This is a genomic window from Alteromonas sp. RW2A1 (assembly GCF_001886475.1).
Taxonomy (GTDB): Bacteria; Pseudomonadota; Gammaproteobacteria; order Enterobacterales; family Alteromonadaceae; genus Alteromonas; species Alteromonas hispanica.
Genome location: NZ_CP018031.1, coordinates 210,515 through 325,857, shown reverse-complemented (window position 1 = coordinate 325,857; position 115,343 = coordinate 210,515). Strand labels below are relative to the sequence as shown.

Below are 115,343 nucleotides of genomic sequence, written 5' to 3'. Positions count from 1 at the left end.
CGTGTGACTGATAGTCCGGATGCACCGCAATGAACGACAGCAGATGATACTTTTCAGCTGGCATGGCAGAACGAATTTTTTCCTCTTTCTCGAGCATTTGCCGGGTGCCGTAATACCCGGTGGTCAGCAGCATTTTTAACCGCCAGTGCCAATAACGCCCAGCCCCTGCAGCATTGTCTGGCCCCGTGAGGCAGGCAACAGACAATAATCGCCCCTCATCAAACAGGCCAATAATGGGTTGCTCGGCTTCCCAGAATGCGGTGAGTTCTTCGCGAATAGCCGACCGTAACCGCGATTCGTAGCCTTCTTTTTCACTCTGGAATATTTGTAAAAAAATTGGATCGTCGTGGTAGGCGTTGTAAATGATGGATGCAGCCACTTTCAGATCTTCCGCTGATAAGTATGCTGCTCTGATTTTATCCAGGTTTTGTTGGATTTCCGCTTGTACCATAGCCTGTCTCCCGTGTTGTGGTGATGCGTAAACGCCTGTTTTGCGACCCGGGCCGCCCTCTCACTCAACCGCTCAGCGCTGCCGCTGAACAACAGCAAACTGAAAACAACAAGATTGGTCTTAAGAGATACGTAATAGACGCACAAAAAGTGCATCAGTTCCCCACTCTAGCCGAAAAAATAACACCATGTAAATATACCGTTAACAATATTTATACATTTGAATAAGTTTAGCGATGATAATTGAGTACAGTGATCGGGCAGGTAGTGCAACGAGCCATCATTAATGATGGCCGGCCAGACAGCAACAAGCCCGATAAACGGGATGTTTATCGGGCTTGTCAGTAAGTGTAAACGGTGGGCGGATTAGATTTTACGGACCGCTTCTTCACCCCAACCAATTAAGCGATTATCTTTGAAGACCAGGGGAGTACACTCGTCCTTGGTGGTGATACCGTCGTCCTCGGTACGCTGCGTGCGATAGTAAAGAATCCGGTAAACGTGATCGCCCTCGCCTACCATTTCGTTGAAGTCGGCTACACCCATCTTACGGGTAACGTCTTCAAAGTGCGCATTCACTTCCAGATTGCTGATATGTTTACGATTATTATACTCACGCTGCTCCCAGCTGGCCTGGTAATGTTCTTTGTCATCACCTCCTACGGAAATGACACAACCAGACAGTAACATGGGTGCTACCAGAGCAGTACAAAGCATTAATTTTTTCATAGTGGTTCCCTGTTGAAAAATAATAAGTCACTAATGAACTTCAGGTAATCAAGAATGAGGCCAACTATAACTTATTGAATTTTAAAGAAATTAAAAAATAACCACTTGGCGGCGGTGCTAACTATCGGTATGATTAGCGAAATTTTCGTTGTTTTGACTAACTGACTAAAGGCCAAGCCCGCCTGGTGTGTTGGTCACCAGTAAAGAGTAAATGCATGTCCTCTAAAGAAAACCATAAAACCCTGGTCGAAATCTGCCATTTATTGGCGGCCGAGGGCTTAACGCCGGGTGTAGGCTTATTGCGTGGTAAAGCGCCTTTCAAGGTAAGCGTGCTGGACGCCATTGAGGCGATAAAGGTCTTTAATCAGCAGAATGTGCAGGTCAAAGCCCAACCCAAAACACCGGGCGACAAAGAGCGCATCGCTGAGCTGGAAAAACGGGTGGAACAGTTAGAGCAGGCCCTCGCGGTGATGGAGAGCCGGCTGGCAAAGCTCAGTTAAACGGCTGGCGTCAGGCCATCAATAAAGGTCGCCAGATCAGGTGCCAGACAACGAGTGGGCAATTTCCCCACCTGTTCCAGTACTACCTCACCTGAGGCATTATCTACAGACAAAATAAAGTCGTCTTCATCGGTTAAGCCAAAAAATAACGTGGGCGGCTGTTTTAGTCGCTGCTTCATTAACAAATGGCCAATCAGGTTTTGTTGTAGTCGCTCGAAGTCCTCTTCACTGCAAACCTGCAATAATTCACAGTTGCCTTGTTCAGCCTTAACCGGCAGATTAAAACTCCAGTAAGTGGTAAAGAATTTGCAAAATTGCTCGTTCAGCGTGATGTGCAAGGCGTTTTCGATATTGGCAAAGGTATATTCACCTTCCATCGGCACGGGCTGCCAGGTGCAGGGCTCTCCCTGGCTGGCGTTCCCCACATAACAGGGGGATGCTAATTCCGCTTCAAACTCAGTGGTCATCAGCGCGGGATGAGACGCTGCCGCTTGTTGTAAATCGCGCATTAACTTATGCAATGATTGTTGAACTATATTCTCCATTGCGATTCCATATCAGGTATACTAAACCTCTATAGTAAAGAATTTATGGCACTTTAAACACCAGCTTGGCATATTGAATGCGCGTGCCATGATTAATCAGTGGTAAAAAGTTACAGGACAGCATGACAGTAAAGCACTCTTCGTCACCGTCTCTTCCCGCCAACCTGACACTGGGTCAAAAGGTTGACTACATTGAACAGTACACGCCTGAGCTGTTGCAAGGTGTGCCGCGCTCGCTAAGCCGTGAACAAATTGGCGTTTCACAGCCCCTGCCTTTTGGCGGTGTGGATATCTGGAACGGTTATGAGCTTTCGTGGCTTAATCCGAAAGGCAAACCGCAGGTCGCCATTTTGCAATGCCAGGTGCCAATTGATTCGCAAAACCTTATCGAGTCTAAGTCTTTCAAGCTTTATCTGAACAGCTTCAATCAGTCGGTATTTGGCAGTGCAGATGAAGTGGCCCGACACTTAAGCAAGGATTTATCGGCCTGTGCCCAGGCACCGGTTAAGGTGCAATTATTCAGCGCCGGTCAGTTTGGCGCCCTTCACCTTGGTGAACTCGACGGCACCGTGATTGACGATCTGGACATTGAAATCAATGCCTATGAGCCGAGCCCGGAGCTGCTCACAACCGGCGACCAGCAGGTTTCTGAAACCCTGGTGAGTCATTTATTAAAGTCTAATTGCCTGATCACCAGTCAGCCTGACTGGGCCAGTGTGCAAATTCATTACGAAGGCGCGGCTATAGACCACGCCGGACTGCTGGCTTATCTCATCTCGTTTCGCCGGCATAATGAATTTCACGAGCAGTGTATCGAGCGAATTTTTTGTGATTTAATGAATCGATGCAAGCCGCACAAGCTAGCAGTCTATGCGCGCTACACCCGCAGAGGCGGATTGGATATCAACCCGCTACGGGCGAATTTTGATTTCAATGTATCGAACAATCGGTTAGCCCGGCAGTAGCATGCCGGCGGTTATTTTTGGCTAATAAGGAGCTTGCATAACACATGGAAGCGAAACAACTCCAATCGCTGCGCGCTCACAGTGAGCAACTGGCAGGATTTATAGTCCGGCTCACCAGTTATTATGAGGGATTATCGGCAGAGATTGATAAAGAGTTACAGTCTCTGCGCGGTCATTTAAGTGGCAAGATTGATTTCACTCTGGCCACCCTATCCATGAATAAAGTCAACCAGCTCATTATGCTGGAACCCTACTCAGTAAAAACCCTGACTCAGGCCTGGCTTCGCCAACTGGAAGAAGACATCCAGGCATTTCAGCGTCTGGTGACTGAGCCGGCGGCCCGCAGCCAGGCAGCCAAAGCCAGTAGCGCCCTGAAAAAGCCCATCAATGGCATCAGTGCCGTGCTGCCGCTCTATCAACAGGTATTAAAGTGCTATCAATCCGGCATGGGCAATGCTGAAGAGTCAACGACTGACAACCAACCCAATAACCGAACGGTACAGCTTAAACAAAACCTCATCGATGAGCTCGGTCAGTTGGTACAAACCTATATCCGGGTCAACCCGGAGGATGACTACATCGCCTCCCTGCAGGAGAGGCTTGGCCAGGGGCTTACCGAAGAAGAGTTACTGAATAGCTGCCTGATCCTGATCCGGGTAATGGTTCAGGAAACCCTCACCGAGGCCAATACGGCCGGTAAAATTATTCAGCGGCTGAATAATGCCCTGGGTAATATTAACGGTGACGTGCAATCCAGTATCTCAAAAAGTGCCGAGAGTTTTGAGGCGCGCCAGTCTCGCAACCAGGAATTGCGAAACGTGCTGGAAGACATGGAAGACGCCCTGGAAGGCGAAAGCAATATCGACGACTTAAAGCAGCAGGCGCAGCACTACTTGGGCCAGATGGCTAACTCACTCAGTGCCGGTGAAGAAGCCGAGCGTCAGGAACAGGAAGGCCTGATGTCACTGCTGGTCTCCATGCAGCAACAGCTCTCATCGCTGCAGAAACAAACCGACTCATACCGTAAAAAGCTGGTTGAACAGCGCATAAACATGTACACCGATCCGCTCACCCGGGTGCCCAATCGCATGGCATATAATGAAAGGGCTTCAAAAGAATGGGATCGCTGCCAGGCCCAGAACAAGCCACTGAGTATCGCGGTAGTCGACGTGGATCACTTCAAACGGATCAATGATAAATACGGCCACGCCGCCGGTGATAAAACACTCCAGGCCATAGCACGCCACCTGAAAACTAACCTGACCAGCAGCGAGTTTATGGCACGCTGGGGCGGTGAAGAATTTATTATACTGTTGCCCGATCATGCCAGCGATAAACTGTTAAATCGCCTGAATGAGTTGCGCGAGGGGCTGGCTAAGCTACCCTTTAAATTTAAACAAGAGCGCCTGACAGTCACAGCCTCCATCGGCGGTACTCAGTGCCGTACCGGGGAGAAGCTCGACGCCGCCTTTGAGCGGGCCGATAAAGGGCTATATAAAGCAAAATCCGGTGGTCGGAATCAGGTGGTCATTCAGGATAACGAATGAAAAAAATTCAGCTAAACCCTGTAGGTTGGATGAGCCAACTCTCCCAACTTGAAGTCAGCAAGCTTGAAGACACCACAAACAGTAACCTGTATCAGCTCTTCCGTAACTGCTGCCTGGCAGTGCTTAATAGCGGAGTGGATGAAGACAACTACGAAATGTTGTTTGCCCCCTACGAATCCTTCGACATTCGGCTGATTAAACGGGAACGGGGCTAACCGGCTCCAGTCCGCCACTTTCATCGAGCAGGTGAATTTGTGGATGCTGTTCTTCTATTGCCTGAGCAAGGCTGGCCGGCAGCCCGCCCTCTGATAACAATGCCTGCATAGTTTTTGCCAGATCGTTGCTGGCAGTATCGGAACCACGCACCCGAAAACGCGATGTGTTTTCCAGGTAAATTTCGAAACTGCAGTGGGCATGGCATAATCTCGCCAGCGCATTTGAGAAGGTTGAAAGCAGCGCCGTGAGCTTTTCGTCGCCTCGTGAAAAGCGTGTGATACACACCAGCAATTCTGTTTCTGCATCGTGCTGACGGTAGGTGTTTTCAATATACTCAAAAGTGGCCAGCTCCCGTTTGAGCACACTGGCATTAAACTTGGCTTTCGCTTCAGACGCCGTTAAACAGGCATTGATTTGGTACTCTTCCAGCCAGACTACTTCGTCCAGTTGCTGAGTGGGGTTATGCATAAGAATGATACGGGTATCCTGGTTAACCAGCCCCTGACGAATATACTGGGCTACCGACTGACAGAGGGAAATATCATCATCGGAGCCTACACAGAGTATAACCAGTGAGGGCTTACAACTGCGCAGTGTCTTTTTAGCGTTTCTCAGGCTGGTTAATTTTTCGCAGTGCATTGTGTTATCCGGCAAAAATGCCGCTAAGTCTGGACTCTGACCAACCAAAAACACTGGATTTTCCATACATTTACCCAACACTACCGTTTCTGAAAACTCTGCTATATTTGAAAGATAGTCGTTGCCTGCAGTTACGCAAACAATTACGCAGTTTAGAAAAAAGGAAAGTAAAAATGAAGTTAGTGAGATTGGTGTACTACAGCCATGCCTCGCGGGAAATGTCACTTAGCGATCTGAAATCCATTCTCGACACCGCCCGCCGTAACAATCAGGCCGAGGGCATTTGCGGTATGCTTTCTTACGAACAACAATATTTTTTGCAGGCGCTGGAAGGCGAACGCAGCGCCGTTAACGAGCTTTACCTGGATATTGCTGATGACCCCCGCCATGACGAAATCACTATTATCAGCTATGAGGAAATCACCGCCCCTATTTTCAAACAGTGGAAAATGGGCTACGCCGGCGGCAGTGCCGAGTTTACTAAATTGCTCAAAGAGATGGGCCAGACTGAGTTCCTGCCGGAAACCATGAGCCCTCGACAGGCATTCCAATTCCTGCAACACCTTGCTGGTAATCAGGACAACCTTTAAGGCATAGTGGTTAAGCAATCTAACCTAAGTTAGCCAGGAGCGACTATGTCCGACGCACAGAGTTACACATCGGTAGACCAGTACATTACCGCCCTACCCGTGGAAAAGCAGCGGGTAATATCACAGTTACGCCAGACAATACTGGATAACCTGCCAGCCAGATTTAGCGAATGCATCAACTAAAACATGATTGGCTATGTGGTGCCCCATCAACTGTTCCCTGCCGGTTATCATTGCAACCCAGAATTGCCATTACCCTTTATGAACCTGGCGGCACAGAAAAGCCATTATGGCTTTTATCATATGGGCATTTATGCAATGCCTGAGCTCGAAAGCTGGTTTCGGGTCCGTTACGCCGAAGCGGTACCTACTAAGCTGGATATGGGTAAAAGTTGTATCCGTTTTAAAAACCCCAAACACATTCCCTACAACTTAATTGGCGAGTTGGTCAGCAAAGTGAGCGTTGATGATTGGATATCGGTTTATCAAAGCCTCAAAAAATAGAACTTGTTCCACTTTTACTGTTCTACTCTATTAACGACTTAAATTGCGCTTCTGATAACACTTCTTCTTCCAGTAAAGCTTGTGCAACCTTGCTTATTTGCTCCCAGTATTGGTCAACTAATTGATCAGTTTTCAGGGTTGCTTCATCCAGCCACTCTTTGATTAATTTTTCAGTCTGAGATTGAAAGTAAACGTCTCCGCTCCATTCATGTAACACTGTGGTGTCTAAGTTGTAACTATCGGGATGCATTCCGTATTTGGCAACAGGATTCCAGGCAGACCACATGGCCTGCCTCAAATCACTGCTGGCACCGGTATCTAATCCTTCATCTCCGAACTGTTTTACCTGGGCCGCTCGACCAGCTAACGCTACACATGTCTGCGAGAACCAAAAAGCTTTCGTGTAATCAATTTCTTGTTCCCTGTTGTAGGCCACCATTCCTAAAGCTTGTTCTCTGGGCACAATACTTATTTGTTCAATTATTCTCTCTGGCATCAGAACTTTTGAGATAACCGCATGACCAGCCTCATGAAAGGCGGTTTCTGCCAGCATTTTTGCGCACTTATCAAGTGTCCGTTTAGCGCCATATTTAAGAATATTAATTTCTTCCAGTAACGTACTTTGACCAATTTTGCCAGTATTCTTACTTAGAGCCTGAAGCACTGTCTCCCGATGAACCTTCTCTAAATCTGCACCGCTCATACCAGCCGTTAGTGATACGATTAAATCAACATCTATAGCCTCTTCGTAAACGTCGTACTGCAAGAACTTTTCGATAAACCAGCGCCGGGCATTTTTATCCAGGAAAGGAACATGGACATGAAGATCAAGCCTTCCTGAACGTAATAATGCTTCATCAAGTTTATCCAGCCGATTGGTAGCCGCGACAATAAAAACCGCGCCTTTATTTGGCTATTTGCATTCTAAGGTTGGAAATCAGCTTTTCTGCCAAGGCAATGAAAAGGCTCAGTTGGTTGGAAGCTAAAGTATGAGGGGCTGCATTGTACGTTTTTCGGACCTTGAGACTATAAATTTCCCACCCTATTGATCAGTAGATTTACATTAAAATCATATACACACTGTGATGCCAATTCAAGATAAAGGCGCCATTGCTAGTAACTCACTCTCATACCTATAAACGACATCGTCCAGAGCAGACGTTACTGTATCAATTGGTCGAACGCCACTACCCAGAATTTCAGAAGCAGCTTTCACAAAAAGGGAAGTCGTTACCACTTCATGTGGTAAAAGAGTTTGAAGAGTTTCTTAGGTGTGGTCGGCTTGAGCATGGTTTTTTGCGTGTAGTTTGTGACGACTGCAAGCATGAGAAACTGCTGGCGTTCAGCTGCAAACGCAGGGGATTTTGCCCAAGTTGCGGTGCAAGAAGGATGGCAGAAAGTGCCAAGTTGTTAGTTGAAGATGTTCTTCACGGTTACCCTGTACGCCAATGGGTATTGAGTTTACCCATCCCGCTTCGTCTACTTCTAGCTAGGTATCCCAAACACTTAAGTAAAATCATGCAAATCATTCATCGTGCTATTTCTTGCGATATTGTGCATCGGGCTGGGTATCTTAAGAAGCAAGCAAACACAGGAGCGGTGACTTACATTCAGCGATTTGGTAGTGCACTGAATCTCAATATTCACTTTCACATGCTCTTTTTGGAAGGCGTTATCACTCAGGAGTGTGGACAGTCCAAATTCAAGTGCGTTAAAGCACCAAACCACAATGATATGGAAACCCTCGTGAATGTCATTAGCCATCGCATCGCGACCTACTTGGAGAAGGCCGGGCTCGTTCAACGGGATATGGACAACACATTTCTCGATTTACCCATGGATGACGAAGATAGTTTACTGCCCTTGCAAGCAGCCTCTGTCAATTACCGCATTGCTGTAGGACCAGATACAGGCAAAAAAGTCTTTGCCTTGCAAACCTTACCTGCCAAAGACGAACAACATTACGGTCAATTAGCTCAAATAAACGGTTTTAGCTTACACGCTGGGGTGTTTGCAGACAGCCATCAAACTGACAAACTGGAAAGGCTATGCAGATATATCTCAAGGCCAGCGTTAAGCGAGCAACGATTGAGTCTAACCGATTCAGGAAAAGTAAGATATCAACTGAAAACTCCCTATCAAGACGGTACCACACATGTCTTTTTTACTCCCTTGGATTTCATAGGCAAGCTCGCGGCACTGGTGCCAGTGCCGAGGCTAAACCTTACGAGGTTTTATGGCGTGTTTGCTCCCAATGCTAAGGTGCGTGCCGAGGTAACGGCTTCACAACGCGGTAAGAATAGCCCTCGCTTAGCAGAGCATCTGAAAGATTCAGATAAACCATACCATGCGCGAAGCATGTCGTGGGCACAAAGGTTAAAAAGAGTATTCAATATTGACATCACAGTCTGTGAGGCTTGTGAAAAAACCAACGTCAAAATTATTACTTGTATTACGGATCCGGCTGTTATCCATAAGATTTTGGCGCACCTTGACAAGCAGACTCTTCTTGAAGCAAAAAACGATTCTCTAATGCCGCCACTTCGAGCTCCACCAGCCACAGCCTCATTCAGTGACTACATCATTCAACGCGACTTCGATTTTGGCGCATGAAGCACAAAAAACAGACCATCACTTGAACATGCAACATGTTGAGGTAAGGGCTTTCACATATCTCATTGCGGATTTCAGTACCAAAGACCAGTTATATTGCGTCTATCTTGATGACAACTACTTCACTGATTCCTGAAAAGTACCCATTTGACACACGTGCAACTGGCCTTAAATACAGCTGACACAGTGGGTAGTACATAGCGTTAATATTTCTTATACTCTCAAAATGATAGCTAGTACCTTGCAGCCAGTCTTGCCTGGTCTTTTCACTCATTAAAATTGGCGTTACACCTTGAATATTTTCAAAGTCACCAGTTCGTTCTACCAGGACTAAAATGGGAATTTCTGGCGTTGATAAGCGCAAAGTTAAAATGCTGTAAGCCGCCTCCTTATAATATATGTCGTCCCCATAAACGACATATACGAAAGCTCGCTCTACCTTTGAAGCTTTGTCTAAATTTTCTATTTGACTCATTTGTTTTACCTGCTTTGTAGTGTGCTGCCAAATAATTGGCTTGTTGTACTAAGAGCCTGCTGAGTAAACTTTGCTGGCATTAACCGAAGCTGTTTTCTTGAACACTGATCGCTCAAGCTCTGACAAATTGAAATGTATTTAGTTTAATTTCTTGGGAAAATTGTTAATTGGAAGGAGCGCCCTGAAATATTTATTAGCACCTGGCAGCCAAAGAAAACATCTGTCAGTGCCCAGATCACTTTTAACAACGTCTATTCATGTATTCCTGGACGATCAAAAATTACTTACCGAGTGCCTTAGCCGCTATATTGACTTTTATGGCATACGTTGATCTCAAGCTCATTCGCGCCAGGCTTACCTCTAGACTGGAAGACAGCGAACTTATTGCATATAACTTGTCATTTGATGTACATGAGATGCCTTTACCTTTCGGTTTCATGTCATCAACGAAAGTGACCATGTGGCAATCAGATGCACCTAAGAAACGCAGCTTCGTCACCAATAGTCCGCTTATCATTCATCCCTACACAGTTGCCCTGGTGATTGTAGAGTAATGAGGCCAATCGTACGGTTATGCCATTACATTAAGTTAAGATATACTCTTACCTCTCTATTAATAAAAGGTAATTTATGATCCCCTGTAGCGTGTTTATTGTTGCGCAAGATGAAGCCAACAACATTGAGCGAGTGTTACGCTCCGTGAGTGATTTTGCACAAGTATTAGTTGTGGACTCCGGTAGCACCGACAACACCGTTGCATTGGCTGAAGCAATGGGCGCAGAGGTTATCCATCAAGATTGGCTGGGTTATGCAGGGCAAAAGCAGTTTGCTTTAAGCTTATGTCAACAAGATTGGGTATTAAACCTTGATGCTGATGAAGCGCTTACCCCTGAGTGTATAGCCGTGATCAAACAAACCATAATCCGCAATGATATCGCCGCATTGCGTTTTGCCCGTAATGATATATTTATGAACCAATTGCCAAACAAATGGATGAAAAAACCCAATAATCTGCGTTTATATCGTCGACAATTAGCCCATTTTGATACAAGCGAACAAGTCCATGAAAGTGCCATTGTAGAGGGAAAAGAAATTCGAACACAGGTGGCTTTTACCCACTTTGGATATAATCGTATTGATGCCTTGGTTGCCAAGAATAATTTGTATTCTTCATTTAGAGCAGAAGATAAATTTGCTCGCAATAAGCGCCCTAGCCTAATTAAACTGGCCCTTGTTTTACCCTTCACATTCTTGCAGAAATATTTTTTACAAGGGCGTATAACCAATGGTAAACGAGGCTTAATATTAGCCACCATTGATGCGTTCTATGCTTTTTTGAAAGAAGCTAAGCTATGGGAAAAGTATCTTGTAGACAGTGATCCAAACAAAAAATCAAAATAAAAAACCCTTTTTAAAACGTCACTCGTTAGTTGTTAGTAAGACTTCTATTTTGTTATGAAACAAGGAAAAAACATGCTTACATCTACGCTATTACACAAATATAAACTGACATTAGTAGCAGCATCAGTGACCTTTTTATTTGCCTGTGCTGGGCCTGATAATCAAACCGAAAACAAACAAGCAGAAACACCTGAACAAGCCACTGAGCGTGAGGTGGTGAAGAGTGACTCAGTGACTCAAACGAAAACGACTGTAAGCAGAATACACATAGCCGAACAGCACGCCATTGGCAAAGCCAACAAGAACCCCAATTTGAAGGTTCCTGATTATTACATTAGGTTGCATAACGAAAATTATGATTCCAAAGATAAAAAACTTTTATTCAACAAGGTTGAGTTAATTGTTAACTGTGAATAACTATTTGCATTTCGGGGGGGGGGAAAATCTGTTTTCGACCCTTCTGTACAAAAACGTCAGTGGGTTGGAAATTGATTTCTCGGGTGCGCTAAGCACAATAAAGCGACGTTGACAAGGTCGCTCTTGACTGGCAGTTGCCATTCTAAGGTTGGAAATATCAACTGAGAAGTGAGTGAAAATTCGACATTTAATGAGTTGTTTGCGGTTTTAGTTGACTGACAAAAAACATCCAAACCGGACATTCAACCAGTCGTAAGTTAGGTCTTTTTTTGCCACACTCGTCGGTACATAATTCAGTGATGAACGAATGTGCTGGCAAAGCAACAAAGTGAAACATACAAGCGCCATCGACCAGAAACAACGCTACTCTATCAATTGGTTGAACGTTACTACCCAGACTTTACCGCAAACCTAGCCGACCAAGGCAAGTATTTACCCAATTATGTTGAGCGTGAGTTTGATGATTTCTTGCGTTGTGGACGACTAGAGCACGGCTTTTTACGCGTGGTGTGTAATGACTGCAAGCATGAAAAGTTAGTCGCTTTTAGCTGTAAACGCAGAGGTTTCTGTCCTAGCTGCGGAGCCAGAAGAATGGCAGAAAGTGCAGCGCTACTTGTAGATGACGTATTACTTGGTTATCCAATTCGTCAGTGGGTCTTAAGCTTACCTATTCCACTTCGATTACTGCTAGCAAGAAACCCAAGTGAATTGAGCAAAGTGATGCAAATCATTCACCGCGCCATTTCCACGCACATTGTGAACAAGGCCGGCTTTACCAACAAACAATCGAAAACTGGGGCTGTTACCCTTATTCAGCGATTTGGTAGCGCCCTCAATCTAAACATCCATTTCCATATGCTGTTTTTAGAAGGAGTAATCAGTGAAAATCCATGGGGTGGTACGACTTTTACCCGCATCAAAGCGCCGTCCCATAGCGACATGGTGGAGCTAGTTCACACCATTAGCTATCGAATTGCCAACTATTTGGAGAAAGTGGGGTTAGTGGAGCGCGACATAGAAAACAGTTTTCTTAACTTACCTATTGATGATGAAGATAGTCTATTGCAGTTGCAAGGGGCCTCCGTCAGCTATCGGATTGCCATGGGACCACAACAAGGTCAAAAGGTGTTTACACTACAGACACTCCCTGCCAGCAATGAAGGCGAATATGGTCAGTTAGCCAATACCTCAGGTTTTTCCTTACACGCAGGGGTCTTCGCTAATGCCGATGAGCCAGAGAAGTTAGAAAGACTATGTCGCTACATCAGCCGCCCAGCGATTAGTGAACAGCGTTTAAGTATGACTGACCATGGAAAAGTGCGCTATGAATTAAAAACACCCTATCGAGACGGCACAACACATGTATTCTTTGAACCGCTCGACTTTATTGGCAAACTAGTGGCCCTCATTCCACCGCCAAGACTAAATCTCACCCGATTTTATGGGGTATTTGCTCCCAACAGCAATCTAAGAGCACAAATTACTGCGTCACAGAGAGGCAAAAACAGCCCGAAAATTGTCAATCAAAAAGATGGGCAATCAGATAAACCTTACCATGCAAGGGCTATGTCATGGGCACAGCAGGGCGAGATCGCGAACATTATTTGATCAAATTTAACTGTTAGTTGACGACCTGGTCTGGCTATGATCATATGCTCTCTTTTTGGGAGCCCCACAATGTCACTTGCCGTTTTTGCCAGCCACTTTCATTCGATAGACGAGCCTCGCCAGGCCAGTAAAATCACCTATCCGCTATTTGACGTTTTATTTCTAACTGTTGCAGCTGTGATAGCGGGTGCTGAAGGATGGGAAGACATTGAAGATTTTGGTCGCTGTCACCTGGATTGGCTTAAGCAACATGGTGATTTTAGTCTGGGTATTCCCGTGCACGATACGATTGCCCGGCTTGTAAGTCGTGTTGACCCGGGCCAGTTTCAACAGGCATTCATTGCCTGGATGCAACAAACAGAAATACTGACACAAGGTCAGGTCATCGCGGTTGATGGAAAAACGCTAAAAAGCTCTTATGACCGAACGGACAGACGTACCGCCATTCATATGGTTAACGCCTATGCGACGGCCAATGGTGTGGTACTGGGACAGTATAAAACGGATGCAAAGTCCAACGAAATCACGGCTGTTCCCGCGCTGTTGCAACTGCTTGATATTAAAGGTTGCCTGGTCAGTCTGGATGCCATGGGATGTCAAACGAGTATTGCACAAACCATCATAGACAAAGAGGCAGACTACTTACTGACGGTGAAAGCGAATCAACGAGGCTTATACACCGGATTACAAGAGGCTTTTTCCCAAACAACAGCTGACAAGCTGACGCATGTCGAACAAGGTCATGGCCGTAGGGAATATCGAGAATATCAGGTATTGCCCGCATCTGGCTTTACAACAGAACATAGCAGTTGGCCCAAACTGACTACGCTGGGTATGGCAGTTCATTACAGAGTGGATAAGCAGGGTAAACAGAGTTTGGAGTCACGTTACTATATCTGTTCGAAAACACTCAGTGCAGAGCATTTTGCAAGTGCTGTTCGCAATCACTGGGGTATCGAAAACAAAGTCCACTGGCTTCTTGATGTGGCAATGCATGAGGATGCATGTCAAATACATCGCGGTGATGCCGCTCAAAATCTCGCCTGCATAAGGCAAGTGGCACTCAATCAGCTAAAACGGGAAAAAACGAAGAAGGCCAGCATCCGACGTAAACAGCGCATTGCGGCTATGGATACTGCGTATCTTGAAAAAGTGATAACTGCTTAAAAAATGATCACGCTCTTACCCTGATGGGCACAGCGGTTAAAGCGGGTATTCAATATAGACATTACCGAATGCGAAAAATGCGAGAACCACAATGTAAGCATCATCGCTTGTATTATAGATATACACGTTATTCAGAAAATACTGGCACATATAGATAAAAAGCACCCAACTTCTAAACAAACAAAGCTATTGCCACATTTGCGTGCACCACCTGATGAACAATACACAAACGATTTCACTATTCAACGTGACTTCAATTTTGGGGCGTAGGCTCCATTTACTGCTGCAAGAGTAAAGAAAAACGCTAGTAAATGGTGGGGCTATTCGACGCCTTAAAATACTCCCACAATTCGATAATTCAACAAACCAATCTAGTCAAAAAGACAACTGTCATAGGGGGTAGAAAATAGCTTTAATCCGTCTTATACTCCGTTTGATCTGTGAAAAAGAGTTAAACTTGGATCTTACCCAATTGATCGATGCTTCACTGAAGACTTTTGTTGATGTCTCTCTGGATCCGGAAACCCGCAACAAGCTGCAGCAATTTTTTAATGCTCGTCAGCTGGCGTTGTATCAGTCCAAAGGGTTACCAACTCAGGTGGTAGGGGCGGTACAGGCAGTCAATATCACCAACCCTTTAGATTTTGAAAAGCGCGTGTTTGCAGTCGAACGATTTAGCCAATCCGACGAAAGCGCTGCGCTGGCAGAAGCCAACAAACGGGTAGGGAACATTCTAGCCAAGTCTTCATTCGACGGTGACGAGATAACTATCGACGAATCTTTGTTCGAGGGCGAAGAAGCCGACCTTTATTCAACAATTAATCAGGTCTCCGGGCTTGTTCAAGACCTTGTTGCTCACCGTAATTATCAAAGTGCGCTAGACGAATTAGCCAGCCTGAAACCGTGGTGAATAATTTTTTCGATAAGGTCATGATCAACGCTGATGATCCCGCAATCCGCAATAACCGCCTGAAACTGATCAGCAAGCTCAGAGAGCTATTCTTGGGTATTGCTGATATATCTTTGCTGCAAAAATAGATGGCTGATTTTTCAGAGACTATTGGCGTGGATAGCCCGGCGACTAAGCTGGTGATACTGGATAGAGATGGTGTGATAAATCAGGATTCAGATCACTACATTAAATCACCGCAGGAGTGGATCCCGATTGAATCCAGCTTGCGCGCAATTGCCAAGCTCAACCGAGCGGGATATAAAGTCGCCGTAGCGACCAATCAGTCAGGGATCGCGCGCGGGTATTTTAGCGAAGTCACCCTGGCGCTGATCCACAAAAAAATGGAATTTTCTCTGGCGACCGTTGGCGCGCATATCGATGCCCTTGAGTATTGTCCTGACCATCCGGATAATGCAGGACCCAACCGTAAACCCAACCCCGGAATGCCGGTAAAGCTTTTGTCTCGCTTTAATGCTAAGAACAGCGAAACCTGGTTTGTCGGTGATTCGCTGAGCGACATTGAATGTGGTATGAATGCCGGTTGTAAACCGGCGTTAGTACTCACCGGCAAAGGGAAAGCAACGCTCACAAAGCAAGGTCTTCCTTTAGATTTGCCTGTTTATGCGAACCTGCAGGATTTTACCGACAAATTACTCAACCCTTAGCGCTCAAGCATAAACCTCAAACAAAAAGCCTAGGCAAAAAAATACCAGCCGATTGGCGGGTATCTGTGTTTCTATCGGCGGCGGTCTTGCCGGTAGGCTAAACCCCGCCCTTTGCTTGTTTTTTTACTTCTTGCCAAGACTTTCGTAGTAAGCTGCTATATTGGCGATGTCAGCATCGCTCAGAGCAGCAGCCTGGCCATTCATAATCGGATCTTTACGAACCTGAGATTTATAGTCATTCAGTTGCTTAACCAGATAAGCCGCTTTTTGGCCTTTCAGATTAGGGTAGTTTGGCACAAAACTGATACCGTCAGGGCCATGACACCCGGCACAAGCCGCCGCTCTGGTTTTTCCAGCGTTCACGTCTGCAGCGATAGCAGAGGTTGATAAAAAGGCAGCAGCCAGTAAAGTGATTGACAATAATTTCATGGTATTTCCTCTAAATGCGCCAAAAACGGCATTTTAATCGATTTCGGCCCAAAAAGTAATGATCTAGATTAATATTTGTGCTGGATTTAGTGCGAATGTATACGAACGATTTCACTATTCAACGTGACTTCAATTTTGGGGCGTAGGCTCCATTTACTGCTGCAAGAGTAAAGAAAAACGCTAGTAAATGGTGGGGCTATTCGACGCCTTAAAATACTCCCACAATTCGATAATTCAACAAACCAATCTAGTCAAAAAGACAACTGTCATAGGGGGTAGAAAATAGCTTTAATCCGTCTTATGCTCGTCATCAATTTGCTTGTTCAGCAGGAAAAACGGGTTTATTTGACTCAGCAACACCATGATTTTGTTGATGCCCTTGGCGGGCATGGATTTCTCAGAACGGTACTTTTTAATGACGGTGTCAGCATTGATTCTGACAACGTCGAAATCATCAGCAAAGAGCAGTTGCATGCTCTCGGTGAAAAGTTCAGAAGTGCACTTTAGAGGCGTAAAGCTGTCAACCACAAAAACAATTTGTTATCATGGAATAAAACGACTAGAAGAAGAAAAACATGCCAGCAGCTCCTTTTCCCATTTTGACTTCAGAGCGTCTTATCCTTAATGAGCTTAAGAAGACGGATCGCAAGCAAATCTTTGAGATTTTCTCCGATCCTGATGTTACGGCTCATTATGATGTTGAGCGCTTTAAAGAAATCAAGGAAGCTGTTCAATTGATCAAATATTTCTCCTCCAGGTTTGAAACCCGAACCGGTATTCGCTGGGCAATACGTAAAAAAGGCGAACCTAAATTGATTGGCAGTTGCGGATTTAATAGTTGGAACGAATTCGATGCCAGCGTGATCCTTGGATACGATTTAGCACCAAAGCATTGGGGAAAAGGCTTCGTCAGCGAAGCTGTAAAGTGCATTCTGGATTATGTCTTTAGTGCAAAATTTCCTATCAAAATCAACCGGGTAGAATCTTTGATATTACCCAGTAATTTACCTTCTATTTCAGTAACCCTAAGAGCGGGGTTTGAGTTTGAAGGGGTAATGCGAGAGAAGTGTTTCTGTAATGGTGCCTTCCACGATATGAATCTTTACAGCCTGATACGCAAAGATTATGAAGCGGCATAACAGCGATAAGAGTCACTGCTTAGTGCCATTCTGAATGTCCATCAATTCGCTGGTGAGTTCTTTAAGTTTTTTCTGTAAGTGTTTTTTGCCGTCCAGTTGATAACGAGAAACCAATATTGCTGATGGGGTTTTCTTTAACGCAAAATCAATAACCAGGTCAAATTTTCTTGAACGTAAGGCTGTTTTGTTTAGAGGATGCAAAAGCAGCGCTTTAAGCAAAGGCCCGGTTAACTCCAGGCTGCGGTTTCCCTTACTAAACAATGCCAGTTTTTGTAGATCTGGCCTGGAAAGGGAACCTTGTGAGTTCTCAGCATTATCCTCGATAACAGCTAATAACAGACTTAACAAACGATTGTCCAACTGCTGATAAATACCGTCTAAATGAAAAAACAGCAATTCCTTAAAATTCTGCGCTATCAATTCTAATGATCCACTCAATAGTCCATCCGCTTTTAGAGGGTTGAGCACAGTCATACTGAATTCATTGTGCCGAACAAAGCAAAGCCACCGAGTGTTTGCCATTGCAGGGCGTTAGTTTGTGTGGTCGCCCAAATACATAGTACTAGTGCAATCGGTCCAGCCACAATGATCGCAGCATTAACAGACGGTTTACCGGCTCGCTTGCGAAGTTTAGGCAACGCAACAATCGATTCAACATAAGCGAGTAAACGAGCAAGAGTGCTTACTGCCGCCAACGCTAAAAAGTCGTCTCACAACGCAAACATAATTGCCCCAACTCCGTAAAATATAATCGAATTTGCTGGAGTACCCCAGCGTGATACCTTACCAAACCAAGCGGGCAACAAACCATCGTCAGCAAGGGATGGCGGCATCCGACTTGCCGACGTATGCCCTGCTGTCAAGTTAGCAAGCACGCTGACCACAAAACCCGGATAGGCGCCAAAGGCGTCACCTACATATCGCTGTGGGCCACCGGAGCGATCCGTCAACATGGTGAGCTCTGCAAAACAAATGACGATGGCCATGACCAGAATACCGCCAATCAACAATAACCAAGGGGCGAATGTTCCCACCGCTGAATGGAGTGCTTCTGGCAAACCAAATATGCCGGCGCCTATCAGTCCGTTTACTACTGTCACTATACTCGCTCGCTTTGCCCCAATCGCCATTCTAGTCCCTAGTTCAAAACGACGCATTTGAGTACTGTAGCTCAAAATACCGTACAAACCTACACCGGCTAAAAACAAAGTGATAATGGCTAGTATCGCGGTAGTGATAGCGGTTGCATACTTACAAAAAAGACTCAACGCTAGCAAAGCATTCTACAATTATCTCATCACGGTGAAAAAATTAATCATGCAGAGAAGCCCAATTTGACGAAACAAAGAATAAGTATAATTTTCCAACCTTAGCACTTAAGGCTATTTGCATTCTGAGGTTGGAAGTAACGATTTAAATGGAAACGGACTAACATCCGTTTTGTGCAAAAGATGGTAGATTAAGCCAAGCTTTGTAGTTTTTTCTATTTAAATGACTGACAAAAAACATCCTAAACCGGTCATTCAGCCAGTCGTAAATTAGCCCTTTTTTTGCCACACTCGTCGGTACATAATTCAGTGATGAACGAATGTGCTGGCAAAGCAACAAAGTGAAACATACAAGCGCCATCGACCGGAAACAACGCTACTCTATCAATTGGTTGAACGTTACTACCCAGATTTTACAGCAAACTTAGCCGACCAAGGCAAGTATTTACCCAAGTATGTTGAGCGTGAGTTTGATGAGTTCTTGCGTTGTGGACGGCTAGAGCACGGCTTTTTACGCGTGGTGTGTAATGACTGCAAGCATGAAAAGTTAGTCGCGTTTAGCTGCAAACGCAGGGGGCTTCTGCCCTAGCTGTGGCGCCAGAAGAATGGCCGAAAGTGCAGCATTGCTAGTAGATGATGTGTTACAGGGTTATCCCGTTCGCCAGTGGGTATTGAGTTTACCCATTCCGCTTCGATTGCTTCTAGCAAGGTACCCAAGTGAACTGAGCAAGGTGATGCAAATCATTCACCTCGCCATTTCCACTCACATTGTGAACAAAGCAGGTCTTACCAACAAGCAGGCAAAAACCGGTGCCGTTACGCTCATTCAGCGATTCGGTAGCGCTCTTAATCTAAATATCCATTTCCACATGTTGTTCTTAGAAGGTGCAATAAGTGAAAATCCATTAAGTGGCACAACTTTTACCCGCATCAAAGCACCGTCCCATAACGACATGGTGGAGCTAGTCCATACCGTCAGCTATCGCATTGCCATGGGCCCTCAGCAAGGCCAGAAAGTATTTACACTACAAACCTTGCCTGCTAGCAATGAAGGCGAGTATGGTCAGGTAGCCAATAACTCAGGTTTTTCCTTACACGCAGGGGTTTTCGCTAATGCCGACGAACCAGCGAAATTAGAAAGACTATGTCGCTACATCAGCCGCCCTGCCATTAGCGAGCAACGTTTAAGTATGACTGACCATGAAAAAATCCGCTATGAATTGAAAACCCCCTATAGTGACGGAACAACCCATGTTTTCTTTGATCCTATAGATTTTATTGGCAAATTAGCGGCACTCATTCCGCCACCAAGACTCAATCTCACCCGTTTTTTTGGGGTTTTTGCGCCTAACAGCAATCTTCGTGCGCAAGTCACCGCTTCCCAGCGAGGTAAAAATAGTCCTAAACTTACGAATAAAGAAGATAGCCAAACTGCTAAGCCATACCATGCCAGAGGGATGATGTGGGCACAAAGGCTAAAACGTGTCTTCAACATAGATATTACTCAATGTGAGCAATGCCAAAGGCACAATGTGGCGATAATTGCCTGCATTATAGAGCCTGCCATCGTTCATAAAATACTGAAGCATTTAGATAAAAAGTACCTAGTGTCTGCGCAACCAACACAGTTGCCACCTTTGCGTGCACCACCTAAAGAACAATACGCAGACGATTTTACTATTCAACGTGACTTCAACTTTGGGGCATAGACGACCTCTACGGCAAGAGTGAATGAAACACAATATTACATGGTGGGGACATTAGCGCTCTAATTTCCCAATTCCTGTACCAATAGCCTATCCTCGCATGACATTGCAAACTAACACGGCATAAAAACTTACACAATTCAACATTTCAACAAACTGAGCTAGTCCAAAAGACAACTGTAACCAAGGGGTAGTAAATAGCGCTTATTCTTCTTATACTCTGTTGTCGGCGAGTTTGCGGACCTAGCAAATGCTGGTATATACCTAATAAGAGGAAAATATGGTGATGCCGCCATGTCAGCAGCAGCCATGATACCTGTTGCTGGTTGGGGTGCATTCGCAGCTAAGACTGGCAAAAAAGTAGTCCAATCAACCGGTCAGCCAGGAGCTCCAGACTTTACAGGGTCTGTGTTACCTGTTACAAAGTATGGACCCAATGACCCTCCTGTAAGAATCGATGGTGATTGGTCTGTCAACGATATGAAGGCTGCTTTGCTTGGTCATCCGCCTAAAGGTTTAGGTAAGCCAGACTTGCATCACGCAGATCAAATGCCGGGGTCGGCGATTCACGAGATACTCCCAGAATTACATCGTGGCAATAAGTCTCTACATCCCAATAAGTTCAACCAGGGAGTAACTCCTGAAATGAGGGACGCGGATAGAAAACTGCATTGATGGTATCGCGCTAGAGAGCAAGGGGCTGACGATGCGTTGCCAAACTGGATTTATGATTAAAGGGTTAAACAATGGATTTCGATGCTTTTAAAGAGTTGGTAGAGAAAACAAAAAATGACCACCCAGTTTGGTTTGGAATGGAGTCGGATGAAATTCCCGATGAAGCAGCTGTAACTGAAGCTGAAGGGAAGCTTGGTGCCGAGCTTCCTGCCGACTATATAAATTTTATCTTTGAGTACGGTGGAGGATACTTTTCATTTTCCAACGTGTTTTCTTTAGAAGAGAGAAGCGACTGGAATTTGGTTGATCTTAATTATAAGTATGATGCAATTCGTAATGGTTACGTGCTGATATCGGAAAACGGATCGGGCGATTTTTATGGGTTTAAGGTTGTTAATGGTGTTTGTGATTCAAAAATATACTTCTATGATCACGAGGTAGAAACATGGCAAGATTCAACACATAGCAACCTCTTTGACTATTTGGAGAAATTTGCGCTCTCTAACTAGTTTGTTGTTACAAAGGGGGTACGCCATGGTCCATTGAACCCTGGTCCTCTCGATGATGCTGTCGCTGCGACGTTCAGAGGCGGATCTTATACAGCTAATACTCTAAGTGAAGCGACGACGCTATACAGAGTATATGGTGGAAACGCTGGAAAGATTGGATCTTATTGGACTCGCACTAAACCAAGTGGACCTCTCCAATCTCAGCTCGATTCTGCACTTGCACCTCAATGGGGAAATTCCGCGAGTAAAGTTGTGAGCATGCGTGTTCCAACGGGGACCACCATCTATGAAGGCGCTGCTGCCTCACAATCCACGGGAGTAGGCCAGATATTAGGAGTATAAGGAAAATAAAAGCTATTTACTACCCTCAGTGGCAGCTGTCTTTGTGACTAGATTGGTTGATGAAAATGTCGGATTGTGTAAGTTTTTATGACGTGTTAGTTTGAAATGTCATATGAAGATAGGCTTTTGGTACAGGAATTGGGTGATCAGGACGCCATTGCTCTCACCATGTAATAGTGTGTTTCTTTGACGCTTGCAATAAAGGTAGTCTATGCCCCAAAGTTGAAGTCACGTTGAATAGTAAAATCGTTTGCGTATTGTTCTTTAGGTGGTGCACGCAAAGGTGGCAACTGTGTTGGTTGCGCAGACGTTGGGTACTTTTTATCTAAATGCTTCAGTATTTTGTGCCTTTGTGCCCACGTCATCCCTCTGGCATGGTATGGCCTATCAGTTTGGCTATCTTCTTGATTGTTTAGTTTAGGACTATTTTTCCCCCGTTGTGAAGCCGTCACTTGGGCGCGCGAAGGTTGCTGTTAGGGGCGAATACCCCGAAAAATCGGGTAAGGTTAAGCCTTGGTGGTGGGATGAGCACGGCTAGTTTGCCAATAAAATCAATTGGGTAAAAAAATACGTGTGTGGTGCCATCTCGATAGGGGGTCTTCAATTCATAACGCACTTTTCCCTGGTCGGTTATGCTTAAACGTTGCTCACTAATGGCTGGTCGGCTGATATAACGGCAAAGTCTTTCTAACTTCTCTGGCTCATCGGCATTGGCGAACACGCCAGCATGTAAGGAAAACCCACTTGTATTGGCTACCTGACCATACTCGCCGGCATTGCTAGCCGGTAATGTGCAGAGTGCCCGGCTGACACCGAGCACTCTGCCCACAGATAAAGCCCTATTTCTCGAAGGTGGTTCGCATATAACCAAGTACGGCTTTCAGGTCGGCGTCGGTCAGACTGACATTGCCGCCCCGCGGTGGCATGGCCATGGGCGAGCCTGGACTCTGAAATCCATTGATCATGTTGCTCAGTAACTCTGCATCATTTTTGCTCAATGGGCCTTTCGACTTGGTGAAGTCCGGAGTGCCAGGAAAGGCACCCTTGCCGTCGCCGCCATGGCATGCGATACAGGTGCTTTTGTAGACTGCCTCACCGGATAGACCGGAGTTGGCCAGATCTACCGATACAGACTTTACTGTTACCTTTTTGGCTGGTGTGTTTGATGCCTGCAGGAAAGCAAGAATATCTCGCGTATCCTGACCCCACAGACCGGCGCGGATACGCATGTGATTGACAGTGGTTTCCCAGTAATCATCTGACAACTCCTTCGGATCGCGCATGTTATGACAACGGGCGCAGTTATTCGCCCATTTCTGAGCACCCTTTGCTGCATCGCCTTTTGCTTCGGCCAGAGCCGGTGTGAGGAAGGTTGCAGACAGTAACAAAGCCGTAATACTTACACCGAAAAGTTTGCTAGTAATAAATTTGCTGATTTTCATGTCAATTCTCCCCTAAAAACCGTAAGCCAGTTGCACTCGCACAGTGTCTTCATCATCTGCGCCTGATGAGTCGTAGTCTTTCATCTCATAATTGAGTTTGGCGATAACATGGGGTGCAAAAAGGTAATTCAACCCCAGCGTGCGCTGAGAATAGTTTTCCCCAGAGTGAGGCGTCTGTAATTCACTGGTGCGAACGACGACTTCAAATGATGTCGAGGGGATTTTATAGGCTGCCTGCAGATACCAGGCTTTCCATTGACCTACCTCAACATCGTCAAACTCCGCGGGGCCTGCATAATCTGCTGGAAGATCATCGCTGTGAAATTCGACTCCGGAACTACCTTCGCCAATCTCGGTTTTGAGGTATTCCCCTCTGAGCTCCAGGTTGTTCCAGCCATAGCGAAAATCAGCACCGATGACGTCATAATCAAATTCGCCTGTGGATTCAATATCGAGCTCAGGCCCATCGTGTCCACCAGCAGAAGCCGCCGTTACGGTGGCTTTACTTTTGGCGGCGGAAATCCCTATTTCCAAACCGGGAAACGGCAGTAGCCCAAGGCGGCCACCAAATGACTTCTTCCCGTCAGGGTCACTGGTACGGGCTTCGGTCTCCACCTCCTCGATGGCCAATTCGTAATCCCCTCCTTGTCCCTCTACTGCGGCGGCCAGGGTGGGCCCGTTACCAACATAAACAGCATAATTGGCGCGCATCTCGCCGAGTGGAAACCCGCCGCGCAATTGCAAGCCGGTCTCAGTTAGGGGCGCAGCTCCGCCATGCCCGAAACCAGCGGGTGCCGAGACAGCCTTATTGATCCAGCTAGGGTGCAAATTCTGCCGGAATTGACCTATGGGACTTAAAAATTTTCCCGCACCAAGCGCTACATAGTCATTCAGGAACAGGTTGATAGAGGCATATTCCAACGCTAGCTCAGTGTCCCCATCAGCTGTGTTCGACAGCTCAAATTCTGTTTCGAACATTAGCCAGTCTTGGTAATTGTAGTGGATGATGGGGGCGACCAATACCTTGTTAAAAGCGGCGTTGCCTGAATCCGGGTCGGCGTACTCGACCGATCCATAACCTGCCATATGAAATGACGAATCTGTATTACGTTCCGCTGCCGTGTTTTCCAAGCGATCAACTTGATTTTGAAGATCGTCGACTTGCTGCCTGAGATTGTCGGTCTGATTGTCTGCGTAAACAGCGGCAGGAACTATTGCCGCTGTAACACTTAAAGCCAGAAGGCAGCATTTGAGTTTTGACTTCTTCATGTTCATGGTTTTCCCCTATCGTTGATTTGCCCAACTTCTACACCGGTAGCTGTCAAGCTAGTTGTCGCCTAAGGTGTGTTTTATTAAGCTTCTTTGATTATTATCATGGGGTGATGATTACGGATGGATGACACCAGCATGACAAGACTGTAATGTTGGGGAGTTTTGTTTGATTCAGATCAACCAAATAGCGTTAACCTATTTGTGCTTTTGGTGCTTTATTGGTTTATACCACAGAGCTCCGGCAGGGGCAGACAAGTCTGCCCCATTTAGTTTGGCAATATTATGCTTTCAGCGAACGGGTGCGCCATAGGTAATACACCGCTGGCACTACCAACAAAGTCAGGATCACCGCGCTCACCATACCACCGACCATCGGCGCGGCTATCCGGCTCATGACTTCGGAGCCGGTGCCGCTGCCGTACATGATCGGTAGCAGACCGGCGATAATCGCCGCTGCGGTCATGGCTTTTGGTCTGACTCTGAGGGCGCCGCCTTCGAGGATGGATTCAATAAGATCGCCCCTGGTGATGGCGCGGCCGGCCGCGGCCACTCGTTTTCGCATTTGCTGATAGGTTATTTCCAGAAAGACCAACATGATGACGCTGAGCTCGGTGGCAACACCCGCCAGGGCGATAAAGCCGACCCCGGCCGCTACCGAAAAGTTGAAGTCGAGCAGATACATCAGCCAGATCGCTCCCACCAGGGAGAATGGCAGGGTCCCCATGATAATGGCCACTTCGGCAAAACGGCGGAAATTCATGTAGAGCAGAATGAGGATGATTCCCAGAGTCAATGGCACCACATAACTCAGCTTGGCCTTGGCGCGCTCCATATACTCATATTGCCCGGCCCAACTGATGGAGTAACCCGCCGGCAACTGCAATTCGGCGGCCACGATTACTTTGGCCTTCTCGACGTAGGTGCCGACATCAACCCCTTCGATATCGATAAACGTCCAGCCGTTTAAGCGGGCATTTTCACTTTTGATCGCGGGAGGTCCGTCCTCAATAAAAACATTGGCCACGTCTGCCAGTGAGATCCTTTGTCCGTTAGGCGTGACTATGGGTAACAAAGCTAATTGCTCGGGTGAATTACGGTAAAATGGGCCGGGGGCGTCCTCTTCTGCGCCAGCTAAAAAGCCGACAGGCCGTAAGCGTGGTGCGCAATCCGGTCATAAAGGTAGCAAGCGGATGTTAGCCAACTTCGCGGTGTCTGCCGTTTGGCTTTTCCCCCGAAGCGGATGCGCATTTTAGGGATCTGAGCGCTCACGTCAACAAGTATTTTAAAAAAAGTGTCATTTATTGCTTTTTTGATTGCTGATTGAACGATCTGGCGTTTAAAAATACAAACACGCGTATGCAACGCATTCTATTTCCCTCTTTGCCGCAATACAGAAAGGTATTGTCCCGCATTTTGCAATTCATATAGGTTGTCGAAACCAATAAACGCAACTAATTTGTATATACGCCTATCTTCTATAAATTACATAGAAAACTATTTCTAAAGGGTGCACGACAAGCTATGAAGATTTCTGAATTCAAAACAGCCGGAAAGCTTATTACAGGCCCAGGCGCAATAAACGCTCTTGCCGACGAAGTGAATCGTCTTGAAATGACTTCCCTTGCGATAATTACAGATAAGGGTGTATCGCAGGCCGGCCTTTTTGAACAGCTGCTCACTAAGTTACCCATTGAACCTTCTATTGTAATTGACGATATCCCCCCTGAGCCTGAAGTAAATGTAATTGAAGAAAAAGTACGGCTACTTAAAAAATCAAAAGTTAATGGAGTTGTAGCATTAGGAGGTGGAAGTGCTATTGATGCAGCAAAAGTGCTTGCCGCTACTTATGACTATAGCGGGAGTATTCGTGACTTGTTTGGTGAGAACCTTATCAAAGAAAGAAATATTCCTCTTATTGTGCTTCCAACTACCGCAGGTACGGGGTCTGAAGTTACCAATATTGCCATTCTGTCTGACCCAATCGAACAGGTGAAAAAAGGCATAGTTAGCCATTGTTTGTTACCCGATGTTGCAATAGTTGCACCTGAAATGACACTTTCGTGTCCCAAAGCAATTACAGCCGCCAGCGGTGTAGATGCATTTGTTCATGCACTAGAAGCATTTATATCAGTTAACGCCAGCCCTATTACTGATGCATTAGCAGAAAAAGCGATGACCTTGATATTTAATGCATTGCCACACGCCTATAGAAATGGAGAAAACCTTGTCGCTAGAGAACAAATGGCAACTGGCAGTCTTATGGCTGGGCTCGCATTCGGCAATGCGGGGGTTGGCGCTGTGCACGCGTTGGCTTATCCCCTAGGAGGCCGCTTTCATTTGTCGCATGGTATGAGTAATGCTGTAATGCTGCCTCATGTACTACGAGCAAATGCGCCATTTTGTAGCGAGAAGCTTTTTTCGGTAGCCCTATTACTGAAAGTTTGTCCGCCTGATACTAGAAAGGAAAAGGCGATAGCTACGCTATTAGATGCCGTTGATAAATTATGTAGCGATGTAGGCATTCCCCGAACACTCAGAGAGTTCGATATTCCAGAGCAAGTTATTCCACAGTTAGCTGAGGATGCGAGTAAGGTTACTCGGCTTTTACGAAACAACCCTAAACAACTAACAGTAGAAGATATTGAGAACATTTATCGTAACGCATACTGACCACTCTTGTTAAAAGCGAACTAGCGCGATTGAAATTCGCGCCTACTTTTTTACTCATCGTTAAATTAGTATCATAGCGTTCTAGTTGTCAGCAGTAACAAAAAGCGCATAAGCTCTGCAGCGTTATTCTATCAATTGCCGCGGAGCGTCTAACCCCTTCCTTTACAGTAGTAGTTTTTATGAATGAATTATTAAATTCCCTATCTCGCGCATTAAGCCCTTACTACACGGAGATGAGCATTATGCTTATGGCGACAATATTAGTGGTTTACGGGGATATCATAAATGGCCATGTGAAACGACTTTTGGCGCCCTACCACTTTATTGTCCGTATCAGCCTATTTATTGTGCTATGTGCATTTGGTTACGGCGCGCTTACTTTATACGGCGCTCCTTTTTTAAAACACGTGCTCGCTTTTGTTCCTTGGCAGTATCGAGGTACTGCTTATATTGCATCTTTCATACTTATTGGTTTTCTAGCGGAAAGACGAAGGTATATTTAAGCTTTTTCTTGGGGCGTAATACTAGAGCTTTGCTCAACATACATTTTTGGGGGTACCCCCATTATTTTTTTAAATGTCGTGGAAAAATACGCTGATGTAGCGAAGCCAACGTCAAGACACGCATTTAGAATACTGCTACCACCTAAAAGAATAGGGATAGATTTTTCGATTCGGTAACGAGAAAGAAATTCACTGAAATTATAATCAAATAATTCAGCCATTCTGCGATTAAGACTTCTCGGGCTGATAAGAAGCGCCTGCGCTGCTTGGTCTCGATTAAACTCTTCGTCTTTGTAGTTATTTTCAAGCACAGCTATAAAAGAGAGGTAGAAGGCCATGTCTTTTTCTGTTTTAAATTCTGGAATATTTAAGCAGCCATATTTAAATATATTGGCTTCGCTTTGATCTTCTGTCTTTAAACGTGCGCCTCTTAACGAAAGAAGGTGCTCTACTCGTAATTCTATTTCTCTGTTTGAGCTTGGTTTCATTAAAAAGTAATCAACCTTCATTTCAAGAGCACGTTTTTCTACACTGGCATCAGAGCTTGCTGTTAGCATAAGTATTGGCGTGGTGCATAGAGACGCGTGCTCTCTTATCTTCTTAGTTAAAGACAGGCCGTCAGATTTACCCATCATCTGATCGCAAATTACCAAAGAAACAACGTGTGTTTTCATCACTTCGAATGCCTGCTTACCGTCTTTAGCCACTAAGCATCGGTATTTCGGTGATAGTAGATTAAACAAGTAAGTTCGAAACTCTCTGCTGTCATCTACAATTAGCAGCGTTTGCTTTGTTCCGCGCCATGCAGATGTATCTTGAAAACTTGATTGAGCGTTTATGTATTCGGTATCGTCAATGGGAAACTCCACGGAAACTTTAGTACCACCACCTTGTTTGCTATCTAAAAGAATTTCGCCTTGGTTTAGCTCTACTAAGTTTTTTACGATGGATAAACCTAATCCTTCTCCGCTTTCAGTGTTGTTAAATCGAACAAAGCGGTCGAAAATTGAAGCCTGCTGCTCTTTTGTAACTCCAACTCCGTTATCACTCACCGTTACCTTGAAGGATTTGTTCTCTATTAAAAACGTTACTTTTATTACACCGAGTTTGTCTGTGTACTTTATCGCATTTTCAACTAGGTTGATGATAATCTTCTCTAAGCTATCGGTCACGAGCGAGACCGAACCGTCCCCTCTGGATCGTATATCTAAACTCTGCCGTTTTGCTTTTGCTAAAGGCTCAAGTGACATAACAATGTGACGCATGTTTTCAATGTCATAAGACTGGTAATAGTTAGAAACCTTGGATAGTTGAGGACTATCACTTTGCATTTGCTCTATTAATTGCTCGACCCGCCGCATGTTAGACTGCACACTTTTCAGAACGCTGTCGCTCTCTTTTTCGCTATCACTCACGTTTTCTAGCGTACCCTGAATGATTTGAATAGGCGTTCGTAGTTCATGGGTTATCTCGCTAATATGCTCCTCTTTTGTTTTGAGCATTTTTTCAAATTTTGATTCGCCGTCTGTTATTTCGTAGCGAGTAAGTTGTTTATAGAGGGAGGTTTTTTTGAATGATATGAATAACTTTCCCAATATTCCTATTCGATACAACATGAGGATCAAAATTATTAAAATCGCGTAGAAAACGAAGGCGGGAAAAAGTAGGTATGTTGGCTGTTTAACTTCAAAGCTGATGCTATTTACGGGATTATTATCACCACTTACTTTTGCCTCGATAGCGTAATTGCCAGGATCGATATCAGATATTGATAAGAAAGCTTTTGATTCGGGATGTACTTTCCATTGTTCGCTGATCCCCATTATTCTGAATTCCAGCTTCTGTGTATGGTGCTCTACAAAATTGTTGGTGCTGAATTCAACTGTTAGTTCTTCGAAATCATTATCAAGCAATAAATTTTCGCTGTTTCCAAACTCATACTGACTATGCTCATTTGAGTCTGAAGACCTCCATATAGTCTTTGTAAAAATCACTTTGCTCTCTTTACTTCTTACCTCACTGAGTAACTTCAGCATTTTGTTTTCATCAATAAGGTATGAGTACTTGTCGCCTAAAACGACAATTTTCCCGCTCAGAACTATGATGCCCTGATATTCGAAGTCAGAATCATAAATTCCATCTGACGCGTTTAATAACCACTCGCTCCCGCTATTTGTGTGAACATATAGTCCCTTATTTGTAGCGATCCAAAGATTTCCTGCCTTAGTGAGGCCTGCACCTCTGACAAACTTAAGATTAAACCTCTTCAAAATATCAGAAGGCGAGAGCGCTCCTGTCTTTTTATTTACCTCTTGAATTCCTTGTCCCGCAGTACAGACGATAAAGCGATCCATATACTCAAGCAAACAGGTAACTCCATTCCACCCGCCATCATCAGGCGTTATTGATTTCCAATTGAACTTCGACAGTTGGATGTGAATAGTATTTTTTCTATCATAGCCAACAAGTTCTCCGGTGGAGGCTACGAAAGTTTCTTTCATATTATGAGGGGCAGGTATAGTGTCTATTACGTTACCGATTTCAGACTCGTCCATCAGCAAGTAAGATGAATTTTCACCATCGTCACGATAAATATAGAAAAGTCTTCTATCATCTGTGACTATATGTCCCATCAAGGACTCACAAAAACCTTTGGGGTTAGGCTGGCCTTCAGCGTAAGCTTTTACTCTGAAGTCAACACAATTATTCGTATTTGAAAAGCCCTTGTCTTGAAGAAGAAGTTTTCCAGTTTGAGTACTAAGCGTATATTCGTCATTTCCAATTAGCAGAATTACTCCACCACTTTTTGTGTAACCATTGCGCGTAACATTTCGTCTCAGTACAACATTTTCAGTATGGAGAAAATTTACCGCTTCTTGGCTCCGAGTAAGTGTGATAAGGCCTAACTGTGACGACGATAAAAGAACAGTGCCATTTGGTAATTCGTTAATTGCTACAACACTAAAAACGCCCTCTGATGTGAGTAGCGGTTCTAAAAAATCAGGAGTTTGAACAAACTTATTCTCAAGCGCGAACAGCCCACCTGCACCAACTAGAATCCTACCCGTTTTTGTCACAAAAATCGCAGACACTTTATCACGCAGTTTGATACTGGGATGGAATGGATAAAATGTTTTTATACCGCTTTTTTCATTCCATTCATATATCCCCTCATTTCCTCCAATGTAGACAATATCACCCTCCATAGTTACAGCATCGATAGATGAAAGAGAGCCAAACTCTGTAGATAATTCAAAACGAGAAACTACTTGAGCAACAGTGTCTACTTTTAAAAGAGCACTTTTTGATGCTAGATATACAACTCCGCTCTGAGCAGGTGAAATACTAAGTACGTCACTTACCTTTTCAACTCCGATTGAGTTTGCCCATGACTGAATCTCACTTGTCTGTTTATCAACAACGAGCACGCCTTGCATCAGCGTTACCACTAGAAATTTTCCAGCGTCTGATATCTTCCATGCGTATTTAGGCCAGCGAGCATTTGGGAACATTTCTATGGCTTTGTTTAACCGTAAATCTAAATAGAACACCCCCGCACCGTATTCTGCAATCCATATCCCGTTATCTCCATCAAATTCGACTTCGGATATTGTCCCAGATAGCGTATTATCGCTTTTATAGATTACTGTCTCGGCTGTCCCTCCTAGTAATCTAAACACCCCATTTTCAGCAGCAATGAATGCAGTGTCTCCTACAACTTCTATATCACGAATGATTCCCGTCGTAGTTCCCGCAAGTTTTGTTTGACCTTCTAACGTTTCACCGAAGGCTAAAACTTTTTTTGAGTAGGTTAGTAAAACAAATATGAAAATTGAGCCAATAAGACTCAATAAGTGAGAAGGGCAAGAGAGTGTCTTTTTTCGCATATCCATATGACCAATTGATTATTACCCTTTCTCTGCTTTACGAAAGCATCTAACTTATGAAAAAGGAAATAGTATGAATATCGAACAAAAAACCATCATGCAAGAGCTAACTGTTGAAGACTATACTAAAGTATATGGCGGTTATGATGCGAAACCGACTTTATGGAGACCTATACAGACTATTCTTCCAAAACACCCAACACCGCCAGACGGAAAATCAATCACTATCTAAACCAACAACCACTGCATTCCTGCATTCTCCGCAGCTTGCTGGTCATAAATAAAATCGCCAACGTAAAGGCAGTCCTCAGGTTGCAATTGCCATGTGCTTGCAACCATTAGTAACGCGGTGGGGTCTGGCTTTGCTGGCGCATCTTCTCTTGTTAATACGTAGTCGATGGGAATATCGTTATTGGCCAGTTTTATTGCAGTGGCTTCGCGACAGTTTCGAGTAACAATTGCCATTGGTAATTTGTGCTGTTGAGCTTTTTCAACCATTGCTCTGCCAACATTAAGCCACTTTGCATTTTGTGCATCTTCTATTTCATGTTGCAAAATAATATTGTGCGCGTCTGACTTTGCTTTTTCGCACTCAATGGCATCAACAAACATCAAAATGTCTTCATTTTGAGGACAGCCAATTGTTTCACGCATACTCGAAAAATCTAAGCTCGATTCCACCAATGTGCCGTCTAGGTCGAATATTACGCCCTTTATGCCTTCTAAATTCATACTATTTTTCTCTTTTTATAATTTTATACTGCGCCAAATAATGCCATTGATATACATACTCTTATAGTTACGTTTAGATTAAAAACAGACTTCTTATGTGTGAAATCGTACTTACGTAATGGCTTACTTTGAAGTAGCATTGCTGCTCTTTTTCGCGCAACAATATTTAACTAAAAGGAAAATAAATGGGAGTATTTGCCGCTTTAGGCACTGCGCTTTGCTGGGCTATAGCAGCTCGTTTGTTCAGTGGTACTGGCAATGCTTTTTCGCCACTTACCATGAATTTTTGGAAAGGCCTTATATCTATAGCGCTGCTCGCCATTGTTTTAGCTTTTGTACAGCCCTCATTATTTTCTACTTCCACCATTTTATGGCTTTTAGTAAGTGGCTTTATAGGTATAGGAATAGGCGATACCTGCTTTTTTAAAGCCCTGCAAAGTATTGGCGACAGCCAAGCGGTGCTTGTGGCTGAAACCCTTGCGCCGCTTTTTACAGCGCTTTTTGCCATGGCTTTTATTGGCGAGTGGATAACATGGCAACAATGGATAGGCGTTGCTGTTGTGCTGTTCTCTGTGGACATGGTGATTAAAGCACGTAAGCGCAATACTACGCATGTATTTGCCACCAGCGGATACCTCTTTGGCGTAGGTGCAGCTCTTTGTCAGGCTATTGGGGCTGTAGTTAGCAGAGATATCTTGGGGAGCGGTGATGTCGATGCGGCAAGTGCAGCATTTTTACGGCTTGTTGGCGGAATGGTGTTCGTAGTTCCTTTTATCGCTGTTACAAAAACAAAGTGGATGCCCGTTATCAATGAAGGCCAGCGAGTGTGGCCTGCCTTTGTATTAGCCACGCTATTGGGAACAACCGCAGCTATTTACCTACAAATGTTTGCTTTTGCCTATGCAAAGGCCGCTGTGGTGCAAACACTTATTGCCACCAGCGCACTAATGTCACTAGGCGTTGCATTCATACTGGGCGAAAAAGCGACGAGAGCAACCATTATATGGTCTGTATTTGCATTGTTAGGCGTCGGTATTTTAGTGAGCTTTGGCGAAGCCTCACTGCACTAACCAGTCTGTTTTTAGTTTGCATTTGCTTTACCCTGGGATAAAAACGACCTTATGCTGAACTGAGGTAGTAGTTCTCATCATTAATGGCTATGATAATTAAAAAATTAGAAAAGTATTAATATGCGTATGCGCGCGACATATTGTGTAACCTCATTCATTTTTATAGCGTTGCTTTTTAGCAGGTTTTCTTTTGCTAAAGATGGCGACGTGCGAGCAGTAATAGAAAAAGTAAGATCTGTTTCATACGACTGCCCAGACGCAAGCCTACTTCCAGAGCTAGACGCTACATTAGCTAAAGAAACGCTAACGGCTCAACAGCGCTTCGCCCTCTCCTCTGCAAGAACACAATTTCTTATTTGTGCAGGAAACTATGATGATGCTCAAAATACGCTGTTTGAAAGTATTGAACAGCCTAACATTAACAAAGAGTCTTACGCGTTTGCTTCAGCTATTTATCAAATAGGTTTCATTTATGACTCAAAAGAGCATCCTGCCCGCTGTCAGTTTTACGAACAAGCCAAGAGTTTATCCTCTCCTGTAAAGCACAGTGACATCTTCACCAGCGCCTCATTAGCCATTATCACGTATTGCTCAGATGAAGATTCTGTTTCAGAGCGTCTCGGTAAAATGTTCAACGTATTAGACCGCTATTCAGATAACGGAAGCCCCGGTGAACTTGCGCACATTCACAATAGTATCGGCCTTGTTTATGGCAGTTTAGGGCAACACGCACTGGCAGCTGAGCAGTATGTAAAGGCACATGAACTTGGCTTACAGGTGTATCAAGGCAGCAACAAAGTCTCTATTTTAATTAGTGCTATTGTATCTTTGGTCTCGAGCGGCCAAACAGAAGAAGCCTATCAACGTATACTTGAGCTAGGGCAGCTGAATCAAGAAATTGGAAACTCTTATACCAACTTTTTATATCAATACTCACTGCAAATTTACTACCGAAAGCAGCAAGACTATAACAAACTAGCGTATCATCTACCTGAGTTTAAAGAGGCTCTGTCTGCCGTTTCAAATTCTTTCTATCAATCGCTATATAACTGGCACTCTAGAGAAATATGTTTGTTTAAAAACGACCTTTCTTGTGTTGAAGAGTACCTAAGCAACATGAAAGCAAATGACTCTCTTATTCCTGAGAAATTTAGGATGAATTTGGATTATCTTAGTTTCAACTTATCAATGTTCATCGCACTAAACGACCTAGAGGGTGCAAAATCCGCACTTGAGGCTTACACGATAAGGGTTAATGAAAAGATTAAATCCAGCCAAAGCTCAGCAAAGATCCTTGGGGCAGCCAACCTTTACAATAAAATTTACGACCTCGAGTTTGAGATAGAGCGAGCTGAAAGACTGCGCCAAAATACACTGTTCATTGCTATTTTAGCATTTATCATATTTGTAGCTGGCCTCGCCATTTTCTTACGCAAAAAACATCTTGCCCGAAAAGCAATAGATCCAACAACCGAACTGTTGAATGCGCAAACTTCTATTAACCGCATTAATAAACTTGATGCTCCCGATAATGACCGAGCCATCGCTATCGCAGTTTTTGATTTAAGTAACTTCAGAGAATTAAATCGAAAGATTGGATCAACAAAAAGTGAATACGTGCTTCGAGAAATTGCAAAAACACTTCAGCACGTGGTGAGAGGCAGCGATATCCTTGGCCGGTTTGGCCCAGAACAGTTCATTTTGTGTCTGCATAATATTGAAGAGCGCAGTGCCCGAACATTTTTAGAAAGAGTGCAAACAGCCCTTGATAATACCTTTGAAAAAGATTTGTCTGTCGGTGATATCAAGGTTGAATCAAACATGAGCATTTTTATCACATCAGAAAAGCTCACCAACTTAAATGACATACTCGATGAAATGCTTATGTCTTTTAACATAAGCAAGGGATAGCCAGCGTACTGGAAAAGGCAAGTGTTTAGCTCTCTTATCAATGATATTAACGCCTGTAGCGATGGTATGAACATCTGCAGCGAGACAAAAGCCTGTCATAGCAGCACAAATGAAAGGTTACTACAATAATGATAAAAGCGTTGATATTTGATGTGAACGAAACTTTACTTGATATTGGAGCAATGAGGGCAGGACTCGCTTCTGTGTTAGACGGCAATGAAACGTTAGTTGATTTGTGGTTCGCAAATTTACTTCACCATAGTCTAGTAGATATCGCTTCGTCACAATTTCACGACTTTATCGATATTGGTGCTGCCGCTCTTGTTATGGTTGCGTACAGTAAGGGCATTAGCTTAACGCAAGACAAAGCAAAGGAGACAATAAAAAAACACATTACCTCTTTGCCTGCTCATGATGACGTTACGGATACTCTTAAAGCCCTCAAACATCAAAATATCACCCTGGTAGCACTTTCAAACTCTTCATCTAGTGGACTCGACGCCCAGCTTTCTTTCGCAGACATAAAAAAATATTTTGATTTAACGCTAAGCGTGGAGAATATTCGCACTTATAAACCCTTTCCAAGTGTTTATCACTGGGCGTGCCGACAAGCCAACGTTACACCAAGAGAAGCAATGATGGTTGCTGCTCACGGGTGGGATGTGAGCGGCGCAAAAGCCGCAGGCATGCAAACTATGTTTGTTGAAAGGCCGGGTAAAATGATGTATCCGCTAGGCTTGCCTGCAGATTACTCAGTTAAAGCTTTAGGCGATTTAATTGAAACTGTTTTTCCTCCGCTGTAAACAAAAAAACCTTGCCATAAGCAAGGTTTCTTTTATTCATTGTCTGAACAAAATTTTAAAGCTTTGCCAATTCTGGACGTTTCTCTTCAAACCCTTTTACGCTGCACGAAGAGCGCTTTGTATTTAAAGCGCTTAACTGGCGCTTAAGCCAAGATTTTTGGATACTCGACGTTGTGGTTTCCATCTCTCCGCTCACTCTAACTATTTCTTTGCCAACATTAACACATTCTTTTTTTGTTGGCTGAAAACCACCGTTGGCTAATGCTGAAGATGAAAAAACAATGGCTGAAAGTGCGATAAGTGTATGCTGCTTCATAAGAGTCCCCGATTGCTCGTATTTTTCTAGTATGTTTTCAAGCCTTTCTGGCCCGTGCTTTGCGCTAAATCTGGAAAAAACTATAGCAGGTCATTTATTATTTTTAGGTGTTGAAAATTATACGCAGTAATAAAACTGCTTATTTTTAACACGCCCTTATACTGACCCCATAGTATGGGTAAGACTAAACAACTCTTATCAACACGCCATACTTCTATCGTATAGATTTACGCTTTTTGCAAGTTTTGATAATTACCCCATCCCTAGAGGCAGCCACGAAACAGCAGTTTATGGCAACGTAATAAATTATCGCCGGTATTTAAACACCTAAAAAAGTAAGCCTCAACCTTTAACACCGAATTGGCTTTAACTTCACTTTTGCCTTGCTTAAACACGCTCTTAGGTATTTGCAGAAATGCTAGTCACTAAAGTCGGCTGCTTGCTGCCATTTTATCGACCGTTTCTAGTATTTCTTTGCCCATCTCAGACAAAGCAACAACTTTTTTTGTTGCGCCCTTTTCTATCGCTACTTTAGGCATACCAAACACAATGCAGCTTGCCTCATCCTGGCAGAACGTTTCACTACCTGCATTGCGCATTTCAAGGAGCCCAGCAGCTCCGTCACTTCCCATCCCAGTAAGCAAAACACCAATAGCGTTGCTTCCAGCGCTGCGTGCCTCGACCCGGGATCGCAACACGCGGTGCAACCGCAGGGATACGCCAGCGTGTGCCTGCGTTTTTACAACCACCAAGATCAAAAAAGCCCCTGCATTTCTGCAAGGGCCTTGATGATGGTGCCTCGACACGGGGTCGCAACGCGCGGAGCATCAGCAGGGATACGCCAGCGTGTGCCTGCGTTTTTACAACCACCAAGATCAAAAAAGCCCCTGCATTTCTGCAAGGGCTCTCTGAATAATGGTGCCTCGACCCGGGATTGCAATGCGCGGTGCAGCCGCAGTGGCACGTTAGCGTGTCCCGCCGCTTTCCATCAGCCCAGATCAAAAAAGCCCCTGCATTTCTGCAAGGGCTCTCTGAATACTGGTGCCTCGACCCGGGATCGAACCAGGGACACGCGGATTTTCAATCCGCTGCTCTACCAACTGAGCTATCGAGGCGAAACTCGTTTGCGTTACAGGCGTTTGCTGCCTGTGCTGCTATGGGTGCGTATTAAACGGATTTAGCGTTAACAAGTCAACCGTTTTACCTGCTTTTTTTTCACTTTTGTGACCGTTTGCGCATTGTTTACACAAAAACTCAGGTTTTGTTTACTTTTTAGGCGGCACATAACCTTCAATTGTTGGTTCTACACCATCAAACAAGTAAGCCGACATTCTTTCTTCTAAAAACGCCCTCGCCTCGGGCTCCATCATATTCAACTTATTTTCGTTAATTAGCATGGTCTGCTTTTTCTGCCAGTTGCCCCATGCCTCTATTGAAATGTTATCAAATATACGTTTACCTAATTCACCAGGATAAAGTTGAAAATCTAATCCATCAGCTTCTTTTTGCAAATTCTGACAAAATACTGTTCTACCCATCATGCACCTCTATTGTCTTATCTTACACAACACCTTACGTGAAAATGTACGCGGCTTACTTTGCCAGTGTTTTGATTATCTTTGTTGTTGGGGCTGCTAAACCAACCTCAATAGGCTCATCAATCAAAAACCATCTCGATTCATTTTCTGCTACCCGCTTTTGTGGTGTAGAGTTTACCACGGCGATGAGCGGGGTTATATCTAAATGAAAGTGACTAAACGTGTGCCTGAACTCTTGAAGCTGCTGTACTTCATCCACGTCAATTCCTCTATGAGCAAGTAACGATATTCCCTCCTCAACAGATTGCGCCTCTAAAAAACCATACAAACCGCCCCAGATTCCACTTTGTGGACGTTGTTCTAAAAACACTTGCTGCCCAAACATAGGAATGAGCATATAGGTTTGCCTTACTGGCGTTATTTTTTTAGGCTTTTTACTCGGGTAATCGGTTTGCTTTCCTTGAGCAAAAGCTACGCAATCTCGTTGCAATGGACACTCATCACACTTCGGCTTGCTGCGAGTGCATACCATTGCGCCCAAATCCATCATCACCTGTGTGTAGTTAGCGCAGCGGCTTTGTGGTGTATTTTTCTCGGCCACGTCCCAAAGGGCATTCTCTACTACTTTTTGCCCGGGCCACCCGTCAATAGCATAATATCTCGCTAGAACACGCTTCACGTTTCCATCAAGAATGGGATAACGCTCATCTCGTGATAAAGACAAAATAGCGCCAGCAGTAGAGCGGCCAATACCTGGCAGAGCCATAACTTCTTCTAGACTTTGAGGAAACTCACCATTGTGAACTTCCACTAACGTTTTTGCTGCCTTGTGCAAATTCCTCGCTCGCGCATAGTAACCAAGACCTGTCCATTGGTGTAACACATCATCTTGGGAAGCATTAGCAAGGTCAAAGACGCTGGGATACGACGCCATAAATCGATTAAAGTACGGAATCACAGTAGCCACTTGCGTCTGTTGAAGCATAATTTCAGAAATCCATACCTTGTAAGGAGTAACATCTTTCTGCCACGGTAAATGCTTTCTTCCGTATTCATCAAACCACGATAATACGCGCTTTGCGAAACTGCTGTTGTGCTTTGTTTTTGTCATATGTTTTGAGCTTATATCAATTTTGATTGTGTGTTTTTATCGTCAGCTTTTTGCTGGCTTAAAAGGCGGTTTTACTTCATTTTGCCCAGCCTCAATGCTCTTATTTAGAGCGCCAATTAAACATTCTATTAGGTATACGCTATGGTAGCATGGAACCTCTTGGTTATTTTTTAAGACAGTTACTGTCTAAGGTATTGGTGTGTCTTCTACAGCCCCCGTTTTATTCTTTCCTGGCACTTTGTGTGATGAACGTATTTTTTTACCGCTGTGGAAGCAGCTTTCAATAGCCCAGCGTCGCTATGTTCCACTGCAATGGGCATCGTCAAAAGAAGAGATGCTTGCCTTAAGTGAAGACAGAATACTCAGCGGTGAAAAAGTGCATCTTGTTGGCTATTCCATGGGTGGCTATATTGCCACGCTTGTAGCTGCAAGAAACATGTCTAATATCGCGTCAATGACTCTGATTAGCTTCGACCCGGCAGGCTTGAGCGACAGCGAAATAAGTCAGCGCAAGACGCTCGTAAAAACACTTAAAAACGGCCATTTTAAACCCGACAATGAGGCTTATTTGGCTCGGTTTATTCATCCGTCTCGCTTGCAAGATAACGAAGTAGCAGGCGTAGTTAAATCGATGGCGCAGGACTTAGGCAAAAGCACTCTGCTAGCACATACACTTGCGACCACGCCCAGAGATAATACTTATAAACTGCTAGAAAGGATTTCTGCCCCCATAGCTCTCGTTGGCGGTGTTGACGATAAGATTGCTAATATAGAGTCACTTAGGCTTGCAGCAACTAAATTATCGAATGCCACGCTTTGTGAACTAGAAAACACAGGGCACATGCTCCCCCTTGAGCAAACCAGTCTGCTTGCTTCTGTTATCTCAACGAACATTGGCGTACAAAAATAATACAAAACTTGTATTCTAACGTTGCATAAAAGGTGGGTAAGTGGATAATGCGCGAGCATAAAATTTGGGTATGAAAGGCATTGCAAATGAGGCAATTCAAAAGTCAGGCAGAAGCAGAAGCTGCCGGTGTTTATATAAGTAAAGTTAAAAGCTACGTTAAACGCGAAGGTAGACTTACCAAAGGTCAGGAAAAAGCGTTGGAAGAACACTGGCCAACAATGGGTATTGAATACCGCAACGAAACAATTTCTCTTGTCGAGGCATTCGACCGCGATGCGCCTGTGGTACTCGAAATAGGTTTTGGTATGGGCAAGTCCCTTGTGGAAATGGCCGCTGCCGCCCCAGAAAAAAACTTTATCGGTATAGAGGTACATAAGCCCGGTGTCGGAGCCTGTTTAGGTGACGCTGGCGAATTAGGCCTCAGTAATTTGCGTGTTATGGAACACGATGCCGTTGAAGTACTCAAAAACATGCTTCCTGATGAAAGCTTGTCACGCTTGCAATTGTTCTTCCCCGACCCTTGGCATAAAAAACGCCACCATAAGCGTCGTATTGTGCAAGCTGAGTTTGTTGAATTAATTCGGACCAAACTAGCAATAGGTGGTCATTTGCATATGGCGACAGATTGGGAACCTTATGCCCAACATATGGCTGAAGTTGTAAATAGCAACTCTGCGTACACTAACACCGCAGCAGAGGGTGATTACGTTCCTCGCCCAGACTATCGTCCTATTACCAAGTTTGAAACCCGTGGCCAAAAGTTGGGACACGGTGTTTGGGATCTAATATACGAGCGAACAGCGTAATGATTCTATCTCCTCAGAGCCAACTGCTAGAACGCAACTTATCGCTTTTTGAGCAGGGCAAATGGGCGTTCGTAAACCCCTCAGATGCTTATTTTCTTGACGCCCTGAGCGCGCAGGAAGTGACGGTTATTCATCAGTATTTTGATGTTTTTTCAGAAAGTGTACGCGTGATACCGTCGGTCACGCTAGATAGCCGTGATGTTGGCGAGTCAGGCTTTGAGGTAACGCAGAAGGCGGGCAACCATACCCATATATTTGCGCCATTTGTCACCCTTGCGGGTGAATTCACCGACATTATGCTGTTTTTACCCAAAGCAAAAACACATTTTCAAATGTTGCTTAACATGGCAGCTAGCATGGTAGGTCAGCAAGGGCGCATTCATGTAGTTGGAGAGAACAAAGGTGGCATCAAAAGCGCCGCAAAACTTATGCAGCAGTATGGTACTCCACAGAAGATTGACTCGGCGCGCCATTGCAGCTTAGTTACCGTTGTACTGGAGCAACAACACACTCCTTTTAACCCAAGTTCATGGGTAGACGTGAGCGAGTATGCGGTAGACGATGTAAAGTGGAATGTTGCTTCAATGCCGGGTGTATTCAGCCACAAAGAGCTTGACGCGGGCTCAGAGTTATTGCTTCAAAAGCATGCAACGTCTTTGCGTGGGAACGTGCTAGATTTTGCCTGCGGCGCGGGCGTAATAGCCAGTTATCTTATGCTTAAATACCCGCACTTAACGCTATATCTCTCAGACGTAAGTGCATTAGCACTTTATTGTAGTGCACTCACCTTAGCGGAAAACAAATTAAGTGCGACACTTTTTGCGGCTGATGGCCTGCACGGCGTATCGCAAAAAGTTCAGCATATTATTACTAACCCGCCCTTTCATACGGGTATAAAAACCGATTACACCATAACCAAACGCTTTATTTCAGATGCTAAAAAACAACTAACCTCGAAGGGAACGCTGCAGATGGTAGCGAATCGTTTCTTACCTTATCCTGGATTGTTGGCAGAAGAATTTACAACCGTATATACAAAAGCGCAAACATCACAATTTTCTGTATACGAGGCATCTTTGTAAGCCTTTATCTAGTGCGCGTTAATCTTTACTGTACATTTTTATAGCAAAGATCGACACGCACAGGATATTGCATGATAAGTTTAATGCTAAGCACTTTTGGCCTTTTCTATATAATTTTTCAGAAAATGCCCGTACCTCTGGTACATTTATAAAAATGTACTGAAAAAATAAATTTTAAAAGCGTATCAAACCATTCTCTGCATCTGTGTTTCAATCAACTTGAGCCTATGCAGAGACTATGCAGAGATCATGAAAAGGATTACCTGTGGACATTGTATTTGCTATCTCAGAAATAGAAGAATTGGTGAAAACGGGCGGTCTTGCAGATGTAGGTAAGGCTCTACCCTTAGCGTTAAAGTCATTAGGTGAAAATATCACTATTGTCATGCCCTACTACAAAACGCTTAAAGAGCAATTAGATTTACCCGAGTACGGGGAAAACCACACCTTATTTACAGAAGGCAGAGTTTACCACTTTCAAATTAAACACCTTCAGTGGCATGGCATACCTATTTACTTTATAGATGCACCAGACTTCTTTATGCGAGATGGTTTGTACTCTGATGCCTTTGATGCCTTTGAAGACAACGGAGAGCGCTTTAGCTTTTTTAGTGGCGCTGTTTTACATGCACTTAAAGCGTTGGCAATTAAACCGCACATTATTCATTGCCACGACTGGCATACTGCCATGCTGCCGTTCTTGCTAACTAATGATAAGACAGGCTACTTCTTTGGTACAAAAACGGTGTTCACTATTCATAACGCCGCATTTCAAGGCGTACATAAGCTCGATGCCATTCCATTTTTGCGTCACCATGCCGACATTGGTAGTCAAGTACATGGTGGCTATATAAACATGCTGCAAAGCGGGATCGAATTTGCTAACAAAATCACTACGGTAAGCCCTAATTACGCTCGAGAATTGCTAACAGACTTAGGGAGTCATGGGCTTCATGAACGACTTGTTAGACGCAAAGACGACTTAAGCGGTATTTTAAACGGGTGCGACTATACGCAATGGAACCCACAAACAGATAGCTTTCTTCCCGAAAACTATTCCGTTGATAACTTGCATGCCAAACAAAGCTGCAAAATCGCATTACAACACAAGTCAGGCTTACCCGAGAATACTGATGTGCCACTTATAGGCATGGTATGTAGACTCACTGATCAAAAAGGCTTTGGCTATATTCTTCCCATTCTAGACGACCTCATTGCCCACAACGTGCAAATGGTTATTGTGGGGACTGGTGATCCTAAAGTGTGTATGGACTTGGGCGAATTTGCTCAACAGCATCCTTCGCAATTTGCTTTTATCAATGGATTTAGCTCTGAGCATGCGCACCTTGTCGAGGCCGGCGCTGACTTCTTTTTAATGCCATCACAATTTGAGCCCTGTGGATTGAACCAAATGTATAGTTTGGCATACGGAACCATACCAATCGTGCGTTCTGTTGGCGGTCTTAAAGACACCGTATTAGATTCAACATCGAGCGAACACCGAACGGGTTTTGTTTTTGACGAACCATCCCCTTCTGCGCTACTAAGCTGTATACGCAGAGCACTATTGGCCTACTACGAAGACCGTGGAGCATTTAGGGCTATGCAAATTAGGGGAATGAACACTCGGTTCACTTGGGAAGCAGCTGCAGAAAATTATCGCACGCTTTATCAAAACATGATGAGTTAGCTCAGTAACTTTGCGTATATTTTATTATCTTTGCTTACCTTTCTTTTTAAGGAATTATGCGCCAATATTATTGTGACAGAAATAACGTGGCGATATTAACGTCGCGATATTAACGTGACTAAGCAACGTGGACAGTAGTTAAAACGGACATGACAGACAAAGCAAGCGGGCTTACTATTCGCAATATATTTTTATGGACCGTGATGTCTGTGGTCTCTATGGGACTCGCTGTTGTAACCTGTCTGTCACTGTACATACAAATAGACAATTACCGTCACGAATTGAATTCTAAAGCGTATATTCTGTCAGATTTAGTCGCTCGCACTTCATCCCAATATATTATCAGCAGCCAAGATGAAGCAGCAGAAAAGTCGCTTTATCACCTAGCAGCAGTTCCTTATGTGCTAAATGCACATATTTATCATAAAAATAATCGCCGCCAATCAAATGTGGAAACGCCCCGGATATTTGCCTCTTACAACAAAGAGGGTCATTTAATGACCGGAGGAAAAGAGGCTCAGATAAATGAACTACTCGGCTCGCCTGTTATTACAGATACCGGCGATTACCTGGAAATAACTGCCAAGGCATTTGATGATGAAACAGGCATTCACTTAGGGTGGGTTTATTTAAAACTTTCCATAGACGAATTTTATTCGAAGGTGCAGAGTGCCATAGTCACACACCTTGTCACTATTTTGCTGTTGCTCGCTATTAGTTTTTATATCGCGTACAAAAAGCAGCTGGGGATCTCCACGCCGGTGCAAACCATGGCCGATTTTTTGCAGCAAACATCCCGTCAGCGAAACTATTCTGCAAGGGTCGTGGGCTCGAGAATTCAAGAGCTCGATACACTTGCAAATGCAATCAACGTTATGCTGTTTCGAATGCAAGAATACATGGAAAAGCAGCAGCAAGCAGAAGAACGTCACCGTAAGCTCAATTCCAGCTTAGAAGAAATGGTGAATGAACGAACAACGGCGCTAAAAGATGCTAACCGTGAATTAATACAAACACTTGAAAAGCTGCACCAATTTCAGCGGCAAATTGTACAGAACGAAAAAATGGCATCACTAGGCGATATGGTTGCAGGTGTAGCGCACGAAGTTAATACGCCGATTGGCTTAGGGGTGACGGCCTCAACAATGATGCTAGACCGACTAGCTGTAATTCAAAAAGATTTTGAAAGCAAAACCCTCAAAGCGAGCGCAATGAAGCGCTTTATCGAAGAAAGTAACGAAAACCTTAATATTATTTATCGCAATTTGAATCGTGCGGCAGAGCTTATATCTAGCTTTAAGCAGGTAGCTGTTGATCAATCTACAGAAAATAGTCGAAGTTTTTGCGTTGAACAGCTAGTTAATGAGATACTATTGTCATTACAGCCTCGATTAAAAAAATTAAAACACAACATCAACGTAGACTGCGACCCTACCCTAAACGTTGAAACGAAGGCTGGCCCAATTAATCAAATATTGATTAATCTAATAATGAATTCCGTTATCCATGGTTTTGAATTCATGGATAAAGGCACAATTAATATTCGTGCTGAATTAGTTAGTGATAACAAATTAAAATTAGTTTATTCCGATAACGGAAAAGGTATACCTTCTGAGATCCGTAAACGTATTTTTGATCCGTTTGTAACAACAAAGCGCGGTCAAGGTGGCTCGGGACTTGGTATGCATTTGGTATATAACTTGGTGACACAAGCCTTACTTGGCTCTATTACATTGACGAGTGAGGAAGATAACGGTGTGGAATTTGTCATAATATTCCCCGTTTCTAATGCGAAAACGTCGTAGTCATTGTATAAAGTATGAACTTTTGTTGAAATTTGTTGGCTAACCCCAAAATCCTAACCGAGTTGTTATTCATAAGTTACTTGCAAATAAGTTTATGAATATTAAAATTTAACCAGTTAGTTGCTTAAATCTTATTTTTGAAAGAGTGTAGAACACCATGCAAACGCCAAATGTGTTAATTGTTGAAGATGAAGTGGTAACCCGCACCACGCTTAAAAGTTTATTTGAAGCGGAAGGGTACAACGTATTTGAAGCTGAAAACGGCAACCAAATGCACGATTTCTTCGAGAATCACGCAATAAATTTGGTTATTATGGATATCAATCTTCCAGGTAAAAATGGGCTAATTCTCGCTCGTGAAGTACGTGACCGTAAAAACGTTGGGTTAATCTTCCTAACAGGTCGCGATAACGACGTAGACCGCATTTTAGGTTTGGAAATTGGCGCAGACGATTACCTAACTAAGCCATTTAACCCAAGAGAGCTCACCATTCGTGCGCGTAACTTGTTATCTAGAACAACAAATTCTTCTGAAGATGATGACTTACCAAGCCGTGTTAATTTTAACGGTTGGACACTAGATGGCGATAGCCGCTCTCTTATTTCACCTACTGGCAAAGAGTTCCGCTTGCCGCGCAGTGAATTCAGAGCGTTGCATTTATTTTTGAGCAACCCTGGTAAAATTCTCACTCGCGAACAGCTTATTATGGAAATGACAGGTCGTGAACTGCGTCCTAACGACCGTACTGTAGACGTAACTATTCGTCGTATTCGTAAGCACTTCGAATCTCACCCTTCAGAAGAAGAGTTGATTGTGACTATCCACGGTGAAGGCTATCGCTTTTGTGGTCAGGTAGACAGCTAAAAACTGCACTTGCCTAAATAATTGCGAGTAAGCCAGTAGGTTTATTGTCGTATTGAAAAAGCCGCTATTGAGCGGCTTTTTGCTGTTTGATGTATGGCAAGCTTATCAGCCGCCAGTGAGAGTAAAGGAATAGGCGTAGCGCTTTTTCTCAAGAAGAAACGCTTTGTGCGTACTCGGACTCCATGAGTCGTCGCCCCCCACACCCATATGTGCGTGATCGATGTAAACAAAGGTACAATCTTGTTTAACAAGGTCACAAGTATGCTTAGCCACATCTAGCTGCGACTGCCCATAGGCACTCACCGCGAAGTGAAAATCTCCACACACTTTTACACTACCCACCTTTAGCATAGAGCAATAACTTCGTAGCCCATTGTCAGTTGGGAAAATATAGTCGGTATGCATATCTGAAACAGCCATTTCATAACGCCCAAATCTTGCGGCGGCTTGTCTGTCTGGGTAGTTTTCAAATGGCCCAAGACCTGTATAGGTTATCGTATCACCGCGCGGGGCAGTATCGCTTCCGTCACTAACGGTGTTGCCTTTAACACCCAAAGGTACAGCGAACTGCACGCCAACTCTCGGCAATGGTGGCACCATATCCGATACAAGCACTTCAACATTTGTGGTCAATGTTGAATCAAGTGCAAGGGTGTAAGTCCACTTTGTTACTGCCTGAACTGCGCCGTCATACGTATATTCAAATAAAGCTATCACCCGAAGATCGCTGTCGCTCTGCTGAATGGCAATATCTTTGCACTGGCGTTGCCATACACCTAAGCCAGCTCGACGCCATCTAGACTCCCATGCATTTGGATCTGGATTATCAACTTCACTTATACCAATATCATTATCGAGCGGCGCCCGGAAAAAGTTGTCTTCTAATGGTGCGGATAAAAGCTCTTTATCGCTTACTAACCAGGATAGGAGTAAACCGCTTTCGAGGCAGAATGAAAGGACGTTAGATCCAAGCTTGGCAGTTAATAACGCTTCACTTCTGTTTACTTCAATATTCTTTGAAACAGCGCTGCTCTTTTCAAGCTCACTACTATTAATAACGTTTCCAGCCGGCTGGCCAATCATCTCGCCAGTGAGATTATACGAGGCTATGCCTACTCTGTTTTTAAGCGTTAACTGCTCTGTATCAAGAATGTGTCCAGCTGGGGCCCAAGCGCTATCGTTAGCTACCACAACATCGAGATTTAAGTGATATACCGCTCCAGGTTTATACGTTATCTCTGGTGATAACGCTATGTTTTGGCTATCTTGCGGTTTAACAGCTAGGAGGGTTTCGCCCTGAAAAATACATTCACCATCTTCGAGTACTTTCCATTGCAGTATTTCATTGTCGGTACTGCGGAACAAATAATCGCTAAAAATCGTAAGGGTAAATACACCACCTTCGTCAGCTAAAGCAAAACTTAAATGCTGTTGGCAGTATTTGGCCTCGAATAATGCTGGATGAGGCGTTCGGTCGGGGAATAAGAGACCGTTAATACAAAACTGTCTGTCATTATAAGTGTCACCAAAGTCACCACCGTATCCCCAATAGGGCGTGCCATTCTCCGTGTACTTCTTTAAACCTTGGTCTACCCAATCCCAAATGAAGCCACCTTGCAAGCGCGGGTAGGCTTTAAACGCTTTCCAGTACTCATCAAAACTCCCAAGGCTATTTCCCATTGCATGAGCGTACTCACACAAAATAACGGGTCGGGTCTCATTGGGCATAGAAAGCCACTTTTTAATTGCCCACTTTGGTACCGCATCGTCTTCAACATCTGTGTCAACTCGTGCGTACATGGGGGCCAAAATATCTGTGGCCGAAGTATTTGCGCCACCGCCTTCATACTGCACCGGCCGCGAGGGGTCAAAAGACTTAGCCCAACCATACATGGCATCGTGGGTTGGGCCGTGCCCACATTCATTGCCCAACGACCAAATTATAATAGACGGGTGGTTTTTATCTCGTTCAACCATTTGAGTGAACCTCGCCATGTAAGATCCTGCCCACAGAGGGTCGCGAGATAGTCGCCCCATAGGAAACATGCCATGGGTTTCAATATTTGCTTCGTCAACTACGTACAATCCGTATTCATCACACAGTTCATACCATCGTGGATGGTTGGGATAATGAGCCGTTCGAACCGCATTAAAGTTGTTTTGCTTTAAGAGCTTAATATCCTCAAGCATATCGGCCTCATTAATTGCATGGCCTTTACTCTCGTGATGCTCATGCCTGTTCACGCCGCGAACTAATAGAGGTTTACCGTTTATGCATAACTGCCCTGATTTCATTTCAATGTTGCGAAAGCCAACATCGTAAGCCTCCACATCAACGATTTGTCCGCCTTCGTCAATGAGCGTTACTACTAAGCGATATAGGTTGGGGGTTTCCGCAGTCCAATGTTTTGGCTCTTTAATATCAAGAGTTTGAAAGACAACGTCGTCCCAGCCTCCTTTCTCATCAATACGTTTATTGTTTGTACCGTCAACCACACGTTCTGTAACAGCGGTTTCTTTGTCAAATAATTGCACACCTACTTTATACTTATTAGGTGCATTTACTGCCGTGCGAACAGAAAGCGTGGCATCTCGGTAGCAGGCGTCTAAGGAAGGCGTAACGAATACATCTTGGATATGATACGTAGGTTTGGTGATAACACTTACGTCTCGGAAAATGCCGCTTAACCACCACATGTCTTGGTCTTCTAAATAACTGCCATCTGACCACCTGAACACCATAACCGATAGACGGTTTTCACCAACGGTTAAAAATGAAGAGATATCAAACTCGGCGGGTAGACGACTGTCTTGAGAGTATCCAACGTAAACACCGTTACACCAAAGATGAAATGCGCTATTTACCCCTTCAAATACTATATGGTTACGCTTTGACAGCGCAGATTCCTTCATAGTAAACGTGGTTCGATAGCACCCTGTTGGATTGTCCTCTGGTACATTGGGAGGACTTACCGCAAAAGGATATTTCACATTGCAGTAAATGGGTTTATCGAACCCTTTCATTTGCCAATTAGAGGGCACCTCTATTGCTTGCCAGTGTTTTACATCCGTTTCGGGCAACACGTCTGCAATGAACTCATTAGCTACCGCATCGGGCGAAGGATATAGACGAAACATCCATTGCCCATTTAAGCTCATTTTACTGGCGTTTCGGTTGTTTAGTGCATCTTCTTGCGTAATAAAACCGTTATGTGGTGCGTGTGCGTTTACTCGATTACGCTGGTACACAAGTGGGTTCTGCCAGTCTTTTTGCGAAATAATCTGTTCGACGTTGGCCATCAATGGCTCCTATTTTTAAGCTTACGTTGGCTTTAACCGAGTTGTTTCAGGGATTGTATCTAATCTCAATATGGTCAAAGCATAGCTAATATTGAATAAATACTTTATGCTTAAACCTCTCCTTCTTTTATCCAAAACTCTCATTTAAAAATTATGCAGCCTGCTTTCTCAGATATTATTGATATAGGCCAACAGTGCTACGAACGTTTTATAGATGGCAGTAATGCGCCAGAAATCGCCGAGTTAGATATTGAGCTTGCAGGTTGTTCAAACTTATCAGGTAACTATACAGTTGGCAGAGTATCGCCGCCTAACCACACTCTATTTTATTCACTGTCGGGACAAGGCCACTTTCGTACGCCGTTTGGATCTTTTACCATTTCTAGCGGTCAACTTATTGCGCTACCGGCTTACCAGAGCTTCGAAGTGACCATTGCCAGCGAAGCGTGGGACATAATTTGGCTTAATCTGTCAGATACCCCTCAGTGGGATGCGCTTCCCAAGCACAGGCCTGAGATAATGGAGAATGTGAACTTATCTGGCGTTCATCATGCCATGGAGTTGCTTTATTTAGAGGCGGATGCAGAAAACCGAGAGGCAGCAATACACATAATAGGCAGACATTTACACCAACTAATAAACCGTGATGTCACCCACAGCACAGATCGTCACGCCACTAGACTGACATCGCTTTTTGCCGCGGTAGATAATCAATTGCAGTATCAGTGGGACGTTTCTCAGTTAAGCAAGAAAGCCCATTACTCTGCTCCTCACTTACACCGTTTATGCTTAAAGTATTATCAAAGAAGCCCTATGCAGCAGGTTATTCACCTGCGCATGCAGCGCGCGCGCAATTTGCTGCTCAATACGCAGTGGCCAATTTCATACATCGCCCACTACGTGGGGTATGCTAACGTATTCACATTTTCAAAGAGGTTTAAAAAATCGGTGGGTAAACCGCCCCGTGAATTTCGCGAGGCGGAGGTCAAAGAAAAGACATAGCAACGAATCATATGCTGTATTAACAGACTCTGATTTCTTGCTACTTACCTGCAAATTCTCTGCTTATTCGCTGCTTATGCAAGAAGCGTTGCATTAGTTTCCGGCTATTTTCATTTCGTTGACAAGAACAGAGCCAGTTTGAACACTGCCTCTCACATCTTTGTCTTTGCCAATAGCAACGATATTACGGAACATGTCGCGTAAGTCGCCAGCAATCGTTATCTCATGCACTGGATATTGGATAATACCGTTTTCTACCCAAAAGCCTGCCGCGCCGCGAGAGTAATCGCCAGTAACAATATTAACGCCCTGACCCATAAGTTCAGTAACGAATAATCCAGTGCCCATCTCTTTTAATAGATCGGCGTCACTATGACCTGTATCGCCCACTAACCAGTTGTGAATGCCACCAGCATGTCCATTAGACACGGTGTTAAGTTTACGTGCAGAGTACGTAGTATATAGATAGGTAGCTAATTGACCGCTATCCACAATGGTCATGTCTGAACAAGAAACACCTTCATTGTCAAAGCTCGAACTCGCTAATCCAGACTTGATAAGGGGGCGCTCTTCAATATTTAGCCACTCTGGAAAGACTTGCTTACCTAAGCTGTCGAGTAAAAAAGACGAGCGTCTATACAAACTGCCGCCGCTGATTGCGCCAACATAATGACCAAACAAACTGGAAGCGAGATCTTTGTGAAACAATACAGGCACATTGGCAGTATTAATTTTTCGAGCGCCAAGGCGTTCAACGGTAGCCTTCGCAGCTTCCTCACCCACAAAGGTCGCAGATTTCAGTAAATCGGCTTGTCTGTTTACAGTGTAAGCATAATCTCGCTGCATGTCGTTTTCTTGAGAACCTATCACCATGCAACTTAGGCTGTACCGGCTGCTTGGATAGCCCGCATTGATCCCGTGCGTATTGCCGTAAACGCGCATCCCCAAATTAGCGTTATAAGACGCGCCATCTGAATTAGTTATGCGAGAGTCGTAATTCATCGCCGCCGCTTCAGTTTCTATGGTGGTTTTTATCGCTTTCTCGGTATCTAGCTCTTGCGGGTGATAGAGCTCTAAATCGGGAAACTCTGTGGCGATAAGCTCTGCATCGGCAAGGCCTGTGCACGGATCCTCACTGGTGTAACGTGCAATATCTACTGCTTTTTCCACCGCCAAAGATAGCGCTGCTTTGCTCAAATCTGCCGTAGAAGCACTTCCTTTCCGTTTGCCTACGTAAACGCTAATACCTAAACCGCCATCGTTGGTAAACTCAACGTTTTCAACTTCTTGCATACGCGAAGATACAGCAATACCCTGTACCTTAGACATGCTTGCTTCGGCTTGTGTTGCGCCTTTTGATAAGGCCATTTTCAGTACATCATCAACGACATTCTGAATTTCTGATAGCTGTTGCTCAATTTGCATAGTAAGTTTCGCTGTCTATATTCGACTGTGATAGTTACAATTTGGCTAAAGTGTAACACTAATGAGTTTGAAATGAGTGATCAGAAACATAATTCTCCACAAGATCCTAACTTTGACGGTGCTAAGGCAGGAATGTCTGAAGACGAAGATTTTATAAGTAAAACCGAACTTAAGCGTCAGGCCAAAGAACACCAGAAACTAGGCGAAACCATTGTAGGGTTGACCGATGCCCATGTGGCAACAATCCCCATGGACGAAGAGTTGGCAGATGCAGTGGCAGTAGCCCGCATTGTTAACAAGAAAAAAGACGGTTATCGCCGGCAATTGCAGTTTATTGGAAAGCTACTTCGCCAACGAGATACTGCCGATATTGAAGAAGCGCTAGCGAAAATAGCTCACCAGCATCAGGCGAGTAATGCAGCTTTTCATAAATTAGAACTGGCGAGAGAAGCGGTGATTGAAGAGGGTGACCCTGCAATTCAGCGCTTAATCGAAGAATACCCTGATTTTGATAGACAAAAATTGCGTCAACTCAGTCGCCAGGTTAAAAAAGAGCGAGAGAAGAACGGGCCACCTAAAGCATTTAGAGAGCTTTTTCAGTACATCAAGGACATCGTTCAAAACAGCTAGAGCCGCTTCATCAGCGAGCTTGTAGCCTTGAAAAGGCTGAACTTTCACATAAGACAGGCTACTAAAAAAGGCTGGTACCATGAAGTGACCAGCCTTTTTGCGTTTATTCGATTGAATCTTATATAAATTTTACAGCTAAGCTGTTCCGCCCACGGTGAGCTCATCAATTTTAAGCGTTGGTTGACCCACACCAACCGGCACACTCTGACCGTCTTTACCACACACACCAATGCCTTTATCTAAGGCGACATCGTTGCCAATCATTGATATCTTTTGCATAACCTCTGGCCCGTTGCCGATAAGGGTTGCCCCTTTCACAGGCGCTGTAATCTTGCCATTTTCAATGAGATAAGCTTCGGCACTAGAGAACACAAATTTACCCGAAGTAATGTCTACTTGACCACCCGCAAAGTTAGGCGCATAAATGCCCCTTTCAATAGAAGCTATAATTTCTTGCGGATCGTGTTGCCCTTCAAGCATGTAAGTATTTGTCATTCTTGGCATAGGCAAATGCGCATAAGACTCTCTTCTGCCATTGCCAGTAGGTGCTACGCCCATTAATTTCGCGTTATGCTTGTCTTGCATATAGCCTTTTAAAATACCGTCTTCAATTAACACGTTATGCTGAGTAGCCGTGCCCTCATCGTCTACCGATAGCGAGCCACGGCGATCACTTAAGGTACCGTCATCTACAACGGTCACACCTTTTGCGGCAACACGCTCGCCTATACGGCCACTAAAAGTAGAAGCACCTTTGCGGTTGAAGTCACCCTCTAAGCCATGTCCCACAGCCTCGTGCAGCAGTACACCGGGCCAGCCGTTACCAAGAACTACTGGCATAGCTCCAGCAGGCGCCGCTACAGCTTGCATATTTACTCGGGCCATGTGCAAGGCGTCGTCGGCAAGCGTTTCATACAAAGGCTTACCGTTGTCGTCTGATTGAAAAAATGCATAGGCATAACGGCCGCCCGCGCCAGCGGAACCACGCTCTCGGCGATCTCCGCTTTCTAACAATACAGAGCAATTTAGCCTTACCAAAGGGCGTATATCCGTTGCAAGAGTACCGTCGCTTCCAGCAACCAATATTTCTTCGTACACACCGCTGATACTCACCACCACCTGATTAACAGATGGCTCTTGCTTGCGGATGTATGCGTCTACTGAACGAAGAAGAGATATTTTTTCTGCGTCTTGCATAGCAAGGATCGGATTGTTATCGCTGTAGCGCGGGTTTAGGGCTTTTTCGCCCAGCGCAGACACCTTCTGAGTACCGCCACTTGGGGCAATTCCGCGGGCCGCTTTACACGCTTTTAATAGTGCTTCCTCGCTGATTTCATCAGAATAGGCAAAACCGGTTTTCTCACCGCTTATAGCCCTTACGCCAACACCGCGCTCAATGTTGTAACTGCCTTCTTTGATAATGCCATCTTCAAGCACCCAGCTTTCATGCTGACTAGACTGAAAATATAAGTCGGCATAGTCGGTGTCGTGACGATGGATTGTGGCTAATGCACTCTCAAGCCTAGCAATATCAAGCCCTGAGTCTGATAATAAATGGCGCTCTACAGATTTAGACAAAGTGACTCCTGAATCGGTTGTGTTCGGCAACGGGCATATTTTGTTTGATGGTTTCTCGTTGCGCAATATCTACGCTGGCTTTTACTACGCCTTTCTCTGTGGCTAGCTCTGCCAATGTTTCTCCCCAAGGAGAGATAACAATGCTGTGGCCAAAGGTTTCACGCCCATTGGCATGTGTGCCTGTTTGCCCTGCGGCGACTACAAAGCATTGCTTTTCAATAGCTCTGGCCTTTAACAGTGCATGCCAGTGGGCTTCACCAGTTTTTTGCGTAAACGCTGCGGGCAATACCAATACATCAATATCGCCCATTGCGGTAAATAACCCTGGAAAGCGAATATCATAACATACCGCAAGGCCAATGTTGCCAATTGGTGTACTAACCGTTATCACCTCGTTTCCCGCTTGTGTAAAGCGTGACTCTTTGTAGCTTCCTGTTGCATCGTTTACCGAGACATCGAACATATGAATTTTGCGATAGTCGGCCAAACACTCTCCATTCGGAGCAAACAACATGCATGCTGCAGAAAACATATCAGCGCTTTCTGTCTGTAAAGGGAAAGTGCCGGAAATGATGTAGCATTGATAGTCTTTCGCTAATTGCGAGAGGTGGGCTTGAATTGGCCCTTTACCCTTTTCTTCGGCAATAGCAAGCTGGCCTTTATCTTTCCCACCAAAACAAGCAAAACATTCTGGCAACACAACAAGGCTATCTGGTGCGATGCTAGCGTCTGCCATTGCGTCAGAGACTGCGGCTAAATTTTCATTAACATCGGGGGTAGATGTCATTTGTAGTGCGACTAAATTAACCATCAATAACCTCCATTTTTATCCTGCGGACATCGTCTTCTGTAAGCGGCCTATCGAGAGGATCTTTTTGCACGGGAACGTTTTGCGCAGGTAGGCTAATATCTTTGCTGTTTCGTTCAACCTCTTCAAACTGTGGTTCGCTTATAGTGCCTGAAACACGGTAATTTACATTTGAAATAACCTTTGCCGATGTCAAAACCTGATCTATAGCTATGGCGGCAAGAGCGGTAGGCGGAGTAGCTAAAAAGTACACCAAAAATGGTAAGTTGCCTGTCACATTAGGAGCAAAGGATACATTGTAGTTAAGGTCTCCTGTGCCTAAGTCTGTAAACCCCATTATTTCTATCTCGCCAGCGCCTCCGTCTATTTCAGTGTCATCGGTATACGCTTTGCCATCGACAATAGTTAGCGTGCCTCCCATATCATCATAAAAGAAGCCTTTCGCAAATACGTCCCTAAAGTCTAAGCTTAATTTTCTCACTAATGAATTTAAACTAAACAGTGTGAAGATGCGCGAGCCTTGATCGCTTAATTCGGTAAGATACCCATCTGACAATGACCACTCAACGTCTCCCTGAAGTTTATTGAGCTGTAAGTCCATGGGAGAGTTTGGCCATTGAATACTAAATGCGACATCGGCTTCGGAGTCTTTAATACCCGACTCGATTTTGTACTCTTTAAGCATTTGCCCTACATCTGGTGCCAAAAGATTTCCTTCGATACGACTTATTGACGCGCCGTCTTTGTATTCCCAATCAGCCTTTGCCGTAATGGTTGCCTCGGGAGAGCGGATGACAAGCTGCCTCGCATTAAGCCCACTGTCTGTTTTTACGATATCTAGGGTAATATTCCCTAAATCAATACCGTGGAATATGCAGCTTTCGCAGCGAAAATACACTGGAGGAAGAGAACGAGGATCAAGTTCAAACGGATCGTCAGACTGTTTGGCATTAAAATCGGCGAGTGCATTAATGTTGGTCTCGTTTACTTCTAGCTCTAAGGCCTCAGGCTTTATTAAATTTAGATAGTCTGCGTTTATCTCTATGCCCTGCTGCGCTAAATTGCCATTAACGAGTATGGTTCCCCTCGCTGCGGCCGAGCCAATATCGAGCAGCCAATTGTTGTTGCGCTCCTGTGCATTTATTTGAACGTCGTTAATGGCATGCCCAGCAAACGTTAACTCACTTGCTTTGGCAAAAATGCGTGAAGGCGTACCAAATAGTCCGTTTCTAGTAGGCTCAGAAGAGGATGAAGAAGCGTTCGCGGCTTTGCTAGATGAGAGTTCCTCACTGCTACTGGCTTGCTGCTGATTGCCCGAAGTCAACATTGAGATAGTTGTAAACCACTCTTTTACATTGGCGTTATCAAGGTTTGCAGCAATACTAAAGCCGGTTCCGATGTTGGCTATATCACTCTCACCAAGCGCTAAGTGAGCGCGAGAAAACTGCATTTCTTTATGTGGTAACGTACCGGTAAAACGAATGTCTTCCCCCAATGTTGCGTTAACGTTTGACGCCGTAAGGTTGCCACTGCTTTGAATATTTAGCGGGAGACTTGTTCCAGCGGCTGTGTTGAAAGGTTCAGGTAACACACTTTGAGTTGCCGTTAAGTCAGCATTTAAATCGGCAGTATAAGAAAAAGTGTCTTTCCCCAGGATCAAATCTACATTAGTTTGCCATTGAGTCTCGCCGTCCACGTAGTCGGTCAACTCAGTATTCACGTAGTTTGCAAGAGGGTGAACATGCCAACGCCCCGCTAGGCCCACATTAAGCAAATATTCTTCTTGTTGCTGCCCGTGAATATCAATCGTCACCGCTTGATTGAGAAACTGTGCTGAAAGTTCTTTTGCATCTATATTGCCGTTGTCGAAAGCTATGTCGCCTTTTGTACGCTCAAAACGCATGTTAGTTTTTGGGATGTATACGGTATTTTCTGCTAGCGCAGCGGTGCCGGTAGCTCTCACTTGCTCACCGTTTAACGGAATATGTAGGTGGATATCGGCAGATAGTGGCCCGGCAACCTGTACATCCTGCTCTAATACTTTTCCTAACGAGTCTTTGATAGAAGATGCCATCATTAGACTCGTTAAACTCTCCCCTGTCCCATCACCTGCCGCATCAATAGTGAGAACAGCATCCCGTTTAAATGTGGGAATAGCTGCCGACATATTACGCACTTTTACACCCGCAAGCTCTGCAGAAGAGCTTGTCATGAATAAGCCTTTATTAATAAAGCGAAGGGATAAATCGAGCTCACTGAGTGCTGGCCATTTCGATGAAAATAGGAAGTCACCCTTACTGATGTCTACAGAGGCTTGAAAAATTCCCTGTTGTTCTGTGAACGGGTATTCATTAATTTTCCCAAACCACAGCACTCGTGCCGCTTCTATCTCACCTCCACCGACAAACGCTCTGGTGAGGTAGTTGTCTAGGTTGTCGCTCATGACAGGCGCAGGGAAAAGATCGCTCACACCAGAGAGCGGCAGTGGGTCAACGTCGGTGAACAAAGACAAATGGCCAGAGGACAGGTCGAAGTTGAATGCAGACGTTAAGGAGACGCTATCTGTATCTATTATGATATTGTCGCTGCTAATTCCCCATCGACGTGGCTCTGCTTTTCGCTGTCTTTGCGCTTGCAGAGTACTGATTTCTTCGCTGCTATTGTCGGAGCTTTTCTCATTGCTTTGGAGAGGATAAACGTAGATATCCGCTGTAATATTATTTACATGGACATCTTTTTTGATAATTCCCTTACTTGAAAGCTCGCTGTCACTGGACTCTAAAAACACAGCGCCGTTGTGCTTGTACCAAAATATATCGGCATCTAAAGACGACAACCCAGGAATAGCATCCGTTTGTGACCACTTTAGGTCGAGCACTTTCGCCGCTAGTGCGGGCGACCCGTGCTGCCATTGTAATTGTAAGGTAGCCAGCTCGCCCTTGGGATCAAGAGCTCTAATTTCATCTTCACTGGTATCATCAAGAAAGAGCGGAAGCAGAAGTAAAAATGGATTAATTTCGACAGGTTTTATCGTATTGAAAACGGCATTGCCGTTATTCGAAATAGTACCGATAACATCAGTGGTCAGAGTCGCATTACTCGAGTTGAGCTTAAGTTGGTCAACGCGAATATTCCATCCATCCGTTGTTGGCAAGGCTTGTAGACTCCCCCCCGTAATGCCTGTGACGGTTTTAATCTGTTCATCGCCCCATTGCAGCAGACTGTTGTTCAATTCTGCCTGTACAGAGTTAACCGAACTTTCACTAAAGTGGGTCCATATTTCTAGGTTTGCCCTACTTTGTGCCAGTGGGCGTTTGGTTTTGATTAGGTCACTTACCCATGGAGATATATCTAAGTCTTCAGCTTTGGCGTAGAACACACCCTCAAACTCATCTTTCGTGCCCTGAATATCGATAACAAATGACGCTGAGTTTGCTGATACCCCATCGACTTTTATGCGTCCTAACCCTTGATGGCGTTCTTCAAAGTTATTCCACGATAAAGTGGTAACATCAAAGCTGTTTGTATCGCCATTTCGGGTAAGCGAAATAGTCCCATCTTCTAAAGAAAAGCTTTGCAACTGCTCTAAAAACAGACGTTCTAATGCGGTTATAACAGGAAAATTATTCTTGCTGCTGCCAGACACTCGATCTGCATCAATATCAAGCTGCAGACCTCGTAATTCGAATCGAGGGGATGAGATTAGCTGCTGGCGAAGAGATTGCCAAAAATCGAGTTCTACATAAATTTGCCGAATATCGAGGGCAACAGGAGACGCCTCATCTTTCGCTAAAGACACGGAGTTTAAGACAATGCTCGGGCCGCTTCGCTCCCAAACAGCATGCACACTGTCAATGGATAAGTTTACGCCGTATTGCTGGTTTATGTAGTCTTCCAGCAGGTACTTATTGTGTTCAATGTGGGGCAAGGCGTACCTTGCAGCGCTCAGTATCAGCGCAAAAAGAACAAGTAATACAGCAAGCAGCAGCCAGAACTTCTTTAATAAGTACGCAGCTGCCGACGAAAATTTTGTCACACTATGCCTTTCTTAACGTTAATGCGTTACATCATAACGACGTCGTACTTGTCCTGGTTGTACAATGTTTCGGTTTGCACTTTAATTTGTTTCGATACAAACACTTCTAACTCGGCCAACATATGAGACTCCTCTCCCATCAGAGCCTCAGCCACTTTGGGGGACGCGTAAACTACAAATTTATCAGCGTCATACGCGCGATTTACACGCACAATTTCACGCATAATCTCAAAACAAATAGTCTCTATTGTTTTAACGGTTCCACGCCCTTTACACACAGGGCACTCACCGCACAATATATGTTCAATACTTTCGCGGGTGCGCTTGCGGGTCATTTCAATAAGCCCTAACGCGGTAAACCCGTGAATATTGATCTTGGCTCTATCCTTACTTGTCGCCACTTCTAATGAGTGTAAGACACGCCTTTTGTGATCAGGTTCCATCATATCGATGAAGTCGATAAGGATCATACCGCCAAGGTTGCGTAATCTTAGCTGACGCGAGATAGCCTGCGTGGCCTCTGCGTTGGTATTAAAGATGGTTTCTTCTAAATTGCGATGACCAACAAATGCCCCTGTATTAATATCTATAGTGGTCATTGCTTCGGTCTGATCGATAATCAAATAACCACCCGACTTTAAATCTACGCGGCGCTCTAAAGCTCGCTGCGCCTCATTTTCAACATCATACAAGTCGAAAATAGGCCTATCGCCGGTATAATATTCCAGCTTTTCATTCATTTCAGGAACGTATTCTTTGGTAAACTGAAACAACTCTTGGAACGACAGCTTCGAGTCAATGCGTATTCTATCAAGCTCAGTGCCAACGAAATCTCGAAGCACCCGTCGTGCTAAAGGCAAATCCTCGTAAAGCACATTGGATTTACGCTTTTTCATACGAGACTGAATTTTGTCCCAAAGCCTGCGTAAAAACGCTGCATCTTGCTGCAACTCGTTTTTGCCCACTCCCTCTGCAGCTGTTCTCAGTATGAAACCGCCGTTTTCATCGCAAAACTCTTGAACTAAGGTTTTTAGTCGCTCGCGCTCGGCTTCTTCTTCAATACGCTGAGACACGCCTACATGGGTAACAGATGGCATAAACACAAGGTAACGACTGGGAATAGTGATATCGGTAGTTAAGCGGGCTCCTTTGGTGCCAATGGGATCTTTAACCACTTGAACAACAATATCCTGCCCGTCTCTTACAAGCTCTCGAATATCTTGTTTTTGTATATGACTTGCCAAAACCTCTTCGGCTATTTCATTGTGAATAACAATGTCTGAGGCATGAAGAAATGCAGCTTTTTCTAGTCCAATATCTACAAATGCCGCCTGCATACCGGGTAATACTCGACTCACTTTGCCACGGTATATATTGCCTACCAGCCCCTTTTTCGTGTGTCGTTCTACGTGTATTTCTTGCAAAATACCATTTTCAATGAGAGCAACTCGTGACTCAGAGGGTGTAACGTTAATTAGTAGCTCGGCACTCACTTCGCAACTCCAAATTCATTGAGCAATTGACGGGTTTCATACAGAGGTAATCCTACTACAGAACTTGGACTGCCGTTAATAGAAACGACGAATTCGCCACCTATGCCTTGAATAGCATAACTACCGGCTTTATCTTGCGGCTCCCCTGTTTCCCAGTACGCAATAATTTGCTGTTTAGTCAGCGTTGCGAATGTGACTGATGTAGTTACAGTCCGCGTTACCTGTTTCAATTCAGACATTGCACTAATTGCTGTTAACACTTCGTGAGTTTGCCCCGACAGCATAGATAATATGCGTATAGCATCTTCTCTATCTACCGGCTTACCAACGCTTGCGCCATTAAAAGCTATAAGCGTATCGCTGGCTAACACAACGTTAGAAGTGGCCGGTTCTGAACTGGCGTTTACTTTAGACATGACGGCCTGCGCTTTCTCGCCGGCCAGTCTGGCAACTAAATCGTATGGAGATTCGTTAGGTTTTGGCGTTTCATCAATATCAGCTGGCAAGACAGTGTGAGCAACCTTCATTTGATTTAACAAAGCGGTGCGCCTTGGCGATGCAGAGGCAAGAATGAGATGAGAATGCATTGGCAAAACCTTATTAATCACTTACGAAAGTGCAGTATTTTTAAGAACGATGTTCTGCGCAATTATCGGCATAAAAAATTATCGGCAGACAAAGCCTTATTACATAATGGAAAACTGTCTTCGCGTGCGGCGCAGCAACCAAAAGACCCATGGCCATATCACCATAGACGCAATTACTGGCCACAAATAATCAATCTGAAAGTAAATGTCAGTGAGAATGTGCTGAACCCAAAACGTAACCAGGTGGTAAAGCGAAGATAAGAGGCCAATGATAATGGCCTGTTGCCATACGGAATAATTTCTTAAACGCTGATAGTTTGCCGCAAGAATATAAATTGAAACGCTTAAGCCAAGACTGTGAATGCCAAGTGTGGTGCCAACCAAAATATCCATTGCCACGCCGGTAATAAAAGCAACACCAACATTCACTCTGCTTGGCAGTGCCATACTCCAATACGCCAATACTACCAACACCCAGTCTGGACGGTATACATCGGCTTGAATAGGTAAGGGTACAATCTGCAATACCAGTGCAATTATGATGCTGCCCCAAATGATGAGGTTGCGTTTACGCATTTTCTGACTCTTCTTGGTCTATATCTTTTGAATCTTTATCTTCTGGCGCTTGCTCTTCAGTGGCGTCGTCTAATGTTTTTGGGTCCAGCGTTTTAGGGCCCTGGGTTTTAGGCTCCTGGGTTTTGGAGTCCTGCGACTCGTCACTTTCATGCCACAAAAGCAGCAGGTGGCGCAGCCTGTCTAAACTTGCAGTTGGGGTAACAATAACTCGTGAAAAAGGACGACTTTCATCTCGAACTACCTGTTTCACCCGGGCGACGGGATAACCTTCTGGGAACACACTGCCTAAGCCGGAGGAAATAAGAACATCGCCCTCTTGAATATCTACACTATGCGGCACATGCTCTACATATAACTCGTTTAAAGAGCCGCTTCCTGTTGCGATAAAGCGAATATCGTTTCGCAGCGAGCGTACGGGTATAGCATGGGTTACATCGGCTAAAAGTAAAACGCGACTGTTTGTGGAGCCCACTTCCATAATTTGACCCACAATTCCTGAGTCATCAATAACGGGTTGAGACAAATAAACACCGTCGATTGCGCCTTTATTAATGAGTACTTGCTGGCTATACGGGTTTTTATCCACCGCCATCAGTTCAGCTACCATTTTGCGCGACTCTTTTCGCACCGGAGCGTCTAACAGTAAGCGAAGCTGTTCGTTTTCTTTTGCAAGCACATCAAATTGCTGAAGTTTCTGGCTCATCAACAACAGCTGATTTGACATAGTTTGGTTTTCTTCCAGTAACCGCTCTTTGGAAGCGAGACGTTGGGCGCTCTCGCTCAATATAACGCCTGGCAAATTGGCCAGGTACTGAATAGGACTCATGAAAGAATTTAAGTAAACTCGGGTAGATTTAAACCCCTCTAGCTTGTGATCGACAAAAATTAATAGCACAGAAAGCACTAAAGCCAGAGCTAGCCGGTTATTTAATGAGGGACCGCGAGTGAATATAGTATCCATGATACAAAGAAGGCAACCTCAAGGTTGCCTTACCTGTTTACTCGTAGCTAAACAAGTCGCCGCCGTGAAGGTCAATCATGTCGAAAGCCTTACCACCGCCGCGTGCTACACATGTAAGAGGGTCATCGGCAATCACTACCGGAATACCTGTTTCTTCCATCAGCAATCTGTCGAGATCTTTAAGTAGTGCACCACCACCCGTTAACACCATACCGCGCTCAGATATATCTGACGCTAACTCTGGCGGGGATTGTTCTAGTGCTACCATTACTGCTGATACAATACCGGTTAACGGCTCTTGTAGCGCTTCGAGTATCTCGTTTGAATTAAGCGTAAATCCGCGTGGTACACCCTCTGCCAAGTTGCGTCCGCGAACTTCAATTTCGCGTACTTCTTCGCCCGGGTAAGCTGCGCCTATTTCGTGTTTAATACGCTCAGCTGTAGCCTCACCGATTAGTGAACCGAAGTTTCGACGTACATAGTTAATGATCGCTTCATCAAACTTGTCGCCACCAATGCGCACAGAAGAAGAATAAACTACGCCATTAAGTGAAATGATAGCAACTTCTGTAGTACCACCACCAATATCAACAACCATTGAGCCTTGTGCTTCAGATACAGGAAGTCCTGCACCAATGGCCGCCGCCATAGGCTCATCAATTAAGTATACCTCTCGGGCGCCAGCACCTAGCGCCGACTCTTTAATTGCACGTCTTTCTACTTGTGTAGAGCCACATGGCACACACACGAGTACTCGTGGACTAGGGCGCATAAAGTTGTTGTCGTGAACTTGTTTGATGAAATGCTGAAGCATTTTTTCGGTCACGTAGAAATCGGCAATAACGCCGTCTTTCATAGGGCGAATGGCACGAATGTTACCTGGTGTACGACCAAGCATGCGTTTCGCCTCTGCACCAACCGCGGCCACGCTTTTGGGGCCGGCAGCGCGTTCTTGTCGAATAGCGACAACAGAAGGCTCATTAAGAACTATGCCTTGGTCTTTAACGTAAATCAGCGTATTAGCTGTTCCGAGGTCGATGGACAGATCGTTAGAGAACATGCCTCGAAGCTTTTTAAACATGAAGAGTGTATTCCTGTTTTTATGTTAACGCGTATTTGCAAGGGTGAGATGGCGACGCTTTAACGTGAAGTCGATTGTTATTTCGCACACTTTAACAATGAGGGCAATTTTGGGCAAGCAATGCCTATGTTTACGGTTAAAATAACTTCATTTTTTGCAACCTCTATTTATGCAACGTACTGCAAAGGTGAGAAATGAAGGTCAAAACTTATGCAAATAACCAAATTTCTCAAAAATCACATTGTTAATATGAAATAGCAGAAGAAAGTAGAGTGTAGCAAAGATTCACCGCATCCTTTTCATCGGCATTTTACTGTAGCACTAGCAAACTCTTGGCAGAGGTGCCTGATGCCCGTGGTCTTAAAGTTTAGTGATAAATCGGCTCTTTATAACAAATAGATGCGCTTATTAACTTTATCCTAAAGTCTAGGTGGGGTTACTTCGCCAATAGCTGGAAAGTAATCAAATTCTACACCTTTACTTATACTGTATCGGCACCAAAAACTTCGGCTATCAAAATCGCCGTCGTTATTGTCGGTACCCGTTGAGTAAAACCGTGCCTTAACATTGAACCCGTCCACCCGCAGAGGACTTCCGATTAACGACGTCCAGACTTTTGCACAGCCTTCATCGCTTTCTTGCGCGGTGGGCCAACCGTAGTGATTCATTCTCACCGGCTTTCTATTCACTTCCCTTCCACTGTCATTATAGTGAATAAGCATGATCATGCTGGGCTTTTGTCGCACTTGCCACTGATAATGCGAAGATATGACGTGGCGTTCAAACTTCTCTGCATGCTCTGAAAAAGCCACGACCGTGGTATCAGAGTCTCCGGTGTAAAGGTTATTTATAAAAAAACCGAGGACACCGATGAAAATCAAAACTATGAATATTTTCAGTGCGGTTGATTGTGAACTATTTTCTTTTTCTGTCATTTTTGTTGTCCAATAGTCATCAAAGATGCGCAAGCTAATGATGCACACTCTTTGAGATTATCGGCCGCTTTTTCAAAAAGATAAAGCGCTGCATGACACCGTTATGCAGTTGCTCTTATATCAACAAGTTGCTTAATCGCCTTTACTTTGTATTCTATGTAATTAGACAGAGATTCTTTTTGAATATCATTCAAGCGTAAACCGTGCTTAGTTCTGCGCCACAAAACGTCTTCAATTGTTAGCGCCCATTCGTGCTCTATCAAATAGTCTATTTCTGCTTCAAATAACTGGGCTCCAAAATCTTGCCCTAAATCATTCAAACCTGACGCGCCGGTTAAAAATTTATGGCAAAGCAAACCGTACTGGCGCACATAGCGCTGAATAACGCTTTCTGGTAACCACGGATAGCTGCTTTTTAACTCGGCTGACAATGACGCCTTATCAGAAAACGCACCTCCGGGAAGCGGAGCTTCTCTTGTCCATGCCTTTTTTGCTCGCGGAAAGCATGACACAAGCTTGTCTACAGCATGTTCTGCCAGCTTTCTGTAAGTAGTAATTTTCCCGCCAAAGATGTTGAGTAAGACTGGCTCTCCTACTTCACCCTTAAGCTCTACTTTATAGTCTCTTGTGAGCTCTTGTGCCGAGGCATTCTTTTCTTCTAGTAACGGTCTTACACCACTATAACTGTGCACTATATCTTCTGTGCTTATCTTGGTTTTAAAATAAGTGTTGACTACGTCTATAAGATAACGGGTTTCATCATCAGAGATAGCAGCATCTAGAGGGTCTCCTTGGAAGTCTTCATCCGTTGTACCCACTAAGCTGAAGTCGTCTTCGTAAGGAATAACAAAAACAATGCGACCATCTTTATTTTGTAAAATATAAGCTTCATCGGTGTCATAGAGTTTTGGAACAACAAAGTGGCTGCCTTTTACCATGCGCATAGCATTTGGATTTTTCACATCTACCAATCTATCAAGGAATGAAACAGCCCATGGCCCCGTGGCATTGACAATAGATTTCGCCTTTACTATAAACGTTTTACCTTCATGATCACGTAAAGTCACCTTCCACAATGCAGCTTCTTTCTCAGCGCTTATGCACTCTGTTCTGGTGCGGATAGTAGCACCTTGGTCTTTTGCTGCTAATGCATTAAGAACAACTAAGCGCGCATCATCAACCCAGCCATCTGAATACTCAAAGCAGGTTGAAATGTCGCTAACTAATGGACTTTCACTGGAGGTTTTTACCCTTTTTGAACGAGGCAGCATATTCCGCTTGGCCAGCGAGTCGTAGAGGAATAGCCCAATTCTTATCATCCAAGCTGGACGCAAATGCTTTTGGTGAGGTAAGCGAAAACGCAATGGCCACATAATATGTGGGGCTTTTTGAAGCAATACCTCACGCTCGGCCAGTGCCTCTTTAACGAGTCGAAATTCGTAATGCTCTAAATATCTGAGGCCGCCATGGATAAGCTTACTGCTAGACGATGATGTTGCACCAGCCAGATCGCCATTCTCACACAAGGTGACAGATAACCCTCGCCCTGCCGCATCTAAAGCCACGCCAACGCCGTTAACACCGCCTCCAACAACAAGCACATCAACTACGCTGCTATCTTGCATACTTTTTTCCATTATCTGCCCCTTAGTGACACACTATTTATTTGGTTATTTGACAACCAAAAAGAACTCATGTCAACAAAAACGAACATAAACGAAAATTAAAAAACAAAATTTAAGATACAAATCACCAACTCTAATGGCACTTATATTTATAAATGCTAATTAACAGTTTATGTGTGGCGAGCAGCCGCAGTAATACATTTAGAGGTGCAAGTTATGGATAAAATGGGCAAGAGGGTAGCAGGCTTTGATGTGCCTAAGCTTGAACAAACTTGATATTGTTTTCTTTGATGATTTTTTTAATTGATGCAGGGGGGGGTTGGTCGCATACCAGGCAGTCTACTTGCGAAATGTGGCCCTGCTCTACCATAGCGCGCCGTTCAAACTTGCTGTAGTCGGCAGCTAAAATAACGTGTTGTGTATGCTCTAGTATGGCTTGAGAAACCTTTACCTCACGAAAATCAAAATCGAGAAGCGCGCCGTCGGCACTGATACCGCTGATACCAATGATGCCATAATCCATTCTGAACTGGCTGATAAAGTCACACGTTGCCTCGCCAATAATACCGCCATCTCTGTAGCGTACTTCACCGGCCGCAATAATTACCGAGAAATCTTCTTTTGCTGACAAGATGGTCGCCACGTGAATATTGTTCGTTACCACATGCAAATTACTGTGGTTAAGTAGCTTCGTTGCAATTAGCTCTGTTGTGGTGCCTATATTGATAAACAAAGATGCGCCGTCGGGGATCATAGCGGCCACTGCGTTAGCGATTTTCTCTTTAACATCGCTGTTTTGCGTTTTACGTTCTTGGTAAGGCGTATTTTCCCAACTTCGGTTTAAGCCAGCGCCACCATGGTAACGGCTTATAACGCCAGTATTCGCAAGCTGGTTTAAATCTCGTCGAATCGTTTGTGGAGTGACGTCACAGGTAGAAACCAGATCATCAATCGACATGAAGCCATGCTGCTTTATAAGGGCTATTATTTTTTCATGTCGTTGCGTTTGATTCATTTCTTACCTTGGTGACCATTCAGCATTGTTAGCGCTAGGTGTTAACTCAGAACAATTACGCTAACAGTATACGTGCAAATGACGCAAGTGCACACGTTCGTTCGAACATTCAAATGTTCGTTTTCGAAAATACGGCATTGTTAAATAGGTGTAAATGATGCAAACTCTATGAAAATAATATTGTAGAGGTGACAGCATGAGCCAACATATTCTTGCCATCGATCAAGGCACAACAAGTTCTAGAAGCATTATCTTTTCACCTAATGGCAAAATAGTCGCCGTTGCTCAACAAGAGTTTTCTCAGAAATACCCGAAAGACGGTTGGGTAGAACACGATCCAGAGGAAATCTGGGAAAGCGTTCTCTTTACTCTCAAAGAAGTTTTCAACAAATGTTCGTTAGCGCCCTCCGACATAGCGTCAATTGGTATCACTAACCAACGCGAAACAACGTTGGTATGGAACAAGAATACAGGTAAAACTGTCTATCCTGCAATTGTATGGCAAGACAGGAGAACAGCTCAACAATGTCGAGAACTCAGCAAAGATGAAGAGTTTGTTTCCTACATTAACACCTCTACAGGGCTTCTTCTTGACCCCTATTTTTCAGCAACAAAAGTAGCATGGATTTTAGACAATGTGGATGGCGCTAGACAGCAAGCCGAAAACGGAGAGCTGCTGTTTGGTACTGTAGATAGCTTTCTTATCTGGCGATTAACCAACGGCAAGTCGCACAAGACAGATGCCACTAATGCCTCTCGCACTATGCTTTTTGATATAAATGAGCAACAGTGGGATGAGCGTTTGCTTAAGCAGTTTAATATCCCTGCAAATATGCTGCCCACTGTGATGGATTGTGCCGATGACTACGGTGTTATTGATGCAAGTATTATAGGGTGCGCCATACCTATTGAAGGCGTAGCAGGCGACCAACAAGCAGCACTTGTAGGGCAAGCCTGTTTTGAAAAAGGCATGGCAAAAAGTACCTATGGGACTGGTTGCTTCATGATCTTGAATACAGGCAGCAAGCCACTTCAGTCTAAAAACAGATTACTGACCACTGTGGGATACAGAATTAACGGCGAAACCACCTATGCACTAGAAGGCAGCATTTTTATGGCCGGAGCCACTGTTCAGTGGTTGCGAGACGGCCTAAAACTCATCAGTGATGCGGCAGAATCAGAAGCATTAGCACAACGAGCAAGACAGGATAACGGTGTATTTTTAGTTCCTGCCTTTACTGGTTTAGGCGCTCCGTACTGGGATCCTGATGCACGTGGCGCTATCTTAGGGCTCACAAGAGACACTGGTATAAGCGAAATTGTGGCAGCCGGATTGCAATCGGTTTGTTATCAAACCAAAGACCTTCAAAAGGCAATGGAAAGCGATGGTGCAAGGCCAACAAACATCCGTGTAGATGGCGGTATGTCGCAAAATGATTGGGTTATGGGCTTTTTGTCAGACATATTAGGCGCAGAAGTAGAAAGGCCTGACGTTACTGAAACTACGGCGCTTGGTGCAGCATTTCTAGCCGGTCTTCAACACGGTATTTTTTCATCTATTGATGAGCTTACTCATTGTTGGACAAGCGATAGAGTGTTCACTCCTCGATTGTCAAAAGCAGAGCGTGATCAAGCTTACGGCGGATGGAAAGAAGCAGTAGAGCGCATTCGGTGCAACTAAAACTCCTTATTTTTCCAAATGTTAATAAGACGTTGTAATAAAATGCTCTTTTTTTATGCAAAAAAAGTTTTTATAACATTGTAATTACATTGTCTTTTTGTGCTGGTATTGAAAACAAGGTAAACGTTTCACCTTTTACCTTTTTAGAATTAGCGTATATTTTTCATAATGTTACAAAATTAAAATTAGAAAAATATAACACTCAATGTGTAAAAGTAATGTTAAAAAGCTTGAAAGGCGCACATCTAGACGTAATTTGAGTGAAAAATACGTTAAACGTAGCCTACCCACGGAGAAAACACAGTGATACATAAAAAAAGCACATCACAATACGGACCAGTTGCTAGACGCACCCTACTAGGTGTTGCCGTTGCATCTGCGCTGCACTCGCCCGTTGCATTATCGCAAGATTCTGAGACGCAAAATGTAAACGATGCACCTGTTGAAATTATTGAAGTTCGCGGCATCGTTAGCAGCTTAAAGCGCGCCATGGCCAACAAGAAAGAAAACCTTGCTGTGTCAGACGGTATTGCCGCAGAAGACCTAGGTAAATTTCCAGATTTGAATGTGGCAGAGTCGCTGCAGCGTATCACTGGTGTTTCAATCGACCGTAACGGCGGTGAGGGTCAGCAGGTTACTGTACGTGGTTTTGGTCCACAATTTAATACGGTGCTGGTAAATGGACGTCAGTTGGCAACAGACTCAGCCGGTCGTGCGTTTAACTTCGACGTTCTTGCTGCCGACCAAATTACTGGCGCAAACATTTATAAAAGTGCGGTTGCCAATTTACAGTCTGGTGGCATTGGTTCAACGATTAACATTACGACAGCGCGTCCATTTGACTATGACGGTTTTCAGGCCGTTGGCAGCGTAAAAGGAATGTATGAAAGCCTATCTGAAGAGACCGCTCCACAAGCGTCTTTCTTGGTAAGTAACACCTTTGCCGACGACAAAGTTGGTTTATTGCTAGCCGCTTCACATCAAGAACGCCAAGTTCAAATAAACCGCATTCAAACAGCCGGTTGGCGTCCAGGATTAACGCTTTCAAATCGCAACGACGGTATCATTGCTGATAACGTATACCTCCCACGCAACTGGGATCAAATTGTCGATCAGCAAGATAGAACACGCACAAACGTGTCGCTTGTTGCACAGTATGCGCCTTCAGATGACGTAACCATTACGTTAGATGGTTTTGTGTCTAAGTTTGAAGTTGACTCGCAAGTAACCGATCTTGCTTCATGGTTTGAACCTGACCGCGTGGGCTCGGCTCAAATTTCCGATAACGGTACCGCGATTCAATTCACCCAAGAAATAGACTTACACCAAGGTAGTGGCAATCCAGCTTCTGACTTCGTTTCGTCATCTCGCGGAGTACGTGATGTAACCAGTCAAGGCTTCGGCTTAAATATTGATTGGCAAATTAATGATGCATTGTCTGCAGAATTTGACGTGCAAAGTTCTTCTGCTGAAAACGATATCGCGGGTGAAGGTCGCTTTAACGTAATTGGCATTATTAACAACTACTCTTTCGATGGAACGGGCAGCACGCCAACAGTTATTCACGACGGTTTCGGCAATGGCCAACTTCCTGATATTTCACTAACTCGTTTGCACTATAACGATTTGGGTAACACTCAAGCGTCTGAAGATGATGTTGTTGAATATAAAGCAGACTTCACATACCTCTCAGACTCTGATGTTTTTCGCAGAGCGGACTTTGGTATCCTGCGCTCAGAACGTGAAAAGTACGTGTTCCAAGAATTTGCATCTCAGTGTGCTTTTTGCGGATACGGTACGCCAGCGCCTGTGGACGAGCTTAACATTCGCCCATTCACTGCCAATAACTATTTCAGTGGGTTAATTGATACGTGGTACACCTATGATGGTGATGCTTATCTAGACTACCTAGCGTCACAAGGCGCTCCGGTTATCCCAACGCTTCAACCTAACTACTACAACATTGAAGAAGATGTAACGGCGCTATATGCTCAGTTTGAGTTTGGTTACGAACTTGGTGATATGCCACTAACCATGAACTTTGGCGCACGTTATGAAGAAACAAGTGTAGCTGTATCTGCGGTACAAGCTTTTGTTTCTGATATCGTGCCCACCGCCGATTTAACGTTGTTTGCAAACCGATTTGCTCCAGCTGACGATATTACAGGTACATCCTCATACTCTAACCTGCTTCCTAGCCTAAACGTTAAGCTAGAAGTACAGGAAGATATGTTAGTGCGCTTCTCGCGCTACGACTCGCTTACTCGTCCAACCATGGCGCAAATGTCTCCAGCAACAACCTTTGGCGAACCACGTCGACAAAACTTGCAAGCGAATGGTGGTAACCCGTCGTTGCAACCATTTGAAGCAGAAAACTGGGATCTGTCGTTTGAGTGGTATTACAGCGATGACTCTGTTTTCTCGTTCGCTTTCTTTAGTAAAGACGTTCAGAACTTTATCGTGACACTGTCTGGCAATGAAACCTATTCAATGACCGACAGAAGTGCGGTAGATGGATATCGTTGTGCCGAAACGAACTGTGCTGAAGGTCTTTCACTAGACCCACAAAACCCAGACCGTGATGTTGTGGCCGATACGGAAGAATTGAACGGTGAAAGCGAAGTTTACACTGTAACTCGTCCACAAAACGGTGAAACTGCAACGGTTAACGGTTACGAAGTTGCACTTACGCACGTTTGGGACAACGGCTTTGGTATCACAGCTAATGCCACCGTTGTAAACAGTGACGCAGCGGTAAGCGGCGATACATCACAAACGTTTGCTTTACCCGGGCTTGGTGACTCTCAAAACTTAATTGTTTTCTATGAGCGTGATGCCTTCCAAGCGCGAGTGGCATTCAACAATCGTGAGTCGTTCTTATTTGCGCTAGACAACACATCTGTAGGCGGTGCAACAGGAGAACCTGTTACTACTGAAACTTACGGACAGTGGGATGTGAGTGCAAGCTACGATATCAACGAAAACTTCACTGTATTCTTTGAGGGTATTAACGTAACCGAAGAAGAATTAACGCAAGTGGGTCGTTTCCCTGACCAAATTTACTCTATCGAAGATAACGGCTCTCGTTACGCGGTAGGTATTAGAGGTTCATTCTAAAGCGTGTGTGTGTTGGCAGGGTGAGAACCCTGCCTTTTATTCACAAGCTTGTTGGAAAACGAGTAAGTTTGTGAATAAATGTAGTAAAACAATGGCAATCGTCTCCTATGAATAATTCAACTAACACATCATCAAAACAACGTATCGTTATTGTTGGCGGTGGAACGGCTGGTTGGTTAACTGCGGCCATCGTTGCTGCTAAACATAAAATAGCAAAAGGGCAATGTGGATTAGATATAACGCTGGTTGAGTCTAGCGACATCCCCACAGTAGGCGTAGGTGAAGGAACCTGGCCTACCATGCGAAATACGCTCAAAGATATCGGGCTTTCGGAAAAAGAAGTATTTAGAAAATGTTCTGCCGCGTTTAAACAAGGTGGGAAGTTTGTTAATTGGGTTAATGGAGACGGCGATTTTTATTACCACCCGTTTACTGTACCTCTGGGTTACGGCCGCGTAGAAATGGCTCCGTATATCGACAATATTTCTGAATTTGCCAACTCCACTAATTTTCAGCAGCATGTCTGCGAACAAAACATGGCACCGCGTACTCTCAATGAAGAAGAATATAGTAGTGCACAATCAAACTATGCCTATCATTTAGACGCCGGCGCATTTGCCGATATGCTGAAAACATTCTGTAAAGAAGAACTGGGCGTCACTCACAAAGTAGCCACAGTAGAACAAGTAGAAACGTCTTCAAAACAATGCATTGAGAGCATTACGCTAAACGATAATAGTATTTTAGAAGCTGATCTGTTTGTAGATTGTTCTGGTTTTCGCTCAATGCTTTTGGGCGAAGCACTAAGTGAGCCTGTAGTGTCTGCCAACGATACACTATTTAACAATTCCGCTTTAGCACTGCACGTACCCTATAACGGTGACTTCGAAATCAAACCTTATACTCAAGCCACCGCCCAAGAAGCAGGTTGGATTTGGGATATAGGGCTATCCTCTCGACGTGGCGTAGGCCATGTCGACTCTACAGACTTTACGACAGACGAACGTGCAGAAGAGTTGTTGCGCCGTTATGTAGGAGACGACAAAGGTGAGCTAACGCCTCGCGTGATACGCTTCGATTCCGGCTATAAAAAGCAGATTTGGAAGGGCAACTGTATTGGTGTGGGATTATCTGCAGGGTTTGTAGAGCCTTTAGAAGCCACAGCGCTCATGTTAATCGAGATTTCTGCTCGCTATATTGCCGAACAAATGCCAACGCCCGCTTCTGCTATGCCAATAATAAGTCAGCGCTTTAATAAGCAAATGCAGTATCGCTGGCAGCGCATTATCGATTTTTTAAAGCTCCATTACATTTTCAATCAGCGCTCTGAACCTTATTGGGTAGCGAATAGAGACGCGGCGTCTATTCCCGACTCGTTAAAAGAAGATTTGGAAATTTGGAAATACCGGGGGCCGCAAATTGCTGACTTTTCCGCAGCAATAGAGCTTTTCCCCGCCGCCAGTTATCAATATGTTCTGTATGGAATGGGGTTCTCCCCAGACTTCTCTTTGCAGTCCCACTTCTACACTCAACGGGATTTAGCCAATAAGGTTATTCAGCAAAACCAACTCATTACGCAACAAAAATTAAGCAGCTTGCCCAATCATAGAAATTACATTGAGCAGTGGTTAGCGAGCTAACGAGAATAAAAAATGCCAAATTTTCAGATTTTATCTAGTGAACAACACAGTAGTACTTACGTAGACGAAAGCCGTCTACCGACAACATTTTCCAATTTTCATCTTGTTAATGTGGAAATTAAAGAAGCCGTTCAGGCTTCCAGTGAATTCCCTCTATTTTTCAGTAAAGTAGCAAATCAGCAGCGCTGGACTATTTCTGCGCTGTGTGGCTTTGCACCAAAAGAAAATGTGTTTGAAACGCAGGGGACGTGGCTTGCTCGCTTTACTCCATTAAGCTTGCGGACCTTGCCGTTCACCCTTAATTTTGAAAAAGATCCAGAGGCACCTCAAACAGTTCTAGATATCGACTCTCCTGCGGTCTCAACAACTAAAGGAGAGGCGTTGTTTCTATCTAGTGGCCGACCAACGGCTTATTTAGATAATAAACAAAAGCTGTTAAAAGAGCGGGTTACCGCAATGCAGCAAACTGCCGCATTGCTTAATGACATTGCAGCATTAAACCTTATTCAGCCAACAGATTTGATCATTGAATACTCAGACAATACGCAACAACGCGTAGGCGGTTTGGCAATGTTAAACGAGCAGCGATTGCAAAACTTAACGTCTGAAGAACTTTCGTCTCTCCACAAAACCGGCGTACTTTCTGTTCTCTTCAATATATTGGGGTCGATTTTTCAAATTAATCGAACCATCCACCTTCACAACACTAAGTTTCCTTCTCGCTTTATCAATAATGTGAAATTCGAGACCAGCAAGCAGTAATGAAATCTAGGAGTAAGTAAATGTTTTCCAGCACTATTCAAGTGTCTGTCTTTGTTTTCGTTACCGCGCTAATTGGTTTTTTAACTTACCTTAGCTGTCGCGGCCAAAACAGAAACTCACAAAGTCAGAATCGCGAGCTCTTTCTTGCCGGCGGCGGGTTAGCTTGGTATTTCATTGCAGGCAGTATTACGCTCACAAATTTAAGTACCGACCAGCTCGTTGGTATGAATGGTAATCAAATGGCATTACTCGCTTTGTGGGAGTTTTCTGCTGTTGTGGGGTTGTTTGTTTTAGCCAAAGTATTCTTGCCCGTTTATTACAAATTCAAATGTACAACCACCACTGAGCTTTTAGAGCTTCGTTATAACGATAAACATATTCGAGCCGTAATAAGCGTTCTATTTTTTGCAGGCAGCGCACTCATTTTTTGTCCTGCGGTTATTTATTCTGGCTCATTGTTTATGCAATCCATGTTCAATGTTGAACTGCCGTTAATGTATATTGCAGTGATATTTGTTGTAGTAGGTGCGCTTTACGCCATATTTGGAGGCCTTCGCGCAGTAGCAGTTTCAGATACGTATTCCGGTGTTTTGTTACTTACTATGGCAGTAGTGGTGCTCATTCTGGCATTACAAGCCATTGATTATAACTTCGATGGCATTCCCCAAGAGCGTCTCACACTAATTGGTGATGACGACTCGCCTATTCCTTGGCACACGCTGCTAACGGGTATGATTTTCATCCAGATGTTTTACTGGGGTACCAACCAAGTTATTACACAAAGAGCCATGGCGGCGCCTTCGTTAAAAGAGGCACAAAAAGGCGTTTTTGCGGCAGCAGGAATTCGATTAGTTATTGTACCGGCAATTATTGTTATTCCCGGCATTGTTTCATACAAGCTGTTTGGCGACATCGGCGACAGTGCCTACGGTAGAATAGTTGCCACCGTGTTACCCGATTGGCTCTCCGGCGTATTCGCCGCAGCTATGGCAGCCGCAGTACTCACCACATTTAATAGTAACCTTAACTCGGCTACTGCTCTTTATGTTTGCGATATTCACGAAAGCTATGTGAATAAAACACCTAATGTGCCCAAGTTAAGCGGTTATGTGACAGTGCTTTTGTGCTTAGTCTCTCTTGCACTTATTCCTGTATATCAGCAAGCCGATAGCATTATTAACCTCGTACAAAAGCTGTACGGCCTTTTGAGTATGCCTATTCTATCAGTGTTCATTGTTGGTTTACTGTTTAGAAATGTGCATGCGTTTGCCGCTATTGGGGCGGTATTATTCGGGGTAGCGTTTTATGCATTTGTGAGTTTTGAAGCGTCACCTTTTTATGCACCGTTTGGTTTGCACTATATCCATCTTATGTTCATCACGCTCTTGGGTTGCGTTTCTTTTGCACTTATTGTGAATAAAGTCATATTTCGTCAAAAGAGTGAGTTCTCCCTCGCCATCGAAAAGCAACAGGCCTAATCAATTCAATAGCAAAGAGAATGGGTTAGCTATTCTCTTTGTGTTATTGAGCGAAAATAACCAGCAACAATGTTTTAAACATGATTAAAGCAGAGGTTTACATGTCATCTTTTTCATCATTCGTAACACTAAAGAACAATGTCGCAACGCTCATCTTTGACTGCCAAGGTCGTATGCCAAAAGCCATCTATTACGGCGCGCCATTAAGCGATTCCACAACACCTGAAATGCTCAGTATTTTAAACACCCGTCAAGAAGCCAAGTGTGCACCGGTTATCGAGCCTCCTATCAGCTTGGTGCCTACGCATGGTGAAGGATGGACCGGACAGCCAGGCCTTGAAGTGTCAGGTGATAAAGATCAATGGTCAGCAGGATTTAGTCTTGTTGATGTTATCCAAAACGACGCTTCTGTAGAGTTTATTGGTGAAGATGAGCATAGAGGTATGCGACTAATTACAACGGTGAGTTTAGACGCCAATACTACCGTAGCGTCCTTTTGCTCGCGTGTTGAGAATACGGGGCAAACAGCGCTTCACCTTAGCTATTTAAATGCTGCAAGCCTGCCGCTTCCAACCACTGTTAATAAAATTAAAACCTTTGAAGGTAGATGGTCAGCAGAGTTTCAAACTAGCGATCACGACCTCTTTTTTGGCAGTTACGTGAGAGAAAACCGCCGCGGTAAAACCTCCCACGACACCTTCCCAGGTTTAATTGCCTATCCTCAAGGCACAGGGGAATTGCAGGGTGAATGCTACGGCTACCACTTAGGTGCATCAGCCAATCACAAATTGCGTGCAGAGCTTATGGCTGATGGTAGAAGTTATGTGCAGTTTGGCGAGCTATTATTCCCCGGTGAAGTAGTACTTTCTAAAGGTGAAAGCTATACCACTCCCGTTTTGTACACCGGCTATGGCAATGATGGCTTTTCCTCGCTGTCACAGCAATTTCATCAATTTATACGCAGCAATATTTTACACCATAGCGCAGAATCAAAACCTCGTCCTGTGCACTACAACACATGGGAAGGCATTTATTTCGACCACGACGAAGCAACCTTAAAGGCCCTTGCTGACAAGGTGGCGCCGTTGGGGATTGAGCGTTTTGTGCTGGATGACGGCTGGTTTAAGGGACGACGTCATGACAAAGCAGGCCTTGGCGACTGGTTTGTAGATGAAGAAATTTATCCAGAAGGGCTCGACGGGTTAATAGACCACGTAACGGGGTTGGGGATGGAGTTTGGTATTTGGTTTGAACCTGAAATGGTGAACCCAGATAGCGACCTATATCGCAATCATCCTGAATGGGCATTACAAAGCGAAAACAACCCCCACGTACCGTTTAGAAATCAGTATGTACTCGACCTGACCAACAACGATGTTGTTGAATATCTGTTTAAGGTGATTACCGACATACTCGCCGCCTACCCTAAAATTAGCTACATTAAATGGGATATGAACCGCGACGTTAATCACCCTGGCAACCTGCACGGCAAGCCTGCCATGTATGGCCAAATGGCCGCTCTCTATAGTCTCATCGACCGCGTTAAAGCAGCCCATCCTGGTATTGAAATAGAAAGCTGCTGCTCGGGCGGCGGACGTATCGACTTAGGCATACTTCCTCATACTGACCGCTTTTGGACTTCCGACTCAAATGACGCGTTAGACAGACTGTATATTCAGCGTGGCTGCTCGTTCTTTTTCCCATCAGAGGTAATGGGTGCCCATGTAGGCCCGCGCGACTGCCATATTACCGGTAGAAACTTACCCATCGAAATTCGTTCTGCAGTAGCGATGTTTGGTCATATGGGTATTGAAATGGACCCACGTGAACTGACAGAGCACGAAGAAAAAGTGCTTACCGATGCCATTTCACTCTACAAACGCATTAGACATCTCACGCATGGCGGCGACTTGTTCCGTATGGATGATGATGGCCTTAATGTTAAGTTTGGTTATGCGTCGAAGAATAAAGAGGAAGGTGTTTTTGCTTATAACAGTGTGCAAGAAACCCGCCGTACTACTCCTGCTCGTTTTTATTTTGCAGGGCTAGATGCTGAGAAAAAATATACCGTTGAACGAGTTTGGCCTGAAGTACTTAAAGAGTATAGCCCTTCCATTCTTCAGCAACTAGATGGCAAGGTGTTTACAGGAGAGGTGCTTATGAAGTATGGCATGCAACTACCCGTGCTTTTCCCAGAAACAGCGCTTATCTATTCAGTGAAAGCGGTTTAAAACGAAAAGAAACGAAAAGAAACTAACAGCCTGAACGTGATATTGACTGCTTTCAGGCTGTTCTTAACAAACGGCTTTAAGCCCGCTTTTTAATCTTCTTTTTTAACGCTTTCAGAATTTTTGAAAAACGTTCGCCCTCGCTCCCATTGATAAGCGCCAGCGTACTTTTCGCTTTCTCAATGTCATTGGCATTTAAGCGCAGCTCTGCGAGTCGCAGTTGGGCCCAATTTACACTTGGCAGGCCTGCTGTATCGATATTCGTTGTATTGAAGCCATCAATATACTGCTCTAATGCAGCAATGCCCGTATTGGTAAATTTGTCGCTGTTTAACGCTACTTGGCCAAGGCGGTATTTGCCGTACAGCAAATTGCTTTCGCGCTGTTCGTACTCGTGCCATTGCGCCGAATCTTTGCTTTCTACCGTTGCTACCGACATTTCCATTAGTGGCGACAGCGCTTCAAAAGCGTGGCTGTATTTTTCAGAAGATAAATAATGACTGCCGAATTCAAAGTTAGCTCGTAAGGCCGAGGCCTCATTCTGTGCAAGCGCGTCGTAAATAGCACGTGCTTGGTCTTCATTATCGTCTTTAAGATAGAAGCTAGCCAAAGCGAATTGGCCTTCTACGCTATCAATTGTGGCGATCTTTTCTGCCAACTTTTTCGCTTCATCCATATCACCACCGGCAATGGAAGGAGCAACTAAATGAAATTGCATTAGAGCGCGATAAACCGCAATTTCGTCAGGCGCAATAGCAATTGCTTGCTCTAAGCTGCTTTTGGCTTTTTTTGCATAACCCAAAGCTGAAAAGATACTGTTTGACGCCTGCGCTCCCATTACGTTGGCATGGGTATGAAAGGCACGATAATCTTTGCTGTAGCTTGCTATAAACTCTTCAGCTACTTCTTCGGCATCGTCTAAATCTGTATTCATGAGTGCTGAAATCAGCAAATTATATTGCTCTGGACTTTTTCCTTTTACGTCCTCCAGCTTATCAATAACACGCTCCCAGTCTCCTTGTCTGGCGTACATTTCAAGGTTGGTAAGCTCTGCACTTTTCTCAGACGACGTTGATACTGAGCTATCAGCTGCGAATGTTGTGCTCAATGGGGTAATTGATAGCATGGTTGTTAAAAGGGCAGCGCGTGCTAGTTGCGATGCAGGATAATTCAATTTCATAGCAATTCCTTTTGGGGAAATAATAGTGTCGAGCCACTGTCACAGCAATGGTTACTGCACACTAGGCTTAATAGATTGTGTGCTAGATATTAGGTTGATGCTTACGCTTATATCGACTCTGTTTACATTAACCTATGCTGAACAATATTCCAGCAATGAGTTGTAACAATAGTTATACCAGTCCGCGATTACGAACATTTTAAGCCTCGCTGAGTTGGGAATTATCTATGCGGACTGGTATTACCGTTTCGCAAAAGAAATAAACGAACAAGAAACGCATAAAAAAGGGGCTCATAGTCGAGCCCCTTCGCGGGTAACAAATAAACTCTCTAACAAAGAGATTTTAAAACAGAATTATTTTCCGCCTTTTCCTTCCATATGTAACCCTAACGCCCAGCGATTATCGAAACCTTTCCAAGGCGCAGGCGTCTCACCGCCGCTTGGTACCTGGTCACTACTGCCCGTTACCTCTAAAAATGCGCAATAATCTGGCATGGCTTTTACATGGCAATTCATTAGCGCTAAGGCAAAGTGTTCGTTAATCGCATTAAGCTTTTGCTCTTCTCATGCGGGCTCTATATAGCTACCCAAGTCGAACTCACTGCCATACGCTTCTTTCGGTGCCGGGTGAGGTGCAACATTATGACGTGCGTTTTTAATGGTTAGTAACTTGGTATCTTTATGCGTTGTGTGATCAAACAACCAACGAATGCCATCGTAGCCTGATATATCGTCGTTATCTCCGGCTACAAACAACACCGGTACGTTGATATTGGATATCGACTTTGTATCAAACAACTGCTGCTGCCCGCCCCACGGTGCCAGTGCCAGGGCGGCTTTCCATGCGGGTAATGTGTCATCACTTGAAGGCTTGCCACCTGCGCAGGTGTTTAAGGCCGCTTTGACCAACTGCACTGTTGCAGGGTCTTGTGTACCGGTAAAAGTGGCAGCCGTAGTATCGTTAAACGCGTAACAACCTCCCACCGTGCTCATTGCGCCATATCCGCCCATTGAGTAACCAATCACTCCTGCGCGAGTTTCATCCACCTCGTCGGCAAAGAAGTTGTGCTGAGAAATCGCATTAAGCGTAAACACCTGATCTCTCGAGCGATTCAACAGCGTACTTGGAAACCCACTGTAAGGACTTTCTGCAAAATTAACGTCTTTGTTTGTTGAGTCTGTATGGTCAATGGCGGCAACCACATACCCATGAGAAGCCAAGTGCTCGCCAAGATAATGCATTAGTGTGCGGTAGCCGGTATAACCGTGAGAGATGACTACGATAGGATAGTTTTCGTCCGTCGCCATAATGGGCGCATCGCGATAGGCATCAGCTTGAATTTCAAAAGACTTACCGCTACGTGTTTCATCGCTATAGATCGCCAGCTCCGTGCTCTCTGATGCAGGATACCAAACCTCGAGGGTTAACTTACGCTTTACCATTTCTCCTGACATTGTCATTGCCGCTTCGGGGTATGCAACATCAATGGTTTTAACCCCTACCTGTAGCTTTCCACTTTCGCTGAGCTCAGGCATTACATCAGCTGGGAAGTCTTTGTAGACATTTTGTGCTGCGAAAGATGCCGAGTTGAGCAATAAACCCGCACTACACCACAAGACACTCAATAGGGATAACGTTTTCATATTATGCTAAATCTTTGTAAACAAGTTTAAAACAATATATTACTCAATTAGTGACGACAAGCAAGAAAGTCTCTATTTATATGAGATATTGTAAAAATACGCCTTGAGCGAATTACTTTCACGCCATGAATTTATAGGTAAGCGTATAACCTCAATAGTGAAAATAGTTAGATAAGTCCTCGGGTAGACACTTAGGTTAAACGCTAGGGTAGTCGCTAAAAGCTTCAGCGAAGTGAAAAGAAGAGGTTCGCTCTAAGTGTGAGTAGCGTAAATGATATTGCTCTGGGCTTTAGAGTTTCAGGCGTTTCGGTTTCGAGCGAGGGTTTCATGCTAGCGGTTTCAATTTGCAGTGTTAATACCAGTCCGCATAGATAATCGGTATCAAAAAAATTCAAAAAAAAGCCGCTTAATAGCGGCTTTTAAGATTATTTTTCAACATTTAATATTTTGTCTTGAATTAGAACGGAATATCGTCATCAAAGTCAAAGTCTGGCTCGGCCATTGGCGGAGTTTTTGGCTGAGGCTGATTACCACCTTGAGGAGCAGCTTGATTGAAACCGCCGCCTTGGTTTTGGTTGTAACCGCCTTGTTGCTGACCGCCCTGAGCTGGTGCTTGATTATAGCCACCGCCCTGGTTTTGGTATCCACCGCCCTGGTTATTTTGCGGACGTTGGTAACCGCCGTTACCACCACCAGCTTCACCGCCGCGACCACCAAGCATTTGCATTTGGTCTACAATAATTTCTGTGGTGTATCTGTCTTGACCCTGTTGGTCTTGCCACTTACGAGTTTGCAATTTACCTTCAACATAAATCTGCGAACCTTTCTTTAGGTACTCACCCGCAATTTCAGCCAAACGACGATACATCGTTAAACGATGCCATTCGGTGCGCTCTTGCGGTTGTCCCTGCTGATCCTTCCAGCTTTCGCTAGTTGCAAGACTTAGGTTTGCAACGGCGTTTCCGTTCGGCATGTATCTAACTTCAGGATCATTGCCAAGGTTTCCTACAAGAATGACCTTGTTCACGCCTTTCGTTGCCATTGATGTCTCCTGTAACGTGTTTATTTGGCTTGCTGCTTTTTGTTTACAGTAACGTGCACAGCATATTACTCAATAGTATTACGCTGTGCCTTGTTAGGTACTGCCTTCATGCATTCTATTTACGCATTGTATAAGAGTACGACAGCAACAAGCTCGAAAGTTCATTGATTCAAGCCCTGTAGTATATCGTATTTTAATAGGGAAAAATGAAGTTTTTATTCCCCTAATTCAGTACAACAACGCTAACAGAATATTTCTACACCGTCTTCTGATCTTTTGTGCGGTTTAACAGGCACGGCATATTGTTCAGTCTACCTACCACCAAGCGGTATAGAAAGCGATGAGAATGAAAATGACTGCAATAGCTGCAATGTTAAAGCCTCTGGTGGTATGGAACTGCACCTCATCTAAGTGTACCGCGTTCTCATGCACGCCTTTCTTCTCTAGAAGAGATACTACAACCGCCAGTGCAATACACAGTACAAACACAATTCCTACGCGATCTATAAATGGCAGTTCGGGCCAAAACTGTCTGAATACAATACTGAGAACAAAGGACCCCAAAGCTGCTAGCAAACCACCATTGGCGGTGGTTTTCTTCCAGAACATACCCAGAATAAAGAGGGCACAAATACCCGGAGTAAAGAACCCTGTAAATTCTTGGATATATTGGAAGGCTTGATCGAAGTTGCCAAGCAGCGGCTTCGCCGTGATCATGGCAATAACAAGTGCCAGCAGGCTTACAGAACGCCCCACTTTTACATAATGGCTCTGTGTTTCGTTAGGACGCTTATCTTTGTATATATCCATAGTAAAAATAGTTGAAACGCTATTGGTCATAGAAGCAAGAGACGAAACTATTGCCGCAACTAGAGCAGCGAAAATAATTCCTTTCAAGCCAACAGGCATAAGCGTCATCAAACTGGGATAGGCCTGATCGGGTTTAGCAAGCTCTGGAACCAGTATAACTGCTGCGATACCGGGCAGCACAACAATAAGCGGCATGAGCAGTTTCAAAAAGGCAGCAAACGCAATACCTTTCTGAGCTTCTTGTAGACTCTTCGCAGCCAGCGTTCGCTGAATAATATATTGGTTAAATCCCCAATAAGACAGGTTCATTATCCACATCCCACCAATAAGAACAGATATGCCCGGTAAGTCCATATAGTGTGGATTGTCTCTCGCAAGAATCATATCGAATTTACCAGGCAACTGCTGCGTTAAGTCGATAAATCCTTGAATAGGGCCGGCGCCATCGCTTATTAAATTCAACGCAGTGTAAGAGAGAAATAGACCACCAAATACAAGCAGTACCACTTGAATAATATCTGTAAATGCGACTGCTTTTAATCCGCCGTAAAGAGAATATGCTAAAGAAAATAAACCCAAAAATATCATGCCGTACATCATATCTACGCCGGCAATAGTATTAATAGCAAGTGCACCTAACCACAGTACAGCGGTTAAGTTGACAAAAACGTATACCCCTAACCAAAATATTGCCATGACCTTGCGCACGCGGTGATCGTAGCGCTGCTCCAAGAACTGAGGCATAGTGTAAATTTTGTGCTTTAAAAAAATAGGTAAGAAGAATTTGCCTACAATTATCAACGTAATGGCAGCCATCCATTCATAAGATGCAATAGCCAGCCCTATCTGATAGCCCGAACCAGACATCCCAATAATCTGCTCTGCCGATATATTTGCAGCAATCAGTGACGCGCCGATAGCCCACCAAGGTAAGCTAGAACCCGCTAAGAAATAGTCATTCGTATCTTTTTCGTGTCCCGCTTTCTCTCGGGAAACCCATGCAGCTATTCCGTTAAGCGCGATGACGTAGATCACAAACAAGGTGATATCTAAGGTGGCTAATTTCATAAAATTTCCCGAGTAACACTAGGGCCTTAAAACCTAGAGAGTGCAAAAATATTTGTTGACGCTGTTTTTATGGCGTTGCATTTTATGACATTAAAGAAAGCGTTATGCAAACGTCTAAGAAAGTTAACTGCACAAATCGTAGTACCACATCTTAGGGCGTGTTGAACTTAGCTGAACGCTTATCTAGTACTAGAGATAAATAGTACCAGAAATATCGAGTAGGGTGAGGCGTCACTGCCTCATCCCTCTCACAGAACCGTACATACGGGCCTCGTATACGGCTCATGCACATAGTTATTTAGCGTAATTGCTGCCCTTGCCATTCGGATTATCTTCCCCTCAGTCAGGGTGATTCAGGTTTCTTTCAACCTGACGGGTTTGCCAGCTTCGCTGGGCAAACAAAAAAGCCGCAATCAGATGATGCGGCAAGGGGCACAAATAAATTTTTTAGAACGCCAATTATTACATTAAGCAAACGCACCTTGTGTGGCAGTACATACGTAAATGTCTGCATGATAACCAGTTTTATCAAAGTAGCTTTTATCTACCACTTCCTTTACTGCATCTACGCTGTCCGTTGGGACTAGCGCAACTACGCAACCACCGAATCCTCCACCTGTCATACGTACGCCGCCAGAACTTCCCAATAGCTCATCAATTATTGATACCAGATAATCGATAGGAGGTACGGTAATTTCAAAATCATCTCGCATAGATGCGTGAGATTGAGCCATGGCTTTACTTACCGTGGCAATATCACCTGCTTTCAGTGCATCACTTGCTGCCAATGTGCGAACGTTTTCCGTAATAATGTGTTTTGCTCTGCGATATACCACCTCCGGCATGTCAGATTTTGCTGCTTCTAACATTTCGATGGTAGCTTCGCGCAGCGAGGATACACCAAGTAATGACGCCCCACTTTCGCACTGCTCGCGACGCAGGTTGTATTCACTGTCTACCAAACCGCGTTTAACATTGGAGTTGATAATGACAATTTGATGAGTACTTGGCAGCGGAGAATGCTCAATAGATAGCGACTGGCAATCGAGCAGCATCGCTTTACCTTCATTCCCCATAGCCGAGATGAGCTGATCCATAATGCCGCAAGAGCAACCCACAAAAGTGTTTTCAGCTTTTTGTCCAAGTAGCGCGGCTTTCACGCCATCTAACGGAAGTTCATAAAGCGAACTGATCGCTTTTAAAATTGCCACCTCAAAAGAGGCAGAAGAACTTAAACCCGCCCCCTGCGGCACATTACCGGTTACCAGTAAATTAGCACCACCAACAGTAGGAAAATCTTCTTTTAAAACCTTTACAACACCCCGAACATAGTTTGCCCAGCCCTGTTCTTTGTCATATTGAATGTCGTTAAGCGAGAATTGGTTTCGTTGGTCTTCGTAATCTGTAGCGGTTACAACAATAGTGTTGTCCCTGCGCTTAGATGCTGCAACCCAAGTACCGAAGTTGATTGCAGCTGGAAAAACAAAGCCACCATTATAGTCGGTGTGTTCACCAATAATGTTTACCCTGCCCGGTGCATGGGCAATAAGGGCTGGCACTTCGCCATAATGATGCTCAAAACTTGAAGAGAATATTTGGTTATCCATTCGTAATCTCACGTTTCTTATAATGCTTGCTAGAAAGCGCTTTTAATCTTTCTGCAGCTTGTTCTGGCGTTAAATCACGCTGTGCTTCTGCCATCATCTCATAGCCCACCATAAATTTTCGCACACTGGCTGAACGCAGTAGCGGTGGGAAAAAGTGAGCATGTAAGGTCCATTCCGGATGCGCTTTTGAGTTAAACGGAGCACTATGCCACCCCATAGAGTAAGGGAATGAAGTCTCAAATAAGTTGTCGTAGCGCGCGGTAATATCGCCAATAATTTGTGCAAGAGTTAATGACTGTCCTTTGCTTAACTCGTGCAATGCACACACATCAAAGCGAGGTAATAACAATGTTTCAAAGGGCCATGCTGCCCAATAGGGCACTACTACCACCCAATCATCGTTTTGACAAACAACTCTTTCCTGTTTTGCAATCTCTTGCTGTGCGTAGTCGGCTAACAGGGCTCGACCATGTTCAGCGAAATAACCGCTTAGCTGAACTTCTTTTTTGGCAGGGTCTGTTGGTAAGTGCTGCTGCGCCCACACTTGGCCGTGTGGATGAGGATTAGAACACCCCATCATTGCACCTTTATTTTCAAATACCTGAACCCATTGATAATGTTGTCCTAGCTCTTGAGTCTGCGCTTTCCAGCACTCTACAACATCCAAACGTTCCTCATCGGTCAGTTCAGGCAGTGTTTTGCTGTGATCAGGAGAAAAGCAAATAACGCGGCTACAGCCTTGCTCGGTTTCAAACTGAAACAGCCCTTTCTTGTCACTCGCGGCTACTGTGTCTTTTTTTAACGCGGCAAAATCGTTCTCAAAAACAAAGGTGCCTGTGTACTGAGGATTAACTTCACCGTTTACCCTTGTATTGCCGGGGCATAAATAACACGTAGGGTCGTACTGCGGTTTTTGCTCATTATTAGGCTCTTCAGACTGTCCTTGCCAAGGTCGCTTGGCACGATGAGGCGATACCAGCACCCACTCACCTAATAACGGGTTAAATCTTCGGTGTGGATCATTTGAAGGGTCGAATGGACCTGCCATAGTCGCTCTCTTTAAATATGAATATAGTGCTACACTTTTACTCTAAAACAATAAACTGCACACTTGAGGTTAAACGTTTACCCAAAATCATATAGTAAAGATTGAAATTTATCAATGTTCGCAGAAAGAAAAATAAATGTTAATTTCAATAACATCTACATTCACCACCTAATATCTACTGGCTAACTCATAGAAAATACATAACAAATTTCCATCTTTGCGGGCTTTTCCGGTGTTGCTATGCAGCTTGGGAAATGAGGTTTGTTCGGGGAGTCTGGAAAATACTGAGGCTCAAGGCATAGGGCACCCATTTGCTTATCGTTTCTCAGGTTGCCGGTGTAAAACTGTAGGCCCGGTAATGTGGTGAACAGTTGCATTTTTAGCCCTGTATCTGCAGCAAATACCTGTGCTTGTGCCTGACCACTTCCATCATTATTTAGCACGTAGTTATGATCGTAACCGCCCACAATATCAAATAGTTTATGGCCTGGCGTATTATGAACTCTATTCCCTATCTCAGTGGGCTCAGTGAAATCGAATGGCGTATTTTTCACATCAATAAATTCGCCTGTAGGTAATAGTGTGGCATCTGCATCTGTTACTTTATTTGCATTTATCTTCAACACGGTGCTTTCTACCGAGTCTGCGTTACTCAATGTAAAATAAGCATGCTGCGTAAAACTAAGAGGCGTCGCTTTATCGGTAGTGGCGTGTATTGTAAGTCTTAGGGCGTTGTTATTGTCTAATGTATAACGGGCCTTCACGACAACATTACCAGGAAAGCCACCTTCTCCCTCTTCGCTGCGTAACGTTAGTTCTAAACAAGCAGCATTGTCGTCGAAATGAGAGGTTGCCTCCCATATGCGCTTGTGAAAACCAGCGTTGCCACCGTGAAGGCAATGCTCGCCGTTATTTTTGTCAAGACGATACTCTTGTCCGTCAAGTGTGAAGCATCCATTACCAATACGATTAGCATAACGCCCCACTATTGCGCCGCGGTAGCTTTCGTCGGCAATATAGTCGTTAAGGGAGTCGAAAGTTTGCACGCACTGCGTTGGCTTGCCACTGGCATCAGGTAGATTGATTTCTTTGATAATTCCACCAAAGCTTAAAATCTTCACTTCCATGCTATTCGCATTTGTTAACGTAAACATGTCTACAGATTCACCCTTAGCGCTACCGAAACCTGATACCTGAATATTCATAATACTTTTAATGCCTTTTTCCGTTTGCGAGATAACATCACTAGTGTAAAGCCGTGGAGGTGTTGACCGATGTTTTTATCTGCCACTTGGCTAAATGCAATCGTGTCAGTCAACGTATTGCTCTGTTTATAATTTATCGAACACACTTTTTACAATAAAAAGCGTTTATACCCAAGAAGATAAAGGGTATACGTTTTCAATAATGTGCAATTGTTGTGAAAGTATACGTTACAAACTAGAAACCACAACGTTCCAGCACACTTGATGAAAGCGCTAACTAAAGCGTTAGAAATTTACCCATTTTTGTAAATATAATGTACGCTATAGCTTAAAAATGGCCTCCCCAATTGCGTTCCGCTCATGCGTTTATAGAGCATTAAATAGCGCACTTGTCGTGTAAAACAAATATAAAAACAGAAAGTTGTAAAACAAAATGGCGACGATAAAAGATATAGCTCAGGCGGCAGGTGTTTCACTTGCAACAGTGTCTCGCGTAATCAACGACGGACCGAAAGTGGGTAACGATACCCGCAAACGCGTAAAGAAGATTATGGAAGAAATGGGCTATCGCCCGAACGCGAATGCTCGCGCGCTGGTTACCAAAAGAAGCGCTTCTCTTGGTGTTGTTATAGCAGAGTTACACGACCCATTTTTCGCTATGTTAGCGCATGGGGTTGAATCGGTAACACGTAAAAATAACGTACAAATTCTTTTAAGTGCCGGCTCTATTGAAAAAGAGACCGAATTGCGCGCAATTGAAACGTTACTAGAGCATCGTGTAGAAGCCATGGTTGTGCACAGTAAGGCCCTTGACGATAAAACCTTAATAGAATTTTCAAAACAAGTCCCTGGGTTTGTTCTCATTAACCGTTATATACCCGAAATTGCCAACAGATGCGTGTGGCTAGACAACGTAACTGGCGGGCGTTTAATGGCTGAATACGCAATCAATCAAGGTCACCAACACGTGGCGGTTATTAGTAGCCAATATCGCATAGACGACCCCAATCAAAGACTTGAAGGCGTGCGCACAGCGATAAAGAACGCCAATTTAGTGTTACCTGAAAGCATGATTGAATATGCCACGCCAGACCAAGAAGGTGGCGAACTGGCAATGCAAAACCTGCTAGCCACAGGCGCGAAATTTACCGCGGTTTTAGCCTATAACGATGCTATGGCATCGGGGGCGATGACCATGCTGCAAGACCACGGAATTGCCGTTCCAGAACAGGTATCGGTTATGGGTTATGACGACGTGTTACTAGCTAAATATTGTCGACCTAAACTCACTACACTTCGCTATCCTGTAGAAATGATGGCATCGAAAGCGGCAGAACTTGCACTTAAATATGCTTCGGGGAAACAACCTGAGGAAGGTTTAACCTTTAAATATACGCCTACCATTATAAAACGAGATTCGGTGGTCAGGGTGTAGCAACTGGTACACCTGTTCCCCTGTAGACTTGCTATTCTATTTGATGATGATAGCGAAAGTCTTATTGCATTTTCTTTCGTTACAACCTTTAGTGCTACAGCGGTTATCCCCAATAAGGGAAAGTGCTTGATCCTTCACACAATAACGATCAAAAACACATAAGATCTGTAATATATTTGCTACAAGTATTGATTTTATTGACGTAACGTGATCGGATCAGTTGCGCCCTTCTGATCCCGATCTCGCGCCATTACTCACTGTTAACAGACTTACCAACAAGGTTTTCCACTATTTATCCACAAGCAAAAAAATGGCCCCCCCGCCTATTTAGTTAGCGAGTTGTGATACAAAGCGTTTGTACTCTGCAATGGCAAAGTCTGAATTAAGTGTGGCGTTATGGGTCGCCTCGGGGATGACAGAAAGGTGTTTTTTACTACTTGCACTGTCTGCAAGCAGCTGCTCACTAATTGGCTGCGGTGTAATTTTATCTCGGGCGCCTACAAGTAACCAAAGCGGCCCGTCAAAATGCCTCAGAATAGGCGCAATTTGCATGCTGTGAACTTCGTCGTGTAACTTCATTGCGGTAAAGGAATTCGAAAACCCGGGCACCATATTAGCTATGAGGTCAGAAATATTATTGAAAGCGCCGTCTAGCACAAGCCCGTCTATTTGCCGATTTGCAGCTACGTAACTTGCAAAGTAACTGCCGATACCGCGCCCGTGAACAATAGTGGGAATAGAGGTGTCAAAAGCGCTTTCGACGTAATCAAACTGGGTAAGCGCATCCTGCTTAATGGCATTAATATTAAGCTTATCCGCCTTTTCACTTGCACCAACCCCTTGGTAATCAAGCCATAAAATATTGGCTGGTAACTTTCCTAGCTGATGTATAACGCTGTTATTTTCTGATAGTGGCATTCTATTATCAGCGAAGAATACAATATTGACGATAGGATTAGCGTAAGAAACTGCAACACCGCGCAGGGTTTGTCCACCCTCGTTTTCCAGCTCTACAATACTTATACCCGCAGACAAATTATCTTTTTGAATAGCACTATGAAGCCGCGTTGTGTCTAGCGATTTAGGTGTGGTGTCTTGGTAAAAGAAGGCGCTGGGCGTAACGTTGATTGCGCATCCAAATAGCAATAGGCAAGCAATGACAACAGAACAAACGTTTTTAAAAGCCATATTTGAAAGCCATGTTTGAAAGCAATAGCGAAAAACTATCCGTGTTAATATGTTACTCATTAAAGCAGAGTAGTCTTTGCTTAACAAGCGACTAAATAGGCCTAATCACCGCCCTCGCTTTTATTGCATCAAAATCTCTATCTACCTTTAGATACACGGCATCACTCTGAGTATTGAAGGTGACTTCCAATACCCCCGGCACAGTAAGCAGTTGCTCTTTTAAGGTGTTCTGTGCACTAGCGTCTGGATTCTCTACGTTCATCATAACCCGCTTTACGCGGCTTACTTCTTTGATCCCACTAATGATATAAAGCCAAAGTAATGTGCTAGCTGCACCCACCATATAGGCAGTGTTAGGCGACCATACATCGGTGACCACGCCAGATATCATTCCACCTAAAAAAGCGCCAAAGAACTGAAAACTCGCATAAATTCCCATGGCCGTGCCTTTTTGCCCAGCAGGAGCAATACTCGATACCAAGGCTGGAAAATTCGCTTCTAAATAATTAAACCCAGTGAAAAACAAAATAACGGCTGCTGTAGTTAGCCACCAGTTAGCGCTGCTTATGCCAAGGGCAAAAAATGCGCTACCCATAAACACGGCCCCTAATAGTAACAACGATTTAGGCGTACGACCTCGGGCTGCGCCCATCATAATGATAAGCCCAACTATAGAGGCGCCCAAAACGGGAAGATACATGCGCCAATGTTCGCTCAACGACATATCAAAATCGGTCAATGTAACGGGGAGTTGTACGAACAATAGGGTAATGAGCATGTGTAGTATCAACACGCTCACATTTAGTCGCCACAATTGCTTTGATAGAATTAACTGGCCCAGCTGCCCCTTTTGCGGAAGAGTTTCGCCACTGCTTAAAGGTTCTGAGTTTGGCACGACCCACTTTACAAGTGGAATACACAAAATGGCTAACAGGCCCGTTACGGCGAACACCCCACTTAATCCAAAGCGGTTGGCAATAAGAGGGCCCACAATCACGGCTATATAAAACGAAAAGCCAATAGCAATACCAATAATAGCCAGTACTTTTGCTCGCTGGCTTTCTCTGCTCACATCAGTAGCGAGTGCCATTATAGCCCCGGCTATTGCTCCAGCCCCTTGTAAAATTCGCCCGACAATCATCCACGCCATGGTATCGGCATTAGCTGCCACAAAACTACCTATGGCAAACACACTCAATCCAAGCAGAATAACGGGTTTACGCCCCCATTTATCAGACATCATGCCCATGGGAATTTGTAGTGCTGCCTGAGTCAAGCCATAGCCGCCCACCGCTAGCCCTACCAGCAAAGGAGAATAATCTGGATAGTCCATCGCAGCCACGGCCAACACGGGCATGACCATGAAAAGGCCTAACATTCTTAAAACATAAACAGAGGCTAGCGCAAGCGCTGCGCGTAATTCCAAGGCGTTCAAAGCGTCTGAGTTCCTCAAAGGTTACTGTGCGAAAATAACGACGGCGAAGTGTAGCATAAATTGATGGTATGCCCATGAAGGTTAAAACTGATTAATGTCATCGTTTATTTCATCCTTCTCAACAATTGCGTTTTCTACAGAGAACTAAAAAAACTAAAAAAGGGACACACATAACATCACACTCTCGTTTCTGCACAAATACAACTAAAAAGGACACGCATAACATCACACTCTCGTTTCTGCACGAATACAACTAAAAAGGACACGCATAACATCACACTCTCGTTTCTGCACAAATACAACTAAAAAGGACACGCATAACACCATCCTTTCGCTCCTGCACGAATATCGCCACGCATAGCAAGGTGAAGGTGATCTCCCCAAGTTTCAAGGAGTATAACTTGAATGCCATATCACTTTAGTTGACACCTATGGCATACTGTTTCCTTTAACTCAGATTCTTTTTCTCATTAGGCTTAAATGGATAAAATCGAAATACGCGGTGCACGCACTCACAACCTGAAGAATATCGATTTGACACTACCACGAGACAAGCTGGTAGTAATAACTGGTCTTTCCGGATCGGGTAAATCGTCTCTTGCATTTGACACCTTGTACGCTGAGGGTCAGCGTCGTTACGTTGAGTCACTCTCTGCTTATGCGCGTCAATTCCTCTCAATGATGGAAAAACCAGATGTTGACCACATTGAAGGCTTATCGCCTGCCATTTCGATTGAGCAAAAATCTACGTCGCACAACCCGCGTTCTACGGTGGGCACAATTACCGAGATTTATGACTACCTGCGTTTGATGTTTGCCAGGGTGGGAACCCCTCGTTGTCCTGACCACGACGTTCCACTTGATGCACAAACCGTAAGTCAAATGGTGGATAAGGTGCTGGCTATGCCAGAAGGCAGCAAATTGATGCTTCTTGCACCTATCATTAAAGAACGTAAAGGGGAGCACGTTAAAGCCTTGCAGAATTTGTCTGCCCAAGGGTTTATTCGCGCTCGCATTGATGGTGAAGTGTGCGATCTTTCCGATCCTCCACCGCTGGACCTGCACAAAAAGCATACCATTGAGGTGGTAGTAGACAGGTTTAAAGTGCGCGATGATTTGGCACTTCGCCTATCAGAATCTTTTGAAACCGCGCTTTCCCTTGCTGGCGGTAACGCTGTTATTGCTGACATGGATGACAAAGATGCAGAAGAAATTGTATTTTCTGCAAATTTTGCCTGTCCTCATTGTGGCTATAGCTTGAGCGAATTAGAGCCTAGACTATTTTCATTTAACAATCCTGCTGGTGCCTGTCCTACTTGTGATGGCTTAGGCACCCGAAACTTTTTCGATCCTTCACGCATTATCACCAACACTGAGCTTAGCTTGTCTGGTGGTGCAATCCGCGGATGGGACAAACGCAGTTATTATTATTTCCAAATGCTGCAAGCAGTTGCTGATCACTATAAGTTTAGCTTAACAGCCCCTTTCGAAGAGCTAGAAGACGCACATAAAGACATTGTTCTGTATGGCTCAAAGGGTAAATCGTTATCGTTCAAATATATTAACGAGCGCGGCGATATTATGGAGCGTAAGCACCCTTTCGAAGGCATTATTCCGAATATGGAGCGACGCTATCGCGAGACCGAGTCAAACTCTGTGCGCGAAGAGCTTGGCAAATATCTCAGCCAACAGCACTGCAGTAGCTGCAACGGTTCACGTCTACGCGTTGAAGCGCGTAACGTATTTATTCAACAAACCACGCTGCCCACTATTGCCGATATGTCGATAGCCGAGGCATATACGTTTTTTGAAACTCTCGATTTAGCCGGCCAAAAAGCTCAAATAGCAGAAAAGATCCTAAAAGAAATACTCGATCGGCTGCGCTTTTTAGTTAACGTTGGGCTTAATTATCTGTCACTGTCTCGTAGTGCAGACACACTTTCAGGTGGCGAAGCCCAGCGGATTCGCCTCGCTAGTCAAATTGGTGCAGGACTTGTTGGCGTAATGTATGTGCTTGATGAACCCTCCATAGGGTTGCACCAGCGAGACAACGAGCGACTACTAAAAACCCTGACGCATTTACGGGACCTAGGCAATACAGTGCTCGTTGTTGAACATGACGAAGATGCCATTCGGCAAGCAGACCACGTTATTGATATTGGCCCTGGTGCTGGCGTACACGGCGGTGAAATTATTGCTGAAGGCACCATCGACGACATTCTTAAAAGTGAGCACTCGCTTACAGGGAAGTACCTATCTAGACGTGAAAAGATTGATATTCCAGAAAAGCGCACGCCAGCGAAAGATAACAAGTGGCTAACGCTTAAAGGTGCCACAGGCAACAACTTACAATCTGTTGATTTACGCATACCTACGGGCGTGATGACCTGTGTAACTGGCGTGTCTGGCTCAGGTAAATCGACGCTAATTAACGACACTTTTTATAAGATTGCCCAGCGTGAATTAAACAAGGCTACCACGGCAGAGGCTGCACCTCACGTGTCGATGGAGGGTTTAGAGCTACTCGACAAGGTGGTTGATATTGACCAAAGCCCTATTGGTAGAACTCCACGCTCTAACCCGGCAACCTATGCTGGTATTTTCACGCCAATAAGAGAAATGTTCGCAGGCACCCAAGAAGCCCGCTCTAGGGGTTACAAGCCAGGACGCTTTAGCTTTAACGTGAAAGGCGGCCGCTGCGAGGCGTGTCAGGGCGACGGTGTTATTAAAGTTGAAATGCACTTCCTCCCCGATGTGTACGTGCCTTGCGATGTATGTATGGGCAAACGGTACAACCGCGAAACCTTGGATGTAAAATACAAAGACAAGAATATTCACGAAGTGCTAGAGATGACGGTGGAAGATGCAAGAAAATTCTTCGATGCAGTCCCCTCTATTTCTCGCAAATTGCAGACATTGATGGATGTCGGTCTCTCTTATATCAAGTTAGGACAGGCAGCGACAACTTTGTCAGGTGGTGAGGCTCAGCGTGTAAAATTAGCAAAAGAGTTGTCAAAAAGAGACACTGGTCAAACGCTTTACATACTTGACGAGCCGACAACAGGTTTGCACTTCCACGACATCAAACAACTACTGGCGGTACTGCACGAGCTGCGCGACCACGGGAATACCGTGGTTGTCATAGAACATAACCTCGATGTTATTAAAACGGCTGACTGGATTGTTGACCTTGGCCCTGAAGGCGGATCAGGAGGTGGCCTGATTATTGCTGAAGGAACACCAGAGCATGTTGCTGAACAAGAAGTGTCGCATACAGGTCGTTTCTTAAAGCCCTTGCTCGAGTAAGCCTAATCGTAGAGTTAATGAGCAGGTAGTACACATTCATCACTGCTTGGTAGTGTGTATTAGCCGCTCATTAACGCATTCTGGTCAGAGCTTATTTTAACGCATCATAGGTTACGATGATGATTGTTAATATGCAGTTTATATTACCGGAGCAACAAATGAATCAAACACCACCACTGGCTTTAGTTAAAACCTGGTATGACTTACTTTCTTCATCTGAAGACAACAGTGTAAAACAGCATGCTCAGCAAATGCTGCTTAACGCTTTTGAGTCTCCAGAAGCCATCGCGATATATCTTAAAGAGAACAATATTCTCAAGCATTAATCTTCCACGCTTGCTTCAAATACAGGCTCAAGTACTTTTCTAGCGAGCTTTATACTTGTGCATTAAGGGCGTGCTGTGAAATATACAGCACGCTAAAGTGTTGGAGTTAAATACGGGCAGATACTTGGACAGGCACTTTTAGCTACTTTCCCCTATTTTAAGTGATAGAGAAATTACTGAGACAGTCACATTTTATGTCGTGGCTAGAGAGACAGTCACTTTTAGCCACTTTCCCCCTATTTTAAGTGATAGAGAAATTACTGAGACAGTCACGTTTTATGTCGTGGCTAGAGAGACAATCACTTTTAGCTATCTTTTTGAGAGCATACGCAGACTAGCCTGTACAGACAGGCACTTATTTACTAATTAAAACTTAGACGCCTGAATAGCGAGTCCCTCGCACACCGAATTAAATGCATCATTTTCTAAGCGTGGAAGCCCTGTCAGTAAGTTTTCATACAAAGCATCTACCACGATGGGCGACAAACTCATTCCGCCAGTGATCATTACCACTTCGGGTTTCACGTCGGTGTTGTCTAAACACTCGGTAACCAAGGTCTTAACCTTATCAAGCCAAGGTTTTAACGCTTTTTGTAGAGCCTCTTGGCTTATATCCACACCAAACTCATCTTCTATGTAGTGCAGAGGAAGAGTTATTCGAGATTTACTCGACAGCAGCTCTTTAGCCATACGCGCAGAATTTACTACCCGAGCCGACAGCTTGTTTTCCTGTACAGTAAGCAAGCGCTCTAATTGTGCAGGCTCTTTTATGACAGACATCGTTTGAGATATATCCAATCCATAATCATCAGAAAAGAAGCGCATTAAGGCAGGAATGTTATCTACCGCGCACATATCAGAGAAGTAGGTTGGGGGTACGGGCAGGCCGTTCATCATTTTCAGCCCCATCCCCATTTCAGGGGCAATCGTTTTAAGCACCAGGCTTTTATCGCAATCCATGCCTCCTAAGCGTCGCCCTGTTACCGACAACACATCTTGCTTTCTATCTAACTGATTAGTGCGCTCTGGAGAGAGATTGATGCAACAAATATCGGTAGTGCCGCCACCGATATCAACAATAAGAGTTGTGGTATCACGAGGAAGCGTTTGCTCTATCTTATACGCAGCTGCTATGGGTTCATCTAAGAAATTAACTGTGGCAAAGCCAGCTTTTTTCGCGGCTTCCGTCATAATTTCTATGGCTTGAATGTTCCCTTCTTCACCGCGCGTGCCGTGAAACTTAACCGGACGACCAATCACCGCCGAATCGATGTTGCTACTTAGCTGCTCTTGAGCACATTGCTTAAAGTAACCAAGCTGCTTCGCAATTATGCCGACAAACGCTTTCTTTTGATCGCTATCTAGCGACGCACCCAAGAAGTTTTTTGGCGAGTAGATTAAGCGCCCTTTTTCTGGCATTTTCAAAAATCGACGAAACCCAGCTTCACCGAAAGCAAACTTGCCGTGCTCTACCAGTCTTAGCAGAGGAATTTCATCCAGGGACATGACATGCATTAGCTGTGCAATAGCTTTACGTTGCAGAGCAGGCTTATTGTGAAGGTCGCCACGCAGAGAATTAATCCGTTGGTTATACGTAGCTTGCTCTTTGGGATCTTTCGCTGAGTAATAGCCGTCTTTGGCTTTATCTATTTGCTCGTTGATAACGCGCTGCAACTGAGCTACTTTCGCTTCAACCATGGCATCGGGTGGCGGTGGCAGCTCGTCTTCAAAGTAAATAAATACCGACGAACGAATTTTATTGCCTTTCTTATCTAAAGGGTCAAGTTTGATGTGCTGATGGGTAGCACCATCAAAATACACCACTTCAGAATTTGATGTGCCGTAATCAATCCCAATTGCAGTCATAGTTATTACGTAAAAGAAATTTGGCGTGAATTGTAAGGAAAAGCCAGTGCCCTTTCTAGCTTTGTTTACAGGTTAATCACGTTGCCGTTAAACGAGGATCAGTTACCGCCCCCTGTTAGCCTATTGTATTCTTCTTCAGACACTATAGTGACTGTCACGCTATCGGCGGGCTTCTTTAAGACTTTCACATAATGCACATTGTATTGCTCAAGTAGCCCAATGACTTTTTCATTGATTGAGTTTTGCTTTTTACCTGGCGGACAATGCTCATCTTTTTGTGCTCTTACTATAAACAATGTGTAATCGTAGTCAGAAAAATCGTAATCATCAGGCAGTTGTTTCGACAAAATCGCCAAATCATTTTCGGATGAATCAATAGGTTTTGTGTTATTAAAGTGTCTTGCCAAATCTCGGGCAACACTGTTTTGTTTGAAAACCGTTTCACCCTTTCGATTAACTAAGTAAGTCAAGGGCGTCACATTCCCGAAGCCCGTCGCCTTATAATTTTCCGGCTCAATGAGCACCTCAGTGACTTCTACTGCTTTCACTGCATTTAATGACAAAGCACAATATAAAACTATTCCATATAGTAAGTATTTCATTATTTCTCCTTAAGTTAACGCCTGCCAACTGACTTTCTTAGTCCGCTGAACGCCAAATAAAAATGTAACCAAAACAACGATGGACAAAACAGAGAATCCACCCGCGTAATGCAAAATTGCATCACTACCTGCAAATTGAGTGTCTTTCAGAATTGACGTTGAGAAAAACAAAGTCAGCAGCGCAACTGGTAAGCTTACTATCAGGTAAGCAAGCATTTCCCGTTTAACAATGTCATGTACCATAGCCCCTAGAGAAAGCCTTAACGCTATCTCTCGCTGAGATTTAATCAGTAAAATATTAATGCTGTTATATGAAAATAAGATTGTTGTTGAAAGCAAAACAACGGTGACTAATAACGATGTCGTAATTAACGCTCTTTGGGGGGCTTCTTGCTCGTCGATTAGCGCTTCCAAATTGCTCGATGTAGGATTACTAAGCCTTGCATCTATATTTTTAAGCCCCGTATCCACCGCTTTTTCAACTTGGAAAGACGACAGCTTAGTGCGTATCAGCAAACTTTCTACGCCTAATAACGTGGGAGAAACTTGGTACACGATAGGCTCTGCGATATCGTCAATACTGTTTAAATGAACATCATTTGCAACACCCACCACATCGATAACTTGCTTATCATTATCGCTGGTATCAATAAGCAATTTCATTTGGCTTAGTGTCTGCCCATCAAAAAACTTATGATACAAAGCCTCGCTGATTACAGCTTGGTTTCGATTTCCCCACGTCAGTGTATTTCCCTTTATCAGCTCTATTCCAGCCACTTCAAAAAAGTTAGGGGACACTAACGACGTTAACACGCCCGGATTATTCTTGCCTCCAAGCGGTCGAAGGTCTTGCGTATAAATTGAGGTATACGCGTTTTGATTTTTCAAAAATGGTGTCGTTGTGATAGCCGCGTGTTTTATGCCTTCTATTTGCTCAATATTTTGTATGACAAGCTCTGGTAGCTCATTGGTATAAAAAGTGCCGCCAAAGCGAGGAATATCAAATGTCACTATTTCTAGCTCACTTTCGTCAAACCCTCTGTCTTTTTGATAATAAGCATACTGCCGCAAAGAAAGGTCAACGCTTTTGGAAATACTTATACAACTTATTGAAATCATGATGGCTAGCAAAAAGAACGCTTGAAGCTTAACCCCGAGGGAGACACTTCCACCGCGACCAAGTGATGAGGCGAAGACCTTCTTCTGTAATGAGAACAGTACTATGGCAATACCGAACATAGGTAGAAGGGTTGCCGCTAAGATACCTGCTAATGAAGTCCAGTTATTATTGACTGCAGTCTGCAATTCTGGAACCGCAAAGTTGAAATAAGCAGGGCTCATTAAGTAATAAACAACTGCCGCTGTGGCTACCGCCGATAAGGAAAAAAGAAGCTCTAAAATAAGCTGCGCAAAAAGCTGTTGCTTGTTAGCTCCGATCATTTTCCTAAGCGCATGTTCGTTTTGGCGCTTTTCTAAATCGTCACAAAGGTTACTTAAAAACGCAATTGCACTAAAGATGAGAAGCACTAAGAAGAGGTACTTCAACCGCTCCAAACGACTACTTAAGGCAACGAACTCAGAATCTGAAATGCCAAAAGCATCAATAATCTCTAATTTTTCGTCATCAAAGAACAATGCTTGCTGTTGTAAGTATGCTTCAAGTCTTTCAGAGGCCACTGGATTCGCTGAACTTGTCAGTAAATAGGAATACGTATCTGGGCTGACCGCATCAAATGTTCCCACATTCAATCGTTCAATGTAAGCATATGGAATGAGCAAATCTGTTTCTGAGCCGGGCCGTAAACCTATAAACTCCTGTGGCATAACGGCACTGATGATAAGCAATTCAGCCCCAACTTGCAGAGTTTCACCGATGATATCGTCACCTTTATCAAGTGCTTGCCATAGGGAGTAAGAGATTGCGACGTGAATTTGTTCATTAGCATTTGGAAATTCCAGTTTTTCAAGGCTTCCCTTCAATGGAGAAATACCAAGATACTCATACCCCCCTGAGAAGAAACTGGCATATACGTCACGCTTGATAACACCGTCACTTTTTAGCCATGCATTTTTTTGATAAGTAATGCCTTTTATGTTCTCTGGACCCGCATTAGGACGAGTTAATTCTTGCGCCAGATAAAACGGTAGTGCTGACTGAGTATCCGCTGTCTTGTAACTTACTTGGGCTATTCTTTCGGGATGCTTGATGGATGCAAAGCTTGGATTCTCGTAGGCGCTTATAATAGAGAGCACTTGGGCGAAAAAAGCGATTGGCAGACCAAGTAAACAAATTCCAAACCAATTTGTCCATTGTTTAGAAAATTGAAGCCACCAGTTTGATGCGAGATCAAGGGACAGCTTGAAAGACAAACTATGCATTGTCCACTTCACTTTTTGCGTGAGTGAGCCTACCGTCTTTAATGGTGTATTGGACTTTTGCTCTTCTCGCAAACTGTATATCGTGAGTGATAAGGCAAATAGTCTTACCCGCTTTGTTTAATGACTCAAGAATGTCAAATATGATTTCTGCATTTGAGGTATCTAAGTTTCCAGTAGGTTCGTCGGCCAAAATAAGCGAAGGATCGTTCACAATCGCACGTGCGATGGCTATTCGCTGTTGCTGCCCTCCCGACAACTCCCGAGGGTAACGCGTTAAATAATCCTCCATCCCGACTAACTGTAAGACACTCACTACTTTTTCACGATACTCTTTTCTTGAGACGCTAGCATTGTATGTAAGGGGTAAGCACACGTTTTGATAAACAGTAAGATGGCCAAGGAGATTGAAGTTTTGAAAAATTAGGCCTATTTCGGCGTTTTTTAGTTTTGCCACCGACTGTTGAGTGAGATCGGTCACATTGGTATCAAGCAATAAATACTGTCCGCTGCTCGGTTCGTTAATTAGCCCCAATATAGATAGTAAGGTGCTTTTCCCTGATCCTGAAGTACCAACAATGGCAACATAATCACCCTCTGAAATCGTCATGTTAACCCCACTTAACGCGGGTACCGTTGAATGAGGGTAAACGAAATCGAGATTTTTAAACTGAATTAACTCTGGCATACTTTTCCCTGTAACGACTACCAAGCGGCTAGTTTTCAATTTCCGAGGAATTTTGAACTAGCGCTATATTTTCACCTTCTTTTAAATTTCCAGATAGAAAGAGCGACTCATTGCTCGTATGAGACACTCTTACGTCCGTTGCTACCATTTCGCCATCGTATATTTTGAAAACAGTCCAGTTTATCTGATCGCTATAATTAGGTGGTTTACTAACCGAGGCCACCATTTCAACATCAGATGATGTAATCTCCGCCTCAATAGATTGCTCAATTGAAAATTGCTTGCCAGCATCAGGGGCCAACTCAATTGTTACTTGAACAGCACCTTCCCTTACTATTGAATCGATAAAAGAAACTTTGCCCTCTTGCGTGGCCGCTGGACTTATGACTTTGGCAGTGCTATCGAGGCTGATTTTATGGGATAAATATTGTGGTATTTTAATTTCCGCCACTAATGAGGAATCATCGACGATAGACGCTAACGTTTGCCCAATATTAACTGCTTGACCAGAGCTGAGCTTTAAATCTCTCACAAGCCCTGATATTGCCGCGTTTACAGTTAAGTCATTAATTCTTTCTTTATAGTAAGCAACCTTTTCAGAAGCCGAGTCATTTTGTAAGTTAAGCGCAGCAACTTGCTCTTCCTTATTCTCGGCAAACATTTCCAGCTGCTTGCGGGCACTTTCTAAGCTTAGCTTAGCCTGGGCCAGTGTCAGCTCTTGCTGTTGATACCTTATGCTGGACACTATTCCTGCTTTGTGGAGAGTTCTATTTGCATCATATTCTAGCTGTTGCCGTTTTAATAATGACTCTGCTTCAGAGATATCGGATTCTAATTTGTACCCCTCAAGCTTTAACTGACTGATTCTAAATGCGACGTTTGCCCTTGTTTCTAAAGCCTGAGATTCAGCCTCTCGAAACTCTCTAATAAGAAGTGGGTTCGTTAGCGAAAATAGCTTGTCGCCCTTTTTCACTCTTTGTCCTTGATGGACATAGATTTCAGAAACGTAACCATCTTCGTTTGCCGCTACCACCTGCGTATTGATTGGAACAACTTTCCCAATTCCGCGCAATTGAGATGGAGATGGAGTGAATTTCACTTCGTAAATATCTAAACTAGCGGGTGATTTTAAGCTTTGATAAAAGCCGACAAACAACGCTATCAAAATTAAGAGTGTGGAAAGAATCAAAAATAGTCGAGACTTTGAAATGTTTTGTTTAGTTTTGATATGAGCCTGCATTAGATATTGTTCCGGCTTCTTCGTTTTATGAACGGCAATTGACTCGAAAAGAAAGTAAATTGGCGAAGAAAATTTACAAAACGGACATTTTTAATTACGTGCTTTGAACAAAACAAAGAGCCGATATAGAGGTCATCAATATCGTGACCGACACTAAGGCGTGTTGATCTTTCGTGATTAGTTTTTGAACAGCATGGTAAAGAGTTATAATTTGCTTCGCCAAAAGTAAAAGAACAACTCACTACAATGCCAGAAAGTGTATTGAGGTACAGTTTTTTTGGTGGCTCAGGCTAATAGCGGCTCAGTCGTGACTGTCTTGATAGCGGTCTAGCCATGCCTGTCTTGGTAGTAACGATCTTTATAGTGGCGGTGTTGATAGAAATGATCGGGCATTGCAAACATGCCTGTCTCATTAGAAGAAGTACAAAAGCGGTGTAAAATTTTTCGCGGCAATGCTAGATTGCTATAAAAATAAATAACAAAGCCTTACCTATTTTATGACAACTGAAACTCCGTTAGTCACGTCGTTCGACGTGCGTTTCTGCGAGACCGACGCGCTGCAGCATGTAAGTAATACCGCTTTGGTAGCATGGTTCGAAGCGGCCCGAGAGCCTATCTTTCGTATGTTTACCCCCGAACTCGATTTACAGAACTGGCCTCTTATCCTAGCTAGTTACAAAGTTGAGTTTTTAGCTCAAATCTTCTACGGCAAAACCGTAACCGTAAAAACCTACATTAGCCGTCTAGGCAACAGTGCATTCGACGTGTTTCAAGAGCTATGGCAAGACGACAAGCTATGTTCCACGGGCGTTACCACCATGGTGCATTTTGACTATAAAACCCAGCGTTCGGCGCCTATTCCAGATGATGTTAAAGCAATGCTTCAATCTCATTATAAAGATATTTCTGGAAAGTAGAGACAGCCGTAGGGAAGTACAATGAGCGATTTAATAGAAGTAATCGATGACGTTTTACCGCCTGAGTTATGTACTCAGCTAATAGAGCGATTCGAAAGCAGCCCTAATTTAAGCCAAGGCCGCACTGGCGGCGGTGTTGATTTAGATAAAAAGCGTAGTACCGATGTTTCGATAAGCCATAACAACGAATTTCAAGATTTGTTTCAGCAGGTAATGCAGCACACCGGTAAACAACTAGTGGCCTATATTGAAAAGTACTATTTTGCGTTAGTAGGGCCAATAGGGCTTACCGTAAAACACCCGAAAACAGGTGAGCCGGTTAAACTTACCGGTGAGAACTTTGAGGAAGTGGGCAAACCCAACTTAGCTAATTTAGTGAATTACTTGTTTCGCGTGGGCGATGTCAATGCACAGCGTTACACCGCAGGGAATGGCGGTTACCCTTACTGGCATTCAGAAGTCTATCCTCAACTACAGCACAACGATGCTCTGCACCGAGTTATGCTGTTTATGTTTTATCTTAATGATGTGGATGAGGGCGGAGAAACCGATTTTTATTATCAAAACCGTTCAGTAAAGCCAAAAGCAGGAAGAATGGTAATTGCTCCTGCGTACTTTACCCATACACACCGCGGGCAAATACCAAAGAGTAACGATAAATATATTCTAACGTCATGGCTTTTGTTTAACCGAGCTGAGCACATTTATACCCAGGGTTAGTGCGATTGACTCGTTATTTAATCGCAGAATATCGAAGGGCTAAAACCCTTCGATAGCTTCACCTTTTAGGCGATAACCCACTGAAGCGATATCGCCTTTCCATCCATCAGTAGATAACTCCCCTGTTACCCATATAGCATCATAAATATTATCGATAGGAATGCCGCTTTCAAATTTAACGTACACTATTTGATTGGACGCTGGCGGTGGAACATGTATGCAAGCGCCAAAATAAGGCACCAATAAAAACTCAGTTGTAAGCTCTGCGGTGCCTTCAAGCGGAACAACAAAGCCCGGGATCTTAACGCGCTTGCCGTCATAGCTCTCTACTACTGGCGCATCAGGCTGAAGCTGACTCATTTCACCGTTATGCTGAACAGCAGGGGGCGCTAACTCGTTAAAACCCGGAGGCACTAAGTCTTCCCAATACACTTCCACGGGTTCACTTTCTGCCTGCACTGAAAAAGCAGACAATAGAACACTGGTTGTTAATATACATAGCGTAAAAAATGACTTAACTTTTGAAGTAACCATTGTTCTCCCCTGAAAATAAAACGGGCTGGTAATCACCAGCCCGTTTTAGCACTAATTTCACAATCAGTGAATTATTCTGCTTCGAAACGCTTAACGCTTGAGACAATTTCAGCTTTTGCGGCTGCTGCGTCGTCCCACCCGTCAATTTTAACCCACTTTCCTGGCTCTAAATCTTTGTAGTGCTCGAAGAAGTGTTCAATTTGCTTAAGTAGCAACGGTGGTACGTCTGCCAACTCTTTCACATCACGGTAAATTGTAGAAAGCTTGTCGATTGGAACAGCAAGCACTTTCGCATCTTTACCCGACTCATCGGTCATGTTAAGCACGCCAACAGGACGGCACTTAATTACTGAACCCGCTAGAAGAGGGAACGGCGTCATTACCAAAACATCAACAGGGTCGCCATCTTCAGACAAAGTGTTGTTAACATAACCATAATTGGTTGGATAATGCATACAAGTAGCCATAAAGCGATCTACGTATAAAGCACCAGTGTCTTTATCTACTTCGTATTTTACCGGGTCAGCATGGGCTGGGATCTCGATAATTACATTTACTTCTTCAGGCAGATTTTTGCCAGCAGGAACTGCGCTCAAGCTCATTCTATTGTCCTTACAGTAATAGATTAAAAATTTTGCCCGTAAGTATACGGCGACAGCAGCAAAATAAAAATGGTTTAAGACTGATGTCTCAACAAACTAAGCTATTTTGCCGCTTTTTTGTCAACTATTTCGCTTTTTCAGCGTAACTCACACACATTTCCACTTCTTCACTCGACCCAATAATGCATGGAACACGCTGATGTATTTCTTCTGGCATAACTTCTAGTATGCGACCGTTGCCTGTTTCGGCTTTACCACCTGCCTGCTCCATAAGAAAAGCCATGGGGTTCGCTTCATAAAGCAAACGCAACTTGCCAGGTTTAGACGGGTCGCGGTTATCGAAAGGGTACATAAATATCCCGCCTCGACACAGTAGTCTGTGAATATCACCAACCATGGCAGCTACCCAACGCATGTTGTAATTTTTGCCACGAGGACCGTCTTTACCCGCTAGTAGGTCGGCAATATAAGCTTGCATTGAAGGTTCCCAATGACGTTGATTAGACGCATTGATTGAGAATTCAGAGGTCTGCGCTGGCACTTCAATGTTTGGATGGGTTAATAGAAAACCACCGTGGGTTTTATCTAGCGTGTATATATGCGTTCCGCGACCAGTAGTAAGCGCAAGCATAGTAGATGGCCCGTAAAGTACGTACCCTGCGGCCACCATTTGCGTGCCGGGCTGAAGAAAAGCAGATGGGTCGTTGGGCTCCATCCACTGGGGCGCGTGAGTAATGGAAAAAATTGTACCAATTAAACTGTTAATTTCAGTATTCGATGAGCCATCGAGAGGGTCGAAGCTAACTAGGTATTTCCCTTCTGGGTTACAGGGTACTACGTCGTCTTCTTCTTCAGAGGATATTGCTTTGACGTAGCCAGACTCTCTTAATGTATCTTTTAAAATATGGTTAGAGATAACGTCGAGCTTCTTTTGAGTTTCACCCTGCACATTTTCTGAAAGCGTAGAACCAAGAACGCCAGCTAGCGCTCCTTGACTCACACGGAATGAAATTTCTTTACAACCTGCCAACAGGGTTCGAATGAGCAGGATTAGCTCAAGCGGTGCACCGTCTTGTTGCAACTGAGAGTTTAAGCGTTTCATTTATTATAGGCCTTTATTTGAGTGTAGGGTTTATCGTCACAAGACGCACAGTTTTATCACTGGCTTACTGCTTGTTACTATTTATTACTTATTTTTGTCGTCTTCCATCATGGATAACGTGAGGCTGAGTCATTATCACCCGTTGTAGAAGCAACCTTATAAAGCCAATATGCGGCCTTATAGAAGGAAACTTGCAAGTTCAATGTGGAGAATGTGACATCGTTTTAATTGTAACCATGTTCACACAGAAATAGAACACAGTTGCCTTTCAACTTACAAAAACATTCACACACCATACCAAATTTCTTATCGAGACAGTCACCATACCAGTTTCTCTTTATCATGACTGTCTCAAAAACTTTGCTTGGTACAACGCGCCTGTTTCCTTTACTAAAGAAATTGAGTTATCCATCTTTATGGCGGTTCTGATAAAGTACGCTGTAATAAATAATAATGACGAGAACGCGCTATGCACGTACATATATTAGGTATCTGCGGCAGCTTTATGGGCGGTATTGCCGCTATTGCAAAGTCACTGGGCCACAAGGTGACGGGCTCAGATACCAATGTTTATCCACCTATGAGTACGCAACTAGAAGCTCTAGGAATAGAATTAACCCAAGGGTTTGATGAAAGTCAGTTTGCGCCAATCCCCGACATTGTAATTATTGGAAATGCGCTCTCCCGCGGTAACCCAGCGGTAGAGTATGTATTAAACCGTAACTTACCCTACACCAGCGGCCCCCAGTGGCTGCTTGATAATTTATTAAAAGAAAGATGGGTTATCGGTTTGTCTGGCACCCATGGCAAAACTACTACCAGCAGCATGGTTGCTTGGATTTTAGAATATACTGGGCTGAAACCTGGATACCTTATTGGTGGCGTACCGGAAAACTTCGGCGTGTCTGCGCGTATTGGCGAGGGGCCCTTCTTTGTTATCGAAGCTGATGAGTACGACAGTGCCTTTTTTGATAAGCGCTCTAAATTTGTGCATTACCGCCCAAAAACTCTGGTTATCAACAACCTTGAGTTTGACCATGCAGATATTTTTCCTAACTTGGCTGCCATACAAACACAATTCCATCACTTGGTGAGAATGGTGCCGGAAAATGGCTTAATACTGAGTCCTTCAAACATCCCCGCTATTGAAGACACCTTACAGCAAGGCTGTTGGACACCTCGTCAGTGTCTGGGTAAACAGTGGGATAGCGAACTCGTTAACAAAGATGGAAGCGTGTTTGATGTTATTCATAACGGTGTTGTAGCAGGCCAAGTTTCGTGGTCGCTTCTGGGCAAACACAATGTCGACAATGCCTTAATGGCTATTGCTGCCGCGCATCATGCAGGCGTAGCTCTAAATGATGCTATTGAAGCGCTTGCTCACTTTAAAAATGTGAAGCGCCGTATGGAAGTAAAAGGTGTGATTAATGATATTACGGTTTACGACGATTTTGCGCATCACCCCACAGCGATAGCCACAACCCTTGAGGGGCTTCGCAATAAAGTAGGTAATCAACGCATTTTGGCCGTATTAGAGCCTCGCTCTAATACTATGAAAATGGGCATTCATAAAGATACGTTGGCAAACTCATGGCAGCAAGCCGACCATGTTTTTCTATACGAACCCAAAGCAATGGGCTGGTCGCTAACCGATGCTGCTACACAAAGTGTAGTTCCCTCACAGTGTTTTAATGAGGTAGAACAGATCGTTCAATCTCTTATCACCGTAGCACAGCCAGGCGATCATATTCTGGTGATGAGTAATGGTGGCTTTGAAGGTATTCATGAGCGTCTACTTCATGCGCTTAATAAAAAATCATAACAGGGCAAAAACATGAAACATGACAAGCAAGTCACACTTGCTATTACCGGCGCTTCGGGTGCCCCATATGCATTAACACTTTTACAGTCTTTGGTAAAAGCTGATTATCAGGTTTATGTGCTGATTTCATCGGCGGCCAAAGTAGTGTTTGCCACCGAAGAAAATGTCAAAATTCCCTCACGCCCGGAAGATGCTGCAGCTTTTTTTACTGAGCACTGTGGCGGTAAACCAGACCAAATTAAAGTATTTGGCAAAGAAGAGTGGTTTTCGCCTGTTGCGTCAGGCTCTGCTGCTCCAGCTAAAATGGTGGTATGCCCCTGTTCTACGGGTACGCTTTCAGCCATATCCATAGGCGCTAGTGACAACCTTATAGAACGGGCCGCTGATGTAGTGTTAAAAGAACGTGGACAACTTATTCTAGTTCCTCGGGAAATGCCGCTATCCTCTATTCATCTAGAAAATATGTTAAAACTGTCACAAATGGGTGCCACAATAATGCCAGCAGCGCCGGGTTTTTATCACAACCCGAAAACCATTGATGACTTGGTGGATTTTGTTGTGGCGCGCATATTAGATCATTTAGGTATAGAACAATCATTGGTGGCTCGCTGGGGCTACCAATCATCAAAACATTCAGAGGAATAACTATGTTTGCATTAGCAAATAGGACTTGCGCAGTGGCATTAAGTGCACTGTTAACAATGTGTGTGGCCACGCCGGCATTTGGGTGGGGACAAACTGGCCACCGTGTAACGGGTGCTATTGCAGAGCAATATTTAAGCCCCCTTTCTCAAGCTGCACTTATGGAGTTACTGCCTAATGGCTCGTTAGCCGAAGCGTCTACCCACGCCGATGAAATGCGCTCTAACCCCAGTGAGTTTTGGCAGAAAACCGCTACCCCTTGGCACTATGTCACGGTACCTGAAGGAAAAACCTATGTGGAAGTCGGTGCACCATCTCAGGGAGACGCATTTAGCGCGTTAGCCGAGTTTACAAAAACCTTGAAAAGCGACACTGCCAGCAACGATGAAAAGCGTTTAGCGCTGAGATTCATCGTTCATATAATTGGTGATTTACATCAGCCGCTTCATGCTGGTAATGGTACAGATCGCGGTGGAAACGATGTGAAAGTTCGCTTCTTCTGGCAAGACTCTAATTTGCATAGAGTGTGGGATTCTCAAATGTTAGATCAGCGCGCCCTGTCTTATACCGAGTGGACCGCGTGGCTAACTGAAAAAATTACCGCTGAGGATATTCGCAATTGGGCTTCAACCGACCCCTATGTATGGATAGAAGAAAGCGCAAGCATTCGCGACACCATATATCCTAGTGACGCTAACAAAATGAGCTACGACTACCTCTATAATCATTTGCCAACAGCAAAACGCCGCTTACAAATGGCTGGAATACGTATGGCCATGTATCTTAATGAAGTGTTTGAGAGCAGCAAATAAATAGCACAAAAAAGACCCTATTTAGCACGCTTAAATAGGGTCTTTTTCTTTGTAGTCGTAATAGTCGCGGCGCTCTGCACTCATCGATTGTCTAATCGAACTAAATGAAACGAACTAAATGAATCGAGGCCACCGAACCGATAGCACTTGTGCGTGTTGACCTAATCTAAATCTAGCGGTTCTGGCGACAGAATAACCCCTGTACTATCTGCATAGAGATGATCTTCTGGCAAAAAGGTAACGCCGCCAAAATTAACCGGAATATCTACATCACCAATGCTTTCTGAGTCTGCGTTTACCGGAATAGCAGCCACCGCTAATACACCTATATCCAGCTCGGCTAGGCTATCAATCTCTCGTACACTGCCGTAACACACCACACCTTCCCAATCGTTATCGATAGCAATTTGTGCAGAAGTTGCATCAAACAGAGCCCTGCGCGTAGAGCCACCGCCATCGATAAGCAGTACTTTTCCACCACCAGGTTGAGCAAGCACGCGGTCGACTAAGCCTCTATCTTCAAAACACTTAATCGTTGTAATTTCACCGCCAAAGGAATATCGCCCACCAAAGCTCGCAAAAATAGGATCTACCACATCCACGCTGTCTGCAAACAAGTCGCATAATTCTGAAGTGTTGTATTCCATGGCCCTGCCTTAGGTTAGTTTGTTTAATTGAGTATTCGGATGAATATTCATATGGTGCTCTATCTCTCTAGCATAGCACTAATTTTAGCGTTGAAAATGCTTGTTTTAGTCGGTTTGATTAAATTCTTTTCGCTCTTTATTTGCATTTCACTGTACGCAAACTGAAAGACCAGTGACAAATTGATTAAAGCTCTACCCGGTACCGCTTCTAAACCAAAATGAGCACGCATATTGCTTTACATATATCACCTTAATGTGAGCAGCTACCCTTTAAAAGTGGTCAGGTGATACGAAAAACATCTCAAGCCTACCAGTCTCACATTGTAAGAAATGTTTCTTCTTTCTGTCACCCATCAGTCACAGAAGCCCTTTAACGTGTTCGATAAGTAACCAATAGAGGACAGGGTCTAACCCATGAAATCCTTGACTAAATACGATACAGACTTATTTTACCGGCTATATAGACTGACTCAAAAAAGAGACTGTCGCGCTATTGTATGGCTATCTAAAACCGGCGATGGTTATTTATATCTTGTTATTGGTGCGTTGCTGTGGGCATTTGAGCCCCAACACGGTGAGATATTTTTGTACACCGCGCTAATGGCATACGCCCTAGAGCTTCCTATTTATGTATTGCTGAAAAAAACCTTTAAACGCCCTCGCCCCTGCGATTTCTTAACCAACTTTAGTGCACATATTACGCCCTCAGACAAATTCTCTCTTCCTTCTGGGCACACTGCGGCAGCATGGCTCATGGCCAGTATCGTTGCGCATTTTTATCCGTCATTTTCTGTACTGGTTTACAGTTGGGCTGCGCTTATTGGTTTATCGAGAGTGCTCCTCGGTGTGCATTATCCATCAGATGTTGTTGCAGGAGCCTTGCTTGGTGTTGCGATAGCATTCTTAAGCACGACAATATTGGTATAATATGAAACTACTTTATGGTGTGCAGGGCACCGGCAATGGCCATATTGCCCGAGCGCGGATCATGGCTGCAGCATTTGCACAGCGAGACGACATAGATGTCGATTTTGTCTTTTCGGGTAGAGCACCCGAGCGCTATTTCGATATGGAAGTTTTTGGTAACTACCAAACGCTAACGGGTTTAAGCTTTATCTACAAAGACGGCAAAGTCAGAAAATGGGATACGGTTAAGCAAGCCAACATCCGTCAGTTTATCGGCGATGTTAAACGCTTCAACACCAGTCAATATGATTTGCTGATCAACGACTTCGAACCTGTCACTGCATGGGCCGCCAAACGCCAGGGCTTGCCTTCGATATCAATAAGTCACCAGGCAGCATTTGCTTATAATGTTCCCAAAAGCGGCAACTCGATGTTCGACACCGCACTAATGGCAACATTTGCACCAACAAAACACAAAATTGGCGTACATTGGTATCATTTCAACCAGCCCATCATTCCGCCTTTCGTTGTTGATAAGGCGATATCGCACAGCAAATCTAATCATATTCTGGTTTATCTGCCTTTTGAAAACATCGATGATATTAGAGATATGCTAGAGCCACTGGCCGACCAAACCTTTGTTTGTTTTCACCCTGATATTGAACAAGCCAGTACTGAAGGGCATATACAGTGGAATCCCACATCAAAAGTCCACTTTCATAGAGCGTTGCAAAGCTGTGGAGGTGTTGTAGCCAACGGCGGGTTTGAGTTATCAAGCGAAGCGTTGCAGTTAGGTAAAAAGCTATTGATAAAGCCTCTCCATGGGCAGTTCGAACAACTATCCAATGTATTTATGCTTCATAGCCTCAAATTGTGCCAGCCATTATTTCAGCTAGACACCGATGTACTTGAAGAATGGTTATCCTCGCCTGAAAATGAGCCTATAACTTTTCCAGATAACGCCAATTTGCTTATAGACTGGATAAAGCAAGGTAACTATTCAGACACCAAAACCCTGTGTGAAACCCTATGGAAACACGTCCAATACGGAGATAAAACGCGAGAACGTTTATTGTCTCTTGCAATTTAATACCGCAATGCGATGATAGCGGCATTTATCGTATTCATTGCGGGATTTTCTGTGCTTAATAAGTTGGCTGTTTTTCTGCTTATCCTTACTGCATTAAGCGGTTGTGGTTATAAAGGGGCGCTGTACATTCCAGACGCCCCAACGCAAAATTCGCCCCCGCCCTCAAGCGCCACCCAAGGCGATTCTGAGCAAGGGCCCAACACAAAAAGTACTGCACCTGCCTCTATATCTGGAGAGACTAACTAGTGGATTACTTTGCCTACAAGCAAGGTCAGCTTTTCGCTGAAGACGTTGCCGTTTCCGACATTGCAGCCGAGCACGGCACACCAGTTTATATTTATTCACGGGCAACACTAGAGCGTCATTGGCATGCATTTAACGATGCTATAGGCGACCACCCACACCTCATTTGCTATGCCGTTAAAGCTAACTCAAACATAGGCGTATTGAGTGTATTGGCAAAACTTGGTTCCGGTTTTGATATTGTTTCTGCTGGCGAACTGGCCAGAGTTATTGAAGCCGGAGGCAGCGCCAACAAGGTTGTCTTTTCAGGCGTAGGCAAGAAGCATGACGAAATACGATATGCACTGCAGCAGGGTATAATGTGCTTTAACGTAGAGTCAGAGCCTGAATTACATCGCATAAACGAAGTGGCCGGTGAGTTAGGCGTTAAAGCTCCTATTTCACTTCGCATTAATCCCGATGTCGATGCAAAAACTCATCCTTATATCTCTACTGGGCTGAAGGCAAACAAATTTGGTATTGCGCGAGAAAATGCACTGGCCACCTACGAATTAGCAGCCTCATTGCCCAACCTTAATGTAGTGGGCATGGACTGTCACATAGGCTCTCAGCTAACTGAAATTGGTCCATTTGTTGATGCATTAGAGCGCCTGCTTGTGCTCATAGACGAGCTGGCCGAGCGCAATATTATTATCGAACATCTCGATGTGGGCGGTGGTTTAGGCGTTACTTATAACGATGAAGAACCTCCTCACCCCAGAGCGTATGCTGCAGCCATGGCCGAAAAAATGGTAGGCCGCGAGTCGTTAAAACTCATTCTCGAGCCAGGTCGTGCCATTGCTGCGAATGCAGGCATATTGGTTACTGAAGTTGAGTTTATCAAACAAGGCGAAGAAAAAAGTTTCGCCATTGTAGACGCTGCGATGAACGATTTACTTCGCCCTGCTTTGTATTCAGCATGGCAAAACATTATTCCCGTACAAGAGCACAGCGACGCCGAACCCAACACATATGATGTCGTTGGCCCGGTGTGCGAAACCGGTGACTTTATCGGTAAAGATAGAACGCTTGCCATAAAACCTACCGATTTACTGGCAGTTCGCAGCGCGGGCGCCTATGGTTTTGTTATGGCCTCAAACTACAACAGTCGCTGTCGCCCAGCCGAGATTATGGCCGATGGTGAAACGGCTATTGTTGTACGCGAGCGAGAAATTCAAAAAGATCTCTGGAAAGGTGAGCACAAACTTCCGTAAACTAGAGACAAATATAAGATTAAGACGCACCGTTAATGCAGGTTCAATTTTCTAAAATGCACGGTTTGGGCAACGATTTCATGGTTATTGATAACGTTACCCAAAATGTATTTTTCTCAAAAGATAAAATAAAACAGCTGGCCGACCGGAACTTTGGCATTGGTTTCGACCAATTACTGATGGTTGAGCCACCTTATGACCCAGAGCAAGACTTTCACTATCGCATTTTTAATGCCGATGGGTCGGAAGTGGAACAGTGTGGCAACGGCGCTCGCTGTTTCGCACGTTTCGTGAGGCAACACGGGCTCATCAGTCGCAACAAAATTGTAGTAAGCACAAAAGCCGGGAAAATGGTGCTGTATCTTGAGAAAGATGGCCAGGTTACCGTGAATATGGGCAAGCCTATGTTCGAACCCGCCTCTGTGCCCCTTAAGGCCAACAAGCAAGAAAATACCTATATTTTGCGCTTGGGCGATAAAACCTTGTTTATTGGTGCCGCCTCTATGGGCAATCCCCACTGTGTAATGGAAGTGGACGATGTTGATACGGCGCTAGTCCACGAGATTGGCCCAGCGGTAGAGAAGCATGAGCGGTTTCCAGAAGGCGTTAATGTTGGCTTTATGCAGGTAATCAACGAATCACACATTAAGCTTCGTGTATTTGAGCGCGGCTCAGGGGAAACTTTGGCCTGTGGCAGCGGCGCATGCGCGGCAGTTGCAATTGGTCAAATACAAGGTAAATTAGGAAAAGATGTGCGGGTAGATTTGCCTGGCGGCAGCTTGCGAATTCGCTGGCCAGGGCCAGATAGCGTGATGAAAATGACAGGGCCTGCTGAACACGTATACGACGGACAAATAACAATATGAGCGAATTACTCGGGCAATCTAACGCCACTCAAATTATTGAGCCCTTTAACGACACCTCGGCGCTCACTCCAGCGCAGGTGCGCGATTACTTGTTAGAAAACCCCGAGCTTTTCGTGCAATATCCAGAACTCCTTGAAAAGATAAAGTTTCCACACGAGCAGAAAGGCAGCGTGTCGTTAGTTGAAATTCAGGGTGAGCAACTGAGAAAAAAAGTGCGTCAGCTTAACCTCAAGCTCAACCAATTGGTGTCTATCGCCAAACAAAACGAAAAAATATACCGCGTTTACACAGACCTAAACGTTCAACTTCTGCGCTGTGAAAGCGTTGCCGAGGTTCAGTTTACTCTTGAGGATGTCTTGCAAGAGCGTTTGCAGCTATCTTCAGCGGTCATCAAAAGCTTTAAAGGCCCTCATGCGATCCCCGAATTACAACAGCGATTGTTTACCGAAAAGCGGTTTAAACAGTCTAACTTCTTTTTCGGACGTCTTTCGCAGCACGAGCGTCAATTGTTGTTTGGAGAAAGTAGCGCAGAGTCAGTGGCTCTGATGATTCTTGGTGATAACCGCGACCTTGGCATTTTGGGAATAAGCAGCAGCGACGCCAGTCATTTCACGCCTGATATGGACACGCTATTACTTCAGCAGCTACAGCAGGTACTCAACATTATCTTACCCGACATGATGGGGTACTAATTTCTGT

Annotated in this window: 103 protein-coding genes, 1 tRNA gene and 7 pseudogenes (2 of these 111 running past the window's edge); 57 read left to right on the top strand and 54 right to left on the bottom strand. The window is 44.3% G+C overall.

Annotated elements, in window-relative coordinates; translation table 11 throughout:
* Together BM528_RS01505 and BM528_RS01500 are read right to left on the bottom strand one after the other, a co-directional pair.
* A protein-coding gene (locus BM528_RS01505; RefSeq protein WP_020745470.1) for a GNAT family N-acetyltransferase crosses the window boundary here: on the bottom strand, window positions 1–451 show its 5' portion. The gene continues 188 nt to the left of window position 1, outside the view; the window shows 451 of its 639 coding nt (coding positions 1–451); it begins with the start codon at window positions 449–451; its stop codon lies off the left edge, out of view.
* Between the two features lie 365 nt (window positions 452–816).
* A complete protein-coding gene (locus BM528_RS01500; RefSeq protein ID WP_020745469.1) occupies window positions 817–1,179 on the bottom strand; it encodes a DUF3192 domain-containing protein in 363 nt (120 codons plus the stop codon).
* Between the two features lie 215 nt (window positions 1,180–1,394).
* Between BM528_RS01500 and BM528_RS01495 the strand changes: the two genes are divergently transcribed.
* The gene (locus BM528_RS01495; protein WP_071978374.1) at window positions 1,395–1,679 is read left to right on the top strand and encodes a hypothetical protein; all 285 of its coding nucleotides are present in this window, start codon (window positions 1,395–1,397) and stop codon (window positions 1,677–1,679) included.
* On the opposite strand, the gene syd is transcribed toward BM528_RS01495, so the two are convergent.
* Window positions 1,676–2,224: a SecY-interacting protein gene (gene syd, locus BM528_RS01490; RefSeq protein ID WP_071978373.1), complete on the bottom strand. Its 549-nt coding sequence runs from the start codon at window positions 2,222–2,224 to the stop codon at window positions 1,676–1,678. The two genes, BM528_RS01495 and syd, sit on opposite strands and share 4 nt — an antisense overlap.
* Before the next feature lie 122 nt (window positions 2,225–2,346).
* On the opposite strand from syd, the gene queF reads away from it, so the two are divergent.
* The 3 genes and pseudogenes from queF to BM528_RS01475 all read left to right on the top strand — a co-directional run.
* Window positions 2,347–3,189, top strand: coding sequence for an NADPH-dependent 7-cyano-7-deazaguanine reductase QueF (gene queF / locus BM528_RS01485; protein ID WP_071978372.1), 843 nt, complete (start codon window positions 2,347–2,349; stop codon window positions 3,187–3,189).
* Window positions 3,190–3,233: 44 nt separating this feature from the next.
* Complete coding sequence (locus tag BM528_RS01480) at window positions 3,234–4,736, top strand: GGDEF domain-containing protein (protein ID WP_071978371.1); 1,503 nt, start codon at window positions 3,234–3,236, stop codon at window positions 4,734–4,736.
* A pseudogene (locus BM528_RS01475) lies at window positions 4,733–4,948 on the top strand (pyrimidine/purine nucleosidase domain-containing protein); the annotation flags it as partial. The gene BM528_RS01480 and the pseudogene BM528_RS01475, both read left to right, overlap by 4 nt.
* On the opposite strand, the gene BM528_RS01470 reads toward BM528_RS01475, so the two are convergent.
* Window positions 4,932–5,657: a hypothetical protein gene (locus BM528_RS01470; protein WP_071978369.1), complete on the bottom strand. Its 726-nt coding sequence runs from the start codon at window positions 5,655–5,657 to the stop codon at window positions 4,932–4,934. The pseudogene BM528_RS01475 and the gene BM528_RS01470 sit on opposite strands and share 17 nt — an antisense overlap.
* A gap of 107 nt (window positions 5,658–5,764) precedes the next feature.
* On the opposite strand from BM528_RS01470, the gene BM528_RS01465 reads away from it, so the two are divergent.
* From BM528_RS01465 to BM528_RS01460, 3 genes are read left to right on the top strand one after another with little or no spacing between them, the layout of a single operon-like run.
* The gene (locus BM528_RS01465; protein ID WP_024024473.1) at window positions 5,765–6,181 is read left to right on the top strand and encodes a BLUF domain-containing protein; all 417 of its coding nucleotides are present in this window, start codon (window positions 5,765–5,767) and stop codon (window positions 6,179–6,181) included.
* A gap of 45 nt (window positions 6,182–6,226) precedes the next feature.
* Window positions 6,227–6,364: a hypothetical protein gene (locus BM528_RS18610; RefSeq protein WP_198033587.1), complete on the top strand. Its 138-nt coding sequence runs from the start codon at window positions 6,227–6,229 to the stop codon at window positions 6,362–6,364.
* A gap of 3 nt (window positions 6,365–6,367) precedes the next feature.
* Entirely contained in the window at window positions 6,368–6,685 is a 318-nt protein-coding gene (locus BM528_RS01460; RefSeq protein ID WP_020745968.1) for a DUF1801 domain-containing protein, read from the top strand.
* A 22-nt stretch (window positions 6,686–6,707) separates the two neighbouring features.
* On the opposite strand, the gene BM528_RS01455 is transcribed toward BM528_RS01460, so the two are convergent.
* Together BM528_RS01455 and BM528_RS19005 are read right to left on the bottom strand one after the other, a co-directional pair.
* The gene (locus BM528_RS01455; RefSeq protein WP_024024474.1) at window positions 6,708–7,451 is read right to left on the bottom strand and encodes a hypothetical protein; all 744 of its coding nucleotides are present in this window, start codon (window positions 7,449–7,451) and stop codon (window positions 6,708–6,710) included.
* A 54-nt stretch (window positions 7,452–7,505) separates the two neighbouring features.
* Window positions 7,506–7,577, bottom strand: a pseudogene (locus BM528_RS19005) (AAA family ATPase); the annotation flags it as partial.
* Between the two features lie 218 nt (window positions 7,578–7,795).
* Here BM528_RS19005 and BM528_RS01450 point away from each other — a divergent pair.
* The gene (locus BM528_RS01450; protein WP_081334059.1) at window positions 7,796–9,298 is read left to right on the top strand and encodes a transposase; all 1,503 of its coding nucleotides are present in this window, start codon (window positions 7,796–7,798) and stop codon (window positions 9,296–9,298) included.
* Window positions 9,299–9,389: 91 nt separating this feature from the next.
* Here BM528_RS01450 and BM528_RS01445 read toward each other — a convergent pair whose 3' ends face one another.
* Window positions 9,390–9,773 (bottom strand): hypothetical protein, encoded by a 384-nt coding sequence (locus BM528_RS01445; protein WP_071978368.1) that lies wholly within the window; start codon window positions 9,771–9,773, stop codon window positions 9,390–9,392.
* 257 nt (window positions 9,774–10,030) lie between these two features.
* Here BM528_RS01445 and BM528_RS01440 point away from each other — a divergent pair, with 257 nt between their 5' ends.
* The 7 genes and pseudogenes from BM528_RS01440 to gmhB all read left to right on the top strand — a co-directional run bounded on the left by BM528_RS01440 (window position 10,031) and on the right by gmhB (window position 15,983).
* On the top strand, window positions 10,031–10,327 hold the full coding sequence (locus BM528_RS01440; protein WP_126873073.1) for a hypothetical protein: 297 nt from the start codon (window positions 10,031–10,033) through the stop codon (window positions 10,325–10,327).
* 91 nt (window positions 10,328–10,418) lie between these two features.
* Window positions 10,419–11,174, top strand: a complete 756-nt coding sequence (locus BM528_RS01435; RefSeq protein WP_232230545.1) for a glycosyltransferase family 2 protein — start codon at window positions 10,419–10,421, stop codon at window positions 11,172–11,174.
* Window positions 11,175–11,246: 72 nt separating this feature from the next.
* Window positions 11,247–11,591: a hypothetical protein gene (locus tag BM528_RS01430; protein WP_071978365.1), complete on the top strand. Its 345-nt coding sequence runs from the start codon at window positions 11,247–11,249 to the stop codon at window positions 11,589–11,591.
* Window positions 11,592–11,900: 309 nt separating this feature from the next.
* Window positions 11,901–13,175 (top strand): annotated as a pseudogene (locus BM528_RS01425) (transposase); the annotation flags it as partial.
* Window positions 13,176–13,268: 93 nt separating this feature from the next.
* The gene (locus BM528_RS01420) at window positions 13,269–14,366 is read left to right on the top strand and encodes an ISAs1 family transposase (protein WP_071978364.1); all 1,098 of its coding nucleotides are present in this window, start codon (window positions 13,269–13,271) and stop codon (window positions 14,364–14,366) included.
* Between the two features lie 457 nt (window positions 14,367–14,823).
* Complete coding sequence (locus BM528_RS01410) at window positions 14,824–15,276, top strand: hypothetical protein (RefSeq protein ID WP_071978362.1); 453 nt, start codon at window positions 14,824–14,826, stop codon at window positions 15,274–15,276.
* A gap of 128 nt (window positions 15,277–15,404) precedes the next feature.
* The gene (gene gmhB / locus BM528_RS01405; protein WP_071978361.1) at window positions 15,405–15,983 is read left to right on the top strand and encodes a D-glycero-beta-D-manno-heptose 1,7-bisphosphate 7-phosphatase; all 579 of its coding nucleotides are present in this window, start codon (window positions 15,405–15,407) and stop codon (window positions 15,981–15,983) included.
* A 123-nt stretch (window positions 15,984–16,106) separates the two neighbouring features.
* On the opposite strand, the gene BM528_RS01400 is transcribed toward gmhB, so the two are convergent.
* Window positions 16,107–16,412 carry a c-type cytochrome gene (locus BM528_RS01400; protein ID WP_071978360.1) on the bottom strand — a complete coding sequence of 102 codons (306 nt, stop codon included), beginning with the start codon at window positions 16,410–16,412 and terminating at the stop codon, window positions 16,107–16,109.
* A 345-nt stretch (window positions 16,413–16,757) separates the two neighbouring features.
* Between BM528_RS01400 and BM528_RS18425 the strand changes: the two genes are divergently transcribed.
* Both BM528_RS18425 and BM528_RS01390 read left to right on the top strand, forming a co-directional pair.
* On the top strand, window positions 16,758–16,919 hold the full coding sequence (locus tag BM528_RS18425) for a hypothetical protein (RefSeq protein WP_156844019.1): 162 nt from the start codon (window positions 16,758–16,760) through the stop codon (window positions 16,917–16,919).
* Window positions 16,920–16,987: 68 nt separating this feature from the next.
* A complete protein-coding gene (locus tag BM528_RS01390) occupies window positions 16,988–17,551 on the top strand; it encodes a GNAT family N-acetyltransferase (RefSeq protein ID WP_071978358.1) in 564 nt (187 codons plus the stop codon).
* Window positions 17,552–17,563: 12 nt separating this feature from the next.
* On the opposite strand, the gene BM528_RS01385 is transcribed toward BM528_RS01390, so the two are convergent.
* From BM528_RS01385 to BM528_RS18700, 3 genes are read right to left on the bottom strand one after another with little or no spacing between them, the layout of a single operon-like run.
* Window positions 17,564–18,025: a hypothetical protein gene (locus BM528_RS01385; RefSeq protein ID WP_071978357.1), complete on the bottom strand. Its 462-nt coding sequence runs from the start codon at window positions 18,023–18,025 to the stop codon at window positions 17,564–17,566.
* Entirely contained in the window at window positions 18,022–18,246 is a 225-nt protein-coding gene (locus BM528_RS18705; protein WP_232230544.1) for a hypothetical protein, read from the bottom strand. The genes BM528_RS01385 and BM528_RS18705 overlap by 4 nt, the downstream gene beginning before the upstream one ends.
* Window positions 18,247–18,261: 15 nt before the next feature.
* On the bottom strand, window positions 18,262–18,828 hold the full coding sequence (locus BM528_RS18700; protein ID WP_232230543.1) for an amino acid permease: 567 nt from the start codon (window positions 18,826–18,828) through the stop codon (window positions 18,262–18,264).
* 313 nt (window positions 18,829–19,141) lie between these two features.
* Between BM528_RS18700 and BM528_RS01370 the strand changes: the two are divergent.
* The 4 genes and pseudogenes from BM528_RS01370 (at window position 19,142) to BM528_RS01355 (ending at window position 22,051) form a co-directional block, all read left to right on the top strand.
* Window positions 19,142–20,528: pseudogene (locus BM528_RS01370) on the top strand (transposase).
* 306 nt (window positions 20,529–20,834) lie between these two features.
* Window positions 20,835–21,200 carry a hypothetical protein gene (locus BM528_RS01365; RefSeq protein ID WP_198033586.1) on the top strand — a complete coding sequence of 122 codons (366 nt, stop codon included), beginning with the start codon at window positions 20,835–20,837 and terminating at the stop codon, window positions 21,198–21,200.
* A 71-nt stretch (window positions 21,201–21,271) separates the two neighbouring features.
* Window positions 21,272–21,709, top strand: a complete 438-nt coding sequence (locus tag BM528_RS01360) for an SMI1/KNR4 family protein (RefSeq protein WP_071978354.1) — start codon at window positions 21,272–21,274, stop codon at window positions 21,707–21,709.
* A 33-nt stretch (window positions 21,710–21,742) separates the two neighbouring features.
* Complete coding sequence (locus tag BM528_RS01355; RefSeq protein ID WP_071978353.1) at window positions 21,743–22,051, top strand: hypothetical protein; 309 nt, start codon at window positions 21,743–21,745, stop codon at window positions 22,049–22,051.
* A 209-nt stretch (window positions 22,052–22,260) separates the two neighbouring features.
* Here the strand turns inward: BM528_RS01355 and BM528_RS18320 are convergent.
* From BM528_RS18320 to BM528_RS01335, 4 genes and pseudogenes are all read right to left on the bottom strand, one after another.
* A pseudogene (locus tag BM528_RS18320) lies at window positions 22,261–22,796 on the bottom strand (transposase); the annotation flags it as partial.
* A 94-nt stretch (window positions 22,797–22,890) separates the two neighbouring features.
* Window positions 22,891–23,493 carry a cytochrome c5 family protein gene (locus BM528_RS01345; protein ID WP_071978352.1) on the bottom strand — a complete coding sequence of 201 codons (603 nt, stop codon included), beginning with the start codon at window positions 23,491–23,493 and terminating at the stop codon, window positions 22,891–22,893.
* Between the two features lie 12 nt (window positions 23,494–23,505).
* Window positions 23,506–24,768, bottom strand: coding sequence for a hypothetical protein (locus tag BM528_RS01340; protein WP_083595165.1), 1,263 nt, complete (start codon window positions 24,766–24,768; stop codon window positions 23,506–23,508).
* Between the two features lie 277 nt (window positions 24,769–25,045).
* Window positions 25,046–25,864: pseudogene (locus BM528_RS01335) on the bottom strand (efflux RND transporter permease subunit); the annotation flags it as partial.
* Between the two features lies 1 nt (window position 25,865).
* On the opposite strand from BM528_RS01335, the pseudogene BM528_RS19000 reads away from it, so the two are divergent.
* The 3 genes and pseudogenes from BM528_RS19000 to BM528_RS01325 form a co-directional block, all read left to right on the top strand.
* Window positions 25,866–26,012 (top strand): annotated as a pseudogene (locus tag BM528_RS19000) (IS66 family transposase); the annotation flags it as partial.
* A 274-nt stretch (window positions 26,013–26,286) separates the two neighbouring features.
* Complete coding sequence (locus BM528_RS01330; RefSeq protein ID WP_071978351.1) at window positions 26,287–27,435, top strand: iron-containing alcohol dehydrogenase; 1,149 nt, start codon at window positions 26,287–26,289, stop codon at window positions 27,433–27,435.
* Between the two features lie 179 nt (window positions 27,436–27,614).
* Window positions 27,615–27,938 carry a DUF3392 domain-containing protein gene (locus BM528_RS01325; protein WP_071978350.1) on the top strand — a complete coding sequence of 108 codons (324 nt, stop codon included), beginning with the start codon at window positions 27,615–27,617 and terminating at the stop codon, window positions 27,936–27,938.
* Here BM528_RS01325 and BM528_RS01320 read toward each other — a convergent pair.
* Window positions 27,935–31,825 carry a hybrid sensor histidine kinase/response regulator transcription factor gene (locus tag BM528_RS01320; RefSeq protein WP_071981093.1) on the bottom strand — a complete coding sequence of 1,297 codons (3,891 nt, stop codon included), beginning with the start codon at window positions 31,823–31,825 and terminating at the stop codon, window positions 27,935–27,937. The two genes, BM528_RS01325 and BM528_RS01320, sit on opposite strands and share 4 nt — an antisense overlap.
* Before the next feature lie 73 nt (window positions 31,826–31,898).
* Between BM528_RS01320 and BM528_RS18420 the strand changes: the two genes are divergently transcribed.
* Window positions 31,899–32,057: a hypothetical protein gene (locus BM528_RS18420; RefSeq protein WP_156844018.1), complete on the top strand. Its 159-nt coding sequence runs from the start codon at window positions 31,899–31,901 to the stop codon at window positions 32,055–32,057.
* On the opposite strand, the gene BM528_RS01315 is transcribed toward BM528_RS18420, so the two are convergent.
* The gene (locus BM528_RS01315) at window positions 32,054–32,557 is read right to left on the bottom strand and encodes an HAD family hydrolase (protein WP_071978349.1); all 504 of its coding nucleotides are present in this window, start codon (window positions 32,555–32,557) and stop codon (window positions 32,054–32,056) included. The genes BM528_RS18420 and BM528_RS01315 overlap by 4 nt on opposite strands.
* A gap of 185 nt (window positions 32,558–32,742) precedes the next feature.
* On the opposite strand from BM528_RS01315, the gene BM528_RS01310 reads away from it, so the two are divergent.
* The 3 genes from BM528_RS01310 to BM528_RS01300 all read left to right on the top strand — a co-directional run bounded on the left by BM528_RS01310 (window position 32,743) and on the right by BM528_RS01300 (window position 36,341).
* Window positions 32,743–33,627 carry a DMT family transporter gene (locus BM528_RS01310; RefSeq protein WP_071978348.1) on the top strand — a complete coding sequence of 295 codons (885 nt, stop codon included), beginning with the start codon at window positions 32,743–32,745 and terminating at the stop codon, window positions 33,625–33,627.
* A gap of 207 nt (window positions 33,628–33,834) precedes the next feature.
* The gene (locus BM528_RS01305; RefSeq protein WP_332249003.1) at window positions 33,835–35,538 is read left to right on the top strand and encodes a GGDEF domain-containing protein; all 1,704 of its coding nucleotides are present in this window, start codon (window positions 33,835–33,837) and stop codon (window positions 35,536–35,538) included.
* 128 nt (window positions 35,539–35,666) lie between these two features.
* Complete coding sequence (locus tag BM528_RS01300) at window positions 35,667–36,341, top strand: haloacid dehalogenase type II (RefSeq protein WP_071978346.1); 675 nt, start codon at window positions 35,667–35,669, stop codon at window positions 36,339–36,341.
* Window positions 36,342–36,396: 55 nt separating this feature from the next.
* Here BM528_RS01300 and BM528_RS01295 read toward each other — a convergent pair whose 3' ends face one another.
* From BM528_RS01295 to mutY, 5 genes are all read right to left on the bottom strand, one after another.
* Window positions 36,397–36,657 carry a hypothetical protein gene (locus BM528_RS01295; protein WP_071978345.1) on the bottom strand — a complete coding sequence of 87 codons (261 nt, stop codon included), beginning with the start codon at window positions 36,655–36,657 and terminating at the stop codon, window positions 36,397–36,399.
* Between the two features lie 425 nt (window positions 36,658–37,082).
* A complete protein-coding gene (locus tag BM528_RS01290; protein ID WP_269529777.1) occupies window positions 37,083–37,406 on the bottom strand; it encodes a chemotaxis protein CheB in 324 nt (107 codons plus the stop codon).
* A 290-nt stretch (window positions 37,407–37,696) separates the two neighbouring features.
* Window positions 37,697–37,772: transfer RNA gene (locus tag BM528_RS01280), tRNA-Phe, on the bottom strand.
* A 150-nt stretch (window positions 37,773–37,922) separates the two neighbouring features.
* A complete protein-coding gene (locus tag BM528_RS01275) occupies window positions 37,923–38,195 on the bottom strand; it encodes an oxidative damage protection protein (RefSeq protein WP_071978343.1) in 273 nt (90 codons plus the stop codon).
* Between the two features lie 55 nt (window positions 38,196–38,250).
* A complete protein-coding gene (mutY, locus tag BM528_RS01270) occupies window positions 38,251–39,306 on the bottom strand; it encodes an A/G-specific adenine glycosylase (protein ID WP_071978342.1) in 1,056 nt (351 codons plus the stop codon).
* Between the two features lie 199 nt (window positions 39,307–39,505).
* Between mutY and BM528_RS01265 the strand changes: the two genes are divergently transcribed.
* The 6 genes from BM528_RS01265 (at window position 39,506) to arcA (ending at window position 46,464) form a co-directional block, all read left to right on the top strand.
* Window positions 39,506–40,216 (top strand): alpha/beta fold hydrolase, encoded by a 711-nt coding sequence (locus tag BM528_RS01265; RefSeq protein ID WP_071978341.1) that lies wholly within the window; start codon window positions 39,506–39,508, stop codon window positions 40,214–40,216.
* 86 nt (window positions 40,217–40,302) lie between these two features.
* Window positions 40,303–41,022: a tRNA (guanosine(46)-N7)-methyltransferase TrmB gene (gene trmB, locus BM528_RS01260; protein WP_071978340.1), complete on the top strand. Its 720-nt coding sequence runs from the start codon at window positions 40,303–40,305 to the stop codon at window positions 41,020–41,022.
* Window positions 41,022–42,104, top strand: a complete 1,083-nt coding sequence (locus tag BM528_RS01255) for a methyltransferase (RefSeq protein WP_071978339.1) — start codon at window positions 41,022–41,024, stop codon at window positions 42,102–42,104. Before trmB ends, BM528_RS01255 begins: the two co-directional genes overlap by 1 nt.
* 265 nt (window positions 42,105–42,369) lie before the next feature.
* Entirely contained in the window at window positions 42,370–43,794 is a 1,425-nt protein-coding gene (gene glgA, locus BM528_RS01250; protein ID WP_071978338.1) for a glycogen synthase GlgA, read from the top strand.
* A 149-nt stretch (window positions 43,795–43,943) separates the two neighbouring features.
* Window positions 43,944–45,599 (top strand): sensor histidine kinase, encoded by a 1,656-nt coding sequence (locus tag BM528_RS01245; protein WP_071978337.1) that lies wholly within the window; start codon window positions 43,944–43,946, stop codon window positions 45,597–45,599.
* Between the two features lie 157 nt (window positions 45,600–45,756).
* Window positions 45,757–46,464, top strand: a complete 708-nt coding sequence (gene arcA / locus BM528_RS01240) for a two-component system response regulator ArcA (RefSeq protein WP_071978336.1) — start codon at window positions 45,757–45,759, stop codon at window positions 46,462–46,464.
* Between the two features lie 105 nt (window positions 46,465–46,569).
* Here arcA and BM528_RS01235 read toward each other — a convergent pair whose 3' ends face one another.
* The gene (locus BM528_RS01235; RefSeq protein ID WP_071978335.1) at window positions 46,570–49,764 is read right to left on the bottom strand and encodes a beta-galactosidase; all 3,195 of its coding nucleotides are present in this window, start codon (window positions 49,762–49,764) and stop codon (window positions 46,570–46,572) included.
* A 153-nt stretch (window positions 49,765–49,917) separates the two neighbouring features.
* On the opposite strand from BM528_RS01235, the gene BM528_RS01230 reads away from it, so the two are divergent.
* Window positions 49,918–50,766, top strand: coding sequence for a helix-turn-helix transcriptional regulator (locus tag BM528_RS01230; RefSeq protein WP_071978334.1), 849 nt, complete (start codon window positions 49,918–49,920; stop codon window positions 50,764–50,766).
* A gap of 93 nt (window positions 50,767–50,859) precedes the next feature.
* Here BM528_RS01230 and pmbA read toward each other — a convergent pair whose 3' ends face one another.
* Window positions 50,860–52,191 (bottom strand): metalloprotease PmbA, encoded by a 1,332-nt coding sequence (gene pmbA / locus BM528_RS01225; RefSeq protein ID WP_071978333.1) that lies wholly within the window; start codon window positions 52,189–52,191, stop codon window positions 50,860–50,862.
* Window positions 52,192–52,263: 72 nt separating this feature from the next.
* Here pmbA and yjgA point away from each other — a divergent pair, with 72 nt between their 5' ends.
* The gene (gene yjgA / locus BM528_RS01220) at window positions 52,264–52,821 is read left to right on the top strand and encodes a ribosome biogenesis factor YjgA (RefSeq protein ID WP_083595159.1); all 558 of its coding nucleotides are present in this window, start codon (window positions 52,264–52,266) and stop codon (window positions 52,819–52,821) included.
* A 135-nt stretch (window positions 52,822–52,956) separates the two neighbouring features.
* Here the strand turns inward: yjgA and tldD are convergent, their stop codons facing one another.
* The 11 genes from tldD to BM528_RS01165 form a co-directional block, all read right to left on the bottom strand.
* On the bottom strand, window positions 52,957–54,399 hold the full coding sequence (gene tldD, locus BM528_RS01215; protein ID WP_071978332.1) for a metalloprotease TldD: 1,443 nt from the start codon (window positions 54,397–54,399) through the stop codon (window positions 52,957–52,959).
* Window positions 54,392–55,210, bottom strand: a complete 819-nt coding sequence (locus BM528_RS01210; protein ID WP_071978331.1) for a carbon-nitrogen hydrolase family protein — start codon at window positions 55,208–55,210, stop codon at window positions 54,392–54,394. The genes tldD and BM528_RS01210 overlap by 8 nt, the downstream gene beginning before the upstream one ends.
* Complete coding sequence (locus tag BM528_RS01205; RefSeq protein WP_071978330.1) at window positions 55,203–59,243, bottom strand: YhdP family protein; 4,041 nt, start codon at window positions 59,241–59,243, stop codon at window positions 55,203–55,205. The genes BM528_RS01210 and BM528_RS01205 overlap by 8 nt, the downstream gene beginning before the upstream one ends.
* 26 nt (window positions 59,244–59,269) lie before the next feature.
* Window positions 59,270–60,736: a ribonuclease G gene (rng, locus tag BM528_RS01200; protein ID WP_071978329.1), complete on the bottom strand. Its 1,467-nt coding sequence runs from the start codon at window positions 60,734–60,736 to the stop codon at window positions 59,270–59,272.
* A complete protein-coding gene (locus tag BM528_RS01195) occupies window positions 60,733–61,323 on the bottom strand; it encodes a Maf family protein (protein ID WP_071978328.1) in 591 nt (196 codons plus the stop codon). Before BM528_RS01195 ends, rng begins: the two co-directional genes overlap by 4 nt.
* A gap of 99 nt (window positions 61,324–61,422) precedes the next feature.
* Window positions 61,423–61,899 (bottom strand): rod shape-determining protein MreD, encoded by a 477-nt coding sequence (gene mreD / locus BM528_RS01190; RefSeq protein ID WP_071978327.1) that lies wholly within the window; start codon window positions 61,897–61,899, stop codon window positions 61,423–61,425.
* Window positions 61,892–62,860, bottom strand: a complete 969-nt coding sequence (mreC, locus tag BM528_RS01185; protein WP_071978326.1) for a rod shape-determining protein MreC — start codon at window positions 62,858–62,860, stop codon at window positions 61,892–61,894. Before mreC ends, mreD begins: the two co-directional genes overlap by 8 nt.
* Window positions 62,861–62,897: 37 nt before the next feature.
* Window positions 62,898–63,941, bottom strand: a complete 1,044-nt coding sequence (locus tag BM528_RS01180; protein ID WP_032094811.1) for a rod shape-determining protein — start codon at window positions 63,939–63,941, stop codon at window positions 62,898–62,900.
* A 419-nt stretch (window positions 63,942–64,360) separates the two neighbouring features.
* Window positions 64,361–64,876 (bottom strand): hypothetical protein, encoded by a 516-nt coding sequence (locus BM528_RS01175; RefSeq protein ID WP_071978325.1) that lies wholly within the window; start codon window positions 64,874–64,876, stop codon window positions 64,361–64,363.
* 101 nt (window positions 64,877–64,977) lie between these two features.
* On the bottom strand, window positions 64,978–66,513 hold the full coding sequence (gene glpD / locus BM528_RS01170; RefSeq protein ID WP_071978324.1) for a glycerol-3-phosphate dehydrogenase: 1,536 nt from the start codon (window positions 66,511–66,513) through the stop codon (window positions 64,978–64,980).
* A 244-nt stretch (window positions 66,514–66,757) separates the two neighbouring features.
* Entirely contained in the window at window positions 66,758–67,516 is a 759-nt protein-coding gene (locus tag BM528_RS01165; protein WP_071978323.1) for a DeoR/GlpR family transcriptional regulator, read from the bottom strand.
* Window positions 67,517–67,712: 196 nt separating this feature from the next.
* On the opposite strand from BM528_RS01165, the gene glpK reads away from it, so the two are divergent.
* The 6 genes from glpK (at window position 67,713) to BM528_RS01135 (ending at window position 78,425) form a co-directional block, all read left to right on the top strand.
* Window positions 67,713–69,197 (top strand): glycerol kinase GlpK, encoded by a 1,485-nt coding sequence (gene glpK / locus BM528_RS01160; RefSeq protein WP_071978322.1) that lies wholly within the window; start codon window positions 67,713–67,715, stop codon window positions 69,195–69,197.
* A gap of 303 nt (window positions 69,198–69,500) precedes the next feature.
* Window positions 69,501–72,314 (top strand): TonB-dependent receptor, encoded by a 2,814-nt coding sequence (locus tag BM528_RS01155; protein ID WP_442855894.1) that lies wholly within the window; start codon window positions 69,501–69,503, stop codon window positions 72,312–72,314.
* Between the two features lie 107 nt (window positions 72,315–72,421).
* Complete coding sequence (locus tag BM528_RS01150; RefSeq protein ID WP_071978321.1) at window positions 72,422–73,954, top strand: tryptophan halogenase family protein; 1,533 nt, start codon at window positions 72,422–72,424, stop codon at window positions 73,952–73,954.
* 12 nt (window positions 73,955–73,966) lie between these two features.
* A complete protein-coding gene (locus BM528_RS01145) occupies window positions 73,967–74,716 on the top strand; it encodes a SapC family protein (protein ID WP_071978320.1) in 750 nt (249 codons plus the stop codon).
* Between the two features lie 20 nt (window positions 74,717–74,736).
* Window positions 74,737–76,194, top strand: coding sequence for an SLC5 family protein (locus BM528_RS01140; protein ID WP_071978319.1), 1,458 nt, complete (start codon window positions 74,737–74,739; stop codon window positions 76,192–76,194).
* Between the two features lie 101 nt (window positions 76,195–76,295).
* Window positions 76,296–78,425: an alpha-galactosidase gene (locus BM528_RS01135; protein ID WP_071978318.1), complete on the top strand. Its 2,130-nt coding sequence runs from the start codon at window positions 76,296–76,298 to the stop codon at window positions 78,423–78,425.
* A gap of 76 nt (window positions 78,426–78,501) precedes the next feature.
* On the opposite strand, the gene BM528_RS01130 is transcribed toward BM528_RS01135, so the two are convergent.
* The 8 genes from BM528_RS01130 to BM528_RS01100 form a co-directional block, all read right to left on the bottom strand.
* The gene (locus BM528_RS01130) at window positions 78,502–79,602 is read right to left on the bottom strand and encodes a tetratricopeptide repeat protein (RefSeq protein ID WP_071978317.1); all 1,101 of its coding nucleotides are present in this window, start codon (window positions 79,600–79,602) and stop codon (window positions 78,502–78,504) included.
* A gap of 354 nt (window positions 79,603–79,956) precedes the next feature.
* Entirely contained in the window at window positions 79,957–80,097 is a 141-nt protein-coding gene (locus BM528_RS18695; protein ID WP_232230542.1) for a hypothetical protein, read from the bottom strand.
* 69 nt (window positions 80,098–80,166) lie between these two features.
* The gene (locus BM528_RS01125) at window positions 80,167–81,246 is read right to left on the bottom strand and encodes an alpha/beta hydrolase family protein (RefSeq protein ID WP_232230541.1); all 1,080 of its coding nucleotides are present in this window, start codon (window positions 81,244–81,246) and stop codon (window positions 80,167–80,169) included.
* A gap of 457 nt (window positions 81,247–81,703) precedes the next feature.
* A complete protein-coding gene (locus BM528_RS01120) occupies window positions 81,704–82,288 on the bottom strand; it encodes a single-stranded DNA-binding protein (RefSeq protein ID WP_071978316.1) in 585 nt (194 codons plus the stop codon).
* A 315-nt stretch (window positions 82,289–82,603) separates the two neighbouring features.
* Window positions 82,604–84,166 (bottom strand): sodium/sugar symporter, encoded by a 1,563-nt coding sequence (locus BM528_RS01115; RefSeq protein WP_071978315.1) that lies wholly within the window; start codon window positions 84,164–84,166, stop codon window positions 82,604–82,606.
* A 467-nt stretch (window positions 84,167–84,633) separates the two neighbouring features.
* Window positions 84,634–85,773, bottom strand: a complete 1,140-nt coding sequence (galK, locus tag BM528_RS01110; protein ID WP_071978314.1) for a galactokinase — start codon at window positions 85,771–85,773, stop codon at window positions 84,634–84,636.
* Entirely contained in the window at window positions 85,766–86,821 is a 1,056-nt protein-coding gene (locus tag BM528_RS01105; protein WP_071978313.1) for a UDP-glucose--hexose-1-phosphate uridylyltransferase, read from the bottom strand. The genes galK and BM528_RS01105 overlap by 8 nt, the downstream gene beginning before the upstream one ends.
* A gap of 182 nt (window positions 86,822–87,003) precedes the next feature.
* Window positions 87,004–88,026 carry an aldose epimerase family protein gene (locus tag BM528_RS01100; RefSeq protein WP_071978312.1) on the bottom strand — a complete coding sequence of 341 codons (1,023 nt, stop codon included), beginning with the start codon at window positions 88,024–88,026 and terminating at the stop codon, window positions 87,004–87,006.
* A 433-nt stretch (window positions 88,027–88,459) separates the two neighbouring features.
* On the opposite strand from BM528_RS01100, the gene BM528_RS01095 reads away from it, so the two are divergent.
* Entirely contained in the window at window positions 88,460–89,461 is a 1,002-nt protein-coding gene (locus tag BM528_RS01095; protein WP_071978311.1) for a LacI family DNA-binding transcriptional regulator, read from the top strand.
* A 327-nt stretch (window positions 89,462–89,788) separates the two neighbouring features.
* On the opposite strand, the gene BM528_RS01090 is transcribed toward BM528_RS01095, so the two are convergent.
* Together BM528_RS01090 and BM528_RS01085 are read right to left on the bottom strand one after the other, a co-directional pair.
* Window positions 89,789–90,649 (bottom strand): alpha/beta hydrolase, encoded by an 861-nt coding sequence (locus BM528_RS01090; protein WP_071978310.1) that lies wholly within the window; start codon window positions 90,647–90,649, stop codon window positions 89,789–89,791.
* 91 nt (window positions 90,650–90,740) lie between these two features.
* On the bottom strand, window positions 90,741–92,084 hold the full coding sequence (locus BM528_RS01085) for an MFS transporter (RefSeq protein WP_071978309.1): 1,344 nt from the start codon (window positions 92,082–92,084) through the stop codon (window positions 90,741–90,743).
* A gap of 480 nt (window positions 92,085–92,564) precedes the next feature.
* Between BM528_RS01085 and uvrA the strand changes: the two genes are divergently transcribed.
* Together uvrA and BM528_RS18605 are read left to right on the top strand one after the other, a co-directional pair.
* Window positions 92,565–95,390, top strand: coding sequence for an excinuclease ABC subunit UvrA (uvrA, locus tag BM528_RS01080; protein ID WP_071978308.1), 2,826 nt, complete (start codon window positions 92,565–92,567; stop codon window positions 95,388–95,390).
* 158 nt (window positions 95,391–95,548) lie between these two features.
* The gene (locus tag BM528_RS18605) at window positions 95,549–95,716 is read left to right on the top strand and encodes a hypothetical protein (RefSeq protein WP_198033585.1); all 168 of its coding nucleotides are present in this window, start codon (window positions 95,549–95,551) and stop codon (window positions 95,714–95,716) included.
* A 366-nt stretch (window positions 95,717–96,082) separates the two neighbouring features.
* On the opposite strand, the gene BM528_RS01070 is transcribed toward BM528_RS18605, so the two are convergent.
* From BM528_RS01070 to BM528_RS01050, 5 genes are all read right to left on the bottom strand, one after another.
* Window positions 96,083–97,582: an Hsp70 family protein gene (locus BM528_RS01070; RefSeq protein WP_071978306.1), complete on the bottom strand. Its 1,500-nt coding sequence runs from the start codon at window positions 97,580–97,582 to the stop codon at window positions 96,083–96,085.
* 98 nt (window positions 97,583–97,680) lie between these two features.
* Window positions 97,681–98,184 carry a hypothetical protein gene (locus BM528_RS01065; RefSeq protein ID WP_071978305.1) on the bottom strand — a complete coding sequence of 168 codons (504 nt, stop codon included), beginning with the start codon at window positions 98,182–98,184 and terminating at the stop codon, window positions 97,681–97,683.
* Between the two features lie 9 nt (window positions 98,185–98,193).
* The gene (locus BM528_RS01060; RefSeq protein ID WP_071978304.1) at window positions 98,194–100,563 is read right to left on the bottom strand and encodes an ABC transporter permease; all 2,370 of its coding nucleotides are present in this window, start codon (window positions 100,561–100,563) and stop codon (window positions 98,194–98,196) included.
* Complete coding sequence (locus BM528_RS01055; protein ID WP_071978303.1) at window positions 100,556–101,248, bottom strand: ABC transporter ATP-binding protein; 693 nt, start codon at window positions 101,246–101,248, stop codon at window positions 100,556–100,558. Before BM528_RS01055 ends, BM528_RS01060 begins: the two co-directional genes overlap by 8 nt.
* A gap of 28 nt (window positions 101,249–101,276) precedes the next feature.
* Entirely contained in the window at window positions 101,277–102,488 is a 1,212-nt protein-coding gene (locus tag BM528_RS01050; RefSeq protein ID WP_071978302.1) for an HlyD family secretion protein, read from the bottom strand.
* A gap of 497 nt (window positions 102,489–102,985) precedes the next feature.
* On the opposite strand from BM528_RS01050, the gene BM528_RS01045 reads away from it, so the two are divergent.
* Both BM528_RS01045 and BM528_RS01040 read left to right on the top strand, forming a co-directional pair.
* Window positions 102,986–103,405, top strand: a complete 420-nt coding sequence (locus BM528_RS01045; RefSeq protein WP_071978301.1) for an acyl-CoA thioesterase — start codon at window positions 102,986–102,988, stop codon at window positions 103,403–103,405.
* Between the two features lie 21 nt (window positions 103,406–103,426).
* Window positions 103,427–104,125 carry a 2OG-Fe(II) oxygenase gene (locus BM528_RS01040; protein ID WP_071978300.1) on the top strand — a complete coding sequence of 233 codons (699 nt, stop codon included), beginning with the start codon at window positions 103,427–103,429 and terminating at the stop codon, window positions 104,123–104,125.
* A gap of 39 nt (window positions 104,126–104,164) precedes the next feature.
* Here the strand turns inward: BM528_RS01040 and BM528_RS01035 are convergent, their stop codons facing one another.
* From BM528_RS01035 to BM528_RS01025, 3 genes are all read right to left on the bottom strand, one after another.
* Window positions 104,165–104,659: a DUF3299 domain-containing protein gene (locus BM528_RS01035; RefSeq protein WP_071978299.1), complete on the bottom strand. Its 495-nt coding sequence runs from the start codon at window positions 104,657–104,659 to the stop codon at window positions 104,165–104,167.
* A 71-nt stretch (window positions 104,660–104,730) separates the two neighbouring features.
* Window positions 104,731–105,261: an inorganic diphosphatase gene (ppa, locus tag BM528_RS01030; RefSeq protein WP_071978298.1), complete on the bottom strand. Its 531-nt coding sequence runs from the start codon at window positions 105,259–105,261 to the stop codon at window positions 104,731–104,733.
* 124 nt (window positions 105,262–105,385) lie between these two features.
* Complete coding sequence (locus BM528_RS01025) at window positions 105,386–106,363, bottom strand: class 1 fructose-bisphosphatase (RefSeq protein ID WP_071978297.1); 978 nt, start codon at window positions 106,361–106,363, stop codon at window positions 105,386–105,388.
* Between the two features lie 469 nt (window positions 106,364–106,832).
* Here BM528_RS01025 and mpl point away from each other — a divergent pair, with 469 nt between their 5' ends.
* Genes mpl through BM528_RS01010 form a run of 3 tightly spaced genes read left to right on the top strand, consistent with a single transcriptional unit; the run spans window position 106,833 to window position 109,639 of the window.
* On the top strand, window positions 106,833–108,185 hold the full coding sequence (gene mpl, locus BM528_RS01020) for a UDP-N-acetylmuramate:L-alanyl-gamma-D-glutamyl-meso-diaminopimelate ligase (RefSeq protein ID WP_071978296.1): 1,353 nt from the start codon (window positions 106,833–106,835) through the stop codon (window positions 108,183–108,185).
* A gap of 12 nt (window positions 108,186–108,197) precedes the next feature.
* Window positions 108,198–108,830, top strand: a complete 633-nt coding sequence (locus tag BM528_RS01015; protein WP_071978295.1) for a flavin prenyltransferase UbiX — start codon at window positions 108,198–108,200, stop codon at window positions 108,828–108,830.
* 2 nt (window positions 108,831–108,832) lie between these two features.
* Window positions 108,833–109,639 carry a S1/P1 nuclease gene (locus tag BM528_RS01010; RefSeq protein ID WP_083595157.1) on the top strand — a complete coding sequence of 269 codons (807 nt, stop codon included), beginning with the start codon at window positions 108,833–108,835 and terminating at the stop codon, window positions 109,637–109,639.
* 161 nt (window positions 109,640–109,800) lie between these two features.
* On the opposite strand, the gene rraA is transcribed toward BM528_RS01010, so the two are convergent.
* Window positions 109,801–110,286: a ribonuclease E activity regulator RraA gene (gene rraA / locus BM528_RS01005; RefSeq protein ID WP_071978294.1), complete on the bottom strand. Its 486-nt coding sequence runs from the start codon at window positions 110,284–110,286 to the stop codon at window positions 109,801–109,803.
* Between the two features lie 414 nt (window positions 110,287–110,700).
* Between rraA and BM528_RS01000 the strand changes: the two genes are divergently transcribed.
* The 7 genes in view from BM528_RS01000 to xerC are tightly spaced (at most 51 nt apart) and all read left to right on the top strand, a layout consistent with a single transcriptional unit that may run on beyond the window.
* Window positions 110,701–111,213 (top strand): phosphatase PAP2 family protein, encoded by a 513-nt coding sequence (locus BM528_RS01000; RefSeq protein WP_071978293.1) that lies wholly within the window; start codon window positions 110,701–110,703, stop codon window positions 111,211–111,213.
* 1 nt (window position 111,214) lies between these two features.
* Window positions 111,215–112,282: an MJ1255/VC2487 family glycosyltransferase gene (locus BM528_RS00995; RefSeq protein ID WP_071978292.1), complete on the top strand. Its 1,068-nt coding sequence runs from the start codon at window positions 111,215–111,217 to the stop codon at window positions 112,280–112,282.
* A 51-nt stretch (window positions 112,283–112,333) separates the two neighbouring features.
* Window positions 112,334–112,528 carry an LPS translocon maturation chaperone LptM gene (gene lptM / locus BM528_RS00990; protein WP_232230540.1) on the top strand — a complete coding sequence of 65 codons (195 nt, stop codon included), beginning with the start codon at window positions 112,334–112,336 and terminating at the stop codon, window positions 112,526–112,528.
* Window positions 112,528–113,778: a diaminopimelate decarboxylase gene (lysA, locus tag BM528_RS00985; RefSeq protein WP_071978290.1), complete on the top strand. Its 1,251-nt coding sequence runs from the start codon at window positions 112,528–112,530 to the stop codon at window positions 113,776–113,778. The genes lptM and lysA overlap by 1 nt, the downstream gene beginning before the upstream one ends.
* Before the next feature lie 35 nt (window positions 113,779–113,813).
* A complete protein-coding gene (gene dapF, locus BM528_RS00980; protein ID WP_071978289.1) occupies window positions 113,814–114,644 on the top strand; it encodes a diaminopimelate epimerase in 831 nt (276 codons plus the stop codon).
* Window positions 114,641–115,336: a DUF484 family protein gene (locus BM528_RS00975; RefSeq protein ID WP_071978288.1), complete on the top strand. Its 696-nt coding sequence runs from the start codon at window positions 114,641–114,643 to the stop codon at window positions 115,334–115,336. The genes dapF and BM528_RS00975 overlap by 4 nt, the downstream gene beginning before the upstream one ends.
* Before the next feature lie 5 nt (window positions 115,337–115,341).
* On the top strand, window positions 115,342–115,343 hold a 2-nt sliver of the coding sequence (gene xerC / locus BM528_RS00970) for a tyrosine recombinase XerC (RefSeq protein ID WP_083595155.1). Its footprint extends 949 nt past the window's final position; just 2 of its 951 coding nucleotides fall inside the window; the start codon is cut by the window's right edge — 2 of its three bases fall inside, at window positions 115,342–115,343; the stop codon falls past the right edge of the window.

Coding starts and splice junctions, on each gene's coding strand:
- BM528_RS01500 (WP_020745469.1), bottom strand. CDS start 1,179: ATGAAAAAATTAATGCTTTGTACTGCTCTGGTAGCACCCATGTTACTG.
- BM528_RS01495 (WP_071978374.1), top strand. CDS start 1,395: ATGTCCTCTAAAGAAAACCATAAAACCCTGGTCGAAATCTGCCATTTA.
- syd (WP_071978373.1), bottom strand. CDS start 2,224: ATGGAGAATATAGTTCAACAATCATTGCATAAGTTAATGCGCGATTTA.
- queF (WP_071978372.1), top strand. CDS start 2,347: ATGACAGTAAAGCACTCTTCGTCACCGTCTCTTCCCGCCAACCTGACA.
- BM528_RS01480 (WP_071978371.1), top strand. CDS start 3,234: ATGGAAGCGAAACAACTCCAATCGCTGCGCGCTCACAGTGAGCAACTG.
- BM528_RS01470 (WP_071978369.1), bottom strand. CDS start 5,657: ATGGAAAATCCAGTGTTTTTGGTTGGTCAGAGTCCAGACTTAGCGGCA.
- BM528_RS01465 (WP_024024473.1), top strand. CDS start 5,765: ATGAAGTTAGTGAGATTGGTGTACTACAGCCATGCCTCGCGGGAAATG.
- BM528_RS18610 (WP_198033587.1), top strand. CDS start 6,227: ATGTCCGACGCACAGAGTTACACATCGGTAGACCAGTACATTACCGCC.
- BM528_RS01460 (WP_020745968.1), top strand. CDS start 6,368: ATGATTGGCTATGTGGTGCCCCATCAACTGTTCCCTGCCGGTTATCAT.
- BM528_RS01445 (WP_071978368.1), bottom strand. CDS start 9,773: ATGAGTCAAATAGAAAATTTAGACAAAGCTTCAAAGGTAGAGCGAGCT.
- BM528_RS01440 (WP_126873073.1), top strand. CDS start 10,031: ATGTATTCCTGGACGATCAAAAATTACTTACCGAGTGCCTTAGCCGCT.
- BM528_RS01430 (WP_071978365.1), top strand. CDS start 11,247: ATGCTTACATCTACGCTATTACACAAATATAAACTGACATTAGTAGCA.
- BM528_RS01420 (WP_071978364.1), top strand. CDS start 13,269: ATGTCACTTGCCGTTTTTGCCAGCCACTTTCATTCGATAGACGAGCCT.
- gmhB (WP_071978361.1), top strand. CDS start 15,405: ATGGCTGATTTTTCAGAGACTATTGGCGTGGATAGCCCGGCGACTAAG.
- BM528_RS01400 (WP_071978360.1), bottom strand. CDS start 16,412: ATGAAATTATTGTCAATCACTTTACTGGCTGCTGCCTTTTTATCAACC.
- BM528_RS01390 (WP_071978358.1), top strand. CDS start 16,988: ATGCCAGCAGCTCCTTTTCCCATTTTGACTTCAGAGCGTCTTATCCTT.
- BM528_RS01385 (WP_071978357.1), bottom strand. CDS start 18,025: ATGACTGTGCTCAACCCTCTAAAAGCGGATGGACTATTGAGTGGATCA.
- BM528_RS01365 (WP_198033586.1), top strand. CDS start 20,835: ATGATACCTGTTGCTGGTTGGGGTGCATTCGCAGCTAAGACTGGCAAA.
- BM528_RS01360 (WP_071978354.1), top strand. CDS start 21,272: ATGGATTTCGATGCTTTTAAAGAGTTGGTAGAGAAAACAAAAAATGAC.
- BM528_RS01345 (WP_071978352.1), bottom strand. CDS start 23,493: ATGAAAATCAGCAAATTTATTACTAGCAAACTTTTCGGTGTAAGTATT.
- BM528_RS01340 (WP_083595165.1), bottom strand. CDS start 24,768: ATGAACATGAAGAAGTCAAAACTCAAATGCTGCCTTCTGGCTTTAAGT.
- BM528_RS01330 (WP_071978351.1), top strand. CDS start 26,287: ATGAAGATTTCTGAATTCAAAACAGCCGGAAAGCTTATTACAGGCCCA.
- BM528_RS01325 (WP_071978350.1), top strand. CDS start 27,615: ATGAATGAATTATTAAATTCCCTATCTCGCGCATTAAGCCCTTACTAC.
- BM528_RS01320 (WP_071981093.1), bottom strand. CDS start 31,825: ATGCGAAAAAAGACACTCTCTTGCCCTTCTCACTTATTGAGTCTTATT.
- BM528_RS18420 (WP_156844018.1), top strand. CDS start 31,899: ATGAATATCGAACAAAAAACCATCATGCAAGAGCTAACTGTTGAAGAC.
- BM528_RS01315 (WP_071978349.1), bottom strand. CDS start 32,557: ATGAATTTAGAAGGCATAAAGGGCGTAATATTCGACCTAGACGGCACA.
- BM528_RS01310 (WP_071978348.1), top strand. CDS start 32,743: ATGGGAGTATTTGCCGCTTTAGGCACTGCGCTTTGCTGGGCTATAGCA.
- BM528_RS01300 (WP_071978346.1), top strand. CDS start 35,667: ATGATAAAAGCGTTGATATTTGATGTGAACGAAACTTTACTTGATATT.
- BM528_RS01295 (WP_071978345.1), bottom strand. CDS start 36,657: ATGAAGCAGCATACACTTATCGCACTTTCAGCCATTGTTTTTTCATCT.
- BM528_RS01275 (WP_071978343.1), bottom strand. CDS start 38,195: ATGGGTAGAACAGTATTTTGTCAGAATTTGCAAAAAGAAGCTGATGGA.
- mutY (WP_071978342.1), bottom strand. CDS start 39,306: ATGACAAAAACAAAGCACAACAGCAGTTTCGCAAAGCGCGTATTATCG.
- trmB (WP_071978340.1), top strand. CDS start 40,303: ATGAGGCAATTCAAAAGTCAGGCAGAAGCAGAAGCTGCCGGTGTTTAT.
- BM528_RS01255 (WP_071978339.1), top strand. CDS start 41,022: ATGATTCTATCTCCTCAGAGCCAACTGCTAGAACGCAACTTATCGCTT.
- BM528_RS01245 (WP_071978337.1), top strand. CDS start 43,944: ATGACAGACAAAGCAAGCGGGCTTACTATTCGCAATATATTTTTATGG.
- arcA (WP_071978336.1), top strand. CDS start 45,757: ATGCAAACGCCAAATGTGTTAATTGTTGAAGATGAAGTGGTAACCCGC.
- BM528_RS01235 (WP_071978335.1), bottom strand. CDS start 49,764: ATGGCCAACGTCGAACAGATTATTTCGCAAAAAGACTGGCAGAACCCA.
- BM528_RS01230 (WP_071978334.1), top strand. CDS start 49,918: ATGCAGCCTGCTTTCTCAGATATTATTGATATAGGCCAACAGTGCTAC.
- pmbA (WP_071978333.1), bottom strand. CDS start 52,191: ATGCAAATTGAGCAACAGCTATCAGAAATTCAGAATGTCGTTGATGAT.
- yjgA (WP_083595159.1), top strand. CDS start 52,264: ATGAGTGATCAGAAACATAATTCTCCACAAGATCCTAACTTTGACGGT.
- BM528_RS01210 (WP_071978331.1), bottom strand. CDS start 55,210: ATGGTTAATTTAGTCGCACTACAAATGACATCTACCCCCGATGTTAAT.
- BM528_RS01195 (WP_071978328.1), bottom strand. CDS start 61,323: ATGCATTCTCATCTCATTCTTGCCTCTGCATCGCCAAGGCGCACCGCT.
- mreD (WP_071978327.1), bottom strand. CDS start 61,899: ATGCGTAAACGCAACCTCATCATTTGGGGCAGCATCATAATTGCACTG.
- mreC (WP_071978326.1), bottom strand. CDS start 62,860: ATGGATACTATATTCACTCGCGGTCCCTCATTAAATAACCGGCTAGCT.
- BM528_RS01180 (WP_032094811.1), bottom strand. CDS start 63,941: ATGTTTAAAAAGCTTCGAGGCATGTTCTCTAACGATCTGTCCATCGAC.
- BM528_RS01175 (WP_071978325.1), bottom strand. CDS start 64,876: ATGACAGAAAAAGAAAATAGTTCACAATCAACCGCACTGAAAATATTC.
- glpD (WP_071978324.1), bottom strand. CDS start 66,513: ATGGAAAAAAGTATGCAAGATAGCAGCGTAGTTGATGTGCTTGTTGTT.
- BM528_RS01165 (WP_071978323.1), bottom strand. CDS start 67,516: ATGAATCAAACGCAACGACATGAAAAAATAATAGCCCTTATAAAGCAG.
- glpK (WP_071978322.1), top strand. CDS start 67,713: ATGAGCCAACATATTCTTGCCATCGATCAAGGCACAACAAGTTCTAGA.
- BM528_RS01150 (WP_071978321.1), top strand. CDS start 72,422: ATGAATAATTCAACTAACACATCATCAAAACAACGTATCGTTATTGTT.
- BM528_RS01145 (WP_071978320.1), top strand. CDS start 73,967: ATGCCAAATTTTCAGATTTTATCTAGTGAACAACACAGTAGTACTTAC.
- BM528_RS01140 (WP_071978319.1), top strand. CDS start 74,737: ATGTTTTCCAGCACTATTCAAGTGTCTGTCTTTGTTTTCGTTACCGCG.
- BM528_RS01135 (WP_071978318.1), top strand. CDS start 76,296: ATGTCATCTTTTTCATCATTCGTAACACTAAAGAACAATGTCGCAACG.
- BM528_RS01130 (WP_071978317.1), bottom strand. CDS start 79,602: ATGAAATTGAATTATCCTGCATCGCAACTAGCACGCGCTGCCCTTTTA.
- BM528_RS18695 (WP_232230542.1), bottom strand. CDS start 80,097: ATGCCAGATTATTGCGCATTTTTAGAGGTAACGGGCAGTAGTGACCAG.
- BM528_RS01125 (WP_232230541.1), bottom strand. CDS start 81,246: ATGAAAACGTTATCCCTATTGAGTGTCTTGTGGTGTAGTGCGGGTTTA.
- BM528_RS01120 (WP_071978316.1), bottom strand. CDS start 82,288: ATGGCAACGAAAGGCGTGAACAAGGTCATTCTTGTAGGAAACCTTGGC.
- BM528_RS01115 (WP_071978315.1), bottom strand. CDS start 84,166: ATGAAATTAGCCACCTTAGATATCACCTTGTTTGTGATCTACGTCATC.
- galK (WP_071978314.1), bottom strand. CDS start 85,773: ATGGATAACCAAATATTCTCTTCAAGTTTTGAGCATCATTATGGCGAA.
- BM528_RS01105 (WP_071978313.1), bottom strand. CDS start 86,821: ATGGCAGGTCCATTCGACCCTTCAAATGATCCACACCGAAGATTTAAC.
- BM528_RS01100 (WP_071978312.1), bottom strand. CDS start 88,026: ATGAATATTCAGGTATCAGGTTTCGGTAGCGCTAAGGGTGAATCTGTA.
- BM528_RS01095 (WP_071978311.1), top strand. CDS start 88,460: ATGGCGACGATAAAAGATATAGCTCAGGCGGCAGGTGTTTCACTTGCA.
- BM528_RS01090 (WP_071978310.1), bottom strand. CDS start 90,649: ATGGCTTTTAAAAACGTTTGTTCTGTTGTCATTGCTTGCCTATTGCTA.
- uvrA (WP_071978308.1), top strand. CDS start 92,565: ATGGATAAAATCGAAATACGCGGTGCACGCACTCACAACCTGAAGAAT.
- BM528_RS18605 (WP_198033585.1), top strand. CDS start 95,549: ATGAATCAAACACCACCACTGGCTTTAGTTAAAACCTGGTATGACTTA.
- BM528_RS01070 (WP_071978306.1), bottom strand. CDS start 97,582: ATGACTGCAATTGGGATTGATTACGGCACATCAAATTCTGAAGTGGTG.
- BM528_RS01065 (WP_071978305.1), bottom strand. CDS start 98,184: ATGAAATACTTACTATATGGAATAGTTTTATATTGTGCTTTGTCATTA.
- BM528_RS01060 (WP_071978304.1), bottom strand. CDS start 100,563: ATGCATAGTTTGTCTTTCAAGCTGTCCCTTGATCTCGCATCAAACTGG.
- BM528_RS01055 (WP_071978303.1), bottom strand. CDS start 101,248: ATGCCAGAGTTAATTCAGTTTAAAAATCTCGATTTCGTTTACCCTCAT.
- BM528_RS01050 (WP_071978302.1), bottom strand. CDS start 102,488: ATGCAGGCTCATATCAAAACTAAACAAAACATTTCAAAGTCTCGACTA.
- BM528_RS01045 (WP_071978301.1), top strand. CDS start 102,986: ATGACAACTGAAACTCCGTTAGTCACGTCGTTCGACGTGCGTTTCTGC.
- BM528_RS01040 (WP_071978300.1), top strand. CDS start 103,427: ATGAGCGATTTAATAGAAGTAATCGATGACGTTTTACCGCCTGAGTTA.
- BM528_RS01035 (WP_071978299.1), bottom strand. CDS start 104,659: ATGGTTACTTCAAAAGTTAAGTCATTTTTTACGCTATGTATATTAACA.
- ppa (WP_071978298.1), bottom strand. CDS start 105,261: ATGAGCTTGAGCGCAGTTCCTGCTGGCAAAAATCTGCCTGAAGAAGTA.
- BM528_RS01025 (WP_071978297.1), bottom strand. CDS start 106,363: ATGAAACGCTTAAACTCTCAGTTGCAACAAGACGGTGCACCGCTTGAG.
- mpl (WP_071978296.1), top strand. CDS start 106,833: ATGCACGTACATATATTAGGTATCTGCGGCAGCTTTATGGGCGGTATT.
- BM528_RS01015 (WP_071978295.1), top strand. CDS start 108,198: ATGAAACATGACAAGCAAGTCACACTTGCTATTACCGGCGCTTCGGGT.
- BM528_RS01010 (WP_083595157.1), top strand. CDS start 108,833: ATGTTTGCATTAGCAAATAGGACTTGCGCAGTGGCATTAAGTGCACTG.
- rraA (WP_071978294.1), bottom strand. CDS start 110,286: ATGGAATACAACACTTCAGAATTATGCGACTTGTTTGCAGACAGCGTG.
- BM528_RS01000 (WP_071978293.1), top strand. CDS start 110,701: ATGAAATCCTTGACTAAATACGATACAGACTTATTTTACCGGCTATAT.
- BM528_RS00995 (WP_071978292.1), top strand. CDS start 111,215: ATGAAACTACTTTATGGTGTGCAGGGCACCGGCAATGGCCATATTGCC.
- dapF (WP_071978289.1), top strand. CDS start 113,814: ATGCAGGTTCAATTTTCTAAAATGCACGGTTTGGGCAACGATTTCATG.
- BM528_RS00975 (WP_071978288.1), top strand. CDS start 114,641: ATGAGCGAATTACTCGGGCAATCTAACGCCACTCAAATTATTGAGCCC.